The following is a 111,030-nucleotide window of genomic DNA, read 5'->3' on the forward strand; positions in this document are numbered from 1 at the left end:
GACCCCTGACTTGGCCGCGCGGGACCGTCTGAAGGCGCTGCTGATGGACAGGGCGGCGCGCGACTTTGCGGGCGTCGACATCTATGTGAAGAACCTGGAAATCGGCCCGCCGGTCGGCAAGCCGGTGCAATATCGCGTCAGCGCGCCCGATGCCGATGTCGCCCGCGACGCTGCGCGCAATCTGGCCGCCGTAGTGGCCCGGGAAGCACGGCTGCGCGATATCTCGATGGACTGGAACGAACCCGCGCGCGTGGTGCGGGTGGAAATCGACCAGGATCAGGCCCGCCGGTTGGGTGTCACCAGTCAAGAGGTATCGGACACGCTGTCGGCGCTGTTCTCCGGCAAGGTCGTGACGCAACTGCGCGACGACATCTTCCTGATCGATGTCGTCGGGCGGGGCGAGGCTGGCGACCGCAGTTCCATCGACTCGATCCGCAATCTGCAACTGGTGCTGGCCACGGGCCAGAGCGTGCCCTTGTCCTCTATCGTGTCGCTGGAATATGCGACCGAACAGCCGCTGATCGCGCAGCGCAACGGATTGCCGACCGTGACCGTCAAGGCTGCCGTTTCCACCAAGGACCAGCCCGCGACGCTGGTCAACGCCCTCGCCCCGTCGGTGGCCGAGTTTCAGGCCAGCCTGCCGCCGGATGTGACCATCACCGTGGGCGGCACGGTCGAAACCTCGGCCGACAGCCAGGAACCCCTCGCCGCCGGTGTGCCGGTCATGCTGCTGATCATGGCGCTGCTGGTCATGGCGCAGATGCAAAGCTTCCGCTTGTCGTTGATCGTCTTTGCCGCCGCGCCCTTGGGCCTGATCGGCGTGGTCGCGGTTCTGGTGCCCTTTGGCGTGCCGATGGGCTTTGTCGCGATCCTGGGGATCCTGGCGCTGATCGGCATCCTGATCCGCAACTCGGTCATCCTGGTGCATGAAATCCAGGAACTGCTGCACAAGGGCCGCAGCCCCTGGCAGGCCGTGTTCGAGGCATCCGACAGCCGTGCCCGCCCGATCCTGCTGACGGCGGCTGCGGCATCGCTGGCGCTGATCCCGATTTCGCGCCAGGTGTTCTGGGGACCGATGGCATTTTCAATGATGGGCGGCATTATCGCCGGCACGCTGATCACGCTGGTCTTCGTGCCTGCGCTGTATTGCGCGGTGATGCGGGTCAGGCCGGATCCGGCCTGATCAGTCCAGGCTGGGGAAGAATTTGTCCGACCCGGTGAAAATCTCGCAGCCGTGTGCTGTCACGCCGATGGCGTGTTCAAACTGCGCCGACAGCGATTTGTCACGGGTCACGGCGGTCCAGTCGTCGGCCAAGACCTTGGTTTCGGGGCGGCCCAGGTTGATCATCGGCTCGATGGTGAAGAACATCCCTTCTTCCAGCATCGGGCCTTTGCCCGACCGGCCGAAATGCAACACATTAGGCGGCGCATGGAACACCCGGCCCAGCCCGTGGCCGCAGAAATCGCGCACCACCGACATTCCGTGCCCTTCGGCATAGCTCTGGATCGCTGCGCCGATATCGCCAAAGGTGGCGCCGGGGCGCACCGCCTCGATCCCCTTCATCAGCGCGTCATGGGTGACCTGGATCAGCCGGCGCGCCTTGATCGGGGCGCGGCCCGCCACATACATTCGGCTTGTATCGCCATACCAGCCATCGACGATCACCGTCACGTCGATGTTCAGGATGTCGCCATTGGCCAGAACCTTGTCGCCCGGGATGCCGTGGCAGACCACATGGTTCACGCTGATGCAGCTTGCGTGTTCATAACCGCGATAGCCGATGGTGGCCGATGTCACGCCCAGTTCCTGCACCCGGCGGGTGATGAAATCGTCAAGCGCGCCGGTGGTGATGCCCGGCTGGACCAGCGGCCCGACCTCGTCCAGGATCTGCGACGCCACGGCCCCGGCCTTGTGCATGCCCGAAAAGTCCTCGCGCGCGTGGATGCGGATGCCTTCCTTGGTGATGTGGCTTTGATCCATGGGTGATCCTTTCGTCTGGCCGCATAGATAGACCCGGATGGTCCCTTGTTCCAGCCCCGCGCGTGCGCATAGATGCGGGACAGCACAGGTTTCAGGGGGCGGAAAGATGCAATCCGACAATCCGACGGCGGCGATCCTGGTGATCGGGGACGAGATCCTGTCAGGCCGCACGCGCGAAGGGAACGCGCATCACCTGGCGCAGGTGCTGTCCGCGACGGGCTTCGATCTGCGCGAAATCCGCGTGGTGGCCGACGATCACGACCGGATCGTGGCAGCCATCCGCGCCCTGGACGGCAGCCTGGGCGGCGATTACGACCTGCTGTTCACCAGCGGCGGCATCGGGCCGACCCATGACGACATCACCGCCGATGCCGTGGCCGACGCCCATGGCACCACGGTCGAGATCGATCCCCGGGCGCGCGCCTTGCTGCAGGCCCGCTGCGACCGGATGGGATACGAGTTGACGGAAAACCGCCTGCGCATGGCCCGGATCCCGGTGGGCGCGACGCTGATCGACAACGCCGTATCAGCCGCGCCGGGGTTTTCCATCGGCAACACCCATGTCATGGCCGGTGTCCCCGAGGTGTTCCGCGGCATGGTCGATTGGTTGATCCCCCGCCTGTCCGCGGGCCGTCCCGTCCAGTCGCAAAGCGTCGAGGTTCGGCGCGGCGAAAGCGAGGTGGCCGAGGGGCTGCGCGCGGTGGCGGGCGAATATCCCGACCTGTCGCTGGGATCCTATCCCTTCCAGAATGGAACCGGCTGGGGCACGAACCTGGTGGTGCGCGGCCTTGATGCCGGGCGCGTGGCCCAGGCGATGGCGGCGCTGAAAGAACGGCTGTCGCTGTGATGGATGCCCTTCTGGCCCAGGCGTTCGAGGAGACCTGGCCCGCCGCCGAATACGCGGATGCGGGCGGTTTCCGCGTCGGGCGCGGGTTCGGCGCAGGCGGGCGGGTCAGTTCGGCACGGGCGGCGGGGGCATGGGTGCCGGACGATATTCCGGCGGCCGAGGCGGTTCACCGCGCCTGGAGCCAGCAGCCGATGTTTCGCGTGCTGGACACGGATCGCGACCTGATCGACGCCCTGACTGCTGCCGGATACCGGGCGGAAACGCCCACGGCGATCATGCAGGCGCAGGTCACCGCACTGACCGACCAGGCGATCCCGTACCTGACGACCTTTGCGGTCTGGCCGCCCTTGGCGATTCAGCGCGACCTTTGGTCGGCGGGCAACATCGTTCCGTCGCGGCAGGCCGTCATGGACCGCGTGACCGGGCCAAAGACCGCCATCCTGGGCCGCATCGACGACCGTGCGGCGGGTGCCGCCTTTGCCGCGATCCATGCGGATGTGGCGATGGTTCACGCGGTCGAGGTGCTGCCCCCCTTCCGCCGCCGTGGCCTTGCAGGCTGGATGATGCGGCAGGCGGCATTCTGGGCCGGGGACGGGGGCGCCACGCGGATCGGGCTGGCCGTCAGCCGCGCCAATGCGGGTGCGCGGGCAACCTGGGACCGGCTGGGCTTTTCCGAGGTCGCGGGCTATGCCTATTACGCCAAGCCGTCATAGGGCGGCGCGGATGCTGGCGGCGATCAGCGCGGGCACCTCGGGCGCAAGGCCGATGGGATCCAGGCGCGGTCCGGCAAAGCCCGCCTGATCCAAGGCCGTTGGCAGGTCGTCCAGAACGTGTTCCGCCCGCAGCGCGAAAAAGGGCAGGCTGACCGCGCGGTCCAGCCCCCTTGCAGCATCGGCAAGGAAGGGTTCCTGTTCGACAAAGCCCGTGACCACGCGCGCGAAATGCGGGGCGATGCTTTCGGCCAGGGCGGTGGTGATGGCGAAGGACGCCTGCGACCGCTGGGAACCATGCGCGGCCAGCAGCAAGGTCGTATCCTGCGGCGTCCAGCCTTGCGCCGATGCGGCGGCACGGGCTTGGGCCACGATAAGGCCGGGCAGGGCGGGGTCGGTGCCGAAGGGGCGCAGCACCCGCGCCCCGTCTGCACCCGCCTGGACCAGCCGCCGGGGCAGTTCCGTCCGGGTGAACCAGCCTTCGGCCATGAACATCGGATAGATCAGGCTTTCACCCTGGGCCACCGCCGCAAGCGCGCCGGGCATGGCAAGCGTGGCCCCCGCGACGGGGCAGCCTGGGTCGCAGGCGGCGACGCGGGCCGCCAGATCCTCGATGGCCTGCTGCTGCGGGCCAGGGTCGCCGGGCTGGCCATGGGATACGATGACGGCGCGCATCATGGGCGGAAATGCCGGGCAAGGGCCTCGGGCATCGGAAACTCCTCCAAGGCCCGGGCCCGGTTTTCCGCAGACATCTTGGCGGCGGTCTTTTCGATGATGCGCGGCAGCTTTTCGTCGGACTGCTCGGCCATGAAATCGCCCAGGTACCAACGGATGAAGGTAAAGCAGATCACGTCCTCCAGGGCCTGAACCTCGGCGTCGCGCTTGAGGCCCTGCTTGGTCAGCATCTTGCGGGCCTGCTCGATGTCGTTTTCTTCGTAGCCCGCATCGGCCATGATGGCTGCGATGCGATCCGCATGGCGGCGGCCCTGTTCCTGGCGCCATTGCAGATAGCCCGCCCGGTCCATCGGATAGGCGCTGCGCGGCAAAAGCCAGCGTTCGATATGCTGGCCCCGGCAAGCGATGCGCAGCGCGTCCGATGCCTGGGGGAACAGGTGCTGCTGCTGTTCCGTCATCCGCTGGCCGTAAAGCAGGTTGGCGGGCTTGCCCTCGTCCAGGTTCGGATCCTGGGCATTGGCGGCATCGATGGCCTGGAAGGCATGGTCAAGGCGAGTGGTCATGGGGACGTCCCTTTTGGTCGCAGTTTCACCCGCTGGCGCTGCCCTCTGCAAGCGGCTAGATGGAGGCATGACCGGATGGATCGAATACGGGGCCGCCTGGGCCTGTTTCCTGGGCGCGCACATGATCCCGGCGCTGCCCGGGCCGCGCGGCCGGCTGATCGCGACACTGGGGCGGCGGGGATACCTGGCTGCCTTCAGCCTGCTGTCGATCGGATTGCTGTACTGGCTGATCGTGGCGGCGGGACGGGCGCCCTATGTCCATCTGTGGGACCAGCCGGGCTGGAGCCGCTGGCTGGTCAACATTGCCATGCCGGTGGCAATTCTGATCGGGACGCTGTCGGTCGGCATGTCGGGGCTGGTGGTGGCCTTTGCCCTGTGGGCGGGCGCGCATCTGGTCGCCAATGGCGATGTGGCCCATGCGATCTTCTTTGGCGGGATGGGCATCTTTGCGCTGTCCGGCATTGCGCGGTCGGGGCTGCCTGGTGCGTTCCGGGTGACATGGAGGCGGCTGGCGCTTGCGGTGCTGATCTGGGCCGCGCTGTTGCACCTGCATCCGCTGGTGATCGGGGTGTCGCCCTTGCCTGCCTGACGGCAGGCGAAGGCCGGGGCGCTGCCCCGGACCCCGGAATATTTGGACCAAGGCAAATCAGGTGAGGCGGAAGCCGTCGGGGATGGCGTCATGGCCTTCCAGGATCAGGTCTGCCATCACCTGCGCCACCTTGGGCGCCATGCCGAAGCCGATCTTGAAACCGCCATTGGCCACGAAATGGCCCGGGCGACCGGGCCATGGTCCCAGGATCGGCGCACGGGTCCGGGCGCGGGGGCGGGCACCGGCCCAGCGGTCGATCACCGGCGCTTCGTGCAATTGGGGACAGGTAGCCCGGGCCCTGGCGATCAAGGCGTCGATCTGATCGTCGGGGTCCAGGTGGCCGTAATCGGTTTCCGAGGTCGAGCCGACCGCAACCGTTCCGTCCGCATGGGGAACGATATGCAGACCGTCGGCAAAGACCTGCGGGGCGTCGGGGGCGGCATATCGCAGCAGCGCCGACTGACCCTTGACGCCCTTGCCGATGGGACGGCCCAGGTCGCGGGACAGGTCCGTCAGCCCCGCCGTGCCAGTCGCCCAGAGAACCGGGCCGGCCAAGGGGCCGGGCTGCTGGCCCTCGACGATTTCCCCGCCTCGGTTGCGGATCGCGGCGGCAAGCGCCAAGCCCGCCGCGCGGGGGGACAGGCGGGCGGTCAGGCTGTCGAACAGCCAGTGGCCGGACGGGCTGCGGGGCATCAGATCGCCCTGGGGCCGGTCGGTCAGGTGTATGGCGCAGCCTTCCGGCCAGCGGTTCTCCGCAGCAGCGATGCGGTCGCCGAGGCGTTCGGCGGCGGCTGTGTCGGCCAGGGGTTGAAGCCGTCCGGTGCGGGCATATCCGCTGGGCAGGCCCGACGCATCCTCGACCCCCGCCCAGAAGCCGGGGGCCATCAGCAGGCTGTCCAGTTGAAACGCTTTCTTGGGGTTCCAGTTGTCCGGCGCATGGGGGGCAAGCGCGCCGACATGGCCGCCGGACGATCCGGCACCGATCCGTTCGGCCTCGATCACGCGGACGCGGGCGCCGCGCTGGACCAATTCCCAAGCGCAGGCAAGCCCGAAGATTCCGCCGCCGATGATCGTCACGCTTGTCAAGACCTGGCTCTTTCCCCTAGCTGCCCCCATGGATGCGTTACCCGATGCCGATCCCGCCCGCCACCCGCAGCTTGACTGGCAGGAGGGCGGCGTGCCGGTGTCCACCCGCTTCGACGATCCCTATTTCAGCCTTGCGGGGGGGCTGGCGGAAACCCGGCACGTCTTTCTGGCGGGCAACGGCCTGCCCGCGCGGCTGCGGCGGGGGTTTCATGTGGCGGAACTGGGCTTTGGCACCGGCTTGAATTGCCTGGCCCTGGCGCAGGTTGCCACCGACCCGGTTGTGATGACCAGTTTCGAGGCCTGGCCGATGAGCCTGGCGCAGCTTGAACAGGCCCATGCCGCCTTCCCGGACCTGGCGGGGCTGGCGGCGCAGCTTCGGGCAGGCTGGGGGAACGACATGATCCGCCTGAGCCAGGTCACGTTGCATCTGGTGATCGGCGATGTGGCCCAGACGCTGCCTGTCTGGGACGGCCGGGCGGATGCCTGGTTCCTGGACGGCTTTTCCCCCGCCAAGAACCCGCAGATGTGGGGGGACGATATCATGGCCCATGTCGGGCGCTGCACGGCGCCGGGCGGAACCTTTGCCACCTATACCGCCGCGGGCGCGGTGCGGCGCGCGTTGGCGCAGGCGGGCTTTCACGTCGAACGCCGTCCCGGCTTTGGCCGCAAGCGGCACATGAGCGTCGGGGTCAGGCCCTAGCGACCGACGCGCGGGATGCGGGTCGCGGCATAGACCACCTCGGGATGCGGGGGATGGCCGTGGGTGCGCGCCCAAAAGGCCCGCCCGCCCAGCCGCAGGAACCGCGGCAAGGCCAGCACGACGCCCGCCAGGAACCCGCCCGCGTGCGCCCAGTATGCAACCCCGCCCCCGTCGCCGGGCGTGGTGTAGCCGCCGAAGATCTGGATCGCCAGCCAGACGCCCAGCACGATCCAGGCAGGCAGGGTGAATATCTTGAAGAAGATGATGAAGATTGCGACAACATCGACCCGCGCGCGCGGAAACAGCAGAAGATATCCGCCCATGACGCCCGCGATGGCGCCCGATGCGCCCACCATGGGAATGGGCGAAAGCGAATCCGCCGCAATCTGGGCCGCCGCCGCCGCCAGTCCGGCGGCCAGGTAAAAGGCCAGGAATCCCAGCCGGCCCATCTGTTCTTCCAGGTTATCGCCAAAAACATACAGGAACAGCAGGTTGCCCGCGATATGCAGGAGCCCGCCATGCAGGAACATATGGGTCAGCAGGCCCCACAGCAGTTCCCCCTGGATCACCGCCAGCGGATACAGCGCCAGCCGCACCCACAGCCATTCCCCGCCCTGCACCACAGGCAGGGTCAGCAGATACATCGCGATATTGGCGGCGATCAGGCCATAGGTGACCCAGGGACGCTGGTCGGACGGGTTATGGTCCCGGATCGGGAACACCGGCCTATTGCCCGGTTGCGGAAATCAGGCCGATGCGTTCGCGCCCCTCGGGGTCGATCAGGGCGATGCCCCCCGATGCCCGCCGCGCGGCGGTGACGGAACCCAAGGCCATTCCGAACCGCGTTTCGGCCATCATGCGATCAGGCTCGGCGCAGGCCATGCGGGTCATCACGGTCCCGCCGAGGGTCATGGCGCCGCCGCTTTCGGTCAACTGCGCACTGTAGCGGTTGCAGGGCGCCCGGCCCGTGACGCGCCCGCCCTCGCCCACATCCAGTGTGACGCCGGCCGGTGCGGGGGCGCCGTCGATGCGGGCCACGGTGAAGCTGTTGCCGGGCTTCAGCATGGCCACGGACCTTTCGCCGGTATCCTGGCAGGCCGCCAGGGCGGCAACGGTTGCAAGCGCGGCAAGGGTGCGGGTGATGGTCATGCGATCCTCGGGGCGTGTTCGCGGCCAAGCATCGCCCGGCAGGCCGGGCTGTGCAAGGGCGGGCCTGTTCGGCGGGGATGGGCTGCGCTAGCATCCGCCAAATCCGCAAGGGAGCGATTCCGATGACGACCATGACCGACCGCAAGAACGCCGCCATTTCCCGTGGCGTGGGCATGACCACGCAGATCTATGCCGAACGGGCCGAGAATGCCGAGATCTGGGACAAGGACGGCAACCGCTATATCGACTTTGCGGCGGGCATCGCGGTCGTGAACACCGGCCACCGCCATCCGAAGGTCGTCGAGGCCGTGAAGGCGCAACTGGACCGCTTCACCCATACCTGCCACCAGGTCGTGCCGTATGAAAACTACGTCTCGCTGGCCGAGCGTTTGAACGCTTTGGTTCCCGGCGATTTCGACAAGAAGACGATTTTCGCCACGACGGGGGCCGAGGCGGTGGAAAACGCCATCAAGATCGCCCGCCATTATACCGGCCGTCCCGGCATCGTCAGTTTCGCGGGCGGTTTTCACGGGCGGACCTTCATGGGCATGGCGCTGACCGGCAAGGTCCAGCCCTACAAGGCGGGCTTCGGGCCGATGATGCCCGATGTCTGGCACCTGCCGTTCCCCAATCCCCTGCACGGCGTCAGCAAGGAAGACGCGCTGAAATCCCTGCAGCAGCTGTTCAAGGCCGATCTGGAACCGGCCCGCGTGGCGGCCATCATCGTCGAGCCCGTGCAGGGCGAGGGCGGTTTCTACGAGGTGCCGCCCGGCTTCATGGCCGAACTGCGCGCGCTATGCGACCATCACGGGATGCTGCTGATCGCGGACGAGGTGCAGACCGGATTCGCACGCACCGGCAAGCTGTTCGCGATGGAACATCACGGGGTCGCGGCCGACCTGACCGCCATGGCCAAGGGGCTTGGCGGCGGCTTGCCGATCAGTGCCGTCACGGGCCGGGCCGAGGTGATGGACAGCCCCAATCCCGGTGGCCTGGGCGGCACCTATGCTGGCAATCCGCTGGGCGTGGCCGCAGCCCATGCCGTTCTGGACGTGATCGAGGAGGAAGGGCTTTGCGACCGCGCCACCCGCCTGGGCCAGCGGTTGAAGCAGCGGCTGGCTGCGGCGCGCGACCAGATCCCGCAGATCGCCGACATCCGCGGTCCCGGCTTCATGAACGCGGTCGAATTCAACCTGCCTGGCAGCGACAGCCCCAGCCCCGATTTCACCAACAAGGTCCGGGAAGAAGCGTTGAAGCGCGGCCTGATTCTGTTGACCTGCGGCGTATACGGCAACGTGGTCCGTTTCCTTGCGCCGCTGACGATCCCGGACGCGGTGTTCGAGGAGGCCTTGGATATCCTGGACGACAGCCTGCTGGCGGCAAGGAACGGATCCCATTCGGGATCGGGTGCATGACGGATGTCGCCCTGGGCCAGCTTGCGACGTCAGAGTTGATGTTCGTCGTTGTCCTGGGGCTGGGCCTGGCGATCTTCAATGGCGGTATGGCGGCGGTGCTGCCCGCCCGATCCCGGGGTGCCTGGCTGTTGATCATGGCCACCGTGCAACTGGCCTTTGGCGGGCTTTTGATCGTTCTGGCGCGATCGACCCTGTCACAGCAGGGCGGGGACATCCGCTATTCGATCGGTGTGCTGTTCGCCGCGCCCATCGTCATCGGCGGACTGATCGCCGTGGCCATGTGGGTCGTGGATCAAAGGTTCTCGCGCACCGCCCGTCGCCGGGAACCGTAGGCAGGGCTGCCACGGGACGGCATGGAGGCGGCTTTCCCGGATCGGGGGCAATGCGCACCGTCCTGCCCGGGCGCGGGGCAGGACGGTGGCGGGGCTTCGGAGGATCATTGGAACAGGGACCGGCACTTTCGCCTTGTCCTTGGCCGGGGACGATTGTCTTAAGACCCGAAGGCCCTGACACAGCGCGCAAGGAGCGGGAATGACGGAACGCAAATGCATCGGGGTGATCCTGGGGTCGATCCGCGAAGGCCGGATCAACGACCGCGTGGCATTCTGGGTGATCCGCCAGCTGGAAGGGCACGGCTTTGCCACGCGGACCATCGACCCGGCCGACCCCGACCTGCTGCCCGTGCAACTGGGCGACGAGGCCGCGATTCAGCGGCTGCGCAGCCAGATGGCGAACCTTGACGGCTTTGTCATCGTCACCCCCGAATACAACCATGCCGAACCGGGGCATCTGAAAACGCTGATCGACAGCGTCACCGCCGAATGGTGGGCGCGCCCCGTGGGGCTGATCGGCTATGGCGGTCTGTCGGGCGGATTGCGCGCCCTGGAGGCGCTGCGCATCATCCTGGCGGAACTGCATACGGTGACGCTGCGCGACACGGTCAGCTTTGCCTCGCCCTGGCGGCGGTTCGACGAACTGGGCCACATGACCGACCCCGATGCCGCGGCTGCGGCCGAGGCCGCGATGGCCGTCTTTGCCCATCGGCTGGATTGGTGGGTCGAGGCCCTGGCCCATGCGCGCCATGCCCGCCCCTATGACCCCCGGGATGACCGCTGATGGATCGACTGCTGGTCGATCCGCGAAGCTGGGGGGTGATGCTGGCTGCGACGCTGACGGTGATGTCGAACGCCACGATCACCCCCTCCCTGCCGGGGCTGGAAGCCGCCTTTGCCGACGATCCGCTGGCCCCCACCATCACCCGGCTGCTGATCACCGCGCCGTCGCTGCTGGTCGCGGTCGTGGCGCCCTTGGCGGGGGTGCTGACCGACCGGCTGGGACGCCGCCGCCCGCTGCTGTGGGGGCTGGTCATCTATGCCATTGCCGGGACCGCAGGGCTTTATCTGCCCACGCTGGAGACGATCCTGGCCAGCCGCCTGGCGCTTGGCCTGGGGGTCGCGCTGATCATGACGGCGCAGGCCGCGCTGATCGGCGATTACTTCGACGGCCCGGCGCGCGGGCGGCTGATGGGATACCAGATGGCCGCGACCAATCTGGGCGGCCTGGTCTTTGTCACGACCGCTGGCGCCCTGGCCGCCATCGACGCGCGGCTGCCCTTTGCGATCTATGGGCTGGCGGTGCCGCTGTTCCCGCTGTTGTGGCGGATTCTGCCCGAACCGCCCCGTGCGGCCGGAGGCCGCGGTCCCGTGGCCCGTCACGAATTGCCCGCCGATCCCGGCTGGCGGATGGTGGCCACCGTCATGTCGGGGGCGGCGGGGCTGACCTTTGTCATCTTCTATGCGGTCCCCACGCAACTGCCCTATCACCTGCAAGGGATCGGGCTGACGGATCCGCGCCATGCGGGCGTGGTGATGGGGGCGATGATGGCCTCGGCCGCCGTCATGTCGGTTGTCTCGGGCCTGGTCCGGCTGGGGCGGATCGCCACGCCTGTCGCAGGCTATCTGGGATTGGCCGGGGGCTTTGCGGCGATTGCCCTGGCGCAGGGACTGGGGATGGCGATGGCGGGGGCGGCGCTGATCGGGGCGGGACTGGGGTTCTGTATGCCGACATTTATTACAACGGCGTTGAACGCCGCACCCGCGCGGTATCGGGGGCTGGTGTCGGGGCTGATCACCTCGGCCATTTTCCTGGGGCAGTTCCTGTCGCCCCTGGCGTCGACGCCGCTGGTCGCCCATCTGGGTTATCCGGGGGCCTTCCTGACGGGTGCCACAGGTTTTGTCGTGCTGGCGGTGGCGCTGATCGCAATGCTGCGGCGCCAGGCTCCGGCGGTGCAGGTGAAAAGGATTTCCGAATGACCGCGATCATCCAGATCGACCATTTGTCCAAGCAATACGGCAGCGGCACCAAGGCGCTGAGCGATGTTACCCTGGACATCCACGAGGGCGAGATCATCGCCCTTCTGGGTCCGAACGGGGCGGGCAAGACCACGCTGATTTCCATCATCTGCGGGCTGGTGGTGCCCACGGGCGGCACGGTTCGCGTGGGCGGCCACGACATCCGCACGGACTGGCGCGGCGCACGCAAGCTGATCGGCCTTGTTCCCCAGGAAATCGCCCTTGAGCCCTTCGAGACGGTTTTGAACGCGGTCCGCTTCACGCGCGGCCTTTATGGCGAAGGCCCGGACGACGCCTATATCGAACAGGTGCTGCGCAGCCTGGCCCTGTGGGACAAGCGCGATGCCAAGACCCGCGAGTTGTCGGGCGGCATGAAGCGGCGGGTGCTGATCGCCAAGGCCTTGTCGCACCGGCCCAAGGTGCTGTTCCTGGACGAGCCCACGGCGGGCGTGGACGTGACCCTGCGCCGCGAGATGTGGGAGGTCGTGGACCAGTTGCGCCGCGACGGCGTGACCATCATCCTGACCACGCATTACCTGGAGGAAGCCGAGGAAATGGCCGACCGCATCGGCGTCATCAACCGCGGCCAGCTGCTGCTGGTCAAGCCTACGGCGGATCTGATGGGCGAGTTCGGCAAGAAGACCCTGACGGTCGAGTTGATAGAACCCCTGGTCGCCATCCCCGATACGCTGGCGGATCGGGGATTGCGCCTGTCTGCGGACGGGCGGTCGCTGGCCTATGAATACGACACCCGGGCCGAACGCACCGGCATCGCGCATCTGCTGGGCGATCTGGCGGGGCAGGGGATCATGGTGCGCGACGTATCGACCCGGCAATCCAGCCTTGAGGAAGTGTTCATGACGCTGGTCAGCGAACCGCGTCAGGAGGTAACGGCATGAGCGGCGTCAACTGGCCCGGCGTCTGGGCGATCTTCCATCACGAGATGACGCGCTTTTTCCGCACCGTCATGCAGTCGATGCTGTCGCCGGTCGTGTCCACGGTGCTGTATTTCGTGGTCTTCGGCGCGGCCATCGGCGGGCGCATCCAGTCGGTCGAGGGGGTGGAATACGGCGCCTTCATCGTGCCCGGCCTGATGATGCTGACGATCCTGCAGCAATCGGTCAGCAATGCCAGCTTCGGCATCTATTTCCCGAAGTTCAGCGGCACGATCTATGAATACCTGGTGTCCCCGGTGGGCTGGATCGAGGTGACGCTGGGCTTTGTGGGGGCGGCCGCCGCCAAGGCCGTGCTGATCGCCCTTGTGATCCTGGTGACCAGCTTCTTTTTCGTGGGCGTCCATATCCTGCACCCGTTCTGGATGCTGGCCTTCCTGATCCTGACCGCCACCGGATTCAGCCTGCTGGGCTTCATCATCGGCCTATGGGCGAAGAACTTCGAGCAGTTGCAGATCGTGCCGATGATGGTGATCACGCCCTTGGTTTTTCTGGGCGGCGCGTTCTATTCGTCGGATATGCTGCCGCCATTCTGGGAAGGCGTGGCCAAGCTGAACCCGGTCCTGTACCTTGTGTCGGGCTTTCGCTGGTCGTTTTTCGGCCTTGCCGACGTGCCGGTCGGCGTGTCTCTGGTCGCCGTCACCGTGATGATCGTGGCCTGCTGCGCGGCGATCCGCTGGATCTTCGCGACCGGCTGGCGGCTGCGCGAGTGAGTTGCGCTGCTCCATGTTGCAGATGCGGGACTGGGGATCGAGCCTGACATAGTCGCGCGCCGTGATGACCTGCATCTCCATCGTGCGGTTCCAGCCGCCGAACCAGCGGTCGCGGATGCCATTGCGATAAAAGTTGCCCATGATCTGGTCCACATAGGGCGGGATGATCTGGGTGTTCGGGATGCGCGGCGCGTGAAAGCCGATGCGCGACTTCGGCCCCAGGCAGGCATTGGGCAGCGTCGTCAGGATCGTGCAGGCCGACCGGCAGTATCCCCGGATCCGCACCGTCTTGCCCGACCGGGCCAGCCGTTCGCGCAACTGCACCATTTGCAGCACATTGCCGCCGCGATGGTTTTCCACGTCGATGAAGCGCCCCCGATCGACAATATCGGCGTTGGTTGCGGCGGGAACCACGCCCGTCAGGGCTGCGGCAAGGGTCAGGATCAGGCGAAATCGGGTCATGCGGTGTATCTTGCCGATTGGCGGAGTTTCGGGAAATCACGTTCCGGCGACGTGAAGGGTGCCGCATCCCCCTTTTCCGGCGCGCCCGAATCACCTATCTGCGGCGGATGCACATGAACCCGCCCGACCTGCGCCCCGACCTGGCCCGCGCCCGCATTCCCGATGACAGCCTTGGGGTGCGCCGCGAAGGCCAGCCGACCATCGGCATGGTCAGCCTTGGCTGTCCCAAGGCGCTTGTGGACAGCGAACGCATCCTGACCCGCCTGCGGGCCGAGGGCTATGCGATCAGCCCCGACTACAAGGGTGCGGATGCGGTGATCGTGAACACCTGCGGCTTCCTAGACAGCGCCAAGGCGGAATCGCTGGATGCGATTGGCGAGGCGCTGCGCGAGAACGGCAAGGTTCTGGTCACGGGCTGCCTGGGGGCGGAACCCGAATACATCACGGGCGCCCATCCCAAAGTTCTGGCCGTCACCGGCCCGCACCAGTACGAGGCCGTGCTGGACGCGGTCCACGCCGCCGTGCCGCCGCAGCCCGATCCCTTTATCGACCTGCTGCCTGCATCGGGCGTCAGCCTGACCCCGCGCCATTACAGCTATCTGAAGATTTCCGAGGGCTGCAATCACCGCTGCAAGTTCTGCATCATTCCCGATATGCGCGGACGCCTGGTCAGCCGCCCCGCCCATGCCATCGTCCGCGAGGCCGAGAAGCTGGTCGAGGCCGGGGTCAGGGAATTGCTGGTCATCAGCCAGGACACTTCGGCCTATGGCCTGGACCGCAAGTTTGAAACCGAACGCGGCCACCGCGCCCATATCACCGACCTGGCCCGCGACCTGGGCAGCCTGGGGCCTTGGCTGCGGCTGCATTACGTTTACCCCTATCCCCATGTGCGCGACCTGATCCCGCTGATGGCGGAAGGGCTGGTGCTGCCCTATCTGGACATCCCCTTCCAGCACGCCCATCCCGACGTGCTGCGCCGCATGGCCCGTCCCGCCGCTGCCGCGCGGACCCTTGACGAAATTGCCGCCTGGCGCGCGGTCTGCCCGGACATCACCCTGCGATCCACCTTCATCGTGGGCTATCCCGGCGAAACCGAGGCCGAGTTCCAGACCCTGCTGGACTGGCTGGACGAGGCGCAACTGGACCGGGTCGGCGCCTTCCAGTACGAGAACGTCAAGGGCGCGCGGGCCAATGATCTGCCCGATCATGTCGCGCCCGAGGTCAAGCAGGACCGCTTCGAGCGTTTCATGGAAAAGGCCCAGGCGATTTCCGAAGCCAAGCTGGCGGCCAAGGTCGGCAGCCGGATCGAGGTGATCGTGGACAGCGTGGACGATCAGGGGGCCACCTGCCGCACCAAGGCGGACGCCCCAGAAATCGACGGCAACCTGTTCATCGACGAAGGGTTCCAGGCCTTGGCCCCCGGCGATATCGTGACCGTGACCGTGGACGAGGCGGGCGAATACGACCTTTGGGGCCGTTTGTGACGCTGCGGAACCGGCTGCCTGCCTTTATCGCCGACCATTACGAGGTTCACGAATGGCGCCATGCAAGCGCCATCCTGGCCCATGACTTTCCCGATGAATGGCGCGACATCATCGACGTGCTGACATCCTTCCGCCTGAAACGCGAATGGATCGAGGTGGGGGGCGGCAACAAGTCGCGCGTGTCGGCCTTTATCGACGGGTTTCTGGCAACGCGGGGCTGGCGTGAACGGCAGTTCCGCACCGGCATCGTGGTCGATGACCTGCTGAAGGAAAGCCCCACCCACAAGGTCGATTGTTTCAAGCGCGGCATCGGGCTGGAGATCGAGTGGAACAACAAGGATCCGTTTTATGACCGCGATCTCAACAACTTCCGCCTGCTGTTCGACCTGCGCGCGTTGAGCGTGGGTGTGATCGTCACCCGGGCGGACGAACTCCAGCAGATCTTCCGCCAGCTTGGCCGCGGGTCGTCCTATGGCGAATCCACTACGCATATGTCGAAGCTGTTGCCCCGAATTGAAGGTGGCGGCGGGGCGGGCTGTCCGCTATTGGTGTTCGGTATCACCAAAGCCCTTTACCTGGACACCGGAGGCCACGTTGAGCAGCGCGTCTGACGATCTTCTGGCCACCGCAGGCGCCGTCAAGTTCGGCACCATCCTGGCCGATCCCCCCTGGCAGTTCCAGAACCGCACGGGCAAGATGGCCCCAGAACACAAGCGCCTGTCGCGTTACCCGACCATGACGCTGGACGCGATCTGCGACCTGCCCGTCGAGGCGGTGGCCGACGCCCGGGCGCATCTTTACCTGTGGGTGCCGAACGCCCTTTTGCCCGAGGGGCTGAAGGTGATGGAACACTGGGGCTTCAAGTACAAATCCAACCTGATCTGGTACAAGGTCCGCAAGGACGGCGGCCCCGACCGGCGCGGCGTGGGGTTTTATTTCCGCAACGTGACGGAAATCCTGCTGTTCGGCGTGCGCGGCAAGGATGTGCGCACGCTGGATGCGGGCCGCAGCCAGGAAAACATCATCGCCACCCAGAAACGCGAACACTCGCGCAAGCCAGACGAGCAGTACGACCTGATCGAGGCTTGCAGCTGGGGCCCTCGGCTGGAGATGTTCGCGCGGGGTCCGCGCAAGAACTGGACCGTCTGGGGCAACCAGGCCGATGATTACCAGCCGGACTGGCCCACCTATTCCAACCATTCCCAAAGCAATGTGGTCAAGCTGCGTTGAGCAGCCTTGGCACGGTACTGGATCCGGCGGGCCAGCCGCGAAAGCCCGGCGCGCTGTGCATCGGCGCGCAAAAGGCCGGGACAAGCTGGCTGGCGCAGATGCTGGGCCAGCATCCCCAGATCTGGATTCCTCCGTTCAAGGAGGTGCAGTATTTCAACCACCTGTTCCTGCCGGGCCACCGGAAATGGATCGGCTGGCATTATCGCCAGAAGCCCCAGGAAATCCGCGACCGCCATGCCAAGCGCGGCATACCCGTGCCCCCGGATCTGGACGCCTATCTGAACGGCGTCACGCGTGGCAAGATGTTCCACAACCAGTGGTACAAGCGCGTCTTCGCTCCCGCGCCGCCGGTCGCCATTCCGATGGACTTCACGCCGGAATATTCGACCTTGCCCGACGAAGGCGTGGATTACGTGGCAAGGTTCCTGCCCCGCGCCAAGGTCATCTACCTGATCCGCCACCCCGTTGACCGCGCCGTGTCGCAACTGCGCATGAACCTGCAACGCGAAGGGCGCCGTCCCCAGACGCTTGCCGAATGGATGGCGGAAATCGACAACCCGTGCTGCACGACCGGGGCGATTACGCCAGCTTTCTGCCTCGCTGGCAGGCGCGTTATCCTGAAATGCTGGTCCTGCCCTTCGGCCGCATCGCCCGCGATCCCCATGGCCTGATGGAGGCGGTCGAGGCGCATCTGGGCATCGGTCCCTGGCTTTATTCCAACATCGCGGAAAAGGTCTTTGCCAGTCGCACCCCCCTCCAGCCGCCGCCCGAGGCGATTGCCGCCCTTGAGAAGCGCATTGCCCCGCAACTGACCTTCCTGGCGGATCACCTGGGCGCGGATTTCGTCGCCCAGACGCGCTGACCTTTCGCTTGGCCCCGCTTTCGCCTAAATAGCACCCAAAGTTTGCAGGAGATTCCGATGGCGTCCTATCAGTTCGTCTACCACATGGACGGCGTGTCCAAGACCTATCCCGGCGGCAAGAAGGTGTTCGAGAACATCCACCTCAACTTCCTGCCGGGCGTCAAGATCGGCGTCGTGGGCGTGAACGGCGCGGGGAAATCGACCCTTCTCAAGGTCATGGCCGGCATCGACAAGGATTTCCAGGGCGAGGCCTGGGCCGCCAAGGGCGCCAAGGTCGGCTATCTGTCCCAAGAACCATGGCTGGATCCGCAACTGAACGTGCGCGGCAACGTCATGGAAGGCGTGAAGGCCAAGCAGGCCAAGCTGGACCGCTATAACGAACTGGCGATGAACTATTCCGACGAGACCGCCGACGAGATGGCGCGGTTGCAAGACGAGATCGACGCCGAGAACCTGTGGGATTTGGACAGCCAAGTGGACATCGCGATGGAGGCGCTGCGCTGCCCGCCCGACGACGCCGATGTGGAAACCCTGTCGGGGGGCGAACGCCGCCGCGTGGCGCTGTGCAAGCTGCTGCTGGAAGCACCCGATATGCTGCTGCTGGACGAACCGACCAACCACCTGGACGCGGAAACTATCGCCTGGCTGCAAAAGCACCTGATCGAATACAAGGGCACGATCCTGACCGTGACCCACGACCGCTACTTCCTGGACGACATCACAAGCTGGATCCTGGAACTGGAGCGCGGCCGCGGATTGCCGCACGAGGGCAACTATTCGTCGTGGCTGGAAGCCAAGGCCAAGCGCGTGGCGCAAGAAGCGCGCGAGGACAAGTCCAAGCAGAAGGCCATGGAAAAGGAACTGGAATGGATCCGGGCAGGCGCCAAGGCCCGCCAGGCGAAATCCAAGGCCCGGATCTCCGCCTATAACAAGATGGCCGACGAATCGGTCAAGGAACTGGTGGGCAAGGCCCAGATCGTCATCCCCCACGGCCCGCGCCTTGGCGGCAAGGTGATCGAGGTCGAGGGCCTGAAAAAGCACATGGGCGACAAGCTTTTGATCGAGGATCTGTCCTTCAGCCTGCCGCCCGGCGGCATCATCGGCGTGATCGGCCCGAACGGCGCCGGCAAATCCACCCTGTTCAAGATGATCACCGGCCAGGAACAGCCCGACGAGGGCACCATCACCCTCGGCGAGACGGTGAAGATGTCCTATGTCGATCAGTCCCGCGACAGCCTGGATCCCGACAAGACCGTGTGGGAGGAAATCTCGGGCGGGGCCGAGGTGATCGAACTGGGCGATGCGCAGGTCAACAGCCGCAACTATGTGGGTTCCTTCAACTTCAAGGGCGGCGACCAGCAGAAAAAGGTGGGCCTGCTGTCGGGCGGCGAACGCAACCGCGTCCACATGGCCAAGCTGCTGAAGTCGGGCGGCAACGTGCTGCTGCTGGACGAACCGACCAACGACCTGGACGTGGAAACCCTGCAAGCGCTGGAAGCCGCCATCGAGAATTTCGCGGGCTGCGCGATCATCATCTCGCACGACCGGTTCTTCCTGGACCGGCTTTGCACGCATATCCTGGCCTTTGAGGGCGATGCCCATGTGGAGTTCTTCGAGGGGAACTTCGAGGATTACGAGAAGGACAAGGTGCGGCGTCTGGGGCCGGACAGCATCGAGCCCAAGCGGGTGAAGTACAAGAAGTTCACGCGGTGAAAGCCAAAGGCGGGGCTAGGCCCCGCCGACACCGGCATGGTACGCAACGCCCGCAGGCGTTGCGCTTTCTCTAGGCATTGACCGGCGGCTTGCCGGGGCACTGCGCCACGATCAGCGTGGGCGTCGGGCCTGCTGCCTGATCGGTCGCAACCGGGCCTTGAGAGGCGAGGACCGGGGCGGCAAGCAGGCAGGCGGTCAGGGTAGCAAGGGAAAGTCGCGTCATGAAGGCTCCTGTCTCTTGTTGCAACGGTTCAGCCTGACCCGAATCGGGCCGGGGACAAACACACAGGCGCGTTACCGGACCTTGCCTGTCCAGCCGGGCGGACGTTTGCCCACCCAGTCGAAGAACCGCCGCAGGTCGGGATGACCGCGCAGCGCCTCGGTGGTGGCAAAGTTGCGGGACAGCTCCGTCTCGCCCAGCGTCTTGTGGATGGTCTTGTGGCAGACATGGTGCAGCAGCACCGTCTCGCCTCCCTTGCCGCCGCGCAGCTTCGGGATCAGGTGATGGCGGCTTTGGGGAACGCCCGGGAGGATCGGGCGCAGGCACAGGGGGCAGATGGGGTCGTCCACCACCGGGACCGTCAGGCGTCCGCCCGCATCCGGTCAAAGCTGCACATCGCCATCCCCGCATCCGTCAGGTAACCGAAATGGCGTTCCACGGCGCGTTCCACATCGGACCGGGTGGCCTTGGACATGCCGCGCTTGCGCAGGATCTCGGGTGCATGGCGGGGCGTGTCGTTGTCGCCCCGATGAGTGACGATGTTGGGGAAATGCGGATCGGTGACAGCGACCAGCCGGGTCGGGATCGCGTAATGGCCATAATCGAAGATCGTGCGCGAGGAATGGCGGATCGCGGCGCCCGCGCTGAAAAACGGGCTGTACCAGTTATAGATGCCTTCGGTCGGGCCATCGGTGATGCAATAGAAGATCGATGGAAAGCTGACCGCGAAATGGGCATTGCGCCACATGCTGGCGGCATGACGACGCAGGCGACGAATGTAGTCCTTGGAGACGCAATCATCGTCGTCCAACCTGAGCTGGACCGTGTCGGCTAGATCCAGCCCGATTTCCGCCGAAACTGTCCCGATTGCCTCCGAGATATGGGTCGGGGGAAGAAAACGCAGGATCACCTGGTCCACGTTCCGGCAGATATCCTCCAGCCGCGCGCGATACGGATCGGGCATTCGGTCCGAGGATACGACCAGGAACCGGAAATCAGCATCGCTTTGATGGGTCAGCGACCGTAGGGTCAGATGCTCGAACGTGGCCAGCCGGGACTCGAGGCGTTCCGGCATGAACAGTTCCCGCGACTGGGTCGCATAGATCGCCTCGAGGGCTTCGTCCGGCTGGTTGCGAAAGGCCTTCCAGTCCCCCCGGCCCAGCATCGAAAATCGGCAAACACCAAGGATTTTGACATCGCGGTCGTTCATTCGCTGTTTCCCTTTGGCTTGGCCGTCAACGTTCAAGCGGTATGCGGACAAGATCGTCCGCGTGTTTCGACCGGACCCATGTCAGGTTTTCGATCCTGTCGTGGTCGGATGGCGCCTTCCATCGATCCTTGTCGTCGATAAAGCCGTGATCCTGCAAATCCCGGGCTAGGCTTGCATGGTCAAGCTCTCCCCAACTGAGGTGGTTCGAGGAGGTTGCGCCCTTTTCCACCCAATTCGCCGCAAGCGCGTCGATGATGACCGGGTCGCGCCCGATCATGCCGCTGATCTGGGCAGCAATGGATTCATGGGCCTTGTTGTCGCGGCGCAGGATGAAGGCGATCTTCTTTGACGGTTCGGCCACCATGCCCGCAATGTGAAAGGCAGAACTGTCGACGCCCACGATATGGGTCGCCGATTTGTAGAAGCGCAACTGCTCCTGAAGGTCCATCTTTTCAGGATGCATGATCGTATAGCCCTGATCCATCATATTGCGTTCGATGGTCTTTTCATACAAGACGCCGCCGCGGCCGTTGAACCTCGTGCGTGAAACATAAATCTTGCGCGGCGGGTCCGAGGGCAGTGCCTGTGCCATGCGCGTCATGGTCGCGCGGAACTCTGGTGTTCCTTCGGCGATCCTGCCCAAGCCGAAGCCTTGGCCCGGGACCAGCAATTCCTCGACCATGATCGGCTTTTGAACGATCCTCTCCTTTGCCGTCAGGCCAAGAAGGCTCCAGAACTTTGCCTGATAGCTTTGGAAGGCCGACAGCTTGTCATGCTTCGGAACGAAAAGAACGCTGTCGATGCCCGCGTGATCGAAGGCCCAGCACCGCGCCATGGTTTCCGTCATGAAATGACCGAAATGCCCATAATAAAGCCCGCCCCACAGGTGTCGCCCCGGTAAAAAATCTGCAGGTTCCCTGGCTGCGTCCACGGGACGCGTCATGCGGATGCCGCCTCGCCAGGTCGAGGCGTGCAACACATCCTGGCCCGTGGCGGTCACAACCCCGCAGGGTGGGCGACCCGTGCTTTCTTGCGGAGGAAAAACCCAGGCATTTCTTACGGTGACGATTTCTCGTGACCAGCCAGAGCCGGGAAGGGGTTCGCTCATCGCTTGTCCTTGCTTGCAGGGCAGATGCCACCCTTCGCCTTAAAGGTGTATTAACCCCTTACCCTGGACGATTAAAGCAGGAACCTTGCAAGGACCGTCAGACCCACTCCCACGGGCGCGTAAATTCCCCCAGCCTTGCCTTGACCGCCCCTTCGTCCGTCCCGGCCTCGCGGGTCAGTCGTGCCACCAGCCCGCGCTTCTTGTCCTCGACCACCTCGGCCACATGGGCGCCGGTGCCGGACAAGGCCGCGTCATAGACGCGCTTGATGGCAAGGCGGCGCAGGTCGGGCTTGAAGATCTTGCCCACGGCCGTTTTCGGCAGTTCGGGCAGGATCTCGACGTGCTTGGGGATGGCGGCACGTTCGTGGATATGGGTCTTGGCGTGGTCCCGCAACTCGGCCTCGGTGACGGAAGCGCCTGCGACCAGTTCCACATAAACGCAGGGCAGTTCGCCCGCAAAGCTGTCGGGCTGGCCGATGGCGCCGGCGAATGCCACGGCGGGGTGGGAGAGCATCGCCTCCTCGATCTCGGCGGGGTCGATGTTGTGGCCGCCGCGGATGATGAGATCCTTGGCCCGCCCGGTGATCCACAGGTAGCCATCCGCGTCCAGCCGGCCCAGGTCGCCGGTGCGCAGATAGATGTCGTCGGCGAACAGGTCGTGGTTCTTGTCGGCCTCGGTATAGGTCGAACCGGGGAAGACGCCGGGACTGGCGACGCAGATTTCCCCCACCACGTCGGTCGGGCATTCATGGACGCGGCCCCCGTCGTCGTGGTTGAGGATGCGGACCTGGGTATAGGGCAGGGGGATGCCCACGGAACCCACCTTTTTCATGCCGTCCACCGGATTGCAGCTGACCAGGCAGGTGGCCTCGGTCAGGCCATAGCCTTCGGCGATCTCGACCCCGGTGGCGGACTTGAAGCGGTTGTAAAGCTCGATCGGAAGGGGGGCCGATCCCGAAATAGCGGTCTTCAGCGATGACACGTCGGCATTGACCGGGCGCTGCATCAGCGCGGAAATCGCGGTCGGCACGGTGATCAGGAAGGTCGCCTGCCAGCGTTCGATCAGTTTCCAGAAATTATCGAACACGCCCTCGCCCCGGTATCCGGCAGGGGTGGGCATCACCACATGGGCACCGGAGGCGATGCAGGACATCAGCACCGGATAGGCGGCAAAGACATGGAACATCGGCAGCGGGCACATCAGCACGTCGGTTTCGTCGAACAGCAGCGACCCGCCCAGCCAGCCGTTATAGATCATGCCGGAATACTTGTGCTGGGCCACCTTGGGCGTGCCGGTGGTGCCGCCGGTGTGGAAATAAGCCGCGACCCGGTCCCGCTGCACGTCGTCGAAGTCCAGGCGCGTGTGCCTTTCGGCGCTTGTCGCGGCCTCGAAGTTCAGAACCTTGGCCTTGTGGCGGCGCTTCACGCGCGGGCGGATAAACGGCACGATGTATCGCTTGATGCCGCGCAGATGGCGGTTCAGGTCCACCTCGATCACATGGGTGACGCCGGGGGCATTGGCCACGGCCTCGGCCGCCTTTTGCGCAACATCGGTTTTCGGGAACGCGCGCAGAGTCACCAGCACCTTGGCCCGGGTTTCGCGCAAGATGCCCGCGATCTGCTGGGCGTCCAGCAGGGGATTGATCGGGTTGACGATCCCCGCCGTGGCGCCCGCCAGCAGGACCACCGGGGTTTCGATGCTGTTGGGCAGCAGATAGGCGACCGTGTCGGACGGGCCGATGCCCAGCTTGCGCAGCAGGTTGGCGGTTTCCGTTACGCGTTCCAGAAGTTCCCGCCAGGTCAGGGTCGTCGCATGGTCCCCAGCCCCGGACAGAAGCTGAAAGCTGATCGCGGGCCGGTCGGGAAAGCGTTCGGCGGTGCGGGTCAGAAAGCCATGGATCGTGACCGGCAATCCCCGCGCCTGATACGGCATTTCCACCTGCAAGGCGTTGCGGTCGTCATAGTTGCGAAAACGCGTCATCCGTCCCTCTCCCCTTCGGGATCACCCTCCTGATCCCGCCTTTTGTCCTAGAATGGGCCATCGGCGGGAAAAGGGGCAAGGGTCTTGACGGCCATGCGGCGCGGGACGCGGCGTCAGACGTATCCGACACCGCGTCAGGGGACTCAGCCCTGCGGGATGCGCAGGGTCTGGCCAGGATAAATCTTGTCGGGATCGGAAAGCATCGGGCGGTTCGCCTCGAAGATGGTGTTGTATTTGCCGGCACTGCCCAGATAGGCCTTGGCGATGGCCGACAGGGTTTCGCCCTTCTTGACGGTATGAAAGACCGGGGCTTGCCCGGCTTCCGGCCCCGCCTCGGGCAGGTCCGCCTCGACCTTGGCGATGCCCTCAATGTTGCCGACGGCAAGCACCAGCTTTTCCAGGGTTTCGCGGTCAGCGCCCTTGCTGTCGATCTTGACGGTGTCGCCGCGCAGCGTCAGATGCACGTCGTCCTTGTCCAGGTTCAACGCCTTCAACTCTGCCTTGAGCGCGGCGACCTTGCGGGCCGTGTCGGGATCAGGGGCAGGCTTTGCGGCGGTGGCGCCAGGCTGCGGGGTCGATTTGGGTTCGGCCGCTTCAGCCTTGCCGAAGACGGATTTTCCAGCATCCTTGACGAAATCCCAGATGGCCATGCAAGCGTCCTTTCATTGGGTCCAAGCGCGATCTGGTGGAAAACGTCCGTTTGCCGGAACCGTTCCCTCTGGTCATTTTCCGCTGTCCGCCCATATTTCAACCGTGCATTGTTAAATTATTAATTTTTTCACCCTCAGGATGCTATTGCCTCAAAAGGTGAGAACGATGACTCATTCCCTTCGACTTGCAGCCGCGATGCTGTCTTGCGTGATCGTGGCGGGCTGCGCCCAGCCGGTGCGCGATGTCAGCAACGGCGGCGACGATCCCCATGCCATGCAACTGATGCCCGCGGGCAAGGCGACCTGCCTGGCCACCAGTTCGGGCCAGAACAGCCATGGCGCGGCAGTCACCAGTGCGGTGCGGCGCAATGCGGGCCTGCCGCCCGTGCAGCCCAGTTCGGTGCTGGCGCAAGTCGCCGCCCGGCACGCCTGCGACATGGCGCAGCGCGGCCGCATGACCCATATCGGCAGCAAGACCAGCGGTCCCGGTCCGCGCGTCAAGGCCGCAGGCTATGCGCCGATGGTCACGGCCGAAAACATCGCCGCCGGTCCCTTTTCGCAGGTACGTGTGCTGGCAGAGTGGAACGCCTCGGGGGGGCACATGGCGAACATGCTGATCCCGCAGGTGCGCGATTACGGCATCGGCCAGGCCATAGGGCCGGATGGAAAGACCCGGTTCTGGGCGGCGGTCTATGCCGCGCCCCGGTGATCCTGTCGGCTGATCAGGCGGGTTCCGGCAGGACGGCCATGTCGGTGAACTGCATCCGCGCCAGCCGGGCGTAAAGCCCGCCTTCGGCCACCAGGGCATCATGCGTGCCCTGGGCGACGATGCGGCCACCGTCAAAGACGACAATGCGGTCGGCCTTCTTCACCGTCGCAAGGCGGTGCGCCACTACGACCGTGGTGCGGCCCTGGGACAGTCGGTGGACGGCAGCCTGGACCAGGGATTCGGATTCCGCATCCAGCGCGCTTGTGGCTTCGTCCAGCAGCAGCAATGGCGCGTCGCGCAGGATGGCGCGGGCAAGGGCGATTCGCTGGCGCTGACCGCCCGACAGCATCACGCCGCGCTCGCCCAAGGGGGTGTCGTAGCCCTGGGGCAGGGTACTGATGAAGTCGTGGGCATGGGCCGCGCGGGCGGCATCCTCGACTTCGGCGGGCGAGGCGCCGGGGCGGCCCAGGCGGATGTTTTCCAGGGCGCTCGTCGCAAAGATCACCGGATCCTGCGGGACCAGGGCCATGGCCTGCCGGAAATCCCCCCGGGCCATGTCGCGCAAGTCGATGCCGTCCAGCGTGACGCGCCCCCCCGCCGGATCCCAGAACCGCTGGATCAACTGGATCACCGTGGTCTTGCCTGCGCCCGACGGCCCGACAAGGGCCACGGTTTCGCCCGGGCGGATGGTCAGGCTGACCCCTTCCAGGGCCGAGACATCGGGCCGAGTGGGATAATGGAAGCTGACATCCTCCAGCACGATATGGCCGCGCACCGGGCGGGGCAGGGGCACGGGGTGGGCGGGATCGGTCAGCGCATCCTCGGCGGCCAGCAATTCGCCCAGGCGTTCGGTGGCGCCCGCCGCCCGTTGCAGTTCGCCCCAGATTTCCGACAAGGCGCCCGTCGATCCCGCGACCAGGATCGCATAGATCACGAACTGCACCAGTTGGCCCGCTGTCATCACGCCCGTCTGCACGTCGCGCGCGCCGACCCACAGCACGCCGATCACACCCGCGAAGATCAGGAAGATCACGATGGCCGTCATCACCGCCCGCGTGCGGATCCGCGTCAGCGCCACGTCGAAGGACCGTTCGGTCACATCGTCAAAGCGCGCGATGCTGCGGCCCTCATGCGTATAGGCCTGCACCGTTTGCGCGGCCAGCAGCGTTTCGGACGCCGCCCCCGAGGATGCGGCGATCCAGTCCTGGCCCACGCGCGACAATCCACGCAGGCGGCGGCCCAGCACGATGATCGGCACCAGGATCACCGGAATGATCAGCAGCACCAGCCCCATCAGCTTCAACGAGGTGAAGGCCAGCATCGCCAGCCCCCCCGCCAGGATGATCATGTTGCGCAGCGCGATGGACAGGGACGACCCGATCACCGACTGGATCAGCGTTGTGTCGGTGGTGATGCGCGACAGGATCTCGCCCGTCATCACGCGTTCAAAGAATGCCGGCGACAGGGTGATCACGCGCGCAAAGACCGCCTTGCGGATATCGGCCACCACACGTTCGCCCAGGCGTGTCACGAAGTAATAGCGGGTCGCCGTGCCAAGGGCGAGCGCCGCCACGATCAGCAGCGCCGCGCCGAAATATTCGTCCAGCAGCCCCGCGCCGTCGTCGAAATTGTCCACCACCCGGCGCGCGGCCAGGGGCAGGATCAGGCTGATGGCCGATGTCGCGGCAAGCGCGATCAACGCCAGCACCACCTGCACGCGGTAAGGGCGCAGGAACGGACCCAGTGCGCGCAGGGCGCCCACGCGCTTGCTGGTGGGCCGGTCGGAAGTGATCGTCGTGCGGCGTGCCATGTCTGCCTTGTCCGGTCGATGTGCGCCCCAGGGGTTTAGGGGTTGGCAGCCCTCAGGACAAGCGCGGGGCGCCGGGGATAAGACTTCCGTCCCCAAGCTGGTCGGCGATCCGGTCCACGGCATGGGCCAGTTTTTCGTCGATGATGTGCAGGTATTGCGTCCAGTCCGACAGATGCTGCAATTCGGCCACGCCGTCCGAAATGCCCCGCAATCCGATCAGCGGAACCCCGAAATGCTGGGCTGCGCGCAGATGTGCAAAGGTTTCCATGTCCACCATGTCCTCGGCGATATCGTCATAGGCCGGGCCGCTGACGACATTGGCGCCGGTGGACAGGGTGGCGCGCGCGATCCCCTGGACCCGGTGGGGCAAATCGACGCGGATCGGCAGATCCAGCAGCGGCGTGCGCCCCTTTTCGAAACCCAGGGCCGATGCGTCCATGTCGCGATAGGCGACGGCGGTGACCTGGTACACCTCGGCCTGTTCCAGCCGCGCCGAACCCGCCGACCCCAGCGAGACGATCAGCCGGGGCAGGGGCGTCATCCCCGCCAGGGCGGCGGTCAACTGCACCGCGCCCTCGACCGGGCCGATGCCGGTGATCAGCGGGTCGATCCGGGTGCGCAGGGCGGGACCGTATTCGGCCTCGGCCGCCATGACGAACAGGACGGGGATGCCCGCGATGGGGGTGGGGGTGTTTGGCATGGAACCTCTCGTGCAGTCATGGCAGGGGTGGCACGCGGGGCGCTGGATGGTCAAGCATTGGGCCTTGCGGGGCGGCAGGCAACCATGGCAAGGGCGCGCCATGGGCAAGGTCAGCGATCTTTATCACCGGCGCGTTGCGGAGGGGCGGATTACGCCCGATGCCGCGCAGCAATCGGTGTTGCCGCATCTGGACCGGGTTCTGGACGACATCGCGGCCCTGCCCGCGCCGGAAAAGCGGTCGGCTTGGCGTGCCTTTCTGGGCGTGGGCAGCCCGCCACCGACCCCTGCGCCCCGGGGCCTTTACCTGTGGGGCGGGGTCGGGCGCGGCAAGTCGATGCTGATGGACCTGATGGCCGAGGCGGCGACCGTCCCGGTGCGGCGGGTGCATTTCCACCAATTCATGCAGGAAATCCAGGCCGGGCTGAACCGTGCCCGTCAGAGGGGCGACCAGGACACCGTGCGTCCTGTGGCCCTGGACGTTGCGGCCACCGTCCGCCTTTTGTGCTTTGACGAAATGCAGATCACCGACATCGCGGATGCGATGATCGTGGGGCGGCTGTTCCAGGTCTTGCTGGAACAGGGGGTGGTGATCGTCACCACATCGAACCGGGTGCCCGAGGATCTGTACAAGCACGGGCTGAACCGGCAGCTTTTCCTGCCTTTCATCGACCTGATCCGCCAGCGGATGGAGGTCGTGTGCCTGGACAGCGCCGTAGACCACCGGCAGGGGCGGGTGGCGGGCAGCCCCGTGTGGTTCTGTCCGGCGGATGCGGCGGCAAAGGCCGCGATGGACGCGATCTGGGACGATCTGACCGGGGGTGTTGCGGGCCAGCCGCTTCGGATCGAGGTCGGCGGACGCAGCTTTGTCCTGCCCTTGTTTGCAGATGGTGCTGGCCGGTCGGGCTTCTGGGATCTGTGCGGCAAGCCGCTGGGTCCGGCGGACTATCTGGCCCTGTCGCGCAAGGTGTCCGTGCTGATGATCGACGGCATTCCCCGCCTGTCGGCCTCCAACTACAACGAGGCCAAGCGGTTCGTGACACTGATCGACGCATTGTACGAGGCCAAGGTGCGGCTGATGGCCAGCGGCGCCGACCAGCCCGAGCAATTGTACAACGAAGGCGAGGGCAGCTTCGAATTCGAGCGCACCGCCAGCCGGTTGCGGGAAATGCAGGATGCGGGCTGGGGACGGGACGCAGGCTGATCAGCCGTTTTCGCGAAGAACCCGCCCTGCCAGATACAGCGACCCGCAGATCAGGATCCGCGCCTTGGGATCGCGGCTGACAACGCGCGCGATGGCGTCGGCAGCATCCGCAGCGGTTGCTGCGATTATGCCGACATCTTGCGCCACCCCGGCGGTCGTGGCGGCGGGCAGGGTGTTCGGTTCGCCGGGAATGTCGATGGCGACCAAGGAACGGGCATGGGCGGCCAGAGGCCGAAGATAGCCCGCGATGTCCTTGGTGTTCAGCATCCCGCAGACCAGATGGGTCGGGCGGGGCGGCATGGCGGCCAGGGTCGCGGCCACGGCCTCGCCCCCCGCCGGGTTGTGGCCACCGTCCAGCCACAGTTCGGCCTGCAGGCCTGCCAGGTCGACCAGCGGGCCATGGCGAAGGCGCTGCATCCGGGCGGGCCATTCGGCCTGCGTGACCGCCGCGCGGGCCTGGGCCTCGGTCGCGCCCAGGTGGCGCAAGGCGGCAAGGGCGGTCCCGGCGTTCTGGATCTGGTGCGGGCCGATCAGGTTCGGCAGAGGCAGATCCCACAGCCCGTGATCGTCCTGGTAGACCATGCCGTCGCGGTCGCGCGCGATCATCCAGTGCTGGCCATGGGCAAAGACCGGTGCGGTCAGGCCCGAGGCCTTGGCCTCGATCACGCGCAGGGCATCCTCATCCTGGGGGCCGACGATCACGGGGACGCCGCGCTTGATGATCCCCGCCTTTTCGCCTGCGATCAACGGCAGCGTGTCGCCCAGGTATTGCGTGTGGTCGATGCTGACGGGGGTAATGACGCTCAGGCGGGGACTGTCGATCACGTTGGTCGCGTCCAGCCTGCCGCCAAGGCCGACCTCCAGCAAGGTATAGTCGGCGGGCGTGCGGGAGAAGGCGAGGAAAGCGGCGGCCGTGGTGATCTCGAAGAAGGTGATCGGCTGGCCGTCGTTCGCGGCCTCGCATTCTTCCAGCGTGGCCGCAAGGTCGGATTCAGCAATCAGATCGCCCGCCAGCCGAATGCGTTCATGGAAGCGCGCCAGATGCGGCGAGGTATAGGCATGGACCCGCGCGCCCCCTGCCTGAAGCCCGGCACGGATCATGGCCTGGGTGCTGCCCTTGCCATTGGTGCCCGCGATGTGGATCACCGGCGGGATGCGGCGTTCGGGGTTGCCCAGGGCCCCCAGCAGCCGGTGCATCCGGTCCAGCGACAGGTCGATGACCTTGGGGTGGAGCGACATCAGGCGGTCAAGGATGGCATCGGAATGGTTCATGGCGGCACAAGCCGGGGGCCAGCCCCCGGACCCCCGGGATATTTGGGTGAAGAAGAAGCCTATTCGGCAGGCGCGGGTTCGGGCTGGGCCGGCTCGACGGCAGGCGAAGGCAGGTCGGCGCGGGTCGGTGCGGACAGCCCGCCCACCATGCGCAGGATCGAGACCAGTTCGTCGCGCAACTGCTTGCGATGCGTCACCCGGTCCAGCATCCCGTGTTCCAGCAGGTATTCGGCACGCTGGAAACCTTCGGGCAGTTTCTCGCGGATGGTTTGTTCAATGACGCGAGGACCGGCGAAGCAGATCAGGGCGTTCGGTTCGGCGATCTGGATGTCGCCCAGCATCGCATAGCTGGCGGTGACGCCGCCCGTGGTCGGGTGGGTCAGCACGACGATATAGGGCAAGCCCGCTTCGCGCAGCATTTCAACGGCGACGGTGGTGCGGGGCATCTGCATCAGGGACAGGATGCCTTCCTGCATCCGCGCGCCGCCTGCGGCGGAAAACAGCACCAGCGGGCGCTTTGTCTTTACCGCGCGTTCGGCGGCGGCGATGATGGCGTTGCCCACATACATTCCCATCGACCCGCCCATGAAGCTGAAGTCCTGGGCAGCGGCGATGATGGGGGTGCGGCCGATTTCCCCTTCGGCGACCAGCATGGCTTCCTTTTCGCCGGTGGCCTTCTGCGCCGCCTTCATGCGGTCGGGGTATTTCTTTTGGTCGCGGAACTGCAGCGGGTCGGCGATGGGTTCGGGCACCTTTACTTCCAGGAAGGCGCCGCCGTCGAACAGCGCGGTGAAACGGTCGCGCGGGCTGATCGCCAGGTGGTGGTCGCAGTTCGTGCAGACGTTCAGGTTGTCCGACAATTCGCGGTGGAACAGCATCGTTCCGCATTCGGGGCATTTCGTCCACAGGTTCTCGGGCACCTCGCGGCGCGAGAACAGCGAATTGATACGCGGACGGACATAGTTGGTGATCCAGTTCATTCGCGGGCGGCCCCTGCTGTTTTCAAGCCCCCGAGATAGGCCGCGACGGGGGGAATTGCAATTGCCGTGGCGGGCGGGAATGATGCGCCCTATGTGGGCCTCGTTCCTTGTCATGCTGCATACGACGGTCACGCTGGCCCTGATCGCGCGCGTCCTGATCCGCCCGCGGCTGGATCCGTCGGTGCGGCTGGCCTGGATCATGGTGATCGAGGCGCTGCCGGTGGTCGGCATCCTGTCCTATATCCTGTTCGGCGAGGTTCGCATGAACCAGGCCGAGGTCCAGCGCATGGCCGATGTGCGCGACCGGCTGACGAACCTGCGCATCCCGAACCCCGCCGTGATCGCGGAACCCCCCCATTTTGCCCAGCCCGTGGTCGCGGCCAATGCCGCGGTGGGGGGTATGTCGGCCTTGAACGGCAACCGCATCCACCTGCTGGAAGAAAGCGACGATGCCATCGACCGGTTGGTCGACGCGATCGAGCGGGCCACCGATCATGTCCATATCCTGTTCTATATCTGGCTGCCCGACCATTCGGGGCAAAAGATGGCCCATGCCGTGGCCCGTGCCGCGCAACGCGGCGTCGAATGCCGGGTGATCGTCGATGCCCTGGGGTCGCGGCTGCTGGTCCGGTCCGCGCTGTGGACCCAGATGCAGGAGGCGGGCGCCGAATGCGTCACCGCCTTTCCCTGGGGGCTGCCCTTCATCAGCGTGCTGTTTCGCAGGCTGGATCTGCGCAACCACCGCAAGATCCTGGTGGTGGACAACCGCATGGCCTTTTCGGGCAGCCGCAACTGTGCGGACATGGCATTCGCCATCAAGCCGCGCTTCGCTCCTTGGGTCGATATCGTGATGTCGGTCGAAGGACCCGTGGTGCGGCAGTTCCAGTCGGTCTTTCTGGGCGACTGGATGAGCTATACCGGCAAGGATCTGGGCGATATGCTGCAGCCTGTGGAACCCGTCGCCGATCCGGGCGAGATCGCGCAGGTCATTCCCACCGGGCCAGACCGGCGGCAGGGGTCGATTTCCGATTGCCTGACGGGGATGCTGCACACTGCGCGCGACCGGGTGACGATCACCACACCCTATTACGTGCCCGACGTGGCCCTGGATGCCGCGATCCGCGCTGCCGCCCGGCGCGGGGTCGAGGTCACGATGATCCTGCCCGCTCGCAACGATTCCATTGTCGTCGGCGCGACCAGCCAGGGGTTCTATTATGGCCTATTGTCGGCAGGGGCGCGGATCCTGCTGTTCCAGGACGGGTTGCTGCATTCCAAGATCTTGACCGTGGACGGCCGCATGGGCATGGTCGGCAGCGCCAACCTGGACCGCCGCAGCTTCGAGCTGAACTACGAGGTGAACATGGCCGTCTTTGACCATGAATTCGTCGAGGAACTGGATGCGCGGCAAGGCAGCTATGCCGAACGGTCGCGCGAGATCACGCTGGACGAGGTGCGCAACTGGTCCGTCTTCCGCCGTTTGCGCAACAACCTGCTGGCCTTGGCATCGCCGTTATTGTGAGGATGGGATGGAGAAAGACGACATAAAGGCGCGACTGGAATCCCTGAAAGGCTGGTCCTTGTCAGACGACGGTCGCGCGATCACCCGTCGGTTCGATTTCAAGGGCTTCGCCAAGGCGGTGGAGATGGCGAACCTGGCGGCCTGGATGGGCAACAGGCACAACCATCACCCCGACGTGGCCTTTGGCTGGGGCTATTGCCAGGTGTCCTTCACCACCCATGACGCGGGCGGACTGACGGATGCCGATTTCGCCTGCGCCGCCCATCTGGACGCGCTGTTGTCCTGAGGGTTGTTCGCGTCAAGGTTGCAGTTTATCCATGCGGGGCAAGGATAAGGTGCCCTTATGGTCATGCGTCTGCTGGATATCTTTGGCCTGGACCGGCGGCGCCCCGACTGGGCGCGGCTGGCCGACCGCCTGGATCGCAGGCCGCGCCCTGTTGATCCCGAACTGCGCGAAGAAGCGCAGCTTCTGCATCGGCGGCTGTCGCGGTTCTTGCAAGCCTCCGATCCCTGGATGCTGCGCAAGACCGGGTTGGGGGACGAGGATCTGCCCCCCGGCACGGACTGGCATTGGCGGCCCCGGCTGCTGTGCGGGCAGATCAGTCCGCAGGCCGTGGTGTCCCCCGACAACGGCCACCGCCTGGGAGAGGATGCGGCCTTGTGGCACGATTGCCCGAACCGCGCCCTGATCCTGCGGCAATCGCCACGCCCGCGTCCGGGCCAGGCCGCCTGCTATGCCATGGGGATCGAGATGATGGGAAATTCCTGCGGTTTCCTGTCGCTGGCGCTGGATCTGCCCGATGACGCCCTGCCCGGCCTGGGGGCGGACCGGGTGCTGCAACTGGACACGGTCATGGACGCCGAACGTCCCATCACCATCTATGCCCGCATCAACCTGGTCCAGGGACCGAATACCGAAACGATGCTGCGCCAGCTTGGCCACCCGGCCGAGGGGGTGGGCGCGCGGCGGCGCGCCGAATTCGACTTGGCCTATGCCGACCTGGCCAACCGCCCCATCGAACGCGCCTGGCTGGATCTGATCTTCGAGCAGCCGCATCTGAACGCGGTCGGCATCAATGACGTGCTGGTGTCGCATCACCCGCGCGCGCAGGCCTGAGAGGGGATGGGATGAGGTTCGAGGACCATGGTGTTTCGGGCGGCTGCTGGACCGGGGCCTTGCAGGCGGACAGCCAGCCTGCCGGGCTGTGCGTTGTCCAGCGCGGCAAGGTGGTGGCCCAGGCCCGGCTGCGCGATGCAGGCCCGGGCCTGTGGTCGGTCACGGCCGATCTGCCGGGCGCGGTGATCGACCGGGGGGCGCATGGCCTGCTGCTGGTGGCGGGCGATCCCGATCAGCCCGGATCGGTGGTGCTGGCCCGCCTGACCCTGGTCGCCGGAGCCGTCGCGGGCGACGAGCTGCTGGCCGAGGTGGCGCAACTGCGCGCCGAACTGGATCTGCTGAAACGCGAATTCAGGCGGCTTGCAGCAGGGGGCTAGGCCTTTGTCACAAGCCTGTCGCGCTTTCTTGCGAAACCCGGGGGGGGTGGCTATATCGGCCCTTTCGCCCTGAACCCAAAGGTTTCGCATGGCCGGGATGCAGACGCCCTTCTATCTGATCGACAAATCCGCGTTGCGCCGCAACATGGAACAGGTCGCACGCCTGCGCGAGGCGTCGGGGGCCAAGGCGCTTTTGGCGCTGAAATGCTTTGCCACCTGGTCGGTCTTCGATTTCATGCGCGACTACATGGACGGGACCACCTCGTCGTCGCTGTTCGAACTGCGCTTGGGGCATGAGGAATTCGGCAAGGAAACCCATGCCTATTCCGTCGCCTGGGCCGATCACGAGATCGACGAGGCGGTGTCATATTCCGACAAGATCATCTTCAACAGCCTGTCGCAGCTTGACCGCTTTGCCGACCGCGCGAAGGGCGTGACCACCGGCTTGCGCCTGAACCCACGCTTTTCGACCAGCGGCTTCGACCTGGCCGACCCGGCGCGGCCCTTCAGCCGCCTGGGGGAATGGGACATGGCGCGCCTTGAATCCGCCCTGGACCGGATCAGCGGCGTGATGATCCACTATAACTGCGAAAACCGCGACTTCGACCTGTTCGATGGGCAGTTGACCCGGATCGAGACCGAGTTCGGCGAGATCCTGAAGCGCTTGGACTGGGTCAGCCTCGGCGGCGGCATCCATTTCACCGGCGAAGGCTATCCGCTGGACCGTCTGGCCGACCGGCTGAAGGCGTTCCAGGACCGCTTCGGCGTCCAGGCCTATCTCGAACCGGGCGAGGCCAGCATCACCGGTACTACCACGCTGGAGGTCAGCGTCCTGGACATCATCGACAACGGCAAAAAGGTCGCCATCGTGGACAGCAGCATCGAGGCGCATATGCTGGATCTGCTGATCTATCGCGAAACCGCCAAGCTGCCGCAGTCGGGCGGCTACGAATACCAGGTCGCGGGCAAGACCTGCCTTGCGGGCGACATTTTCGGCGACGCGCGCTTCGACCGGCCCCTGGCCGTGGGCGACCGCATCAGCATCGCGGATGCGGCGGGCTATACGATGGTCAAGAAGAACTGGTTCAACGGCGTCGCCATGCCCGCCATAGCCATCCGCGAGGATGACAGCAGCGTCCGCACCGTGCGCAGCTTTCCTTACGAAGAATACAAATCCAGCCTGTCTTAAGGCACCTCTCTGCAACCCCGGAAAGGATCCGTAATTGCCCAAGAAGAACGTCCTCATCATCGGCGCGGGTGGCGTCGCGCAAGTCGTGGCGCACAAGGTGGCGCAACAGGCTGCGGAATTCGGCGATTTGCACATCGCCAACCGCACGCAATCCAAGGCTGACGCGATCATCGGCAGCTTGCGCGACAAGGGCCACCAGATGCCCTTTGCCAGCCACGCGCTGGACGCGATGGATGCAGGCGCGGTCGAGGCGCTGATCCGCCGGATCGACGCGGGGATCGTCATCAACGTGGGCACGGCCTTTATCAACATGACCGTTCTGGAAGGCTGCATCCGCGCGGGCGCCGCCTATATCGACACGGCCATTCACGAGGATCCGGCGAAGATCTGTGAAACGCCGCCCTGGTACGGCAATTACGAATGGAAGCGGCGCGAGGACGTGGCGCAGGCTGGCATCACCGCGATCCTGGGCGCGGGCTTCGATCCGGGTGTCGTGAACGCCTATGCCCGCCTGGCCGAGGACGAGTATTTCGACAAGATCGACAGCATCGACATCGTGGACATCAATGCAGGCTCGCATGGCCGCTGGTTCGCCACGAATTTCGACCCCGAGATCAACTTCCGCGAATTCACCGGCACCGTCTATTCCTGGCAGGGCGGCGAATGGCGTTCGAACAAGATGTTCGAGGTGGGCCGCGAATGGGATCTGCCCGTCGTGGGCAAGCAGAAGGCCTATCTGTCCGGCCACGACGAGGTTCACAGCCTGTCCGCCCGCTACAAACACGCCGACGTGCGCTTCTGGATGGGCTTTGGCGACCACTATATCAACGTCTTCACGGTGCTGAAGAACCTGGGCCTGTTGTCCGAGCAACCGGTGAAAACCGCCGAGGGGCTGGATGTCGTGCCGCTGAAGGTGGTCAAGGCCGTGCTGCCCGATCCCGCCAGCCTTGCCCCCGATTACCAGGGCAAGACCTGCATCGGCGATCTGGTCAAGGGCAGCCTGAACGGCAAGCCGGGCGAGGTCTTCATCTACAACGTGGCTGATCACAAGGACGCCTTCAACGAGGTCGGCAGCCAGGGCATCAGCTATACCGCGGGCGTGCCGCCGGTCGCTGCCGCCATCCTGGTCGCTCGCGGTATCTGGGACGTGAAAGCCATGGTCAACGTCGAGGATCTGCCCGCACGCCCCTTCCTGGAACTGCTGGGGGAGATGGGCTTGCCGACCCGAGTGATCGACGCGACGGGCGACCACCCGATCTGACCGCCGGGCATCGCCTTGGCGGGCGGCCCGGAACGACCGGGTTGCCCGTCGCGTTTGGCCCTGCCGGCAATGCAGGGGGAGGCCTTGGCCCAGAAGTTCAGCTTTCCGCGGTTCCGCCCGGACGGCACCGGCGCCAGCGGGCGCGCGGCCAACTGGGCCGTCATCGGCATCTTCATGATCATGGCATTCGCGGCCATTGCCGCCGGGCGCGATTTCCTGATGCCGGTGACGCTGGCGGTGCTGCTGTTCTTTGTGTTCACCCCCCTGCGCCGCCTGGCCCGCCGACGCGGGGTGCCCGATGCGCTGACCGCCACGATCGTGACCCTGGGCCTGGTCATTGCCGTGGCCCTGATCGGCCTGGGCGCAAGCGGCCCGGTCAGTCAGGCGGCCCAGAACCTGCCCACGATCAAGACCCGCCTGGAACAGAAATTCAGCGAACTGCGCGAATCCTTCGAGGAAATTCAGCAGGCCGCCCAGGAAATCGAACAGGTCCAAGCCCCCGACGACGAGGGCCAGCCAGCCCCCATCAAGGTCGAGGAGGTCAGCGACAGCACCCTGACCTCGCTGATGAAGTTCACCCCCGCCATTGCCGGGCAGGTGGTCTTCACGCTGTTCCTGTTGTTCTTCATGCTGGCATCGGGCGATCTGCTGTATCTCAAGATCGTGCAAAGCTTCGATTCCATGGCCGAAAAGCGAGGCGCCTATCTGGCCCTGCGCCAGATCGAGGATTCGCTGGGCAATTACCTGGGCGCCATCACCATCATCAATGCAGGACTGGGAGTGGCGGTGGGTCTTGCCATGTTCGCCTGGGGAATGCCCGGCGCGATCCTGTTCGGCATCAGCGCCTTTATCCTCAACTTCATCCCCTATCTGGGGGCGATCGTCGGCGTCATTACCTCGGGCCTAGTGGCCCTGGTGGTCATGCCGGGGCTTTTCTGGCCGATGATGGTCGCGGGAACCTATATGTTCCTGACCTCGCTCGAGGGCCAGGTGATCACCCCCTACTTCGTGTCGCGCCGGTTGCAGATGAACACCGTTGTCGTGTTCCTGGCTGTTGCGCTGTGGGCCTGGCTGTGGTCGGTGATCGGCATGATCATCGCCGTGCCGGTGCTGGTCGTGCTGCGCGTGCTGGCGGACTATGTTCCCGGCTGGGAGAAGTTCGGCAACTTCCTGGCAGGCGAGGAACCTCCCGCCATCGAGGACGAGGACGAGGAAGAAGCCCGCGACATCGTCGAGGCCGGTGCCGGGGCCGAGGATGAAAGCGCCGCCCGCCAGGTCACGGCCGAGGTGGTCGAGGATGCCGGTAAGCCCTGACAGGCGCGCTTTTTCCAGACAACAGAAAAACTTTTCAGGCTGCTTGGAAAAAATGCTGCGGTGTCGTATGGGATGCTGAATGTGTGCGACGGCATACCGGCGCAGACCTCGCGATAAGGAAAACCAGATGAGCATGACGCGTTACACCCAAAGGCATGGCCTGGACGTGGCCGACATCCTGGCGGATTTTGTGGAAAGCAGCGTTCTTCCCGGCACGGGCGTTGACCCGGATCGCTTCTGGTCGGGATATGCGGAACTGCTGGCCGATCTTGCACCGGAAAACCGCACGCTGCTGGATCGCCGCGCCGAATTGCAGGGCCGGATCGACGCCTGGCACAAGGCGCGCGGCAACCAGCCCTGGGATACCGCCGCCTATCGCGCCTTTCTGACGGAAATCGGCTATCTGGTCCCCGAACCCGCGCCCTTTGCCATCGACAATGGCCGGATCGACCCCGAGATCGCCCTTGTCGCAGGCCCGCAACTGGTGGTGCCGGTCAGCAATGCCCGCTTCGCGCTGAACGCTGCCAATGCCCGCTGGGGATCGCTGTATGACGCGCTTTACGGATCCGACGTGCTGGGTCCGCCCCCTGCAGCCGGCGATATCGACCCCGCGCGCCGCGATGCGGTCGTGGCCCGCGCCGCACGGTTTCTGGACGACACCTTCCCCCTGACCAGCGGCAGCCATGCCGAGGTCTCGGGCTATCTGGCCGATGCAGATGGTCTGAAAGCCACGATCGAATGGTCCGAGGTCGCCTTGCGCGACCCCTCGGCATTCGTGGGCCGCCGCGTCGAAGGCCCGGATACCGGGCTGGTGTTGCGCCACAATGGGCTGCACGTCGAACTGGTCATCAACCCCGGCCACCCGATCGGCGCGGCATCCCCGTCGGGCCTGCGCGACGTGATCGTGGAAGCCGCGCTGACCGCCATCCAGGATTGCGAGGACAGCGTGGCGGCGGTGGATGCCGCCGACAAGGTGGGCGTTTACGCCAACTGGCTGGGGCTGATGAAGGGCGACCTGACTGACACCTTCGACAAAGGCGGCAAGCCGATGACCCGCCGCCTGGCAGGCGACCGCACCGTCACGCGCCCGGACGGCACCACCGTTGCCCTGCCGGGCCGCGCGCTTTTGCTGGTGCGCAACGTGGGCCATCTGATGACCACCGATGCCGTGCGCATGAACGGCCAGGACACGCCCGAAGGGCTGCTGGACGCGATGGTGACGACGGCCTGTGCGATCCACGACCTGAACAAGACCGATGGTCCCCGCAACAGCCGCGTTGGTTCGATCTATGTGGTGAAGCCCAAGATGCACGGCCCGGACGAGGCCGCCTTTGCCGACCACATCTTTACCCGGGTCGAACGGATCCTGGGCCTGCCCGCCGACACCGTCAAGCTGGGCCTGATGGACGAGGAACGCCGCACAAGCGCGAACCTTGCCGCCACCATTCATGCGATCCGCAACCGGGTGTTCTTTATCAACACCGGTTTCTTGGACCGCACGGGGGACGAGATCCACACCTCCATGCAGGCGGGCGCATTCGCCGGGCGCGAGGCGACGCGCCGGTCGGGCTGGCTGAAGGCATACGAGGACCGCAACGTGCTGATCGGCCTTGCCTGCGGATTGCGCGGCCGGGCGCAGATCGGCAAGGGCATGTGGGCGAAACCCGACGCCCTGGCCGAAATGCTGCAAGCCAAGATCGCCCATCCGCAATCGGGGGCCAATACCGCCTGGGTGCCCAGCCCCACGGCCGCGACCCTGCACGCGCTGCATTACCACATGGTCGATGTGGCCGCGCGGCAAGATCAGCTGGAAGGCCAGCCGGTCCCCGGCCTGGACGACCTGCTGACCCCGGCCCTGGTGGGCGACACACCCTTGCCGCAAGATCAGATCCTGCGGGAGCTGGACAACAGCGCGCAGGGGATCCTGGGCTATGTCGTCCGCTGGGTGGACCAGGGGGTTGGCTGTTCCAAGGTGCCCGATATCGACGACGTGCCGATGATGGAGGACCGCGCCACCTGCCGCATCAGCGCGCAACTGTTGTCGAACTGGCTGGAACAAGGGCTGGTCAGCCGCGAGCAGGTCGAGGATGCGCTGCGCCGCATGGCGCTGAAGGTGGATGCCCAGAACGCGGGCGATCCGAACTATATCCCCATGGCCCCCGGCTTTGACGGCCCCGCCTTCGAGGCCGCGCGCGATCTGGTGCTGACCGGCACGTCGCAGCCCTCGGGCTATACCGAACCCGCGCTGCACGCGCGGCGCAGGCAGGCCAAGGCTTTGCGGGGGTAGGGGCGGCGATCAGCCCCCGTCCAGGTGCCGTGCCGCGGCAGCCAGAACCTCGGCCGGGCGTTCCTCGGCCAGGAAATGGCCTGCGTCGATGGCATGGCCCCGTGCCTCGGGAAACCATGCCCGCCAGGCGGCCAGCGGGTCGATATGATGGGCCACGACGCCCCTGCTGCCCCACAGCACAAGGCAGGGAATGTCGCTGATCCGCCCCAGATCGGCGCGGTCGTGGTCCAGGTCCGTCGTGGCGGCGGCCCGGTAATCGCCGCACCATGCCGCAATGACATCGGGATTCCGGGCGGCGCGTTCGTATTCCGCCATTGCTGCGGGATCGAAGATATCCGACCCCGCCAGCCCGATCAGGGCGGAATGCAGGAAGAACACCGGATCGGAACTGATCAGCCGGCGCGGCATATCGCCCGGCTGGGCCAGGAACATCCAATGGTAATACCGCTGCGCCAGCCAGCCATCCATGGTGCCCCACACGTCCAGCGTCGGCAGGATGTCCAGCAAGGCGACGGACCGCACCGCGGCGGGGTGATCCAGAACCATCCGGTGGGCCGTCCGCGCCCCGCGATCATGGGCAAGGACATGGAATCGGGAATGGCCCAGGTGGTTCATCAGCGCGACTTGATCCCGCGCCATCGCGCGAAAGGTGAAGTCGCCGTCATGGGCAACCGAGTCGCCATAACCGCGCAGGTCCGCCAGGACCACGCGATGGGTGCGGGCCAGTTCGCCTGCGATCCCGTGCCACATCGCATGGGTCTGCGGATAGCCGTGCAGCAGCAGGACCGGATCGCCTTGCCCGCCGATCCGGGCATGAATTGTCGCGCCGCCAACGGGAACGTCCACAGTGTCAAAGCCGGGAAACAACGCATTCTCCGATCGGGGCCAAGTCCGGCCATCCTGCAGGATTGTTGCCCCCGGTCAAGGAATCGCGCTTGGCCTAGCCCTGCTTCTGGAACTCGAACTGCCGCACGAACCACAGCGCGGCCATTGTCGCCACGGCCCCCGACAGCAGATACAGCCCCGCCGCGAACAGCCCCAGCGTGGTGGACAGGAACAGCGCGGTCAGCGGCGCAAGCCCCGCGCCGAACAGCCAGGCCAGGGCCGAGGCAAAGGCGGAATCGGTATAGCGGTTGCGGCTGTTGAACATGGAGGCCACCGCGCCGGACGACTGGCCGAAGCTGATGCCCAGGATCAGGAAACCCGCGATCATATAGGTGGACACGCCGGTCTTGCCGCCTTGCAGCAGCAAGGGGGCCAGCAGGCTGAAGGCGCCGATGGCAAGCGACCCCCACAGCAGCACGCGCCGCCGCCCGAACCAGTCCGACAGCCAGCCCGACAGCAGCACCGATCCCAGGCCCGCCGCCGCGCTGACCGCCGTCAAGTTCAGAAAGAAGGTCAGCGTCTCGTCGGTGTAAAGATACACCCAGGACAACGGAAAGACCGTGACCATGTGGAACATCGCGAAACTGGCCAGCGGCACGAAAGAAGACAGCCAGATCGCGCGCCAGTCGCTGCGGAACGCCTGGCGGATGCGGGTGGGCTGCAGTTCGCGGGTCTCGAACGCTTCCTGGAACTCGGGCGAGGCGATGATGCGCAGGCGCGCGAACAAGGCCACCACGTTGATGGAAAAGGCCACAAAGAATGGATAGCGCCAGCCCCAGTCCAAAAAGTCCTGTTCCGACAGGTTCGTCACCAGATAGGAAAACAGCAGCGCCGCGACGATCAGCCCGATGGGGGCGCCAAGCTGCGGGATCATCGCGTAAAAGCCGCGCTTGCGCCTTGGCGCGCTGAGCGCCAGCAGGGATGCAAGACCGTCCCAACTGCCGCCGATGGCAAGGCCCTGGCCGATGCGCAGGATCGCCATGACCACGATCGCCCATTCGCCCATCACCGCATAGGACGGCACAAGGCCCATGGCCACGGTCGAGGTGCCCAGCAGAAGCAAGGCCAGCGTCAGCTTGGCCACGCGCCCCTGCTTGCGGTCGATATACATGAAGATCGCGGTGCCGACGGGCCGCGCCACAAAGGCCAGCAACACCAGCACAAAGGACAGCAGCGTGCCGGTCAGCGGATCGGCAAAGGGAAACAGCCGCGCCGGGAACACGATCACGGCGGCGATGGCGAAGACGAAGAAATCAAAGAACTCGGACGCGCGCCCGATCACCACGCCCACCGCGATGTCGGACGGCGACACGTGGATGTCGTCGGCATCCTTGCCGGGGCTTTGGCGGTCAGGGGTTTCGGCAGATGTTACCATTGCGTGAACCAATCCGGATTAGGCCAGAAGGCATGAAGGGCAAGACAGGCGACATCCCTGGGGATTCGCGCGGTTCCGGCAGCAATGCTACAGAATGGCGGCAATGAATACGCGACAAATTGTCTTATGTTTGACTTTGGTCAAGGCAACTATCTGAACTGCAATCTCAGGGCGTCGTCGTCTGAACAGCCGCGCGATTCGCGCGGTCAGCGGGGTCATTATCGACATGACACATCTTTTCAAACGTGTTTTCTGGCTGGCGCCGCTTTTGCTGCTTGCGGGCTGCGAGGCTGTCGTGCTGCGCCCCTCGGGCGACATCGCGGCGCGCCAGGCGGAATTGCTGGTGCAATCCACGGCCTTGATGCTGGTCATCATCATCCCCGTGATGGCGCTGACCGTGTGGTTCGCCTGGCGTTACCGGGCATCGAACCGGCAGGCGACCTACAACCCCGACTGGGACCATTCGACCAAGCTGGAACTGGTGATCTGGGCCATTCCGCTGCTGATCATCGTCTGCCTGGGCGCGCTGACCTGGGTGGGCACGCATCTGCTGGACCCGTACCGGCCGCTGGACCGCATCGACGCCGAAACCCCGGTCAGCAACCAGCAGCCCTTGCAGGTGCAGGTCGTGGCGATGGACTGGAAATGGCTGTTCATCTATCCCGAACAGGGGGTCGCGTCCGTCAACGAACTGGCCGTGCCGGTGGACCGCCCGGTCCAGTTCACGCTGACCTCGACCTCGGTGATGAACGCCTTCTATATCCCGGCCATGGCGGGGATGATCTATGCCATGCCGGGAATGCAGACCACTCTGCATGGGGTCTTCAACGAGGCGGGGGAATACCAGGGCCTGGCCTCGCATTATTCGGGCCATGGCTTTTCCGGGATGCGGTTCAAGGCCCAGGCGCTGGACGATGCCGGTTTTGACACTTGGGTCGCCCAAGCCGCCGACAGCGCCGAGGCGCTGGACCGCGCGCGCTATCTTGAACTGGAAAAGCCCAGCGAGAACGTGCCCCCCATGGCATTTGCCCCGGTGGACCCGCAACTGTTCAGCCGCGTCGTGAACTTGTGCGTCGAGGAAGGCCGGATGTGCATGGCCGAGATGATGGCCCTGGACGCCCAGGGCGGGCTGGGCCTGCCGGGCATCGCCAATGTCGCGCTGACCGATCCCGGCCTCGGCACCCCCCGGCCCGTGCTGGGCCTGCCGCCCTTTCAGGTGACGGGCATCTGCACGGTCGATGAACTGGACCGGATGCTGGCAAGCGCCCCATCCGTGGACAGCGCGCCACGCGACCTGACGCCCCTGCGCGGGCGGGGGCTGGATGCGCCCCGGGGCATCCTGGGCTGGAACCTGATCCCGAACAAGCTGACCCAATCCGTGCCGCCGGACGGCGCCGACCAGAACCTGTAGAGGCCGAAGATGGCGATACCATCGGACATCGAAACCACCTTCCTGCTGGGACGGCTGGACTGGAACGCGATCCCCCAGGATCCGATCGTCTGGGCCACCGGCGCGGTCGTCGCCATCGGCGGCGCCGGACTGCTGTGGATGCTGCACAAGCATCGCCTGTGGTCATACCTGTGGCATGAGTGGTTCACGACGGTCGATCACAAGAAGATCGGCATCATGTATATCGTGCTGGCCCTGGTCATGTTCGTGCGCGGTTTCGCCGATGCGATCATGATGCGCCTGCAACAGGCCATCGCCTTTGGCGGATCCGAGGGCTATCTGAACGCCCACCACTATGACCAGGTGTTTTCGGCCCACGGCGTCATCATGATCTTCTTCGTGGCGATGCCCTTCGTCACGGGCTTGATGAACTTCGTCGTGCCCCTGCAGATCGGCGCGCGGGACGTGTCGTTCCCGTTCCTCAACAATTTCAGCTTCTGGATGACGGTCGGCGGCGCGGTTCTGACCATGATGTCGCTGTTCGTGGGCGAATTTGCACAGACCGGCTGGCTGGCCTTCCCGCCGCTGTCGGGCCTGGGGTCCAGCCCCTATGTCGGCGTGGACTATTACATCTGGGGCCTTCAGGTCGCGGGGGTGGGGACCACGCTGTCGGGTATCAACCTGCTGGTGACGATCATCAAGATGCGCGCGCCTGGCATGACCATGATGCGGATGCCGATCTTCACCTGGACGGCGCTTTGCACGAACATCCTGATCGTGGCGTCCTTCCCGGTGCTGACGGCCACGCTGGTCCTGCTGACGCTGGACCGTTACGTGGGCACGAACTTCTTCACCAACGACCTTGGCGGCAACGCCATGATGTATGTGAACCTGATCTGGATCTGGGGCCACCCCGAGGTCTATATCCTGATCCTGCCCTTGTTCGGCGTCTATTCCGAGGTCGTGGCGACCTTCACCGGCAAGCGGCTGTTCGGATATACCTCGATGGTCTATGCGACCGTCTGCATCACCATCCTGTCCTATCTGGTCTGGCTGCACCACTTCTTCACGATGGGGTCGGGTGCCTCCGTCAACTCGTTCTTCGGGATCACCACCATGATCATCTCGGTTCCCACGGGGGCCAAGATCTTCAACTGGCTGTTCACCATGTACCGCAGCCGCATCCGGTTCGAACTGCCGATGATGTGGACCATCGCCTTCATGCTGACCTTCGTGATCGGCGGCATGACGGGCGTGCTGCTGGCCGTGCCGCCCGCCGACTTCGTGCTGCACAACTCGCTGTTCCTGGTGGCGCATTTCCACAACGTGATCATCGGCGGGGTGCTGTTCGGCCTGTTCGCGGCGGTCTATTACTGGTGGCCCAAGGCCTTTGGCTTCCGGCTGGAGCCGTTCTGGGGCAAGGTCAGCTTCTGGTTCTGGGTCGTAGGCTTTTGGACCGCCTTTGCGCCGCTGTATATCCTGGGGCTGATGGGCGTGACGCGGCGGGTGCGGGTCTTCGACGATCCCAGCCTGCAGATCTGGTTCGTCATCGCGGCTTTCGGCGCCGTCCTGATCGCCATCGGCATCGCGACGATGTTCGTCCAGTTCGGCGTGTCCATCGCGCGCCGCGACCAGTTGCGCGACGAGACGGGCGATCCCTGGGACGGGCGCACCCTGGAATGGGCGACATCCTCTCCGCCCCCGGCCTATAACTTTGCCTTCACGCCGGTCAGCCACGGGCTGGACACCTGGTGGGACATGAAGCGTTACGGCCAGACGCGGCCTCGCGCGACCTATGTGCCCATTCATATGCCCCGGAACACCGGGGCAGGGGTCATCATCGCGGGCTTTGCGACGGTTTGCGGCTTTGCCCTGGTCTGGTACATCTGGTGGCTGGCCGCCCTGTCCTTTGCGGGCATCGTGGCGGCGTCGGTTCTCCATACCTTCAACTATGCCCGCGACTACCACATCCCGGCCGAGGAGGTCCGCGCGACGGAAGCCGCGCGCGACCGCCAGCTGGCAAGCGCAGGGGTCTGATCCATGAGCACCGTCACCCAAGCAGCCCCCGGCGACTTCTGGGAAGTCGAGCCGCACCACCACCACGAGGGCGCGTCCACAAGCATCGGGTTCTGGGTCTATCTGATGAGCGACTGCCTGATGTTCGCGGTCCTGTTTGCGGTCTTCGGCGTCCTGGGTGGCAGCTATGCGGCCGGTCCGGGGCCAAAGGATCTGTTCGACCTGGAACTGGTGGCGCTGAACACGGCCTTCCTGCTGCTGTCCTCGATCACCTATGGCTTTGCCATGCTGGCGATGGTCAGGGAAAACACGCGCGGCACGCTGATCTGGCTGGGGATCACGCTGGTTTTCGGCCTGCTGTTCCTGGCCGTCGAGATCTACGAATTTCAGCACCTGATCCACCTGGGCGCGGGGCCGCAGCGTTCGGCATTCCTGTCGGCCTTCTTCGCGCTTGTGGGCACCCACGGGCTGCATGTGGCCTTTGGCTGCTTGTGGCTGGTCACGCTGATGATCCAGGTCCGCCAGCGCGGGCTGATCCCCGCCAATCGCCGCCGCCTGTCCTGCCTGTCGATGTTCTGGCACTTTTTGGATGTGATCTGGATCGGCGTCTTTACCTTTGTCTATCTGCTGGGGATGATCTGATGACCTCGATTGAAGCCCAGGGCGACAAGCACCGCACGGAACGCCATGCCGAGGCGCATGGCGACCACCATGACGACGGCCATGACCACGGCAGCGTCCGGTCCTATCTGACAGGCTTCATCCTGTCGGTGATCCTGACCGCGATCCCCTTCGCCATCGTCATGGCCGGGGGCTTCGAAAGCCGGTTCCTGACCGCCGCCGTGGTGGTGGGCATGGCTATCGTGCAGATCCTGGTCCACATGGTCTATTTCCTGCACATGAACACGCGCAGCGACGAAGGCTGGACCATGATGGCGCTGATCTTCACCGTCGTGATCCTGGTCATCGTGCTGGCCGGGTCACTGTGGGTCATGTTCAACATGAACACGAACATGATGCCCCAGATGAACCACGAGGCCCTGGGCCTGTGATCGTGACCGCCACCCGCCGCCCGGTCGCCTTGCTGGTCGCGGCAGGGATCGTCTTTCTGGTGCTGATGGGCCTGGGCGTCTGGCAGGTGCAGCGACTGGGCTGGAAAACCGACCTGATCGCCCGCGTGGACGCGCGGGTGGCGGCGGACCCGGTTCCAACGCCGCCGCCCGCCGAATGGGCGGGGCTGACGGCCGAGGATGCCGAATACCGCCGCGTCAGCGTGCAGGGCGAGTACCGGCCCGACAGCGACGTGCTGGTCCAGGCGGTGACGGAGCTTGGGGCAGGCTTCTGGGTGATCACCCCGCTTGTCACCGATGACGGCTGGACGGTGCTGGTCAACTGCGGCTTTGTCGCCGCCGACCGGCGCGACGACCGGCCCCTGCCACAGGGTCCGCAAGGTGTAACAGGGCTGTTGCGCCTGTCGCAGCCCGACGGCGCCTTTCTGCGCGCCAACGATCCGCAGGCGGGCCGCTGGTATTCGCGCGACACCCAGGCCATCGCCGCCAGCCTTGGCCTGTCCGATGTCGCGCCCTATTTCATCGACGCTGACCGCGCGGGCGATGCCCAACCCATCGGCGGGCTGACCGTGATCGCCTTTCGCAATCCCCACCTGACCTATGCGCTGACCTGGTTCGCCATGGCGGGCGGGCTGCTGGTTCTGGTGATCTACGCCCTGCGGCGCTAGGCGTTTTCCGACCAAAGTGGCAGGGGAAATTCCGCATTAGCACTGGATCGCGATCCCACGCAGTTGCACAGTGAGCAAGTTCAACGCGAGGGGGAGAAAGCGATGAACGACCTGACCGAACAGGCTCATGCCGTCCGCAAATTGGGGTCCGAGATCGGCGCCACGCTGATCGGCCATGCCGTTCTGGTGGAACGCCTGCTGATCGCGCTGCTGGCCGGGGGCCATGTACTGATCGAAGGCCCGCCGGGCATTGCCAAGACCCGCGCCGTCAAGGCGCTTGCAGCCCATCTGCCGGGCAGCCATGCCCGCATCCAGTGCACGCCCGACCTGCTGCCGTCCGATCTGACCGGCACGCAGGTCTTCCGCCCCGAAACCGGCGGCTTCGACTTCATCCCCGGCCCGATCTTCCACAGCCTTGTGCTGGTGGATGAAATCAACCGCGCGCCGCCCAAGGTGCAGTCGGCCCTGCTGGAGGCCATGGCCGAGGGGCAGGTGACCTCGGGCGGGGTGACGCGGCCCTTGCCCGATCCGTTCATGGTGGTGGCAACCCAGAACCCAATCGAACACGAAGGCACCTTCCCTTTGCCCGAAGCGCAGTTGGACCGCTTCCTCCTGCATCTGCGGCTGGACCTGCCCGGCGCCGAGGCCGAGCGCGCCATCCTTGACCTGGTCGAGGCCGAGGCGGTCGCCCCGCGCATACAGGCAGGCACGATGATCCGCGCCGCCGACCTGGCCCAAGCGCGGGCTGAGGTCGCGCGGATCCACCTTGCGCCCGCGCTCAAGGATTTCATCGTCCGGCTGGTCATGGCGACGCGGCCCGGTGGGGCGGTGGCGGAATGGGTGGAACATCCCGTATCCCCGCGCGGCACGCTGGCGCTTGCCGCAGGGGTGCGGGCGCGTGCCTGGTTGCACGGCCGCGACCACGGCCTGCCCGAGGATGCCGAGGCGCTGGCCGCCGATGCCCTGTCCCACCGCATGATCCCTGCCTGGTCGGCCAGCGGCGAAGGCCGCACCAGCCGCAGCCTGGTTGCCGACATCCTGCGCCAGGTGCGCCCGTGGTAGCCTTGCCTGCCGGCTTGCCTGACGCGCCGGGGATCCGCCTGACCGTGGCCGAACTGCTGGCCCTGTGCGACCAGGCCCCCGGCCGGGGAAAGCACCGACCCCTGACCCGCCGGGCAGGCGCCGTTCCCGCGCGGATGCCGGGCGCGGGCATGGATCTGCGCGAAATCCGCGCCTATGTCCCGGGCGACGACCCCCGGCGGCTAGACCCGGCGGCGACGGCACGCACCGGCCATCCCCATATCCGCAGCCTGCACGAGGATCGCGACGACACGATCCTGCTGCTGGCCGATTTCCGCGCGCCGATGCTATGGGGCACGGGCGCGGCCCTGCGGTCTGTGCGTGCGGCCCGGCATCTGGCGCAGGCCGGCTGGACGGTCGCCGGGCGCGGCGGATCGGTGGCGGCGCTGATGGCGGGCGGGCGGCTGGCCGAACTGCGCGGATCGGGCGGCGACGGGCATATGGCGGCTGTCTGCCATGCCCTTGCGCGCCAGCACGACCAGGCCCTGTCGGCCCCAGGCCACGCGCCTTTGTCCGAAGCCCTGGCCCGCGCCATGCGCTTGTCGCCTTCCGGCGGGCGGGTGCTGGTCGCCACCTGTCTGGACGGCTTGGCGGGCGCGGAACCTGCCCTGGCGGAACTGGCCCGGCGCCGGTCGGTCACCCTGGCCCTGATGCTGGACGATGCCGAGACGCAGCCCCCCCAGGGGCCGCTGGCGGTCAGCGACGGTCGGCACAGCCGCATCGTCCGATTGGCGGTCCCCGACATGACAGCGGACCTGGCACGCCTGCGCGCCCTTGGCCTTGCTGTGGCCGAGGTTGCGCCATGACGCACGAGGATCTTCTGGCCCAACTGTCTCCGCCGCGCCTGCCCCTGGAGATGGCGGCGCTTGGCTGGCCGGAAATGCTGGCCTTGGCCGGGTTGGGCCTGCTGGCCGGGCTGATCGCGGCCCTGCTGTTGCGCCCGGTCCTGGGCCGCAAGCCGTCGCGGCGCGGCCTGATCCAGGCCACGCGCGGATTGCCGCCGCAGGATCGCATCCTGGCCATCGCCCGCATCCTTGGCCGTCTGCCCGACCCCCTGCGCGCCGCTGCCTATGGCGCCGCGCCTGCCCCGGACGATGCCGCCATCGAACGGGCGGCCCTGCGCCGGACCCGCCGGGGATGAGCCTCGCCTGGCCTTGGCTGCTTTTGCTGTTACCCATGCCGCTGCTGGTCCGGCGCCTGATGCCGCCCCTGGCCGTGCCCCGGCCTGCGCTGACCTTGCCCGCGCATCTTCTGCACGGCGCCCGCCCGGCAGGGGCTGCGCGACTGCGGGGACCGTGGCTGGGCGGGCTGGCCTGGGTTGCCCTGGTCTTCGCCCTGGCGGGTCCGCGCATCGAGGTTGCCAGCGACGTAATCCCCGCATCGGGACGCGATATCGTGCTGGTCATGGATTTGTCGGGCAGCATGCTGAAAGAGGATTTCTTCCTAGACGACCAGCCCGTCACCCGGCTGGAGGCGGTCAAGCGCACCGCATCGGCCTTTGTCGCCGCGCGGCGGGGCGACCGGGTCGGGCTGGTGATCTTTGGCGAACGCGCCTATTTCGCCGCCCCCCTGACCTTTGACGTAGAGGCCGTCGCCCGCGCGATAGACGAGGCGCAGATCGGCATATCGGGTCGGGGCACCGCCATTTCCGACGGGCTGGGCCTTGCCGCCAAGCGCCTGTCGCGCAGCGATGCGCCCACGCGGGTGATCGTGCTGATGTCGGACGGGGTGGACACCTCGGGCACGGTTCCTGCGGTCGAGGCCGCGCGCCTTGCCCACGGCCATGGCATCCGCGTGCATTCTATCGCCCTCGGCCCCGAGGATCTGGAAAACCAGCCGGACTCGCGCGACGCGGTGGATGTCGCGACCCTGCGGGCCGTGGCCCAGGTCGCCCAGGGCGAAAGCTTTCGCGTCCGCGATACCGCGGACTTGCAGGCGGTGGCGCAAAGCCTGGACCGGTTGGAGCCGAACCCTTCGGCCCGCCCGCCGATGCGGTTGTGGCAGCCCTTGTGGATCTGGCCCGCCAGCATCGCCGCGCTGTGCCTGGCCCTGATTGCAGGGGGGCGGCGCGGATGGACGGGCTGATCCTGCTGCGCCCCTTGTGGCTGCTGGCGTTGTTGCCGCTGGCGGGGCTTGTCCTGCTGCGGGTGGCGCGCAGCCCCGATGCGGGGGGGTGGGAACGGGTCATGGGCCGCGACATGCTGCGGGCGATGCAGGTTCTGGGGGCCTTGGGCGGACGGCAGCCGATGTGGATGCGGCTGCTGGCGCCACTGGCCCTGGCGGCCCTGATCCTGGGCCTGGCGGGACCGGCCGTGCCGCGCACCGACGCGCCGGTGCTGGCGCAGGCCGATGCGGTGGTGCTGGCAATGGACTTGTCGCCTTCTGTCGCGCAGGGGCCGGGGCTGGATCAGGCCAAGCTGGCGGCGGCGGGCCTGGCCCAAGGCCTGTCGGGCCGCCCCGTGGGCCTTGTGCTGTTTTCGGGCGAGGCGTTCACGGCCACCGCGCCCACGCTGGACGTGGGCAGCCTGCAAACCCAGATCGGCGTTCTGGACGGGGACACCATGCCTGCGGCAGGCAGCCGCCCGGCGGCGGCGATGGGGATGGCAGGCCAGATGCTGGCCGGTCTGCCCCGTGCCGATCTGGTGCTGATTTCCGACGGTGGCGGCGTCGATGCCCAGGCCGTGGCCGAGGCAGACCGGCTGGCGGGGCAAGGCGTGCGCCTGTGGGCGCTGCGCCTGACGGATCTGGCCCCGGAGGCGCCCGCGCCGCCTGCCGATGCCCTGGGCCGGCTTGTGCGGGGCGGCGAAGTCATGGACTGGGACCGGATGGACCGCCTGGCCGGACAACTGGTGCGCAGCGGCAGATCGGTCCGCGATCCCGCCCTGCAGGCCCTGCAATACCGCGATCTTGGGCCATGGCTGGCGCTGCTGGTCCTGCCCTCCCTGCTGGTCATGCTGAGGAGGCTGGAATGAGGCCCCTGCTGATCGCCCTGGCCGGACTTGCCGCCCTGGCCGTCGCCGGGCCGGGGGCGCTTGGGCGGCTGGCGCTGCACGCAGGACTGGACCGCCCGGCGGCGTGGCTGTTGCCGGACCCGGCGGCGCGGGGCGTGGCGTTGTATCGGCTGGGCGAATTTCCCGCGGCGGATGCGGCCTTTGCCAAGGCGGGCCGGTCGCAGACCTATAACCGGGGGCTGTCTCTGGCGGCGGTGGGGGATTATGCGCTGTCGGTCGCCTATTTCGACGCGATGCTGTTTGCCAATCCCGCCGACGAACAGGCGCGGCAGAACCGCGATCTGGTGGCCGCGATGTATCCGCCGCACCAGGGCGATTCCGTCGTGCCGGGCCGGATCAAGGGGGCAGGGGGGCTGCCTCCCGGCGAGGTGCCGATCTCGGAACTGCTGGCCAATGGATCGGGGCCCGAATGGGAAAAGCGTCTGGACGCCAAGGGCCTTGCCGCGACCGATCAATGGCTGGACGCGATCACCGACGATCCGGGCGAATTCCTCAAGCTGCGCATCCGCGCCGAATTCGACCGCCGCGCGCAACTGGGCTTGATCCGCCCGAAAGAAGGCGACCCATGGTGATCCGCATTCTCCTGGCCTGGGCGATGCTGGCGGGCGCGGCCCTCGCGCAGGGCGACACCCGCCTGATGATCCTGCACGACCACGGCGCCCCGGTCGTGTCGGAAATGGTCGAACTGACCATTCGCGGCGAATACGACCTGACCGTATCCCTGGAGGACATGGAATTCCCGAACTCGCCCGACTACGACTGGATCCAGGTCGCGCGGGACGATTGGCACAAGGAACGGGTGAACGGGCGGCTGCTGCAAATCTTTGAACGCAAGGTGGCGCTGTTTCCCCGCCGAGACGGCCCCCTGACGGTGGGTCCGGTCAGCCACAAGCTGACCTATGTCCTGGACAACGGCCAACGGGCGGAAACCACCGTCACGGCGCCGCCGATCAGCCTTGCGGTCAGGCCATTTCCGGCGGATGCCCCGCCCCTGTCCGCGCGGCAACTGACCCTGACGGACGAATTGTCCGCCGAACCCGGGCGGTTGAAAAAGGACGAAATCCTGACCCGCCGCGTCACGGTCGAGGCTTTGGGCACCTTGTCCCATCACCTGCCTGCGCGGCCCGACCTGTCGGAACCCTGGCTGATCCTGTTCAGCCAGCCGGAAATCCGCGAAACCATCCTGACCGAGGCCGGTCCGGTCGCGCGCGTCGTCTGGGAATGGCAGTTGCGCCCCCGGACCGGCGAACCCGCCATCCTTCATGCCGAGGCGATTTCCTGGTTCGACACCGACAGCCGCCAGGTCGAGGTCGCGCCGCTGAAGCCCATCCCCTTCGGCTTCGTCGGCTTCGGATCGAATTTCGGCGCGTCCGACCAGGTGGCCTGGCGCAACTGGCCCCTTGCCGCCGCGGCCCTGGGCGGGGGCATGGCCGCATCCCTTGCCCTGATGCTGCAAGGCCGGGGCCTGATGCCCCTTGCGGGGATCCGCAGGCGCATCCGCCGCCGGCTGCCCGGTCCCCATGCGCGGGCCATGCACCGCGCGGCGGTCGCGGGGGATCTGCCCGCCCTGCGCGCTGCGGCGGACCGGCACCTGCGCTGGCGGGGCCAGCCCGCGCCCCCGATCATGGCCGATCTGGACCGACAGCTTTTCGCAAGCGCGCCCCCGCCGGGCTTTGACGCCCGCCGCTGGCTGGCCGGGTTCCGCCGGATGTTGCGGCAGGCCTGATCATCAAAGGCTTGCCAGCCGCCCGGGCTTGGGCCACCTTTCACGTCATGCAACCCGCACCCAAGGCGGGGCCGACAAGAACAGGGAACCACCATGAAACACCTTCTGACCCCGCGCGCCATCCTGCTGGCCTCGGCCCTGGCGATCGCGCCCGCGGCCTGGGCGGAAACCCCCGCCGACACGCTGGTCGTGGCCGCCGCCATCGACGACATCATCAGCCTGGATCCGGCCCAGAGCTTTGAATTTTCCGGCAACGACGTGAACCAGAACACCTATGACCGGCTTGTCGATTTCGACCCGCTGGACATGGAGGCGGGCTTCAAGCCGTCGCTTGCCGCAAGCTGGGAAGTCAGCGAGGACGGCCTGTCCATCACCTTCAAGATGCGCGAAGGCGTCACCTTCCATTCCGGCAACCCGGTGCGCGCCGAGGATGCCGCTTGGTCGCTGCACCGCGCGGTTAAGCTGGACAAGACCCCGGCCTTCATCTTGACCCAGTTCGGCTTCACGGCCGACAATGTGGAAGAAAAGATCACCTTCGACGACACGACCCTGACGCTGCACATGGACAAGCCCTATGCGCCGACCTTCGTGCTGAACTGCCTGACTGCCAACATCGCCAGCGTGGTGGACAAGGAAACCGTCATGGCCAATGCCGAGGGCGAGGATCTGGGCAACACCTGGCTGAACACCAACGAGGCGGGTTCCGGCCCCTTCGTCCTGGCCGGCTGGCGCCCGAACGAGGCCGTGCAGTTCACCGCCTATGAAGAATACTATCAGGGCGCGCCGGCGATGAAGCGCGTGGTGGTCCGCAACGTCGCCGAATCCAGCGCGCAGCGCCTGCTGCTGGAACAGGGCGACATCGACGCCGCCCGCAACCTGTCGCCGACCGACGTGGAATCCATCGGCGCGGTCGAGGGCGTGAAGATCCAGGACGAGCCGCGCGGCCGGATCCTCTACATGGGCCTGAACCAGAAGGATCCGGTCCTGTCGAACCCCCAGGTCATCGAAGCGATGAAGTACCTGGTCGATTACGACGGCATCGCCAACAGCTTCCTGAAAGGCACCTTCGTGCCGCACCAGTCGATCCTGCCCAAGGGATATCTGGGCGCCCTGGAGGATCTGCCCTGGACCTATGACGTCGCCAAGGCCAAGGCCCTGATCGACGAGGCGGGGATGTCCGGCAAGACCATCACCACCAAGGTCCGCGACCTGCGCGAATATGTGGACGTGGCCCAGGCCTTGCAGGCATCCATGGCCGAGGCCGGGCTGACCCTGGAAATCCAGCAGATGACCGGCGCGCAGGTCCTGGACGCCTATCGCGCCCGCGACGTGCCGATCTTCCTGGGCGAATGGGGACCGGACTATTCCGACCCCAACACCAATGCCGCGACCTTCGCCTATAACCCCGACAACAGCGACGAGGCGCAGGCGACCGGCCTTCTGGCCTGGCGTAACGCCTATGCCGTGCCCGAGGCGATGAACGAGGCCACGGTGGCCGCGACCCTGGAACAAGACGGCGACAAGCGCGCCCAGATGTATATCGACATCCAGAAGCAGTACCAGGCCGAGGCACCAATCGTGCCCTTGTTCCAGCGGGTCGAGAATACCGGCCTGCGCGAGAATGTGCAGAACTGGAACTCGGGCGGGTCCGTGACTTCGGTCATGTATCGGCAGGTGACGAAGGGCGAATAAGCCTTGGCCCTGACCGATACCGTTGGCCGGGGGGCGGGCTTGCCCCCCGCGCCCAACCACCGCGCCGCCGCACGCCGCCGCCGCGCGCGCAGCATCGGCGGCACGCTGCTGTCCCTGGTCCTGACCATGCTCGGCCTGTTGCTGATCACCTTCATCATCGGGCGGGTCATGCCAATCGACCCTGTCCTGAAGGTCGTGGGCGACCGCGCATCCCAGGCGCAATACGACGCGGCCTATCAGGCGATGGGGCTGGACCGTCCGCTGTATGTGCAGTTCGCGCGCTATCTGGGCGATGTGCTGACGGGGGATTTCGGGCGCTCCATCTCCACTGGGCAACTGGTGGTGGACGACATCAAGCGCGTCTTCCCCGCCACGTTCGAGCTGGCAACCCTGGGCACCCTGATCGGCGTGCTGATCGGCGTGCCGCTGGGTGTGATCGCCGCCGCGCGCCGGGGCGGGATCATCGACCAGGTGGCGCGGGTGGTGGCGCTTGTCGGGTACTCCATGCCGATCTTCTGGCTGGGCCTGATGGGGCTGCTGGTCTTCTATGGCATCCTGGGCTGGGTCGGGGGGCCGGGGCGGCAGGGGATCATCTATGACGGGATGGTGCCCACCGTGACGGGGCTGATCCTGGTCGATTCGCTGATCGCGGGCGATTGGGGCGCGTTCCAGGACGCGTTTTCGCACATTATCCTGCCCGCCAGCCTGCTGGGCTATTTCAGCCTGGCCTATATCAGCCGCATGACCCGCAGCTTCATGCTGGAACAGCTGTCCGCCGAATACATCACCACCGCCCGCGTCAAGGGCCTGTCCGAACGCGCGGTGATCTGGCGACACGCCTTCCGCAACATCCGCATCCCCCTGATCACGGTGATTGCGCTGTCCTTCGGGTCGCTGCTGGAAGGATCCGTCCTGACCGAGATCATCTTTTCCTGGCCGGGCCTTGGCCAATACATCACCAAGGCCCTGCTGTCCGGGGACATGAACGCCGTCCTTGGCGGCACTGTGGTGGTGGGCACCTGCTTCGTGGCCTTGAACCTGTTCAGCGACATCCTGTATCGCGTCCTGGACCCGAGGTCGAAATGAACCAGTCCAGACGCGAATGGCTTTTGTCCGACGCCCCCCAGACCCGACGCCAGGCGCGGATGGGCGCCTTCTATCAAGGCTGGCTGACTTTCCGGGGTAACAAGCTGGCGATGCTGGGGCTGATCGTGCTGGTGCTTCTGATCGGCATGGCCGTGTTCGCCCCGTGGCTGGCCCCGCAAAGCCCCTTCGCCCAAGATCTGGCCGGGCGGCTGCAACCCCCGTCCGCGGAACACTGGCTGGGCACCGATGCGCTTGGCCGGGACATCTTGTCGCGGCTGATCCATGGGTCGCGGATTACGCTGTTCATCGTCGGCACCGTGGCATTGATCGCGCCGATCATCGGGCTGTTCATCGGCACGGTGGCAGGCTTCGCGGGCGGCTGGGTGGATCAGGTGCTGATGCGGATCACCGACATCTTCCTGGCCTTCCCCAAGCTGATCCTGGCCCTCGCCTTTGTCGCGGCCCTGGGCGCCAGCATCACCAATGCGGTGCTGGCCTTGGCCCTGACCGCATGGCCCCCCTATGCCCGCCTTGCGCGGGCGGAAACGCTAACCATCCGCCATGCCGATTTCATCGCGGCCGCGCGCCTGCAAGGGGCGGGTCCGCTGAGGCTGCTCATCAAGCATATCTGGCCGCTTTGCGTGTCGTCGCTGATCGTGCGCGTGGCGCTGGACATGGCGGGGATCATCCTGTCAGCGGCGGGGCTTGGCTTCCTGGGCCTTGGCGCGCAGCCGCCGATGCCGGAATGGGGGGCGATGATTTCCGACGGCCGGACCTATATCCTGGATTTCTGGTGGGTGGCCGCCATGCCGGGGATCGCGATCTTCATCGTCTCGATGGCCTTCAACCTGCTGGGCGACGGGTTACGCGACGTGCTGGACCCAAAAGGGGCCAAGGAATGACGCTTTTGTCCGTCCGGAACCTGCGCGTGACCTTCCCCACCCGCCAGGGCAGCTTCGAGGCCGTGCGCGGCGTCAGCTTCGACCTGGGCCGCGAACGGCTGGGGGTCGTCGGCGAATCCGGGTCGGGAAAGTCCATGACCGGCCGCGCGATCCTGGGCTTGGTCCGCCCGCCCGGCCGTGTCACAGCCGACCGGATGGAGCTTGAGGGCCAGTCGATCCTGAACTTGGCCGAACGCCGGATGCGCAAGATCCGGGGCAGGCGGATCAGCATGGTCATGCAGGATCCCAAGTTCAGCCTGAACCCGGTGATGACCATCGGCGACCAGATCGTCGAGGCTTACCGCCTGCACGCGGGCGGCAACCGCGCCGCAGCCCGACAAAAGGCGCTGGATATGCTGGCCGCCGTCCAGATCCGCGATCCCGAACGGGTCATGGGTGCCTATCCGCACGAGGTGTCGGGCGGCATGGGCCAGCGGATCATGATCGCGATGATGCTGGCCCCCGACCCCGAGATCCTGATTGCGGACGAACCGACCAGCGCCTTGGACGTATCCGTCCGCACCGAGGTTCTGAACATCATGGACATGCTGGTCCGCGACCGGGGCATGGGCCTGATCTTCATCAGCCACGACCTGAATCTTGTGGCGCAGTTCTGCGACCGGGTGCTGATCATGTATGCGGGCCGGATCGTGGAAACCTTGGCCGCTCGCGACCTGCACCAGGCCCGCCACCCCTATACCCGGGGCCTGCTGAACAGCCTCCCGCGCCTGGACGCCCCCCAGGACCGCCTGCCGGTGCTGCAACGCCAGGACAGCTGGCGCGACGGCGACATGATAACCGAAAGCCTGGAAACCGAATTTCCGGGGGGTCTGTGATGCTTCTTCTTCACGCAAATATCCCACGGGGGCGCGGGGGGGTGTAACCCCCGCTGCAACGGTGCCGCCCATGCTGAGGGTCGAAAACCTGAACGTCTGGTTCGGCTTCGAACCCGACCGCGTCGATGCGGTCCGGGACGTCGGCTTCACTGTCGCGCAGGGCGAAAGCTTCGGGCTTGTCGGCGAATCCGGCAGCGGCAAATCCACCATCCTGCGCGCCATTGCCGGGCTGATCGATACCTGGTCGGGAACCATCGCGGTCGCAGGCCAGCCGCTGGCCGCGCGCAAGCGCGACCGGGCTTTCTACAAGACCGTGCAGATGGTCTTCCAGGATCCCTATGCCAGCCTGCATCCGCGTCATTCGGTCGATGCGGTGCTGTCGGAAACCCTGCGCCTGCAAGGCATGGACGATATCGACCGCCGTATCGCCCGCCTTCTGGACGACGTGGGCCTGGGGCGCGGCTTCCGCTTTCGCTATCCGCACCAGCTTTCGGGCGGGCAGCGCCAGCGGGTGGCCATCGCCCGCGCCCTGGCCGCCGAACCGCGCCTGCTGCTGCTGGACGAACCGACCAGTGCGCTGGATGTCAGCGTCCAGGCGGAAATCCTGAACCTGCTGTCCGACCTGCGCGCCGAACACGGTCTGACCTATGTCATGGTCAGCCACGACCTGGCCGTGGTGGGCCATATGTGCGACCGGCTGGCCGTCATGCAGGGCGGCCGCATTGTCGAGGTGATGGGCGTCGATGCCCTGCGCCAAGGCACCGCGCAGCAGGATTATACCCGCCAGTTGATCGCCGCGTCCCAGGGCTATGCCCGCGCCTGAACCGGCTTGCGCCCGGAAACGCCATCGCTAACGTGCGCGCGAACGGACGAAAGGAACCACCATGAAGCGCGTGACACTGGGCGGCAGCGATGTCGAGGTCAGCGGGATCTGCCTCGGCACCATGACCTTTGGCAACCAGACCCCCGAGGCCGGGGGCCATGCCCAGATGGACCGCGCCCTGGACACGGGCATCACCTTTTTCGACACGGCGGAAATGTATCCCGTCAATCCCGTGCGGCGCGAAACCATCGGCTTGACCGAAACCATTGTCGGCAACTGGCTGGCGCGGACCGGCAATCGCGACCGCGTGGAACTTGCCACCAAGATCACCGGACCCAGCCAGATGGTCCGCGACGGCGCCCCTTATGACGGGGCCATCGTGGCCGCGGCCATCGACGGATCCCTGAGGCGGCTGCAAACGGACCGCATCGACCTGTATCAACTGCACTGGCCGGTCCGGGGCAGCTATGCCTTTCGCCAGAACTGGACCTACGATCCCTCGAAACAGTCGAAACAGCGGACGCTGGACCACATGGCCAGTGTTCTGGGCGCATTGTCCGATGCGCAAGGGGCAGGCAAGATCCGCGCCGTGGGCCTGTCCAACGAATCCGCCTGGGGCCTGACCCGCTGGTGCGACGTGGCAGACCGCCTGGACGCCCCGCGCATGGCCGCGATCCAGAACGAATATTCGCTGCTGTATCGCCTTTTCGACACCGACGGGGCCGAGGTTGCGGTGAACGAGGATGTGACGCTGCTGTCCTATTCCCCGCTGGCTGCGGGCCTGCTGTCGGGCAAGTATTCGAACGGCGCGGTGCCGGAGAACAGCCGGGCGGCGGCGGACAAGGCCAGCGGCGGCCTGGGAAACCTGGGCGGGCGCAAGACGCCGCAGGGGATTGCCGCGACCGAGGCGTATCACAAGCTGGCTGCCGATCATGGGTGGGACGCCATCCACATGGCGATCGCCTGGCAACTGACGCGGCCCTTCAGGGTGATCCCCATCATCGGGGCCACGCGGATGGACCAGCTGGACCATCTGGTCGCGGGCTTGGGCAAACCCTTGCCCGACGATCTGAAAAAAGCCATCGACCGGCTGCACAAGCAGCATCCGCTGCCCTATTGATGAAACGTGCAGGGCACCTATCTTGTTGATCGCAGGCGATGAAATGGGGGACAGGACATGGCGGGCGATCCGTACGAGGCCTTGGGACTGACAAAATCGGCGACGGATGCCGAGATCAAGAAGGCTTATCGCAGGATCGCCAAGTCGGACCATCCCGACCTGAACCCTGATCCCGCCGCCATGGCCCGGTTCAAGGCCGCGTCCGCCGCCTATGACCTGCTGAAGGATCCCGAACAGCGCCGCCAGTTCGACGCGGGCAAGATCGACGCCCAAGGCCAGGAACGCGCGCAGCGCCGCCCCTGGCGCGACCATGCCGAGGCTGCGGGCAACCCTTATGCCCGCAGCTATGGCTTCGAATCCGATCCCGACCTGTCGGATGTGTTTGCGGACCTGTTCGGGCGGCGCGGCCGTCAGCGCGGCCCCGAGGATCCGCGCGATTTCCATGTCAGGGGGCAGGATTACCGCTTTTCGCTTTCCGTCGATTTCCTGACAGCCGCCAAGGGCGGCAAGACCCGCATCACCTTGCCAGAAGGCGGCGATCTTGAGGTGACGATCCCCAAGGGCACCCGCGACGGCCAGACCATCCGGTTGAAGGGCAAGGGGGGCCGTGGGCTGGGCCAGGGCGGGCCGGGGGACGCTTACCTGACGATCAGCGTGGCCCCGCATCCCGATTTCCGGCGCGAAGGCGACGACATCCTGCTGACCCTGCCCATCAGCCTGGACGAGGCGGTCCTGGGCGGCAAGGTCGCGGTTCCCACCATCGACGGGCCGGTCAACCTGACGATCCCCCGGGGCGCCACCACAGGGCAAAAGCTGCGGCTGCGTGGACGCGGCATCAACGGTGGCGATCAGCAGGTGGAACTCAAGATCGTCATGCCGCCCCGGGTGGACGACGACCTGGCCCGGTTTTTCGAAGGCTGGCGCAGGGACCATGCCTATGACCCGCGCGCCGGGATGAAGGCGGGGGAAAGATGACATGACCCGCCATTTTACCGAAACCGAAGCGATTGCGATCCTGGACGGCCTCGATCCCCGGCGCCTGCAAGGCTTTGTCGCGGCCCATGTCGTAAACCCGGTCGTCACCCCCCAAGGCGCCGCCTTCACCGAGGCCGATCTAGCGCGTCTGCAACTGCTTTGCGACCTGAGCGATGTTTATGACCTGCCCGACGACGTGCTGGGCATGGTGATGTCGCTGATCGACCAGTTGAACACGGCGCGCGGCGATATGCGCGCCCTGATCCAGGCGGTCGCGACCGAGCCCGACGAGGTGCGCGGCCGCATCATGGCCCATGTCCGCAGCGTCAGGGTCATCGGCAAGGGCTGACGGCAGTTTCAACAAGGCCAGGGAACTGCCTGCAGGACTTGCAGATTGTGCAGCGGTGCCTGTCGCGCTATGGCGAAATGATGTCCCGCTTCGTTCCCCATATCGCCGCGACCCTGTCGCTGGGCCTGCCGCTGATCGGCAGCCATCTGGCACGCATGGGCATCCATGTCAGCGATACGGTGATGCTGGGCTGGTACGGGGTCGATGCGCTGGCGGCCCTGGTGATCGCGACCTCGATGATCCATATCCTGTTCTTTCTGGGCATGGGCTATGGCACCGGCGTGATGGGCCTGATCGCCACCGCCATCGCGCGCGGCGATGAAACCGAGGTTCGCCGCGCTGCCCGCATGGCGCTGTGGCTGTCGGCCATCCATGCGGTCCTGTGCCTGCCCTTGTTCTGGTTTTCCGGGCCGATCCTTCTGGCGCTTGGCCAGACGGAAACGGTTGCCGCCTTGGCGCAGGATTTCCTGCGCATCGCGGGCTGGGGCCTGCTGCCGATGCTGGGGGGCCTGGCGCTCAATTCCTATCTGGCGGCGCTTGAACGGGCGCAGGTGGTGATGTGGGTGACGCTGGCCGGGCTGCCGGTAAATATCGCGCTGATCTGGCTGCTGACCTTCGGCAACGCGGGCTTTCCCGAACTGGGCGTGCGCGGCGCGGCCATCGCCAGCGTGACCGTCCAAACCCTGCAACTTGTCGTGCTGGTGATCTATGCCCGCTGGCTGCCCGCCACGCGCAAATACCATCTGTTCCAGCGGTTCTGGAAAGCGGACGGCCAGGCCATGCGCCAGGTGTTCCGCCTGGGCTGGCCCATCGGCCTGACCATGGTGGCCGAGGGCGGGCTGTTTGTCGGATCGAACCTGATGATGGGCTGGATCGGCACGCAGGAACTGGCGGCCCACGGGATCGCGCTGCAAATCTGCTCGATCACCTTCATGGTGCATCTGGGCCTGTCGAATGCCGCCACGGTGCGCGTGGGCCAGGCCAAGGGCCGCGGCGATGCCGCCTGGATGCGGGACGCCGCGCTGACCGTCACGGCCCTGTCGCTGGTCTTTGCCGCGCTTGCGATCACCATCTACCTGCTGTTTGGCGAAGGATTGGTGCGGCTTTACCTTGACCCCGCCGATCCGCGCGGGCCTGCCATCGTGGCGCTTGGCGCGGCGCTGCTGGTCTATGCGGCGCTGTTCCAGCTGACCGATGCCTTCCAGGTCATCGCGCTTGGATTCCTGCGCGGGGTGCATGACACGCGCGTGCCGATGTGGATCGCGGGCTTCAGCTATTGGGTGATAGGGATGCCGGTCGCCTGGGGCCTGGCCTTTCCCCTGGGCTTCGGCCCTGCCGGGCTGTGGCTGGGTCTGTGCATCGGGCTGACAGTGGCCGCCGTGCTGCTGATGGCGCGCTTTTGGCGGGGACACGCGCGCGGGGTCTGGACCGGTCCGGCACTCGCGGTCTAATCTGCGCCCGATTGTAGAGGAGAGCCCATGCGACCCGTCTTTGTTCAGTTCCGCTGCGAGCCTGGCAAGACCTATCAGGTCGCCGAGGCCATCTATGACCGCGAGGTTGTGTCCGAGCTTTATTCCACCTCGGGCGATTACGACCTGATCGCCAAGGTCTATATCCCGGAAGACGAGGATGTCGGCCGCTTCCTGTCGGACAAGCTGTTCGACATTCCCCATATCAGCCGCACCCTGACCACCATGACCTTTCGCGCCTTCTGATGGTTCGCCTTGCCCCGATCGCCGCAAACCTGCCCGCGACCGTGCCCTTTGTCGGCCCCGAAACGCTGGAACGGCAGGCCGGCCGCCCCTTTGCCGCGCGACTGGGGGCCAACGAGAACGGCTTCGGTCCCAGCCCGCGCGCCGTGGCGGCAATGCAGGCGGCGGCGGGTGAGGTCTGGAAATACGCTGACCCGACCAGCCATGACCTGACCCACGCCCTTGCCGCGCATCATGGCGTCAGGGCCGACAATATCATCGTGGGAGAGGGGATCGATGCGCTGCTGGGCCTGCTGGTGCGGCTGACCGTCGAGCCAGGTGATGTCGTGGTCACGTCGGACGGGGCTTATCCCACGTTCAATTTCCACGTCGCGGGTTTTGGCGGCGTCCTGGACAAGGTGCCTTATCGCAACGACGCCGAGGATCCCCAGGCCCTGCTGGACCGCGCCCGGCAGACCGGGGCCAGGCTGGTCTATCTGGCCAATCCCGACAACCCGATGGGAAGCTGGCATGACGGCACGGCGATAACCGCGATGCTGGACGGGCTTGCACCCGATACGCTGCTGGTGCTGGACGAGGCCTATGCCGAATTCGCCCCCGCCTCCGCCATTCCGAAGATCGCGGCCGACGATCCCCGCGTGATCCGGATGCGCACGTTTTCCAAGGCCTATGGCATGGCGGGCGCCCGAGTGGGCTGCGCCATCGGCCACCCGGATCTGATCGCCGCCTTTGACCGGGTGCGCAACCATTTCGGGATGAACCGCACCAGCCAGATCGGCGCGCTTGCCGCCCTGGCGGATCAGGACTGGCTGGCGCAGGCGGTCGCAGAAGTGGACCGGGCGCGCGGCCGGATCGCAGCCATTGCCGCCGGCAATGGCATGACCGCCCTGCCATCCGCGACCAATTTCGTCGCCGTGGATACCGGCCGCGACGGCGCCTTTGCCCGCCGCCTGGTCGATGCGCTTGCAACGGAAGGGGTCTTCATCCGAATGCCCGGCACGGCGCCCCTGAACCGCTGCATCCGCATCAGCTGTGCGCCAGATCCCGAATTGGATATCCTGGCCGGGGCGCTGCCCCAGGCGATCCAGTCGATCACTCGCGCATAAAGCGGCGGCGGTCTTCCTCGGCGATGGCTTGGCGCATCTGAAGCCGCGCGATCTCGGCCAGCAGGGCCGCGCGTTCCGGGCCTTCGCGCAGGGTGGCCAGCCGCTGCTGCGCGGCGATGACCTGCTTTTTCAGAACGATCTCCTCGGGCAGGACGCCCGCCTGTGCCATGATGCGAAAGCCTACTGCCGTGCCGTCCTCGCCCGCCGGGCGATAGGGCAAAGGCTTGCCTTCGCCTTCAAGGCCCGAGAGTTTTCCCTCGGCCCTGGCCTTCAGCATCATCCTCTCGGCGATCCGTTCAAGCCAGCCCATCGCCCCACCCCCGGCCTCCGGTCGAAAATCCCGCCGATCCCCAAGGGCCACCGGCAGGGGCGTGTTCACATTGCGGCAAGCTGCGCAAGCGCCGCCCTCAGCCGCGAGAGGTCGTCGTCCAGGGCGGCCAGCTTGTCGCGGGTTTCCTCGATCACCTCGGCTTCGGCATTCTCAACGAATTTCGGATTGCCCAACCGCTTGCGCAACCCGTCCGCATCCTTTTCGGATTTCGCCAGCGACTTTTGCAGCCGCGCGGTTTCCGCAGACACGTCGATCACCTCGCCGATTGGCAGCGCAAAGCTGGCCCCCGGGGCCGCGACCGCGATCATGCCGCGTCCCGCCGCGCCATCAGCCGGCGCATTCACGCGGGCCAGGCGTTCTATCAAGGGCGCATTGGCGGCAAGCGCCGCACGGGCCGGGGCATCGGCCTCGGTCACGATCAAGTCCAGCTTGGCGCCCGCCGGAACGCCCATCTGGGCACGGGCCGACCGGACCGCTTCGATCAGGGCGATGATCCAGTTCATCTGGCGGTCGGCATCGGCGTCGATCAATTCGGCGCCATAGGCGGGCCATTCGCCATGGACCAGCATCTTCGACCGGTCCCCGGTCAGTGCCCACAGCTCCTCGGTCACGAAGGGCATGATCGGATGCAGCAGCAGATAGCACTGGTCCAGAACCCAGCCCATCGTGGCGCGGGTCTCGTCCGCATGGTCGCCGTCGAACAGGGGCTTGGCGAATTCTACATACCAGTCGCAGACCTTGCCCCAGACAAAGGCATAAAGCCCGTTTGCCGCATCGTTGAAGCGATAGGTCGCAAGCGCGTCATCGGTGGCGATGCGGATCCGCGCCACCTCGCCGATGATCCAGCGGTTCACGGTGTGCCGGGGCTGCGGCAGCCCGCCGCCGCCGCGCACGCCGTTCATTTCGGCAAAGCGGGTGGCGTTCCAGATCTTGGTGACGAAGTTGCGCGCACCTTCGACGTGCTTCGGTCCCAGCTTGGGGTCGCGGCCCATCGCGGCCATGCCGGTCAGCGTCATGCGCAAGGCGTCGGCGCCATATTCGTCGATCAGCGACAGCGGGTCGATGACGTTGCCTTTCGACTTCGACATCTTGGCGCCCTTTTCGTCGCGCACAAGGCCGTGGACATAGACCGTGCGGAAGGGCACGTCGCCCGCCACCTCAAGCTGCATCATCATCATCCGAGCGACCCAGAAGAAGATGATGTCAAAGCCCGTCACCAGCACGTCTGTCGGGAAATACCGGCGCAGTTCCGGCGTGTCCTCGGGCCAGCCCAGCGTGCCCAAAGGCCACAGGCCCGAGGAAAACCAGGTGTCCAGCACGTCCGGGTCGCGCCAGACGGGATAGACCAGCCGGGTCGGATCCTGGGTCAGGTTGTAATCGGCCAACCCCTTGGTGAAGGCGTCGACGGCGGCCTCGCGGTCGGTGCATTCGACGATGCGGGCGATTTCCAGGGGCTGGGGCAGTCCTGCGATGGCGTCGCGGAACTGTTCGGCCACATCGGGGAAACTGGCGGCGGCATGGTGGATTTCGCCGCGATGAACCAGGCCTTCCTCTAGCAGAGCGAAGATTTCCACGTTGTCCAATGCGCCGTCGCGGTCGTCATCCACCTGGCCTTCGGGCGACAGATCCAGGCCATACCAGACCGGGATCTGATGCCCCCACCAAAGCTGGCGGGAAATCGTCCAGGGCTCGATATTCTCAAGCCAGTTGAAATACACCTTCTTGTGCTGTTCCGGCAGGATCTCGGTCCGGCCCGTGCGCACGGCATCAAGCGCCGGACCCACGATGCGGGCGGTGTCCACGAACCATTGGTCCGTCAGCATCGGCTCGATCACCACGCCGGACCGGTCGCCAAAGGGCTGCATGATCGGCTTGGCATCGACCAGGGGACGGCGTTCCAGATGTTCGGCGCCCGTATCCTTGTCGATTTCCTTGTGCAGCCAGGTGACGGACAGCCGGTCCGCATTGATCTGGTCAACCACCCGCCGCCGCGCCTCGAGCCGGTCAAGGCCGCGCAGATCCTCGGGCACCAGGTTCACGTCGGACACGTCCCCCACATCCTCGCCGCGCGCGGCGCGGGTCGCGATGGCGGCGCTGTCGGCATAAGGCAACCCGTCCGCGCGCATCGCGCCCTTGCTGTCCATCAGCGCGTAAAGCGGGATGTTGTTGCGCATCGCCACGCCATAGTCGTTGAAGTCATGCGCGCCGGTGATCTTGACCGCGCCCGACCCGAAATTCGGATCGGGATATTCGTCCGTGATGATCGGGATCAGGCGGCGGTGTTCCTTTGGCCCCACCGGAATCTCGCACAGCTTGCCGACGATGGGGGCATAGCGGGCATCGTCGGGATGGATCGCCACCGCGCCGTCGCCCAGCATCGTCTCGGGCCGGGTTGTCGCAATGGAGATATAGTCGCGCACCTCGCGCAGCGTGACATTCCCGTCGGCGTCTCGTTCGACATATTCATAGGTTTCGCCGCCCGCCAGCGGATACTTGAAATGCCACATATGGCCGGGAACCTCGCGGTTCTCGACTTCCAGGTCGCTGATCGCGGTTTCGAAATGGGGATCCCAGTTCACCAGTCGCTTGCCGCGATAAATGATGCCCTTGTTGTAAAGATCCACAAAGACCCGGATCACCGCGTCGTGGAAATTGCCTTCCTCACCCGCAGGCGCGCCGGGGGCGCCCGACATGGTGAAGGCATTGCGCGACCAGTCGCACGATGCGCCAAGCCGCTTCAACTGGTTGATGATCGTGTCGCCGGATTCCCCCTTCCACCGCCAGATCTCGTCGGTGAAGTCCTTACGGTCCCAGTCGCGGCGGGGCGGCTTGCCCTCGGATGCCAGCTTGCGTTCCACGACCATTTGGGTCGCGATGCCCGCATGGTCCTGGCCCGGCTGCCACAGCGTGTCAAAGCCGCGCATCCGGTGCCAGCGGACCAGGATGTCCTGCAGCGTGTTGTTGAAGGCATGGCCGATATGCAGGCTGCCGGTGACGTTCGGGGGCGGGATCATCACGGTGAATGTTTCCGCGCGCCGGGCATTGGCACCCGCCGCAAATGCGTTCCGACGTTCCCATTCCGCGCCGATCCGCGCCTCGGCAGCGGTGGCGTCAAAGCTTTTGTCCATGCTCATCTTGGCAGATCCCCTTCGCTTGGAAACGGGATTAGCGAAAGCAGGGGCAAAGGCCAAGGGTTACGGCATGGACCTATGCCGGGGATCGTTTCTCGTCCGCGGCGCGCCAATGGGCCAGATGGTCGGCAAGAGCCTTGCGAAAGGCCGGGCGGTCGGTGGCACGTTCCGCATAGGCCGCAAGGCCGTGCAGGTCGTCCAGCATCCCGTTCTGCGCCGGGATGCGCAGGATGTCGGCCATCAGCAGGTCGGCCACGGTAAAGCCGTCCCCCATCAACCAGTCCTTCCCGCCCAGTGCCGACTGCAACTGGCCCAGCCGCTGGCGCAGCAAGGGTTCGCGCCGGGCGGCGCCAGCCTCGTCCTTTTCAAAGAACTTGGGAATGATCCAGGCCATGGCAAAGGGTTCGACGCTGTTCAGCGCGGCGATCAGCCATTGCTGCACCTGCGGGCGCTGCGCATCCGGCACCAGCGCCGTGCCTTCGGACAGATGCAGCAGGATCGCGCCCGATTCGAACAAGGTCAGGTCGCCTTCCCGGATGAACGGCACCTGCGCAAAGGGCTGCCGTGCGATGTGATCGGGCGATTTTTCCCGCAGCGGCACGGTTTCGACCTGATAGGGCCGCCCCAGTTCCTCGAGCAGCCAGCGGACGCGGATGTCGCGCACAAAACCGCGCGGGAAATCCGGCACCCAGTCATAGGTGGTCAGGACCAGGGTCATTCCGTTGTCTCCAACGGGCCAACCACGGCGAACCAGGCGCCCTGCGGATCCGTGGCCACCGCAATATGGGCGCCGCCCGGAACCGGGGTCGGCCCGTTCTGGACGGTGCCCCCTGCGTCGCGAATGCGCCCCACCGCATCGTTGACGCCGTTGACCCCGAAATAGGCCAGCCAGCAAGGCCGGGGCGCATTGCCCAGGCCCATCATGCCGCCGATGTCCCCGCCGTCATGGCGGAACAGCTGGTATGTCCCCATCGCGCCCATGTCCATGGCCTCGCCCGCCGTCCAGCCGAAAATCCCGGCATAAAAGGCAAGGCCCGCCGCCGGGTCGCTGGACATCAACTCGGTCCAGTTGGCGTGCCCGGCCTTTTGCTGGTCGAAGGCTTGGGTTGCGCGGCCATCGTCCATCGGCAGGGGCGCAAGGATGCCGAAAGCCGCGCCCTGGGGGTCTGCGGCCACGGCAAAGCGCCCGGTGCCGGGGATGTCGGCGGGTTCGCGGAATATCCGCCCGCCCGCCGCGCGGATATCGGCGGCCGCCCGGTCCGCGTCACCGACCCCGAAATACAGCGTCCATGCCGGCGGCATTCCGGAAACATCGTCCGGCATCTCCATCAGCCCCGCCACCATGCCGCCATCCGTGCGGGCGAGGTGATAGGTGAACCCCGCCATCCCGCTGTCGACGATCCGCCAGCCCAAAACCGAGGCATAGAACTCGCCCGCCGCCGACAGTTGCCCCTGCGCGGTCGCAAGTTCGAACCACACGGGATGGCCATGTATCCTTGCCATGGTCCTTACCCCCTGCTGTCGAAGACCGGCGTGAAGCCGCCCCAGAACATCCGCATCCCGTCAAAGGGCATATCCGGCATATCCTGGCCCTCCATCTCGGATTCCATCTTGCGGGCCGCCTCGTCGCAGGTCGCGCGGTCGGGCCATTCGATCCAGGCAAAAACGGGCACCTCGCCCTCTCTTGCATCGGCGGCACGATAAAAGTCGGTCTGCTTGCCACGGGGCACATCGGCGCCCCAGCATTCGGCCTGATAAAGGGCGCCCATCCGCTGGAACATGGCGCTCGCGCTGTTGGCCATGTCGATATAGGCCTGCTTGCTGCTCTCGGGCGCGGCGAGGACAAAGCCCTGGACATAGCTGCCGGGCCTGCTTTCGCCCACCTGAACGACCGGATCGAAGCCGCCCCAGAACATGCGCTTTCCGTCGAACGGCATTTCTGGCATCTCGGGCAGGTCGCTGCCGTCCTCCATGCTGGCCCAGGCTGCGTCGCAGGTTTCCCGGTCAGGCCATTCGACCCAGGAAAACAGCGGCACCTCGTCCTCCTGGGCCTGGGTCGCGCGATAGAAATCGGTCTGCTTGCCGTGCCGCACATCCGTGCCCCAGCATTCCACCATGCGCAGCGCGCCGCGTTCTTGAAACCAGGGCCAGCCCGCCTTGGCATGGGCGATGAAGGCGTCCTTGTTGGCGGCAGGGACGGCTGCAACGAAACCGGAAACATAGGTCATGGGAACTCCTCCGCTCTGGGCATCGCGGCCCCGAATGCGACTCAGCGTCGCAGTTGCAGTATTAAAAAGCAACTGATAGTCTCGGGCATGACCAAAGACCGCAAAAAACCGCGCATCCGCTATGACGAGGGATGCCTTGCCGCCCACGCGCTGAACATTATGGGCGACCGCTGGGCGCTGCTGGTCGTGCGCGAACTGATGCTGGCGCCCAAGCGGTTCCAGGTGATTCGCCACGGGCTGCCCGGCGTTACCGCGGCGGTCCTGACGCAGCGGCTGGGGCAGTTGGCAGAGGCGGGCGTCATCACGCATGGCGACGGGCTGTATGCGCTGACCGATTCGGGGCGCGGGCTGATGCCGGTCTTGCAGACCATGTGCCGCTGGGGTGCCGCGCATCCGGGACATGATCCGGGCCGTTTCATCAGCCCGACGGCCTTGGTGATTTCCATGACGGCGATGATCCGTCCGACGGACAGGCAGGTGACGGCGGCCCTGACGATGGGGTCCGAGGCGTTCACGCTGTGTCTGACGGGCGGCAGCCTGCACCCCAGGGCAGGGGCGGATGCGTCGGATTTCACGCTGTCGGGAACGGGCAACGCCCTCGCGCGGGCGGTCTATGGCCCGGTGCCGCTGGCCGATCTGGCGCGGGACGGATCCATCGGGCTGGCGGGCGATGCGGGGGCGGCCCAGGGTTTCGTGGACCTGTTCCGGTTGCGTTAAACCGCCCGGTCAAGTTTCGTGGTCAGATGGATCAGGCTTTCCTGAGACCGGATGCCATCGATGGCGCCGATGCGGTCCAAGGCCTCGTCCAGTTCGGCGGTCGAACTGCTGACGATCTGCACCAGCAGGTCGATCCGCCCGCTCGTCGTGTGGATGCGTTCGACCTGTGGCATCGCCTTCAGCCGCGCCAGGATGGCGGGCTGGCTGCGCGGCTCGATCGCCAGCATGACGGTGGCGCGGATGCGGCCCCCCTTCGCGGCCTCGCCCAGGCGCAGGGTGTATCCGGCGATGGCGCCCGATGTTTCCAGCCGTTCCAGCCGCGCCTGCAGGGTGGACCGCGCCACCTTCAGCCGCCGCGCCAGCACGGCGATGGAGGTGCGGGCATCCTGCGACAGCAGCGCCACGATGTTGCGATCCAGATCATCCACCGGCTTGGTCCATGCTTTCGTCAAAACGTCACAAGTTTCGTCATAGTAACTGGCAGAAGATGCAGTTCTAGGCTTTTCATCGGTGAAACTGGAACCCAAAAGCGCCATTCTGGGATTCGGACCTTCCATCTGTCGCCCGACCATCTTGCTGCCACATCGAACGCGCGAAAGGATCCCACAGAATGGGAACTCAGAAGACCGTCTGGGACAATCCGGCCGAGATCATCCGCCATCTTCAGCCGGACCATCCGGTGATGGCTTTCGCGCCCACCGTGTTGCAGGACCGGGCGCGGCAGTTCCTGAAGGGCTTTCCGGGCCTGGTGACCTATGCCGTGAAATCCAACCCGGACGAGGCGGTGATCCACAACTTGGTGACCGCCGGTATCCAGGGCTTTGATGTGGCCTCGCCGTTCGAGATCGACCTGATCGGCCGCTTGGCCCCCCGCGCCGCGCGCCATTACCACAACCCCGTCCGTTCGCAGCGAGAGATCGCCCATGCCGTGCGCGAAGGCGTCCTTGCCTGGTCGGTGGACAGCCGCAGCGAACTGGACAAGCTGTTCGAACAGGTCCCGACCCATGTGGACGGGCAGGGGGTCGAGATCTCGCCCCGCTTCAAGCTGCCTGTGCTGGGCGCGGCCTATGACTTCGGGTCGAAGTTCGGCGCGACGCCGGACCTGGTGGTCGAGTTGCTGCGGCTGGTGGCGGAACGGGGCTATGTCGCCTCGCTGACCTTTCATCCGGGCACGCAATGCACCGACCCGATTGCCTGGGAAAGCTATATCCGCGTCGCACGCGAGATTTGCGATGCGGCGGGCGTCCAGGCACAGCGGCTGAACGTGGGGGGCGGCTTTCCGTCGCACCGGGTGGTGGGGGTGGAACCCGACCTGGAATCGATCTTCACGGAAATCGGCGACACGGTGACGGAATGCTTCGGCGACAACGCCCCCGCACTTGTCTGCGAGCCGGGCCGGGGGCTTTGCGCCGACGCCTATGCGCTGATCACCCGCGTCAAGGGCGTGCGCGACGGCACCAACGTGTTCCTGAACGACGGCGTTTATGGCGGCTTGGCGGAGTTGCCGATCATCGGCAATATCGACCGGATCGAGGTGCTGACCCCCCAAGGCAAGCCCCGCACAGGCGAGCGCAACGGCCGCGTCATCTTTGGCCCGACCTGCGATTCGGTGGACCGCCTGCCGGGCGAATTGACCCTGCCCGACGACATCGCCGAGGATGAGTACGTCATCTTCCACGGCGCGGGCGCCTATTCGGTGGTGACCAATACCCGCTTCAACGGCTTTGGCGCCATGACCCGCGCAACCGTGATGGGCTTCGAATAAAGACTTTTACCTTGGCCTGAATATCCCACAGGGGCTCGGGGGACGTGAAGTCCCCCGGCCTCAGGCAACCGCACCCAGATCCAGCGGTTCCACATCAAGCGCCGAACACACCGCCAGGGTCAGGTCGGGCCGGTTCAGCGTATAGAAATGCAGCCGGTCCACGCCGCCGTCCAGCAGCGCGCGGCACAGATCGACGCAGACCCGTTCCGACACCACCCGTTCGGCCGCCGGTCCTGCGGCTGCGGCTTTCGAAAACGCTTCCTCTGCCCAGCCCGGCACGCTGGTTCCGCAAGTCGCGGCGAACCGCTTGGCGCCCGCCCATCCCTGGATCGGCAGGATGCCGGGAATGACCGGCGCCTCGATCCCCGCTGCCGCGCATCGGTCGCGGAACCGGAAGAACGTGTCTGCGTCAAAGAAGAACTGCGTGATCGCACTGGTGGCGCCCGCGTCGATCTTGCGCTTCAGCCAGAACACATCGGCGTCCCCGCCGCTGCTGTCGGGATGGGGTTCGGGATATGCCCCCACCCGGATCGTCATGTCGCCCCGCGCGGCGATCGCGCCGATCAGTTCGACGGAATCGGCAAAGCCGTCGGGATGCGGGGTAAAGCGGTCCTGTCCCTTCGGCGCATCGCCGCGCAGGGCCACGATTTCCCGGATCCCGGCGTCGGCATAGGCCTGCACGATCTCCATCGTCTCGGCCCGGGTGGCCTCTACGCAGGTCAGGTGGGCGGCGACCGGGATGCCGTAATGGCGGTGAATGGTCGTGACCGCCTCATGCGTCAGCTTGCGGGTGGTGCCGCCCGCGCCATAGGTGACGGACACGAAATCCGGGGCCAGCGGCGCCAGGGCCCGCGCGGTTTCCCACAGCCGGAAGGACGCATCCAGCGTCTTCGGCGGAAAGAACTCGAAACTGATCTTGGGGCGGGACATGGCGATTCCTCTGGCTTTCGCCGCTTGTGCCACGCGTGCCTCCGTGAGACAAATTCATAATCCTCAAGATCAACATGAGCCTGTCTCACCATGCATCTGGAACTGCGCCACCTCCGCACCGTTCGCGCAATCCACGAACAAGGCGGCCTTGCCCGCGCGGCCGAGGTTCTGAACATCACGCAATCCGCCCTGTCCCATCAGGTCAAGGCACTGGAGGAACAGGCGGGCGTCGATCTGTTCGTCCGCCGCGCCAAGCCCATGCGCTTGTCGCCTGCAGGGATGCGCCTGCTGCGTCTGGCCGAACAGGTGCTGCCGATGGTCCAGGCCACCGAGGCCGAATTCAAGGGCGTCGAGGCCGGCCGCATCGGGCGGCTGCATATCGCCATGGAATGCCACGCCTGCTTCGACTGGCTTTTGCCGGTCCTGGACATCTTCCGCCGCGCCTGGCCCGAGGTTGACCTGGACATCCGCCAGCGGCTGGCCTTTGGCGCGCTGCCCGCTCTGGCCCGGCAAGAGGTCGACTTGGTGATCTCGTCCGACCCCGAGGAGATGGCGGGGGTAACCTATCAGCCGTTGTTCGATTATTCGCCGACGCTGGTGGTGCCCGCCGATCACCCGCTGGTCGAAAAGGGTTTTGCCGACCCGCCCGACCTGGCCGGGGAAACGCTGATCGCCTATCCCATGGACCGCGCGCGGCTGGATGTCTTCAGCCAGTTCCTGACGCCTGCCGGGGTGGAGCCTGCGCGGCAACGGACCGTGGAACTGACCGCTGTGTCGCTGATGCTGGTGGCATCCGGGCGGGGCGTGGCGGTGATGCCCGACTGGGTTCTGCGCCGCGAATCCGCCAATGCGGAAATCGCCATGCTGCCCCTGACCCGCGGCGGGATAATCCGGCGGCTTTACGCGGCAGTGCGATCCGAGGATCTGGCACAGCCCTATATGGCCCATGTCCTGCGCCTGTCGCGCACCGAACCGCTGCGAATGCTGCGCGGCGCCGCCGCCTGAAGCCCTTGCGCTTCACATTCCCCCCGCTTGCCCCTATGACGCGCCCCAACCCCTTTCCGGAGCATCCCATGGCAAGCGCCAATCTGAACGTCATGATCAAGGCCGCCCGCAAGGCCGGGCGCAGCCTGGTCAAGGATTTCCGCGAGGTCGAGAACCTTCAGGTCAGCGTCAAGGGCGCGGGCGATTTCGTCAGCAAGGCCGACCAGGAAGCCGAGCGGATCATCAAGGAGGAACTGCGCGGCGCGCGTCCGAACTATGGCTGGCTGGGCGAGGAAACCGGCGAGGATGCGGGCGAGGATCCGACGCGCCGCTGGATCGTCGATCCGCTGGACGGGACCACCAATTTCCTGCACGGGCTGCCGCATTGGGCGATCAGCATTGCCCTGGAACACAAAAAGGAAATCGTCGCCTCCGTGATCTTCGACGCGGCCAAGGATGAACTGTTCGTGGCCGAAAAGGGGGGCGGAGCCTTCATGAACGACCAGCGGCTGCGCGTGTCGGGGCGCAGGCGCCTGGACGAATCGCTGTTCGCCACGGGCATTCCCTTTGCCGGGCGCGGCCCGCTGCCCGCCGCCTTGCAGGATCTGGCGCGGCTGATGCCGTTGACGGCAGGGGTGCGGCGGATGGGGTCTGCGGCCCTCGACCTGGCCTATGTCGCGGCCGGGCGTTACGACGGATACTGGGAACGCGGCAACAAGCCCTGGGACGTTGCGGCGGGGATCCTGCTGGTGCGCGAGGCGGGCGGCTTTGTCGAAGGCATCCGCGACGGCGATGACCCGCTGGAATCGGGCCGCCTGATCGCCGCGAATACGCAGGTCTTCGAACCCTTGGCCAAGATCATCCGCGCGCGCGACTGATTTGCAGGCTGTGCAAGGCCGGCTTGCCTTGACCTTGTGACACCGGGGGCGCATGGCGGGGATCGACCCCGGGAATGCGCCATGCCAAACGACCACGATAACCTGCCCTATGTCGCCTCGGCGGTTGTCGCCAAGACGCCGCCGCCGATACCGGCGGGCCTTGGCGGCAGGCAGGACCGGACAGGGCTGGCGATCATCCTGATGTGCGCGACCAGCCTGATCTTTGCGGGCCAGGACGCGTTTTCCCGCATCCTCGGGTCCGAATATCCGCCCCTGTTGATCGTGATGATCCGCTATTGGGTCTTTGCGGTCTTTGTGATCGCAATGGTCGCGCGCCAGCCGGGCGGGCTGCGCCGGGCGATCCGCACCCGGCGGCCCAGGACGCAAATCCTGCGCGGCGCGATCCTGGTGATCGAGACCACCATCATGATCGAGGCCTTTGTTCGCCTTGACCTGGTCGGCACCCATGCGATCTTCACTGTCTATCCGCTGCTGGTCGCGGCGCTGTCAGGGCCGATCTTGGGGGAAAGGGTCGGCTGGCAGCGCTGGACGGCCATTGGCGTGGGCTTCGTGGGCATCCTGATCATCCTGCAGCCGGGCAGCACGGCCCTTGATCCGGGCGCGCTGCTGGCCTTCGCATCGGCGCTGATGTTCGCGGTCTATGGGCTGCTGACGCGGCACGTGTCGCGCGACGATCCCGCGCAGGTCAGCTTTTTCTGGACGGGCATTGCCGGGGCTGTCACGGCCACGATCCTGGGGATTTGGCATTGGGAATGGCTGGCGCCGACCGACTGGATCTGGCTGGGACTTCTTTGCGTGCTTGGCACCCTGTCGCATTACCTGCTGATCCGCGCCTATGAACTGGCCGAGGCTTCGGCCCTGCAACCCTTCGCCTATACGCAACTGGTCTGGGTCAGCGTCATCGGCGTGCTGGTCTTTGGCGAGGTGCTGCACATGAACGTGGTGGTCGGCGCGGTCATCGTGGTCGCGGCCGGGTTGTTCACCTTGTGGCGGACAAGGATCAGGGCAGCGTAGGATGCGTGCTTGCACGAACCATGGGCCCTGCGGATCGGTGCGTGACATCACGCACACTACCGGGCCGAGGCTTCCACCGCGACCGGTTGCCATCCCTCGGGCAGCCTTGGGCCGATGAAGGGCTTTTCCACGGGGCGCGCGGACAGTGCCAGGGTCAGCCGGGCCACAGGGGGCGGCATCAGTCCGCCGCCCGTCAGATCCCAGGTGGGGACAATGGGGGCGGGACGGCCCAGGATGCGCGCGCGATAAACGGGCATCGCCTCGGTCACGCGCATGACATAGTTGCGGGTTTCGTCAAAGGGGATCAACTCTACCCATTCGACCGGATCGGCGTCGCGGCGCAGGTCGCCGAAGTCGCGCAGCCAGCGGGCCGGACGCCCCGGCCCGGCGTTATAGCCCGATGCCGTCAGCGCCGTCGATGCCCCGAAGCGGTTGCGCAGCCCCGCCAGATAGGCCGCGCCCAGACGCGCGTTATAAGCCCCGTCGGTGGTCAGGCGCGCTGCGGAATAGGGTTCGCGGATCCGGCGGGCCATCTGTTCGGCGGTGGCGGGCATCACCTGCATCAGCCCGCGCGCGCCCACCGGGCTGCGGGCTGCGGGATTGAACTCGGATTCTTGGCGCGCGATCGACAGCACCAGTTCCGGCGGCACCTCAAGGTCGGCATCCTGCAAGCCGGTCAGCGGGAAATGCGCGGCAGGGTGGATCAGCCCCTTGTCGGCGGCGCGTTTTGACAGGCGCAGCCCGTGCCAGGGCATTCCGGCCTCATACATCAGCCGGGCCATGCGCAGCGTGTCCTGCGGATCGGCGGTTTCCGACAGGTGCAGGAAGAACCGCTGCGCCTCGTCCGCCCGACCTGTCGCCAGCAGCCACAGCCCCGCCTGGAAGACGCTGTTGCCACTCAAGGAACTGGCGCGCCAGTCGGGCAGGGGACCGGGCGTGGCATAGTCGGCGGGCATGGTCGCGCCGATCCGCTCGGCGGCAAGCTGGCCGTAATAGGTGCCGGGCAGTTCCGCCGCCTTGGCAAAGGCCTTGTCCGCCGCCCCATCGCCCAGGGCTTCATGCGCGCGGCCCTGCCAATAGAAGGCGCGCGACCGGCTGATCTGGCTGCCGACCACGGTTTCCAGATGAAGGAAATTCGCAAGCGCGCGGTCCGCAGCCCCCGTCTTCAGCGCGGCAAAGCCCGCCAGCCATTCCAGATCCGCGTAATGGCGGTTGTCGGGCGGCAGGAAATGCGGGCGGGCCAGGGCCTCGGCCCGCGACCAGTCGCCGTTGCGCATGGCTAGGCGTGCATAATCCACCCGCATCGGCGCCCACACGGCCGGATCGCGCAAAGCCTGGGCGCTGGTGGATGCCTCCAGCATCAGCGCCTGCGCGCCTTCGTGCTGCTTGGCGCCGACCCGCCACAAGTAACGGTCCATGGTCAGGCCGGGATCGGTGCGCGCATCGGCGGGCAGGGCCAGGATCAGGTCGTCCACGCCCGCGCGGCCTGCCTGCAAGGCGATGCGCGCCGCCAGCAGGGGCCGGTCGGGTTCGGGCAGGCGCGGCAGCAGGCGTTCGGCCTGAGCCCATTCCCGCCGGTCCAGCATCGCCACGGCCCGCGCGGTCATCAGGGGGGTCAGTTCAGGGCCATGGGCGGCCAGGAACGCCGCCTCCTCGGGCGCGGTCAGGGGGACGGCGGTCCAGAAGCGGGCGCGTTCGGTCTTGGCGGCCTGCGGGTCCAATGTGGCGAGATAGGCGTTTTCCGCCGCCAGCGTTTCGGGCAGGCGGTCCCTGAACCAGTCGCGGATGTCCTGCGGCGGCAGATCGGGACGCAACCTAGCATCGCCTTGTTCCCGCAGCAGGGCAAGACCCGGCCAGTCGCCATTGGCCCGCACGAAGTCGATGTAATCGCCCGGCGTCCCATAGCCCGCGCGCAGGGCTTGCCAGCCGACCAGGGCTTCGGCTATCAGCCCGGACCTGCGGGCGGCATCGCGGCCCGTCACCCAGTCACGCGCATCCGCGGCAGACAGGGCAAGCGCCATCGCGCCCGCATCCTCGGCCCGCGCAGGAGCAAGGGTTGCAAGCATCAACAGCCCGGCGGCCACCATGTCGCGCAGAAGTCGCATCACTGCCCTGTGTCGCCGTCCCATGCGTCCGACGCAATTCACAACCTTGGCAAGTTCCGATTGCCCCGTTAATCAGGCGCGCAATCCATACCCATCTGCCCATACCCACCTGCAAGGAAGCGTGTCATGTTCAAGGGATCCCTGCCCGCACTGGTCACGCCGTTCACCCCGGACGGCGAGCTGGACCTGGACACGCTGAAAAAGCTGGTCGAATGGCATATCGAACAGGGCAGCCATGGCCTTGTCCCGGTGGGCACCACCGGCGAAAGCCCCACCCTGACCCATGACGAACACCGTCTGGTGATCGAGGAGGTCGTGCGCGCCGTGGATGGCCGCATCCCCGTCATCGCCGGTGCCGGTTCCAACAGCACCCGCGAAGGCATCGGCCTGGTGCGCCACGCGGCCGAGGTGGGCGCGGACGCCGCCCTGGTCGTCACGCCTTATTACAACAAGCCCACGCAGGCGGGCCTGATCGCGCATTACACCGCCCTGGCCGAAGCATCCGACCTGCCCATCATCATCTATAACATTCCTGGCCGGTCCGTCGTGGACATGACGCCCGAAACCATGGGCGAGTTGGCCAAGCTGCCCACGATCATCGGCGTCAAGGACGCCACCGGCAAGCTGGAGCGGGTCAGCCAGCAGCGCATGACCTGCGGGACAGGTTTCGTGCAACTGTCGGGCGAGGACGGCACGGCCCTGGGCTTCAACGCCCATGGCGGCGTAGGCTGCATCAGCGTCACGGCCAATGTCGCGCCCAGGCTTTGCGCGGAATTCCAGGAAGCCACGCTGGCAGGCGATTACGCCAAGGCGCTGGAGTATCAGGACCGGCTGATGCCCCTGCACGTCGCGATCTTTGTCGAACCGGGGCTGGTCGGCGCGAAATACGCGATGTCGCGGCTGGGGCTGTGCGACGAACGGGTGCGCCTGCCGCTGGTGGCGCTGACCGATCCGACGCGCCGCCTGATCGACGCGGCCTTGGAACACGCGGGCCTGATCTGAAGGCAGGCGGGCCTGGGCGGAAAACTGCGACAGATTTTCACGGTCGTCTTTTCAAGTAACTCTTTGCGCCCCATATTGGGGGCAAGGAGACAAACGCCATGCCCTTGCCGCATTTCCTGTTCCTGATCGCCGCAGTCATCCTTGTGGCCGCCCTGACGCTGTGGGCGTCCTTCGCGGCGGGTGTTCCGGTGGTGGCGCTGGCGCTGATCGCCCTCTCGGCTGCGGCGCTGCTGCACCTGGCCCAGGGCAACCGGCACGATCACGACGCCTGACCGGTCAGCTTTCTAGTTCGGCGTCCCAATACAGGAAATCCATCCAGCTGTCATGCAGGTGATTCGGCGGAAAACGCCTGCCCGCCGCGTGCATTTCCTCGGGTGAGGGCTGGTGGGGCTTGCGGCGCAGGCTCATCCCCGAATGGCGCAGGCTGCGGTTGGCCTTGCGCAGGTTGCAGGGGGAACAGGCCGCAACCACGTTGTCCCAGCTTGTGACGCCGCCGCGCGACCGGGGCACGACATGGTCGAATGTCAGGTCGCCCTTGTGCCCGCAATATTGGCAGCAGAATTCGTCGCGCAGGAAAAGATTGAAGCGCGTAAATGCTACGCGCTTCTGGGGTTTGACGTAATCTTTCAAGACCACCACCGAGGGCAGGCGGAATGCCTGGCGCTGACTTCGCACCACCTCCTCGTATTCGGCGATGATGTCCACGCGGTCCAGGAAAGCGGCCTTGATCGCCTCTTGCCAGGGCCACAAGGACAGCGGGTAATAGGATAGGGGCCGGTAATCCGCGTTCAGCACCAATGCGGGATAGTGGCGCAGGCTTGCAGGCTCGCGCACGAAATGGGTTCGGAAATCCGTCTGATGTCGCTGATCCAGCATATTGCCTTCCCGCCTGCCCCCATGGGTGGCCGGGGGCGCCCCGTCAGATCCTTCAGCCCGACTATATATCGCGTCAGGCATCTGGCAAGCCCCCGGATCTATTCTGCCTGATGGGTAGTCCGCATGGGTGACAGGTCCGTGACAGTTGCCGCCCGCCTTTGTCCTTGGCAGGCTGCAGGCATGACCAAAATGACGCCGCCGGTGCTGGGCACGCTTGAATCCGCGCTTTATGCGGGCGACCTGGATGCGGCCATGGTCTTCTGGCGCGACGTGATGGGGTTGCAGCCGTTCCAGGCCGTGCCGGGACGCCATGTGTTTTTCCGCGTCGGGCAGTCGCAGGTGTTGCTGGTGTTCGATCCCGCCGCCACCGAACAGCCGCCAAGGCCGGAGGCAAGGCTGCCCGTCCCCCCGCACGGCGCGCGGGGGCCGGGCCATTTCTGTCTGGCTGTCGCGCCCGACCGACTGGACGCCTGGCGCGACCACCTGACCGCGCAAGGCATCGCCATCGAGGCTGATTTCCATTGGCCGAACGGCGCCCGGTCGATCTATGTCCGCGATCCGGCGGGCAATTCCATCGAACTGGCCGATCCGGCCATCTGGGCCTGACTACTTGCCCAGCCGGTCCCTGAGGAAACTCAGCGCCACCGACAGCCCGTCGGGCGAAATCCCGTGCCCGGTGCCCTTCATCACATGGCCATAAACGGCAAAGCCCGCCTGTTCCAGCGCCTCCCCGGCAAGCGTCATGTCCTGGAACGGCACCATCGGATCCTGGTCGCCATGCAGCAGCAGGACCGGCGGCTTGACCGTCGCCTCGGCCGCCAGCAACTCGGGGACCAGCAGCCGGCCCGAAAATCCGATGATCCCGGCAACCGCTTCATCCCGGCGCGGCAGAACGTGCAGCGCCATCATTGTGCCCTGGGAAAAGCCCACCACGACCATCCGGTCCGCCGTCAGCCCCTCGTCCGCCAGAACCTTGTCCAGCCAGGCGTTCAGCAGGGCGATGGACCGGCCCATCGCCTCCTTGGCCTGGGCTTCGGTTGATCCGTCCAGCCAGGGGATGGGAAACCACTGGAAACCGAAAGGGTTGTTGATGCTGCGTTCGGGGGCGTCGGGCGCATGAAAGGCCACGCCCGGCAGATGCGGCGACAGGGGATCGGCCAGGCCCAGCAGGTCGGCCCCGTCGGCGCCATAGCCATGCAGGAAGACCACGACCGCATCGGCCTTGGACGGACCCTTGCGGGCGGATTTCAGAACGGTCATCGGATTCCCTCGCGGCCTTTGGCACGCAGGTAATAGGCCCAGAGGCCACGGGCCGCAACCGCGCGCCAGGGCCGCCAAGGTTCCGCCATGCGCCGAAGGCCGGCCGCCGTGGGGCGGGCATCCAGGCCATACATCATCCGCGCGGCCTCTTGCAGGGCAAGATCGCCCGCCGCAAAGACATCGGCCCGGCCAAGCGCCATCTTCAGATAGATCTCGGCCGTCCATGCCCCGATGCCGGGCAGCGCGGTCAGGGTGGCGATGGCCTGATCGTCAGACATCGCGCGCAAGGCGTCCCAGTCCAGCCCGGCACCGGCGATCCCCTTCAGATAGCGGACCTTGGGGCGCGACAGGCCCGCCGCACGCAAGGCTTCCTCGGGCGCGGCAAGGATCGCCTCGGGCGTCATCAGCCCCGCCGCCGTCAACCGCGCCGAGATCGCGGCAGCGGCCGAGGTCGAGATCAGTTGCCCCACCACGGCATCGGCCAAGGCTTCGAAACCATCCGCGCGCCGCAGCAGCGGCAGCCGGCCCAGATCTGGCGCGACCCGCGCCCAGACGGGGCAGACCGCGACCAGATGGGCCATGCCCTGGGCCAGGTCGTCATCGGACTGGATCAGGCGCGGCCCGCAACGGGGGGCGTCAGTCACGATCCGCCGCGGCCTCCAGCTTCAGCCGCGTTTCCCATGCCATCGAGATATGTTGGCGCAGCGCCTTGTCCGCCGCCGCCCCGTCGCCTGCCGCGATGGCATCGACGATGCGCTTGTGTTCGGCAAGGGCGGTTTCGCTGCGCCCTTCGGCGGCCAGCGAGGTGCGCGCCATGAGCGCCATGGACCGATGCACCAGGTCAAGCTGCTGGACCAGATAGCGGTTGTGGGACGCCAGGTGGATCTGGTGGTGGAACCGCTTGTTGGCGCGGGCCAGGGCCTCGGGATTGCCGACGGCCTTCTGGTCGTCGGTGACCATCTGGGCCAGGACGCGCACCTCCTCGGGGGTGGCGTGGCGGGCGGCCAGGCGGGCGGCCAGGGCCTCGAGTTCGGCACGGACGGTATAAAGTTCGGCCAACTGGTTGTGATCCAGGGATGCGACGATCAGGCTGCGACCGTCGCGGACCAGCATTTGTTGCGTTTCCAGCCGCTGCAAGGCCTCTCGGACAGGGGTGCGGCTGACGCCGAAGCGTTCGGCCAGTTCCGATTCCACCAGCCGGTCGCCGGGGCGATAGGTGCCGGATTCGATTGCCGTCAGGATCAGGGAATATGCGTCTTTCATGGCCGCACGATTGGCCGCGAGCGGGCCGATTGCAAGCGCGCCGTTGCCGGGCTAGGCAGCAGGCATGGATTTCACCCTTGTCGATACCTGGATCTTCGATCTGGACAACACGCTTTATCCGCCGGACATGGCGCTGTTCCCGCAGATCGAACAGCGGATGACGGATTACGTCATGCGCACCCTGGCGGTCGAACGCGACGCCGCCGACCAGATGCGGCGCGACTGGTGGATGCGGCACGGGACGACGCTGGCCGGGCTGATGGCGGAACACGCCATCGACCCCATCGCCTATCTGGACGATGTCCACGACATCGACTTCGCGCCCCTGCTGCCCGCGCCCGATCTGGCCGCCGCCATTGCCGCGCTGCCGGGGCGCAAGCTGATCCATACCAATGCCGACGCTGCCTATGCGGTAAAGGTGCTGCGGGCGCGGGGCCTGGGACTGGTGGACGACCCCGTGCCCGCGCCCCTGTTCGAGGCGATCTATGGAATCGCGGAAACGCATTTCCATCCAAAGCCCATGCGCGACGCCTTCGAGGCCGTCATCGGCTATGCCGGGATCGACCCCACCCGCGCGGCCTTCTTCGAGGATGACCCCCGCAACCTGGCCGTCCCGCATGAACTGGGGATGCGCACGATCCTGGTCGGGCCGGGGCGTCACGGGCCGGATCCGATGGCGGGCGAGGTTCCCGCCCATGTGGATCATCACATCCACGACCTGACGGCCTTCCTGCGCCAGATTGCCCTTGGCCGCTGATTGGGCCACAATGGGAACCGGACGCGCAATCCGATAGGCTTCCCATGACCCATACTGCCGACAAAAGCGGAAATCGCCTGACTTTCCGCATCCTTGCCCTTCTTCTGGTCGTTGTCGCGATTGCCGTTCTGGCCGTCGTCCTGTTCGGCCTGCCGGTCCTCGGACTGCTGGGACTGGTCCTGACCGTGGTCGTTTTCACCGTCATGCTGATGTTCACGGCCGGAAACTAGGCGCGGCATATGATCGCAGGCGACCTTGAACGGATCGACATCCTTGTGTCGGGCGGCGGCATCGCCGGATTGATCACGGCTGCCGCATTCGGCGCGCAGGGGTTTTCGACGCTTTGCGTCGATCCCGCCCCGCCTGTCACGGAGGAAGGATCCGAGGGGGCCGACCTGCGCACCACGGCATTCCTGGCCCCGTCGGTCGCCCTGCTGCGCCGGATCGGCCTGTGGGACCGCCTGCTGCCCCATGCCACGCCCTTGCAGGTCATGCGCATCGTCGATGCGGGCGGGGCACTGCCTGTCGCCCGGTTGACCCGCGATTTCAACGCGTCCGAGATCGGCGACCAGCCCTTTGGCTGGAACCTGCCCAACTGGCTTTTGCGGCGGGAAATCTCCGCCCGGCTGGCCGAGATGGCGAATGTCCGCTTTCAGTCCGGCACCGGCACGGCGGGTGTTCTGGCCCGCGACGAAGGCGCGATCGTCACCCTGACCGACGGGCGCCGCGTCCGGTCACGGCTGCTGGTGGGCGCCGACGGGCGCGATTCCCCGGTCCGCCAGGCGCTTGGCATCGGGGTGCGGACCTTTCGATATGGCCAGAAGGCCCTGGCCTTTGCCGTCACGCATGAACAGCCGCACAAGAATATCTCGACCGAGGTTCACCGATCCGGGGGGCCGTTCACGCTGGTCCCGCTGCCCGATCGCGACGGCAAGCCCTGTTCGGCCATCGTCTGGATGGAAAACGGCCGAGAGGTGGCGCGCCTTGCCGCCCTGCCGCCCGACGCCTTCGAGGTGGAACTGAACGCCCGGTCCGCAGGCGTATTGGGGCACCTGACGCTGGCCACCCGCCTGACGCAATGGCCGATTATCAGCCAGATCGCCGACCGTTTCACCGGCCCCCGCACGGCCCTGATCGCCGAGGCTGCCCACGTCGTCCCCCCCATCGGCGCGCAAGGGCTGAACATGAGCCTGGCCGACCTGTCCGCCCTGCTGGACCTGTCAGGCGACGAACCCGGCGATCCCGCCGGCCTGGCTGCCTATGACCGCGCCCGCCGCCCCGAGGCCTATGCCCGCCTGCTGGGCATCGACGCGCTGAACCGCGCCAGCCAAGCCAGCATCCGTCCCTTGCGCGACCTGCGCGCGGCGGCGCTTGGCGGGCTGTATGGCATCGCGCCGGTGCGCCGGCTGATGATGCGCGCGGGCTTGGGGATGCGCTGAGCGGCGGAACAACGCAGCCCTCCTGGCGTTTGCCGTCTTTGCAGATCCCGGAGGAAACCATGACCGATCCCGACGTGACCGATCGCATCTGGACCATGGCCGACAAGCTGGACCCGTGCATGTTCGTGACCCGCGACGGCGACGGCCAGCGGGTCCGCCCGGTCTATGCCCGCGTGCGCCGGGACGAGGGCGCGATCTATATCCTGTCCGACATCCAGGGCTGCAAGCTGGACCAGATTCAGGCGAACCCCAATGTCTCGCTGGCCTTTTCGGACGAACGGGCCAACGATTACGTTGTGATCAACGGCACGGCCGAGGTGCGCCACGATCCCGAAAAGGCGCGCGATGTCTGGCGTTTCAGTGACGAGACCTTTTTCAAATCGCCTGATAACCCCGACCTGCGCGTCATCGCCGTCACGCCTGTCGCGGCGGAATTGTGGGACGGCAGCAACCTGCTGATCACCGGGGCGAAGATGCTGGCCGACCGGCTGGTCGGGACCAAGTCGGAACTGGTCGAGAACGCCAAGGTGGACCGGCTGGACTGACGGGCCTTGACCCCAGGGCCGGCGGTCCTATCTTTCCGGGCAGAGGACGACCTCCCCGCGATGGGCCGGAACGCCGGGACGACCCGGCCAGCATGAGGTTCGTCATGGCTTGGGTCTATCTTGTTCTTGCCGGTTTTCTGGAAATCGTCTGGGCAACGGCGATGAAGCAATCGGCCGGTTTTACCCGCATCTTTCCCACCGCTGTCATGCTGGTCAGCATGATCGCGTCTTTCTGGCTGCTGGCGGTCGCGATGCGGACGCTGCCGCTGGGCACGTCCTATACCGTCTGGGTCGGGATCGGGGCCGTGGGCGCCTTTCTTTTCGGGATCGTGCTGTTCGGAGAGCCGGTGACCACAGCGCGCCTGATTGCCGCAGGATTGATCGTTGCGGGCATCGTCACGATGAAACTGGCATCCTGACATACGGAAACGAACCGAAAACGCAGGCATTCGGCAATTTCCTTCCGTCCTCAACGGTGCTAGAACGCCTGCCAGCCAAAGGAGACTCAAGCCATGCCCGCCTATCGTTCCCGCACCACCACCCACGGCCGCAACATGGCGGGCGCGCGCGGCCTGTGGCGGGCGACCGGGGTAAAGGACAGCGACTTCGGCAAGCCGATCATCGCCATCGTCAACAGCTTCACCCAGTTCGTGCCGGGCCATGTCCACCTGAAGGATCTGGGCCAACTTGTCGCCCGAGAGGTCGAGGCCGCGGGCGGCATCGCCAAGGAATTCAACACCATCGCGGTCGATGACGGCATTGCCATGGGCCATGACGGGATGCTGTATTCGCTGCCTTCGCGCGAAATCATTGCGGATTCCGTCGAATACATGGTCAACGCCCATTGCGCCGACGCGATGGTCTGCATCAGCAATTGCGACAAGATCACGCCGGGGATGCTGATGGCCGCGCTGCGCCTGAACATCCCCGTGGTTTTCGTTTCGGGCGGCCCGATGGAGGCTGGCAAGGTCGTTCTGGAAGACGGCCGCGTCAAGGCGCTTGATCTGGTTGATGCCATGGTGGCCGCCGCCGACGACACGGTGTCGGACGCCGATGTGGAAACCATCGAACGGTCTGCCTGCCCGACCTGCGGATCCTGTTCCGGCATGTTCACCGCCAATTCGATGAACTGCCTGACCGAGGCGCTTGGCCTCGCGCTGCCCGGCAACGGATCTACGCTGGCGACCCATGCCGAGCGCAAGCGCCTGTTCGTCGAGGCCGGGCACCTGATCGTCGATCTGGCCCGGCGTTACTACGAAGGGGACGATGCCAGCGTGCTGCCGCGCGCCATTGCCTCGTTCGAGGCGTTCGAGAATGCGATGACGCTGGACATCGCGATGGGCGGGTCCACCAATACGGTGCTGCACCTGCTGGCCGCGGCACACGAAGGCGGCATCGACTTCACCATGTCCGACATCGACCGCCTGTCGCGCCGCGTGCCGGTCCTGTGCAAGGTCGCCCCCGCCAAGGACGACGTGCATATGGAGGATGTCCACCGCGCGGGCGGCATCATGGGCATCCTGGGCGAACTGGACCGCGCCGGCCTGCTGCACAGGCAGGCGGGCAGCGTCCATGCAGGTTCTCTGGCCGAGGCATTGGACCGCTGGGACGTGATGCGCACCGATGCGGCATCCGTCCACGACTTCTACCGCGCCGCGCCGGGCGGGGTGCCCACGCAGGTCGCGTTTTCGCAGGACCGCCGTTACGATTCCGTCGATACCGACCGCAAGGGGGGCGTGATCCGCACGGCGGACCATGCGTTCAGTCAGGATGGCGGGCTGGCCGTGCTGTATGGCAACCTGGCCGAGGATGGCTGCATCGTGAAAACGGCGGGCGTGGACGAATCCATCCTGAAGTTCGAGGGGCCGGCCCATATCTTTGAAAGCCAGGACGACAGCGTCAGCGCCATCCTGACCGGCAAGGTGAAGCCGGGCGAGGTCGTGCTGATCCGCTATGAAGGTCCGCGCGGCGGGCCGGGGATGCAGGAAATGCTGTATCCGACCAGCTATTTGAAGTCCAAGGGCCTGGGCAAGGCCTGCGCGCTTGTCACCGACGGGCGCTTTTCGGGCGGATCGTCCGGCTTGTCGATCGGCCATGTCTCGCCCGAGGCGGCCGAGGGCGGCACCATCGGCCTGGTCGAACAGGGCGACATGATCCGCATCGACATTCCGAACCGGGTAATCCATCTGGATGTGGACGATGCGACCCTGGCCGCACGCCGGGCCAAGCGTGATGCGGAAGGCTGGAAGCCCGCCAAGCCGCGCCAGCGCCAGGTTTCCACCGCGTTGCGCGCCTATGCTGCCTTGACCACCAGCGCGTCGCGCGGCGCGGTGCGCGTCATCCCCGAATAAGCCGCTGGCCCTGCGATCAGACAGACCGCAGGGCCGGATCCTCACGTCCGCCTGCCTGTAACCACGTGGCCGGTCAGAAGCCGTCCATTGCGGTCGGGGCAGGACCAGTCATGCCGCCCCGGCCATCTGCCGCGCCATCAGCAGCGCGCCATCGACGCCCGACCCAAGCGCGGGCCGTTGCGGCCAGTCCGGCAACCGCGCCGCATAAGCCGGGCCAAGCCCGCCGACGAACACCACCGGAAGCGGAGCATCCCCTTGAAGCACGCTCAGGATGTGGCGCACATCCCCCAGGGCGGCGTCGAAGACCTGCCGCGCCGCCGGATCGTCCGACCCGACGATGCGCGGGGCCAGTTCGGCAAAGTCCACAGGGCGGGCGCCATTGCCGAAGCGGATGATCCCCTCGATCCCGCCGAACTCCTCGAGGATTTCTTGCAGCAGGGGGGTCATGTCGGCGAACCCGTCCTCGGCCCGCATCGCCATGGACAAAAGCGCCCGGCCCAGCACGGCCCCGGACCCTTCGTCCCCCATCACGAAGCCACGTCCGCCGACCTGACGCAGATCGCCGCCGCGCTGCGCGGCAAAGACCGATCCGGTGCCCATCGCAGCCAGGATGCCGTCCTGCGCCCCCAGGGCGCCGCGCGCGGCAGTCACTGCGTCGTTGACGATCTGTATCCGGGCAAAGGGCAACAACAGCACCAGCCGGTCGATGGCGGCGGTTATTGTTCCCCCGGCGAGGCCCAGCGTGGCAATCAGGTCGCGGGGATCAGCGCCGGTGCCCTCCAGGGCCTGGGCCGTGGCGGCCAGGATATTGACCGCGGCACCTTCGACATCGGTGTTGATATTGGCAGGCCCGCCCTGACCCTGACCAATGATCAGGCCGTCCGCATCCGCCAAGGCCGCGCGGCATCCCGTGCCGCCGCCGTCGATTCCCAGAAAGAACGTCATCCGCTTGCCCCCCTTGCCCTGGGGATGTTCTAGCCCCGTTCGTCCGACCCGAACAAGCCGCGCAAGCCGCGCGTGACCAGGTTTCCGACCTTGGGTCGGGGCTGGGCGATAAAGGGCAGGGGGCGGCAAACCTCCATCGCGGCGATGCCCACGCGGGCGGTCAGCGCGCCGTTCACCACGCCTTCGCCAAAGCGGCGCGACACCTTGGAGAGGATCCCGCCCCCGGCCACCGTCTCGATCAGGTCGTCGCCTGCGGCGACGGCGCCGGTCGCGACCAGATGCGTGATGACCGTGCGCGCCAGACGCCAGCCGCCCACGGCGCCCGCGCGGCCGCCATAGATCTCGGCCATGCGCCGGATCATCCGCAGGTTCGCGGCCAGGGCTGCGGCCACATCGGCCAGGGCCAGCGGGATCAGCGCGGTGGCGGTGGCCACGGTGCGGGCAGCAGCCTCGATTTCCCGGCGGGCGTCCTGGTCCAGCCCGGCCAGCAATTCGGTTTCAGCCATCGTCAGCAGGGTGCGCGCGTCAAAGGCGTCGCCCCGGTTGTCCCCCAGCCGCTTGCGGTTCCATTCCAGTTCCGGGCGGTCGCGATACAGCGCCAGCAGGCCATCCGCGACCGCGCGGGCCTTGTCCATGCTGTCATCGGCCAGGGCCGCGCCCGCCTGACGCTGGATCGCGTCGATGCGCGCGAACCGCGCCCAGGCCCGGTATTCGCGCCAAGCCATGCCAAGGGCTGCCAGCGTGAACAGCGCAAACAACACCACCCCGATCCAGCCCAACACCGGATAGCGGGTCAGCAGGTTGTTGATGAAATTCAACGCAGCAATGGACAGAAGAAAGGTGAACAGGGCCACGCCCGAATTGATGAAGAACCGCGTAAGGCGCGAGGGGGGACGGCCCACCAGCCGAGTCACCATCTCCATCGTGCGGGGCCGGGGCAACAGGGGATCTGCCGCATCAATGGGCGGTGCGTCGGCGGGGTTCTGCGTGTCGTCCCGCGCCTCGGACGCGGGGGCGGTGCGGGCTTCGGGGACGGGCGCGTCCAGTTCGATCAGCACGGGGCCACGGCGGGGGGTATCGCTCACAACCTGTCTCCGATCAGGAAGTCCGCGGCGCGATCCAGCCGGATATGCGGCGGGCCGTCGCCGGGACGCGCGGTCATGGGGGCGGGGGCAAAGTTCATGATGGCGTAATCGCCGTCCAGCCAGCGGTCCGCCCCGTCGCGGGCAGGATGCAGCAGCGCCGCCGGATCGGCGGGCAACTCGCCCGGATAGAACGCCGCCTGCCGCCCATCCATCAGTCGGCCCCGAACGGCGGGCAGTTCCTGTCCGTCCTGGCGGATCACATCCTCGGTCGTGGCGCGCAGGGCAGCGATGGACATGGCTTCCGTCCTTGCGCCGGAAAAATCGGCGCGGTCGCGGGCTTCGCGCAGCATGGCCGACAGGATCGCGGTCAGGCGGTTGTGCTGGACATGGTGCAGGTGGTCGGCCTTGGTGGCGGCGAACAGGATGCGTTCGACGCGCCGGGTGCCCAGAAGCTGCGCCAGCCAGCCCGCGCGCCCTGGCCGGAAGGCCGTCAGGATGTCGGCCATGGCGCGGCGCATATCCTCGACGGCCCTTGGCCCCTGGTGGATGGCGCCCAGCACGTCCACCAGCACCACCTGCCGGTCGATGCGGGCGAAATGTTCGCGGAAAAAGGGTTTCACGACCCGCGACTTGTAGGCATCGAAGCGGCGGCGGAATTCCTTGTGCAAGCGCCCCTCGGCAAAGGACGCGGGCAGGGGGGCAAAGGTCAAGGCGGGCGACCCCTCCATTTCCCCGGGGATCAGGAAGCGGCCGGGCGTGCAGTCGGACCAGCCCGCCTCGCGCGCGGCGTGCAGATGGGCGGTATAGGCCTGGGCCAAAGACTGCGCCGTCGGTTCATCGAAGCGGTCGGTATCGATGCCAGCCAGGGCAGCGTGGTAATCGGCGGCACCGGGGCGCCCGGTCATGCGGTCCAGGACCTCGGCCGACCATTCGGAGAAATCCCGTTCCATCAGGCGCAGGTCCAGCAGCCACTCGCCCGGATAATCCACGATATCCAGGTGCAGGGTGCGCGGGCCGGTCAGCCCGCCTAGAAGGCCCCTGGCGTCCAGGCGCAGCGACAAGCGCAACTGGCTGACATGGCGCGTCCCCTCGGGCCAGTGCGGAGCGGGGCCGGTGAGGGCGGCCAGGTGGCGTTCCACGTCGAACCGGGGAATGGTGTCGTCAGGCTGGGGCTGCAGCCAGGCCGCCTTGAGGCTGCCATCGGCCGCGGCCCGCAGGGCGTGCATCCGCCCCCGGTCCATCAGGTTCGCGACAAGGGATGTGATGAAAACCGTCTTGCCCGCCCGCGACAGGCCTGTCACGCCCAGCCGGATCACCGGATCGCCCAGGCCGATGCCCGCCATCACTGTGCTGCCGATACCCATGCCGCCTGCCTGTTTCTTGTCGTCTTTGCGGGAAGATAGGCCCCGGCGGCGGGTTTGCCTAGGGCGGCGGGCCGGGGTTCCGCTTGGCCCGCCGTTGCGACATAACGCGGGGATGCTGGATCGGTTGCCTATCGACGATGTTTTGCCCGCGCTGTGCCAGGCGCTGCGTGCGCATGGCCGCGCCGTTCTGGTCGCCCCGCCGGGCGCGGGCAAGACGACGCGCGTGCCCTTGGCGTTGCTGGACCAGGTTGCGGGACGGATCGTCATGCTGGAGCCAAGGCGGCTGGCGGCGCGGGCCGCGGCGGAACGGCTGGCCGAGCAACTGGGCGAGTCCGTGGGCGGGCGCGTCGGATACCGGATGCGCGGAGAAAGCGTCGCGGGCAGCCGGATCGAGGTCGTGACCGAAGGCATTCTGACGCGGATGATCCAGTCCGATCCCGGCCTGGGCGGCATCGGCTGCGTGATCTTCGACGAATTCCACGAACGCAGCCTGAACGCCGACCTGGGCCTGGCCCTTGTCTGGGAGGCCAAGGGCGCGCTGCGCGAGGATCTGGCGGTGCTGGTGATGTCGGCCACGCTGGACGCGGAACCCGTGGCGGCGCTTTTGGACAATGCGCCGGTGATCCGGTCCGAAGGCCGCGCGTTTCCGGTCGAAACCCGCTGGCTGGCCCGCCCCTTACCCGCAGGCGCGCGGCTGGTCGATGAGGCCGCGCGGCTGATCGCGGGGGCAGAGGCCGAGACGCGCGGCACCGGCGGCACGATCCTGGCCTTTCTGCCGGGCGAGGGCGAGATCCGGCGCGTGATGGCGCGGCTTGGCGACGGGTGCGAGGTCTTGCCGCTTTATGGTGCGCTGAAGCCTGCCGAACAGCGGGCAGCCTTGGCACAACCGGGATCGCGGCGGCGGATCGTGCTGGCGACGGCGATTGCCGAAACCTCGCTGACCATTCCGGCGGTTCGCGTGGTCGTCGATACGGGGCGCGCGCGGCGGGCGCGGTTCGATCCAGGTTCGGGCATGTCGCGGCTGGTTACCGAACGCGTCAGCCGGGCCGAGGCCGATCAGCGCCGGGGCCGCGCTGGCCGCGTGGCCCCGGGCATCTGCTATCGGATGTGGGCGCAGGCCGAGGAAGGCGCGCTGCCCGCATTCGCCCCGCCCGAAATCGCCGTGGCCGATCTGGCGGGCCTTGCCCTGGAACTGGCCGCCTGGGGGGCCGCGCCGGGGGATCTTGCCTTTCTGACACCCCCGCCCGAGGGCGCCCTGGCCGAGGCGCGGGCCTTGTTGCAGGGGCTCGAGGCCTTGGATGAGGCGGGCCGCATCACCGATCACGGTCGCGCCGTGGCTCGGCTGCCGCTGCATCCGCGGCTGGGGCATATGCTGCTGCGGGCGGGGGAGGATGCGGCGGAGATCGCCGCGTTGCTGTCGAACCGCGATCCCCTGCGCGGCGCGCCCGCCGATCTGGCGCTGCGGTTGGCGGCGGTGCGCGATCCCAAGGGCTTTGCGGCGCGCCATCCTTACGAGGCGAACCGGGCGGTGATCCAGCAGATCCGCGACGAGGCTGCCCGGCTGCGGCGGGTTATTGCGTCCCGCGATGGTGGGGGGCTGTCTGCCCCCCACACCCCCCGAGGATATTTTCGTGAAGAAGAACCGGGAGGCGCCGTCTCGTTGGCCTATCCCGACCGGATCGGGCTGCGGCGCAAGGGCGACGAGCCGCGCTTTGTCCTTTCGGGCGGCAAGGGGGCGGTGCTGGACGCGGGTGATCCGATCGCCGGGCAACGGCTGATCGTGGCCGTCGATCTGGATGGAGACCAGCGAGAGGCGCGGATCCGCATGGCTGCCCGCCTGGACGAGGGCACGATGCGCGCCCTGCATGGCGACAGGGCCGAGGCCGTGGAACTTTGCGAATGGTCGCGGCGCGACGGCCGGGTTCTGGCGCGGGTCCAGGAGCGGCTTGGGGCATTGGTCCTGTCCAATCGGCCTTGGCCGGATGCGCCGGACGATGCCGTCGCCCGGGCCGCGCTTGAAGGCCTGCGGCTGAACGGGCTGCCCTGGACGCCTGCCGCCGCCCGGTTCCGCGCGCGGATTGCGCTGCTGCCGGACCTGGGGCCGATAGATGATGCCACCCTGCTGGCCGATGGCGGCTGGCTGCTGCCCTGGCTGGGCCGCGCCCGCTCGCTGGCCGACCTGCGCGGGCTGGATCTGGTCGAGCCGTTGAAGGCCCGGATCGGCTGGGACGGCCAGCAACGGCTGGACCAAGAGGTTCCGGCGCATTTCACGACCCCTCTGGGCCGCCGGGTGCCCATCGACTATGACCATGAACAGCCCTCCATCGAGGTCAGGTTGCAGGAACTGTTCGGCCTGACGCGCCATCCGGTCGTGGGCAACCGTCCCCTGCGGATCAGCCTGCTGTCGCCGGGCGGCAAGCCCGTGCAGGTCACCACCGACCTGCCGGGCTTCTGGGCCGCGTCCTATGCCGATGTCCGAAAGGACATGCGCGGCCGCTATCCCCGCCACCCCTGGCCCGAGGATCCGCGCGAGGCCGATCCCACCACGCGGGCCAAGCCGCGCGGCACCTAATCGACGGCGCGGATCAGGGCCTTGTCCAGCACCCGCAAAACCTGGGCCAGGTCATGGCCGCGTTTCAGGATGCGCCCGTCCATGCCGATCACGGCATAGGCACCCTGGGCCGTGCGCAGCCGGGGGCGTTTCTCGATGCGGTACAGGGGATGTTCGGCGGCGCGGCGGAAGACGCTGAAGACCGCCGCGTCGCGCAGGAAGGACATGGCATAGTCGCGCCATTCGCCCGCTGCGACAAAGCGGCCATAGACCGACAGGATCAGCGACAGTTCCGCCCGGTCAAAGACGACGCGGTCAGGATCGGCGGGAAACGGCGGGCCGGCATTCATCATGACAGGATGGTGACACCGGGCAAATGGCATGGCAATGCGGAAAAGGGGCGGCTGGCCTGCCGCCCCCCTGCGGGGTCAATAACAGCTGACCCTCTCGATCCGGTTCGCGCGGCCGTATTCGATGTTCAGCCGGTCGGGGCGGAAGTCGGATGTCACCGCATCGTCGGGTCCGATCTGGCGCGTGCCGATGGGAAAGGTCATGGCGGCAAGCACCGTGACCGGCTGGCCCACCAGCCCCTGATAGGCCGAGGCGCGGCAATCGTCCGGCGCCTCGACCGGCGGCAGGGGTTCGGCGGGCATCGGCTCGCAAGCGGCCAGCAGGGTGGCTGCCGTCAGTCCAAGGGCAAGGATTCTGGCGTTCATGATGTTCATCCGCAATCGACATTGGTGATGATGCCCGCGGCATCCAGGCGGAAGACGATCCGGTTGGGATCGTATTCCTGCGGCTCGATCCCGCGATATTCGACCACGCGGTAATCCTTGGTGATGCCCAGGGTCGGGATCACGCTGCCCGGCTGGCCCACGGCCGAGGCGTGGTTCTTGTTCGCGCCGCACAGGTCAGGCTTGCGTTCGGTCAGGCCTGCAACGCCAAGCACGGGCTGGGGCGCAGGCGGGACATAGGCCACGGGCGCGGGTTCCGGGATGGGCATCGGCGCGGGGGCCGGGGCCATGCATCCTGAAACCAGGGCGGCGGCAATCAGCGGCAGCAGGGTGGTCGTCGTCTTCATGATAAAACTGTTTTCCCTCGGGGTGCCCGTCTGTCGCGGGGTTCATGGGGCCGATGATACAATGCCCGCCCTGGCTTGAGAAGGCGCAGCGCCCCTCACGATTGCATCATCGGCCGGCGGTGCCGGGGCGCGGGCCGCGCCGTTGGGGGGGGCAGGGCGGCGCGCAGGAACAGGTCGGCGGCTGCCTGGATGCCGGCATCCGCGGGAATGTTTCCCCGGCCCAGCAGCAGGCGATCCATCAGGCCCGAGCCGGACAGGGCGATCACCTGCCGGGCCGCGATGCCGGTGTCATCCAGGCACAACTGTCCAGCGGCGACCCAGCGGTCCAGATGCGGCCTGACGGCGTCTTGCAGGATCCGGGCCACCTTGGCGTGAAAGCGGGCGGACAGGCCGGCAAAGCGCGGCGCCTCGGCCAGATGGACCCGGCACAGGCTGGCATGGGCCGGATCGGCCAGCCATTCGGCGATCCGGGCCATGATCATCGGGATGGCTTGCCCGGGATCCAGATCGGCAGGGATGTCCAGCGCGAAGCTGCCGTCCAGGCGCATCGTTTCCGTCCGCATCGCTTCCTGGAACATACGGGACTTGTCGGGGAAATAACTGTAGAGCGTCGCCTTGGACACCCGGGCGGCACGGGCGATGTCATCGACGCTGGCCCCGGCAAAACCGTCGCGCAGGAAAATCGCGGCCGCCCCGCGAACCACCTGGTCGAATTTGCGACCCGGACTAACCGATTGGGACTTGGCCATCTTTTAATTCCCATATGGGGATTTTCTATCACCAGCCGCGGCAGATTCAACTCCTGAATGTCTGTCAGACCTGAGGACGGGCGCTGCGGTTGTGCGTCCGGCCCTGCGGCATCGGGGCCGGTTGGGGAGAGATGCCTTGTTTTTGTTCAGTTTGCGCTTGGCACCCCTTGGCGCGCTGGCATAGCCTTTGGTCTGTCAGCGCAAGAAACCGCCGCCGATATTCAGGAGCTGTTGATGACGATCCCCCACACATCCTTCCGCGCATCGGTCGAGCGGATGTTCACCCATGCCGCCGGCCTGATGGACTTGCAGCCGGGCCTGGAAGAAAAGATCCGCGTCTGCAATTCGACCTATACCGTTCGATTCGGCGTCCGGCTGCGCGGGCAGATCCATACCTTCACCGGCTATCGCTCGGTCCATTCCGAACATATGGAACCCGTGAAGGGCGGCATCCGCTATTCGCTGGACGTGAACCAGGACGAGGTCGAGGCGCTGGCCGCGCTGATGACCTATAAATGCGCCCTGGTCGAGGTGCCGTTCGGCGGATCGAAGGGCGGATTGTGCATCGACCCGCGCGCCTGGAACGAGGATGAGCTGGAACGCATCACCCGCCGCTTCACCTATGAACTGTCGCGCAGGAACCTGATCTCCCCATCCCAGAACGTGCCCGCGCCCGACATGGGCACCGGTGAACGCGAGATGGCCTGGATGGCCGATGCCTATAAAAGGCTGCATCCCGACGACATCAACGCCAAGGCCTGCGTCACCGGCAAGCCGCGCCATGCGGGCGGCATCGACGGCCGGGTCGAGGCCACGGGCCGCGGCGTGCAATACGCGCTGCGCGAGTTCTTCCGCCATGACGACGTGATGAAAAGGGCCGGCCTGGAAGGCGGGCTTGCGGGCAAGCGGGTGATCGTGCAGGGCCTGGGCAACGTGGGCTATCACGCGGCGCAGTTCCTGTCGGCCGAGGACAAGGCCCTGATCACCTGCGTGATCGAACGCGACGGCGCGATCCGCAACCCCCAGGGCATCAACATCGACGCGCTGCGCGGCCATATCCGCGCAACCGGGGGCATCAAGGGCTTTGTCGGCGGCGATTATCGGGAAAACGGCCTGGGCGCGCTGGAGGATGAGTGCGACATCCTGATCCCGGCGGCTGTGGAAAGCGTGATCCATGCCGGGAACGCCGAAAGGATCAATTGCAAGCTGATCATCGAGGCCGCGAACGGCCCCGTCACCGCCGACGCCGACGAGATCCTGAAGCGCAAGGGCATCGTGATTATTCCCGATATGTATGCCAATGCGGGCGGCGTCACGGTCAGCTATTTTGAATGGGTCAAGAACCTGTCGCAGATCAGCCTGGGCCGCCTGGAACGCAGGCACGAGGAAGCCCGGTCCCGGATGCTGGTCGAGGAACTGGAACGGATCTCGGCGGACACGGGCACGAACTTCAAGCTGGCGGCGGGGTTCAAGGATTCGTTCCTGCACGGCGCGGACGAACTGGATCTGGTGCGGTCGGGGCTGGACGACACGATGCGCGAGGCCTTCAAGAAGATGAAGGAGGTGTGGATGTCGAACCCCAAGGTCGATGACATGCGCACTGCGGGCTATGTCGTGGCGATCCGGCGGATCTCGAACGTCTACGGATCGCTGGGGTTGTGACCGGGCAGGGGGGCGCTGCCCCCCGCCGCCGTTACGGCGGCTCCCCCCGGGATATTTCTTGAAGAAGAAAGAGGCTTAACCGCGGGGCGCGGCGGCGCGGCGCAAGCGGTCGTTGATCGCGACGCCAAGGCCGTGGTCCGGGATCGGGGCGACGGCGATGGGACGGCCTGCGCGGTCGGCGCGGCGCAGGGTGTCGAACAGGCGGGCGGCGGCCTGGGCCAGGTCGCCGGTTTCCGACAATGTGAAAGGGCCAGGGGCGCCAAAGGCGACATGGGTTTCGCCGGATGCGGGACGGGTCACGTTCAGGCGCAGCGCGGCCTGCGGGGCATAGTGGCTGGTCAGTTGCCCTGGCGCATTCGGGGCGGCTGGGTTGGCGTGGTGGTTGTCCAGATGGCCCATCACGTCGGCTATCGCCTCGGACGGGATGCCGCCGGGGCGCAGCAGGGTGACGCGGTCGCCGGACCAGCCGACGATGGTGGATTCAAGGCCCACCGGGCAGGGACCGGCATCAAGGACGGCGGCGATCCGTCCATCAAGGCCGCCGTCGGGATCCAGCACATGGGCGGCGCTGGTCGGGCTGATCCGGCCCGAGGCATTGGCCGAGGGCGCGGCCAGCGGGCCTGTCAGGCGCAACAGGGCCTGGGCGACCGGATGGGCGGGCACGCGCAATGCGACTGTTGACAGCCCTGCCGTGACCAGGGACGCGATGCCGGACCCTTCGCGCAGCGGCAGAACCAGCGTCAGCGCCCCCGGCCAGAAGGCTTGGGCCAGCCGCTCGGCGTGGGGCGTCATGTGGGCGATGGTCCGCGCCGTTTCCATATCCGGGACATGGACGATCAGCGGGTTGAAGCTGGGCCGCCCCTTGGCCTGGTAGATCCGCGCGACCGCCTCGCCATTGCGTGCATCGCCTGCCAGGCCATAAACCGTCTCGGTCGGGATCGCCACGACCTCGCCCCCTGCCAGCAGGATCGCCGCTCGGGCCATGCCCATCTGGTCTGGCAACAATCTTTCGGTCTGCATCCGTGACGCCGGGTTTTGGTTGAGCCTTGCCCCAAGCCCCCTAAGATGCCCGCGACGCCAATCTGAATAATCGCGCCGGGGCCGATTGCCAAGGCGCCCATGGGAGGGGGACCAGATGAGCTACAAGGCGCCGGTCGCGCAGATCGACTTTATCCTGAACCATGTTGTGCCGTTTTCCGACCTGTCCCGGACCGACCGCTTTGCCGAAGCCACGGCTGAAACCGCATCCGCCATCCTGGCCGAGGCGGGCAAGCTGGCGACCAACGTGCTGGCGCCCCTGAACCGCGCGGGCGACGAACACCCGGCGGTGCTGGAAAACGGGCGGGTCCGATCCTCGCCCGGCTATGCCGAAGGGTTCCGCGCCATTGCCGAGGGCGGCTGGATCGGGCTTGCGGCGAACCCCGAACACGGCGGCATGGGCCTGCCGCAGGCGCTGAACATGGCGGTGGCCGAGATGATGTCGGGCGCCTGCCTGGCCTTGCAACTGAACCCGCTGCTGACCCAGGGCCAGATCGAGGCGCTGGAACATCACGCCAGCGACGATCTGAAGGCGCTTTATCTGCCCAAGCTGATTTCCGGCGAATGGTCGGGGACGATGAACCTGACCGAACCGGGCGCGGGCAGCGACGTGGGCGCGCTTGTGACCAAGGCGGAACCGCAAGGCGATGGCACCTATCGCGTGACGGGCCAGAAGATCTATATCACCTGGGGCGACAGCGACGTGACCGAAAACGTCTGTCACCTGGTGCTGGCCCGCCTGCCCGATGCGCCCAAGGGAACCCGGGGCATCAGCCTGTTCATGGTGCCGAAGCTGATCCCCGATGCCGACGGTCGGCCGGGGGTCGCCAACAGCCTCAAGGTCGTGAGCCTCGAGGAAAAGCTGGGCATCCACGGCAGCCCCACCTGCGTGATGAGCTTCGAGGGTGCGACCGGCTGGATGGTGGGCGGCGACCACAAGGGTATGGCCGCGATGTTCACGATGATGAACGTGGCCCGCCTTGGCGTGGGAATGCAGGGCGTGGGCGTGGCCGAGGCTGCGTTGCAGCAGGCGGTGGCCTATGCGGTGGACCGCAACCAGATGGGACCGATCATCGCGCATCCCGACGTGCGCCGGATGCTGGCGACCGCCCGGGCCGAGGTCTTTGCCGCCCGCGCCATCGGGCTGGCCTGCGCCACCGTGATCGACCTTGAACGCGCCACAGGTGACGCCGTCCACGCCGCCCGCGCGGCCTTTCTGACGCCGATTGCCAAGGCCTATGGCACGGATGTCGGCTGCCGCGTCGCCGATATCGGCGTGCAGGTCCATGGCGGCATGGGCTATGTCGAGGAAACCGGCGCGGCCCAGTACCTGCGCGACGTGCGGATCACGCCGATCTATGAAGGCACGAACGGCATCCAGGCGATGGATCTGGTGGGGCGCAAGCTGTCGGACGGAGGCGACGCCGCCCTGCGCCTGCTGGACGAGATCGCGGACGGCGCCAAGGCGGCCCAAGCCGATCACCCGCAGATGGCAAACCAGGTGTGGCAGGCATCCGAAACCCTGCGCGAGGCGACCCATGCGCTGCTGGACCGCGGCCTTCCCGAACGCTTTGCAGGCGCCGTGCCCTATCTGACGGCCTTTGCGCGGGTTCTGGGCGGGCTTTACCACCTGCGCGCGGCCCAGGCGGGGAGCGAATCGCACAAGGCCCTGGCTTGCGTCTTCATGGCCCGCGTTCTTCCGCGCCATGCCGCCGATCTGGCCGAGGCGGTGGCGGGCCTGGACGACTTGGCCGGCATCAGCGACGCCGCCCTTGCCGGCGATTTTGCGGCGTGATCGCCTATCCGTTCGACACGCCGCCCGCGCCCGGAAAGGCGGTAACGGTCGCGCCCGGCGTGTTGTGGATGCGCCTGCCGCTGCCGATGGCGCTGGATCACGTCAATGTCTATGCGCTGGAGGACGGCGACGGCTGGACGCTGGTGGATACCGGCTTTGACACGCCCGCCTGCCGCGACCTTTGGGACACGCTGCTGGTCGGACCGCTGGCCGGGCGCCCTGTCCGGCGCGTGATCGGCACCCATCACCACCCCGACCATATCGGGATGGCGGGCTGGTTCATGGCCCGCGACGGCGCGGACCTGATGATGAGCCGCACCGCCTGGCTGACCGCGCGGATGCTGGTCCTGGATCGGCAGGACCGCGCATCCCCCGAATCGCTGTCTTTCTGGCGCCGTGCGGGAATGCCCGCCGACCTGCTGGAGCGGCGCGCGGCAGAGCGGCCGTTCAGCTTTGCCGATGTGGTTCATCCGCTGCCGCTGGGATTCGTGCGGCTGACGGACGGCCAGCCCGTCAGCTTTGGGGGCCGCCGCTGGTCCGTTGCCATGGGGCACGGACACGCGCCCTGCCACGCGACCTTCTGGTCGCTCGATGACGACCTGGTGATCGGGGGCGACCAGTTGCTGCCCTCGATCTCTCCGAACCTGGGGGTCTATGCCACGGAGCCGGAGGCCGATCCGGTGGGCGAATGGCTGGAAAGCTGTCAGCGGATGCTGGGTCTGGCGGAAACCCGGCATCTGGTTCTGCCGGGCCACAAGCTGCCCTTCACCGGCCTGCCCACGCGGCTGCGGCAGTTGATCGACAACCACCACGGCGCGCTTGACCGCATGACCGCCGCCCTGCGAGACGAACCGCGGACGGCGGTCGGCTGCTTCGACATCCTGTTCAAGCGGCGCATCGGCGCGGGCGAATTCGGCCTGGCCCTGGTCGAGGCCGTGGCCCATGTGAATCACCTGCGCAGGCAAGGCATCGTGACACAGGCGGGCGAGAGTGACGGCGCCCTGCTGTGGGGGGCGTGACAGGGCGGGCGGGATCCGTTATCGCCTTGGCAACGGGAACAGAAGGAACGGCGCATGGCCCAGCATCACCACCACGAAGTCACCGAACACAAGGTCGGCACCATGGACATCACCGAACAGCAGCGCACCTTTGCAGGCTTCATCAAGTTCGCCACCTGGACCGCGATCCTGTCGATCCTGGTGCTGATCTTCATGGCCCTAGTCAACGCCTGATCGCCGGATCGGATTTCCCATGAAAAGACGCGTTTTCCTGGCTGCGGCCTTGCCCGTCGCCCTTGCCGCCTGCGGTGCCCAGAACATCTGGGCCACGGACGAGGAGCTGCGGGCCGCGCGCTTCGTCTCCGACGAGCCGCCGTCGATCACGCTGCTGACGGTCATCGGCATCCCGAGGGGCGAAGGCGGGCATTCGGGGCTGATGATCAACGGCAGCCAGCGGGTGATCTATGACCCGGCGGGAAGCTGGGAACATCCCCGCATCCCGGAACGCAACGACGTGCTTTACGGGATCACCGACAACTTCAAGAACTTCTACATCGACTATCACGCCCGCAGCACATATTGGGTGGCCGAGGACACGGTCTTTGTCAGCCGCGAGGTGGCGGACGCCGCCATCCGCGCAGTTGAAATGCAGGGCGCATCGCCCAAAAGCTATTGCGCGGTGAACACGGGCCAAGCACTGCGCGGCGTGCCGGGGTTCGAGGGGGCGCCGACCGGCTTCAGCCCGCTCAAGCTGCGCAACTGGTTCCTGACCCTGCCGAACGTCCAGTCCAAGCGCCACATGGACGGCGATCCGGCCAACAACCACGACGTGCTGCTGCGCCAGAAGGACGGCCAGATCGTCGGCTATAACATGTAAAGCACGCCGAACAGCGTGAGGGCGCCCGCAAGGATCGCGCCGATCATGTTCTTGGTCCACAGGCCGACCGCCACCGTCACCATGGCGGCGGCCAGCCGCGCAGGGTCGGGCTGGCCCCCTGTCGCGGCGGGCCAGACGACCAACGGCGCCACAAGGGCGGGCAGCACCGCCACGGGGGTATAGCGCAGCATCCGCAGCACCCAGGGGTGCAGGTCGCGGCCGCCAAGCGCCCCCAGGAAGGACCAGCGGATCAGAAAGGTGCCGATGCCCAGCACCACGATGACCAGCCAGATCGTCAGGTCCGATGCGCCGTTCGTCATGCGTGTGCCCTCCGTTCCGACCATGCCTCGACAACGGCGCCCGTTGCCATGCCCAGGGGCGATGCGATCAGCAGCCCCAGCCCCGACGGCAGGCCCGCGAAGACCAGCGATCCCAGGATGGCGACGAAACAGGCAGCCAGATGCGCGGGCGTGCGCAGCATCGGCGCGATCATCGCCAGAAAGGTGATCGGCATGGCGAAATCAAGCGCGATGCCTTCGGGAATTGCCTGGCCCACCGTTGCGCCCAGCCAGGAAAAGATCATCCAGGGCAGGCAGACCACCATCACCACGCCCGCAAAGAACGCCAGGCGGTGTCGCAGGCTCATTTGGGGGTTCGCCTCGTATTCCTGGATCGACAGCGCATAGCTTTGATCGACCAGGGCATAGGCAACCCAAGCCTTTTGTGCGCCCGTCGCATTGCGCAGCCACGGCACCAGCGACGCCGAATACATCGCCATGCGCAGGTTCACCGCCAGACAGGACAGGATCACGATGATGACGGATGCGTTGTCCGACAACAACTGGACCGCCGTGAATTGCGACGCCCCCGCCAGCACCAGCACCGAGAACCCTATGACCTGCGCCACGTCCATGCCCGCCTCGGTTGCGACGACGCCGAACAGCATCGCAAAGGGGATCATCACGATCAGGAAGGGCAGCGACTTGATGGCGCCGCGCCGGAACATCTCGCGCGCGGTATGCATCGCAGCGTCATCGGCAAGAGGCTGCCGGCTGTCTGGGCGGGAATCAAAGGAGGGGGACATGGGGGCTTTCGCATCAGGCCGGATCGCGGCACCTTCGTTGCACGACGCGCAAACAGAAGGCAAGGCCGGGTGCAGATCACGACCCCCATTCCCGACCGGCACCTGACAGATGCCGCGCGCCTGTGGTGGGGGGCCTTTGCCCCGCCGGTCGGCGCGGGAATTCCCCGGATGCGCGCCTGCCACGGCATCGCGGCCATCGGCGCGGACGGCCGGTTGATCGGGATTGCCGGGTTTCGCGACAGGCAAGGGGGCTTTCTGGCCAACACTCCCTGGCTGGCGCGGCTTTTGTATCGCGCGGCCCCCGCGACCGCGGATCTGGTGATCGACGGGATCGTGGTCGATGGCCCGCGCCGGGGCGTTGGACGCGCGCTGCTGGAGGGGGCTGTGCAGGCCGCGCGCCGCGCAGACCATCCCGGCCTGCGCGCCGAGGTCGAACTGCGCAATGCCGCCGCCATGGCCTTTTACACGGCGACGGGCTTTACCGAGATCGGGCGCGGTGCCTTTGGCTGGCCTTGGTCGGGCCCGGTGGCGGTGCTGCACAGGCCGGTATGATCAGCCGAACGTCCCCGCGATGCGGCCCAGCAGCATAAAGGCGCGGGCGGACCGCGTTTCCGCCAGAACCGCGATCTGCGCATCGTCCATCTGCGGCAGGTGGCGTGTCAGCATCGCATCGAAATGGCGCAGGAAATGATGAGCGGTGTCGCGGAAGATCTCGTCCTGCTGCAACAGGTTGGCCGCGATATCCAGGGCGACCGGATCCTGGATGCCGCCCAGGGATGCGATCGCGCTGCCCCGTTCGCCCTGCGCAAATCGCCGCCAGGCAGCCGGCGGGGCAGGATCGGGCGGCAGGTCGTCCATATACAGATCCTGCCCGGCCAGAAGCGTCACCACATCCTGCGCCGCGCGCAGGACGCGGGCGTGATCCGGATCCTGCAAGGCCGTCCGAAGGGCGGCGATGGCGGGCGCATCGTCGGCGCCATCGGGAAAGTTCAGCGCGCGGATCAATGTCGGGACATCGACCGAGGCGGGGGGATCGACGCGCGGAGCCTGCTGGCGTTGATCGGGGACGGCAGGCCGGGGCACCGGGCGGGGGGCTGCGGTCGGGCGGGGCTGGGGGCCTGTTTCCTCGGTCTCGGGCTGCGGACGAGGGGGGGTGCCCCGGGTGGCGGCCATGTCGCGCATCTGGGATAGGCGCTGGCGCAGATCCGCGGCCTCGGCACGCAATACCGCCAGGGCGCGGGCCATGCCCACCGCTAGCCAGATCAGCGCCAGGGGCAGGATCGTGCCCATGATGGTGGACAGGCGGGCAATGCCGCCCTCGGTTCCCTCGCCCCCTGGCACCAGCAGCCAGAACAGCGCGACAAGAAACAGCCATGCCGCGCTCAGCGCGAGGCCGGTGGTGGTCAGCGCGTCGCGCTGTGCCAGGCTAGTGATGCGGGCAATCAGGGACATGGCTTATTCGAACCGGATCGCCAGGACTTCATAGCTGCGCTGCCCGCCGGGGGTGGCAACTTCGACACTGTCGCCCACGTCCTTGCCGATCAGCGCGCGGGCCAGGGGGGACCGGACGTTCAAGAGCCCGCTTTCGATATTCGCCTCGGCCTCGCCCACGATCTGATAGGTGCGTTCCTCGTCCGTATCCTCATCGACCAGATGAACGATGGCGCCGAACTTGACCGATCCGGTCAGCTTGGACGTGTCGATCACCTCGGCCCGGGACAGGATGGATTCCAGTTCCTTGATGCGGCCCTCGATAAAGCCCTGCTTTTCGCGGGCGGCGTGGTATTCGGCGTTTTCCGATAGGTCGCCATGTTCGCGCGCTTCGGCGATCTGGCGGATGATCGCGGGGCGCTCCTTTGATTTCAGTTCGCCCAGTTCCCGTTCCAATGCGGCACAGCCGCTGCGGGTCATCGGAATCTTGTCCATCGCTGCCCTGTCCTTATGCGGGATGCGTTACCGTCCAAATGCTAAGGCAACGCCCCTGCCATTCGGAATGGCAGGGGCGCGGCCTTGTTGTCGGCACCGTGACCTGAAACGCCGCGTCTTTGCAAGCCCGCACGCGCAAGGGCTGGCATATTTCGGCCGTCGCGTCAGCATTGCCGCGATGCGGCAAAAACGCTACATCCAGGCAACAGCCAGCCACGGGGAGGATCCCAGCCATGACCGACACCCTTCATCCTGAGCGCGAGTCGATGGAATACGACGTTGTGATCGTTGGGGCGGGGCCGTCGGGTTTGTCGGCGGCGATCCGGCTCAAGCAGATCGATCCGGACCTGTCGGTGGTGGTCCTGGAGAAGGGGTCCGAGGTCGGCGCGCATATCCTGTCGGGGGCGGTGCTGGACCCGGTGGGGCTGGACCGGCTGATCCCCGACTGGCGCGAGAAGGGCGCCCCGGTCAGGACCGCCGTCACCGACGACAACTTCTATGTGCTGGGCGAGGGGGGCCAGGTGCGGGTGCCCAACTGGCCGATGCCGCGGCTGATGAACAACCACGGCAATTACATCGTCTCGATGGGCAGCGTGTGCCGCTGGCTGGCCGAACAGGCCGAGGCCCTGGGCGTCGAGATCTTCCCCGGCATGGCGGCAAGCCAGGTCGTTACATCGTCTCGATGGGCAGCGTGTGCCGCTGGCTGGCCGAACAGGCCGAGGCCCTGGGCGTCGAGATCTTCCCCGGCATGGCGGCAAGCCAGGTCGTCTGGGCCAGGAACGAAGATGGCACCGACCGCGTGCGTGGCGTGGTCGCGGGCGAGATGGGGCTGCAATCCGACGGCACCCCCGGCCCGCATTACGAGCCCGGCATGGAACTGCACGGCAAGTATGTCTTCATCGGCGAGGGCGTGCGCGGGTCGCTGGCGAAAGAGATCATCAACCGCCTGAACCTGTCGGACGGCCACGAGCCGCAGAAATACGGCCTGGGCATGAAGGAGATCTGGGAGGTCAGCCCCGAGAAGTTCCACCAAGGCCGGGTGGTCCACACGATGGGCTGGCCCCTGGGCAAGAACGCCGGGGGCGGCTCGTTCATCTATCACTACGAGGACAACCTGGTGATGGTGGGCTTCGTGGTCCACCTGAACTACGAGAACCCGTATCTCTATCCCTACATGGAGTTCCAGCGCTTCAAGCACCACCCGATGGTGGCCGAGCTGCTGGAGGGCGGCAAGCGCATCTCCTATGGCGCGCGCGCCATCAGCGAGGGCGGCTACCAGTCGCTGCCGGAACTGAGCTTCGCGGGCGGCGTGCTGCTGGGCTGTTCAGCGGGCATGGTCAACGTGCCGCGCATCAAGGGCAACCACAACGCGATGATCTCGGGGATCGAGGCGGCCGAGGCCGCGGCGGCGGCGATTGCCGCGGGCCGCGAGGGCGACCGGCTGAGCGACTATGACACTGCCGTGCGCACCGGCGCCATCGGCCAGGACCTGAAGAAGGTCCGCAACGTCAAGCCGGCCTGGTCACGCTATGGGCTGTGGCCCAGCCTTGTCCTTGGCGGCATGGACATGTGGGGGGCCGGGCTGACGGGCCGCAACATCCTGCGGACCTGGAAGCACGGCAAGACGGATGCCGAGGCCACCGGCAAGGCCGCGAAGTTCACGCCCATCGACTATCCCAAGCCCGACGGCAAGCTCAGCTTCGACCGGCTGACCAACGTGGCCTTCTCCTTCACCAACCACGAAGAAAGCCAGCCCTGCCACCTGAAGCTGAAGGATCCCACGATCCCGATCCGCGTCAACCTGCCCGAATACGCCGAACCCGCGCAGCGCTACTGCCCCGCCGGCGTCTACGAGGTGGTCGAGGACGCATCGGGCCCGCGCTTCGTGATCAACTTCCAGAACTGCGTCCACTGCAAGACCTGCGACATCAAGGACCCCTCGCAGAACATCGTCTGGACCACCCCGCAAGGCGGCGATGGACCGAACTACCCGAATATGTGATGAAAGGGACGGGGGCGGGCGTTGCCCCGGCCCTGGCGCCGCGCTAGGGTCGGCAAAACATTTTTGTGACCTTCCGGGATGGATGCCGTGACCCTGACCCGCCCGAATCTGGCCCTGATCGCCGCCTTTCTGGCAGCCCTGTCGCTGCCTGCCGATGCACAGGATCGTCCCGAACCGCGTCCCGAGGCCGAGACACCTGTGGATGCCGCGCCCGTGGCAGACCCCGCGCCGCTGACCTTTGGTCTGGCCGGGCCGTTCCTGGCGGCGCGCATGGCTACGGTCGAAAACGACTTCCAGGCCGCTGCACGGTTCTTCGTGCAGGCCGTCGCCCATGATCCCGACGACCGCTTCTTGCAGGACAGCGCCTTGGTGGCCCTGGTATCTGCCGGGGAAATCGACCGCGCCGTGGCCCTCGCCACCCGCATCGGGTCCGAAGGGGAACCGACCGAGCTGTCTCGCCTGATCCATCGTGCCGATCTTGTCCATTCCGGGGATTGGGCGCGGCTGCTGGCCGATGTCGCCACGCCTGCCGACGCGGAGTCCGAAGCGGACCTGTTGGCCGGGATGCTGCGCGGATGGGGCCTTTTGGGCGCGGGCAAGGCGTCCGAGGCCTTGGCGGAGTTCGAGCGCTTGGCCCGGCTGGATGGCGTGGCGCCCATGGTGAATTATCACCTGGCCCTTGCCCGTGCCCTGGTCGGCGATTACGAAGGGGCCGAGGCGCTGCTGGCAGACGACATGACCGGCGCGCATATCCTGGGCTTTGCCGCCCGGGCGCAGATCCTGGCCCAACTGGAACGCCGCGACGACGCCGTCGCCATGATCGAGGCAATACCCGGGGTCGAGGCCGAACCCCAGTTGCTGGCCCTGCGCGACAGGCTGCAATCGGGCCAGCCGGTCACGTTCGATGTGGTGAAAACCCCGGCGGACGGCATTGCGCAGGTGTTCCTGACCTTTGCATCCGCCCTGATGTCCAGCCCCGATCCCGAACCCTTGTCGCTGATCCATGCCCGCCTGGCATCCTGGCTGTCCCCCGACACGCCCGAAGCGCGGCTGATGGTGGCGCAGATTCTGCAGGAACGCCAGCAGTTCGACCTGGCTGAACCCGAATTCGACACGCTGCGCCGGATGGGCCAGATGCGTCCTGTCGCCGAACTGGCGCGCATCGACGCCCTGTCGCGCGCGGGCCGGACGGACGAGGCGGGCAAGGCCGCGCTGTCGCTGACCGCCGCCTATCCCGACCTGCCGCAGGCCTGGATCGCGCTTGGCGACCTGCTGCGCCAGCAGGAGAAATTCGCCCAGGCCGTGCCTGCCTATGACAAGGCAATGGCCCTGCTGGAAGGCGCCCCCGCCGAGGCCCGGTGGTTTCCCCTTTATGCGCGTGGCATCGCCCTGGAACGGTCCCGGCAGTTCGACCGGGCCGAGGCCGATTTCCTGGCCGCCATCGAAATCAGGCCGAACCAGGCCAGCCTTTTGAATTATCTGGGTTACAGCTGGATCGACCGGAACGAGAACCTGGACCACGCGCTTGACCTGATCGAAAAGGCGGTGCAGCTGTCGCCGGACGACGGCTATATCCTCGATTCGCTTGCCTGGGCTTATTACCGCCTTGGCCGTTACCAGGAAGCCGTGGCGCCGATGGAAGCCGCGATCCTGACCATGTCGCAGGATCCGCTGGTGAACGATCATTTGGGCGACATCTACTGGAAGGTCGGCCGCCACCGAGAGGCTGAGATCCAGTGGCAGCGCGCCTTGTCGCTGGACCCGACCGACACGGACGACGTGGACCCGGACCGCATCCGCGCCAAGCTGGACCGTGGCCTGGATGCGGTGCTGGCCGAGGAAGCGGCCGGTCCCGTGGAAACCCCGGCGCCCGCCTCGCAGGCCGCGAACGACTAAGGCAATGCCCGTTACCGAGACCGCGCCAGCCAAGCTGAACCTTGCGCTGCACGTCACGGGCCGACGTGTCGATGGCTATCACCTGCTGGATTCGCTGGTGGCTTTCGCGGGGGTGGGGGATGTGGTGATGCTGGAACCCGGCCCCCTGTCCTTGCAAATCGAGGGGCCTTTCGCGGACGGCCTGTCGGGTCAGGACAACCTCTGCCTGCGGGCCGCACGGCTTGTGGGTGCAAAGGCCGCGATTCGGCTTGCAAAGAACCTGCCGGTCGCGTCGGGCATCGGCGGCGGATCGGCGGATGCGGCCGCAGTTCTGCGCGGTCTGGCACGGATGGGCCACCCGCTGCCCGCGAATGCGGAACGGCTGGGCGCGGATGTGCCGGTTTGCCTGCTGTCCACCCCTGCCCGGATGCAGGGAGTGGGCGAGGTCGTGACTGCTCTGCCAGCACTGCCCGCAATCCCGCTGGTCCTGGTCAACCCGGGGGTTGCGGTTTCAACCCCGCAGGTCTTTGCGGGAATGACACGGCGCGACAATCCGCCCCTGCCGGATATTCCCCGCTTTGCCGGCCTGACCGATCTGGCAGGCTGGCTGGGCCTGACGCGCAACGATCTGGAACCCGCCGCCTTGTCCATCGCCCCGGTGATCGGGCAGGTGCTGGACGGCCTGCGGGCGACAGGCGCCGCCTTTGCGCGCATGTCGGGATCGGGGGCGACCTGCTTCGGGCTTTACGACAGTTCTGACCGCGCCCGGATTGCCGCCAATGTTTTGAAACAGCATGGCTGGTGGGCCGTCGCGACGGAACTGGCACCCCCGCCTGCGCCCCGCTAGACTGGCGCAAAGCCTTTCGGAGGGACCATGCTGCGTCTTGGCGTCAACATCGATCACGTCGCAACCATTCGCAACGCGCGCGGCACGCCCTGGCCCGACCCCCTGCGCGCCGCACGCCTGGCCGAAGCCGCGGGCGCCGACGGCATCACCGCCCATCTGCGCGAAGACCGCCGCCATATCAGCGACGCCGACATCGACGCGCTGATGGCGAACCTGCGGCTGCCGCTGAACCTGGAAATGGCTGCCACCGCGGAAATGCAGGCCATCGCCCTGCGCCACCGCCCCCATGCCGTCTGCATCGTTCCCGAAAAGCGCGAGGAACGCACCACCGAAGGGGGGCTGGACGTGGCCGGAAACCAGGCGATGCTGGCGGATTACATCGCCCCCCTGCGCGAGGCGGGCTGCCGTGTGTCGCTGTTCATCGGCCATGACGCCGCGCAGATCGAGGCCGCTGCCCGCATCGGCGCGGCGGTCGTGGAACTGCATACCGGCGCCTATTGCGACCTGGACACCGAGGGCCGCCACGCCGACCGCGACAGGGAACTGGCCGGGCTGGTCGAAGGCGCGCGCCTTGCCGACAGCCTGGGGCTGGAGGTCCATGCAGGCCACGGCCTGACCTTTGACACCGTAGGCCCCATCGCCGCCATCCCGCAGGTCAAGGAACTGAACATAGGCCATTTCCTGATCGCGGAATCGGTCTTCATCGGCCTTGACGGCGCAATCCGGGAAATGCGGCGCTGCATGGAAGGGGCGCGGGCATGATCCGGCTGGCGGCTGCCTTTTTGCTGCTGGCGGGGCCGCTTCAGGCCCAGCAGGTCGAGGTGAGGCCCTGCGGCGATGGCGACCGTGTCGATGCCATCGCCGAGCCGTGGGAAAGCAACACCGCCACCTATGCCGGCGGCGATATCCGCGTGGCCCTGCTGGACATGGTCGAACCCGCGGGCGGGGCTTGGAAGCTGGCCATCATCAGCCCGCCGCGCGACGAGTTGGGGCTGCGGCAATGCCGCGTGATCGGCGCGGAGGGGATCGGCTTCTATGGCCTGGATTTCGCCTTACGCCAGGCGGACTATGATCCCCAGAGGGGATTGGTGCTGACATTGCCCGCAACCCGCTATGCCGACGCTGCCCCCGAAGGCGAGCCCTATAGGCTGGTGGTCACGATCAACCAGCAGACCGGCGAGATCGCGACAGAGGTGCGGGAATGACGGTCCCTTCCAGCTTCGGATGGTCGCCATGATCCTGGGCATCGGCACCGACCTTGCCAATATCGACCGCATCGCAGGCACGCTGGATCGTTTCGGCGAC

General features: G+C 66.5%; 118 protein-coding genes and 2 pseudogenes (1 of these 120 only partly in view). 78 read left to right on the top strand and 42 right to left on the bottom strand.

Features of this window, described 5'->3' with window-relative positions; genetic code table 11:
* The first annotated feature begins 10 nt into the window (after positions 1-10).
* Positions 11-1,183: an efflux RND transporter permease subunit gene (locus tag Q5701_RS00005; protein WP_306753152.1), complete on the top strand. Its 1,173-nt coding sequence runs from the start codon at positions 11-13 to the stop codon at positions 1,181-1,183.
* On the opposite strand, the gene map is transcribed toward Q5701_RS00005, so the two are convergent.
* Entirely contained in the window at positions 1,184-1,981 is a 798-nt protein-coding gene (map, locus tag Q5701_RS00010; protein WP_306753153.1) for a type I methionyl aminopeptidase, read from the bottom strand. It abuts the gene before it with no gap.
* A gap of 106 nt (positions 1,982-2,087) precedes the next feature.
* Between map and Q5701_RS00015 the strand changes: the two genes are divergently transcribed.
* Positions 2,088-2,828 carry a competence/damage-inducible protein A gene (locus Q5701_RS00015; protein ID WP_306753154.1) on the top strand — a complete coding sequence of 247 codons (741 nt, stop codon included), beginning with the start codon at positions 2,088-2,090 and terminating at the stop codon, positions 2,826-2,828.
* On the top strand, positions 2,828-3,541 hold the full coding sequence (locus Q5701_RS00020; protein ID WP_306753155.1) for a GNAT family N-acetyltransferase: 714 nt from the start codon (positions 2,828-2,830) through the stop codon (positions 3,539-3,541). The genes Q5701_RS00015 and Q5701_RS00020 overlap by 1 nt, the downstream gene beginning before the upstream one ends.
* On the opposite strand, the gene Q5701_RS00025 is transcribed toward Q5701_RS00020, so the two are convergent.
* Both Q5701_RS00025 and Q5701_RS00030 read right to left on the bottom strand, forming a co-directional pair.
* Positions 3,536-4,216 carry a sirohydrochlorin chelatase gene (locus Q5701_RS00025; protein WP_306753156.1) on the bottom strand — a complete coding sequence of 227 codons (681 nt, stop codon included), beginning with the start codon at positions 4,214-4,216 and terminating at the stop codon, positions 3,536-3,538. The two genes, Q5701_RS00020 and Q5701_RS00025, sit on opposite strands and share 6 nt — an antisense overlap.
* Entirely contained in the window at positions 4,213-4,776 is a 564-nt protein-coding gene (locus tag Q5701_RS00030; protein ID WP_306753157.1) for a DUF4202 domain-containing protein, read from the bottom strand. Before Q5701_RS00030 ends, Q5701_RS00025 begins: the two co-directional genes overlap by 4 nt.
* Positions 4,777-4,843: 67 nt before the next feature.
* Between Q5701_RS00030 and Q5701_RS00035 the strand changes: the two genes are divergently transcribed.
* The gene (locus Q5701_RS00035) at positions 4,844-5,365 is read left to right on the top strand and encodes an NnrU family protein (protein WP_306753158.1); all 522 of its coding nucleotides are present in this window, start codon (positions 4,844-4,846) and stop codon (positions 5,363-5,365) included.
* A gap of 57 nt (positions 5,366-5,422) precedes the next feature.
* On the opposite strand, the gene Q5701_RS00040 is transcribed toward Q5701_RS00035, so the two are convergent.
* The gene (locus tag Q5701_RS00040) at positions 5,423-6,481 is read right to left on the bottom strand and encodes an NAD(P)/FAD-dependent oxidoreductase (protein ID WP_306753159.1); all 1,059 of its coding nucleotides are present in this window, start codon (positions 6,479-6,481) and stop codon (positions 5,423-5,425) included.
* Here Q5701_RS00040 and mnmC2 point away from each other — a divergent pair.
* Entirely contained in the window at positions 6,480-7,151 is a 672-nt protein-coding gene (gene mnmC2, locus Q5701_RS00045) for a tRNA (5-methylaminomethyl-2-thiouridine)(34)-methyltransferase MnmC2 (protein ID WP_306753160.1), read from the top strand. The two genes, Q5701_RS00040 and mnmC2, sit on opposite strands and share 2 nt — an antisense overlap.
* Here mnmC2 and Q5701_RS00050 read toward each other — a convergent pair.
* A complete protein-coding gene (locus Q5701_RS00050) occupies positions 7,148-7,873 on the bottom strand; it encodes a rhomboid family intramembrane serine protease (RefSeq protein ID WP_306753161.1) in 726 nt (241 codons plus the stop codon). The two genes, mnmC2 and Q5701_RS00050, sit on opposite strands and share 4 nt — an antisense overlap.
* A 4-nt stretch (positions 7,874-7,877) precedes the next feature.
* A complete protein-coding gene (locus Q5701_RS00055) occupies positions 7,878-8,300 on the bottom strand; it encodes an META domain-containing protein (protein WP_306753162.1) in 423 nt (140 codons plus the stop codon).
* Positions 8,301-8,422: 122 nt separating this feature from the next.
* Between Q5701_RS00055 and Q5701_RS00060 the strand changes: the two genes are divergently transcribed.
* The 12 genes from Q5701_RS00060 to ettA all read left to right on the top strand — a co-directional run bounded on the left by Q5701_RS00060 (position 8,423) and on the right by ettA (position 19,483).
* The gene (locus Q5701_RS00060) at positions 8,423-9,715 is read left to right on the top strand and encodes a 4-aminobutyrate--2-oxoglutarate transaminase (RefSeq protein WP_306753163.1); all 1,293 of its coding nucleotides are present in this window, start codon (positions 8,423-8,425) and stop codon (positions 9,713-9,715) included.
* The gene (locus Q5701_RS00065) at positions 9,712-10,047 is read left to right on the top strand and encodes a hypothetical protein (protein ID WP_306753164.1); all 336 of its coding nucleotides are present in this window, start codon (positions 9,712-9,714) and stop codon (positions 10,045-10,047) included. Before Q5701_RS00060 ends, Q5701_RS00065 begins: the two co-directional genes overlap by 4 nt.
* Positions 10,048-10,246: 199 nt before the next feature.
* Entirely contained in the window at positions 10,247-10,831 is a 585-nt protein-coding gene (locus Q5701_RS00070) for an NADPH-dependent FMN reductase (RefSeq protein WP_306753165.1), read from the top strand.
* Positions 10,831-12,027 (top strand): MFS transporter, encoded by a 1,197-nt coding sequence (locus tag Q5701_RS00075; protein ID WP_306753166.1) that lies wholly within the window; start codon positions 10,831-10,833, stop codon positions 12,025-12,027. The genes Q5701_RS00070 and Q5701_RS00075 overlap by 1 nt, the downstream gene beginning before the upstream one ends.
* On the top strand, positions 12,024-12,965 hold the full coding sequence (locus Q5701_RS00080; protein ID WP_306753167.1) for an ABC transporter ATP-binding protein: 942 nt from the start codon (positions 12,024-12,026) through the stop codon (positions 12,963-12,965). Before Q5701_RS00075 ends, Q5701_RS00080 begins: the two co-directional genes overlap by 4 nt.
* Complete coding sequence (locus Q5701_RS00085) at positions 12,962-13,732, top strand: ABC transporter permease (protein WP_306753168.1); 771 nt, start codon at positions 12,962-12,964, stop codon at positions 13,730-13,732. Before Q5701_RS00080 ends, Q5701_RS00085 begins: the two co-directional genes overlap by 4 nt.
* A gap of 569 nt (positions 13,733-14,301) precedes the next feature.
* Positions 14,302-15,678: a 30S ribosomal protein S12 methylthiotransferase RimO gene (rimO, locus tag Q5701_RS00090; RefSeq protein ID WP_306755478.1), complete on the top strand. Its 1,377-nt coding sequence runs from the start codon at positions 14,302-14,304 to the stop codon at positions 15,676-15,678.
* The gene (locus Q5701_RS00095) at positions 15,675-16,289 is read left to right on the top strand and encodes a BglII/BstYI family type II restriction endonuclease (RefSeq protein WP_306753169.1); all 615 of its coding nucleotides are present in this window, start codon (positions 15,675-15,677) and stop codon (positions 16,287-16,289) included. The genes rimO and Q5701_RS00095 overlap by 4 nt, the downstream gene beginning before the upstream one ends.
* Positions 16,273-16,908 (top strand): MT-A70 family methyltransferase, encoded by a 636-nt coding sequence (locus Q5701_RS00100; protein ID WP_234854877.1) that lies wholly within the window; start codon positions 16,273-16,275, stop codon positions 16,906-16,908. The genes Q5701_RS00095 and Q5701_RS00100 overlap by 17 nt, the downstream gene beginning before the upstream one ends.
* Entirely contained in the window at positions 16,905-17,579 is a 675-nt protein-coding gene (locus Q5701_RS00105; protein WP_306753170.1) for a sulfotransferase family protein, read from the top strand. The genes Q5701_RS00100 and Q5701_RS00105 overlap by 4 nt, the downstream gene beginning before the upstream one ends.
* Positions 17,531-17,770 carry a hypothetical protein gene (locus Q5701_RS00110; RefSeq protein WP_306753171.1) on the top strand — a complete coding sequence of 80 codons (240 nt, stop codon included), beginning with the start codon at positions 17,531-17,533 and terminating at the stop codon, positions 17,768-17,770. The genes Q5701_RS00105 and Q5701_RS00110 overlap by 49 nt, the downstream gene beginning before the upstream one ends.
* Before the next feature lie 57 nt (positions 17,771-17,827).
* Positions 17,828-19,483, top strand: coding sequence for an energy-dependent translational throttle protein EttA (ettA, locus tag Q5701_RS00115; protein WP_306753172.1), 1,656 nt, complete (start codon positions 17,828-17,830; stop codon positions 19,481-19,483).
* A gap of 70 nt (positions 19,484-19,553) precedes the next feature.
* On the opposite strand, the gene Q5701_RS00120 is transcribed toward ettA, so the two are convergent.
* The 6 genes from Q5701_RS00120 to lysM all read right to left on the bottom strand — a co-directional run bounded on the left by Q5701_RS00120 (position 19,554) and on the right by lysM (position 24,652).
* Positions 19,554-19,706 (bottom strand): hypothetical protein, encoded by a 153-nt coding sequence (locus Q5701_RS00120; RefSeq protein WP_234854880.1) that lies wholly within the window; start codon positions 19,704-19,706, stop codon positions 19,554-19,556.
* A 71-nt stretch (positions 19,707-19,777) separates the two neighbouring features.
* The gene (locus Q5701_RS00125; protein WP_306753173.1) at positions 19,778-20,053 is read right to left on the bottom strand and encodes an HNH endonuclease family protein; all 276 of its coding nucleotides are present in this window, start codon (positions 20,051-20,053) and stop codon (positions 19,778-19,780) included.
* An 11-nt stretch (positions 20,054-20,064) separates the two neighbouring features.
* Positions 20,065-20,913 (bottom strand): glycosyltransferase, encoded by an 849-nt coding sequence (locus tag Q5701_RS00130; protein WP_306753174.1) that lies wholly within the window; start codon positions 20,911-20,913, stop codon positions 20,065-20,067.
* Between the two features lie 25 nt (positions 20,914-20,938).
* Positions 20,939-22,021 carry a glycosyltransferase family 61 protein gene (locus Q5701_RS00135; RefSeq protein ID WP_306753175.1) on the bottom strand — a complete coding sequence of 361 codons (1,083 nt, stop codon included), beginning with the start codon at positions 22,019-22,021 and terminating at the stop codon, positions 20,939-20,941.
* 97 nt (positions 22,022-22,118) lie between these two features.
* Complete coding sequence (locus tag Q5701_RS00140; protein WP_306753176.1) at positions 22,119-24,002, bottom strand: acyl-CoA synthetase; 1,884 nt, start codon at positions 24,000-24,002, stop codon at positions 22,119-22,121.
* A 143-nt stretch (positions 24,003-24,145) separates the two neighbouring features.
* Complete coding sequence (lysM, locus tag Q5701_RS00145; RefSeq protein ID WP_306753177.1) at positions 24,146-24,652, bottom strand: peptidoglycan-binding protein LysM; 507 nt, start codon at positions 24,650-24,652, stop codon at positions 24,146-24,148.
* Positions 24,653-24,818: 166 nt separating this feature from the next.
* Between lysM and Q5701_RS00150 the strand changes: the two genes are divergently transcribed.
* Positions 24,819-25,361, top strand: coding sequence for a CAP domain-containing protein (locus Q5701_RS00150; RefSeq protein ID WP_306753178.1), 543 nt, complete (start codon positions 24,819-24,821; stop codon positions 25,359-25,361).
* A gap of 13 nt (positions 25,362-25,374) precedes the next feature.
* Here the strand turns inward: Q5701_RS00150 and Q5701_RS00155 are convergent, their stop codons facing one another.
* Positions 25,375-27,171: an ABC transporter transmembrane domain-containing protein gene (locus Q5701_RS00155; protein ID WP_306753179.1), complete on the bottom strand. Its 1,797-nt coding sequence runs from the start codon at positions 27,169-27,171 to the stop codon at positions 25,375-25,377.
* 52 nt (positions 27,172-27,223) lie between these two features.
* Positions 27,224-27,871: a 5'-methylthioadenosine/S-adenosylhomocysteine nucleosidase gene (locus Q5701_RS00160; RefSeq protein WP_306753180.1), complete on the bottom strand. Its 648-nt coding sequence runs from the start codon at positions 27,869-27,871 to the stop codon at positions 27,224-27,226.
* Positions 27,872-27,971: 100 nt separating this feature from the next.
* Between Q5701_RS00160 and zapE the strand changes: the two genes are divergently transcribed.
* The gene (zapE, locus tag Q5701_RS00165; protein WP_306753181.1) at positions 27,972-29,072 is read left to right on the top strand and encodes a cell division protein ZapE; all 1,101 of its coding nucleotides are present in this window, start codon (positions 27,972-27,974) and stop codon (positions 29,070-29,072) included.
* On the opposite strand, the gene Q5701_RS00170 is transcribed toward zapE, so the two are convergent.
* Entirely contained in the window at positions 29,073-30,344 is a 1,272-nt protein-coding gene (locus Q5701_RS00170) for a bifunctional folylpolyglutamate synthase/dihydrofolate synthase (RefSeq protein WP_306753182.1), read from the bottom strand.
* Positions 30,345-30,403: 59 nt separating this feature from the next.
* Entirely contained in the window at positions 30,404-31,324 is a 921-nt protein-coding gene (gene accD, locus Q5701_RS00175) for an acetyl-CoA carboxylase, carboxyltransferase subunit beta (protein WP_306753183.1), read from the bottom strand.
* Between the two features lie 112 nt (positions 31,325-31,436).
* On the opposite strand from accD, the gene cls reads away from it, so the two are divergent.
* The 8 genes from cls to Q5701_RS00215 all read left to right on the top strand — a co-directional run bounded on the left by cls (position 31,437) and on the right by Q5701_RS00215 (position 40,388).
* Positions 31,437-32,843, top strand: coding sequence for a cardiolipin synthase (gene cls, locus Q5701_RS00180; RefSeq protein ID WP_306753184.1), 1,407 nt, complete (start codon positions 31,437-31,439; stop codon positions 32,841-32,843).
* Positions 32,844-32,850: 7 nt separating this feature from the next.
* Positions 32,851-33,129, top strand: coding sequence for a 4a-hydroxytetrahydrobiopterin dehydratase (locus Q5701_RS00185; protein WP_306753185.1), 279 nt, complete (start codon positions 32,851-32,853; stop codon positions 33,127-33,129).
* A gap of 57 nt (positions 33,130-33,186) precedes the next feature.
* The gene (locus Q5701_RS00190) at positions 33,187-33,960 is read left to right on the top strand and encodes a DUF6478 family protein (protein ID WP_306753186.1); all 774 of its coding nucleotides are present in this window, start codon (positions 33,187-33,189) and stop codon (positions 33,958-33,960) included.
* An 11-nt stretch (positions 33,961-33,971) separates the two neighbouring features.
* A complete protein-coding gene (locus Q5701_RS00195; RefSeq protein WP_306753187.1) occupies positions 33,972-34,337 on the top strand; it encodes a hypothetical protein in 366 nt (121 codons plus the stop codon).
* Positions 34,338-34,425: 88 nt separating this feature from the next.
* The gene (gene nspC / locus Q5701_RS00200) at positions 34,426-35,526 is read left to right on the top strand and encodes a carboxynorspermidine decarboxylase (RefSeq protein WP_306753188.1); all 1,101 of its coding nucleotides are present in this window, start codon (positions 34,426-34,428) and stop codon (positions 35,524-35,526) included.
* A gap of 34 nt (positions 35,527-35,560) precedes the next feature.
* Complete coding sequence (locus Q5701_RS00205) at positions 35,561-36,787, top strand: saccharopine dehydrogenase family protein (RefSeq protein WP_306753189.1); 1,227 nt, start codon at positions 35,561-35,563, stop codon at positions 36,785-36,787.
* Between the two features lie 84 nt (positions 36,788-36,871).
* Positions 36,872-38,101, top strand: coding sequence for an AI-2E family transporter (locus Q5701_RS00210; protein WP_306753190.1), 1,230 nt, complete (start codon positions 36,872-36,874; stop codon positions 38,099-38,101).
* 133 nt (positions 38,102-38,234) lie between these two features.
* Complete coding sequence (locus tag Q5701_RS00215; protein ID WP_306755479.1) at positions 38,235-40,388, top strand: malate synthase G; 2,154 nt, start codon at positions 38,235-38,237, stop codon at positions 40,386-40,388.
* A 9-nt stretch (positions 40,389-40,397) separates the two neighbouring features.
* On the opposite strand, the gene Q5701_RS00220 is transcribed toward Q5701_RS00215, so the two are convergent.
* On the bottom strand, positions 40,398-41,255 hold the full coding sequence (locus Q5701_RS00220) for an alpha/beta fold hydrolase (RefSeq protein ID WP_306753191.1): 858 nt from the start codon (positions 41,253-41,255) through the stop codon (positions 40,398-40,400).
* 73 nt (positions 41,256-41,328) lie between these two features.
* Positions 41,329-42,648, bottom strand: coding sequence for an MFS transporter (locus Q5701_RS00225; RefSeq protein ID WP_306753192.1), 1,320 nt, complete (start codon positions 42,646-42,648; stop codon positions 41,329-41,331).
* Between the two features lie 226 nt (positions 42,649-42,874).
* Between Q5701_RS00225 and cyoA the strand changes: the two genes are divergently transcribed.
* The 23 genes from cyoA (at position 42,875) to Q5701_RS00340 (ending at position 64,249) form a co-directional block, all read left to right on the top strand.
* Positions 42,875-44,059, top strand: a complete 1,185-nt coding sequence (gene cyoA, locus Q5701_RS00230) for a ubiquinol oxidase subunit II (protein WP_306753193.1) — start codon at positions 42,875-42,877, stop codon at positions 44,057-44,059.
* A 9-nt stretch (positions 44,060-44,068) separates the two neighbouring features.
* Positions 44,069-46,075, top strand: coding sequence for a cytochrome o ubiquinol oxidase subunit I (gene cyoB / locus Q5701_RS00235; RefSeq protein WP_306753194.1), 2,007 nt, complete (start codon positions 44,069-44,071; stop codon positions 46,073-46,075).
* 3 nt (positions 46,076-46,078) lie between these two features.
* Positions 46,079-46,696 carry a cytochrome o ubiquinol oxidase subunit III gene (gene cyoC, locus Q5701_RS00240; RefSeq protein WP_306753195.1) on the top strand — a complete coding sequence of 206 codons (618 nt, stop codon included), beginning with the start codon at positions 46,079-46,081 and terminating at the stop codon, positions 46,694-46,696.
* Entirely contained in the window at positions 46,696-47,106 is a 411-nt protein-coding gene (locus Q5701_RS00245) for a cytochrome o ubiquinol oxidase subunit IV (RefSeq protein ID WP_306753196.1), read from the top strand. Before cyoC ends, Q5701_RS00245 begins: the two co-directional genes overlap by 1 nt.
* Positions 47,107-47,108: 2 nt before the next feature.
* Positions 47,109-47,792 carry an SURF1 family protein gene (locus Q5701_RS00250; protein ID WP_306753197.1) on the top strand — a complete coding sequence of 228 codons (684 nt, stop codon included), beginning with the start codon at positions 47,109-47,111 and terminating at the stop codon, positions 47,790-47,792.
* 102 nt (positions 47,793-47,894) lie between these two features.
* Positions 47,895-48,854 carry an AAA family ATPase gene (locus Q5701_RS00255; protein WP_306753198.1) on the top strand — a complete coding sequence of 320 codons (960 nt, stop codon included), beginning with the start codon at positions 47,895-47,897 and terminating at the stop codon, positions 48,852-48,854.
* A complete protein-coding gene (locus Q5701_RS00260; protein WP_306753199.1) occupies positions 48,848-49,678 on the top strand; it encodes a DUF58 domain-containing protein in 831 nt (276 codons plus the stop codon). Before Q5701_RS00255 ends, Q5701_RS00260 begins: the two co-directional genes overlap by 7 nt.
* Positions 49,675-50,013, top strand: coding sequence for a hypothetical protein (locus Q5701_RS00265; RefSeq protein WP_306753200.1), 339 nt, complete (start codon positions 49,675-49,677; stop codon positions 50,011-50,013). Before Q5701_RS00260 ends, Q5701_RS00265 begins: the two co-directional genes overlap by 4 nt.
* Positions 50,010-50,957 (top strand): VWA domain-containing protein, encoded by a 948-nt coding sequence (locus Q5701_RS00270; protein WP_306753201.1) that lies wholly within the window; start codon positions 50,010-50,012, stop codon positions 50,955-50,957. Before Q5701_RS00265 ends, Q5701_RS00270 begins: the two co-directional genes overlap by 4 nt.
* Complete coding sequence (locus Q5701_RS00275; protein ID WP_306753202.1) at positions 50,945-51,844, top strand: VWA domain-containing protein; 900 nt, start codon at positions 50,945-50,947, stop codon at positions 51,842-51,844. The genes Q5701_RS00270 and Q5701_RS00275 overlap by 13 nt, the downstream gene beginning before the upstream one ends.
* Positions 51,841-52,455: a hypothetical protein gene (locus tag Q5701_RS00280; protein WP_306753203.1), complete on the top strand. Its 615-nt coding sequence runs from the start codon at positions 51,841-51,843 to the stop codon at positions 52,453-52,455. Before Q5701_RS00275 ends, Q5701_RS00280 begins: the two co-directional genes overlap by 4 nt.
* Positions 52,449-53,609: a hypothetical protein gene (locus tag Q5701_RS00285; protein WP_306753204.1), complete on the top strand. Its 1,161-nt coding sequence runs from the start codon at positions 52,449-52,451 to the stop codon at positions 53,607-53,609. The genes Q5701_RS00280 and Q5701_RS00285 overlap by 7 nt, the downstream gene beginning before the upstream one ends.
* A 93-nt stretch (positions 53,610-53,702) precedes the next feature.
* Positions 53,703-55,301, top strand: coding sequence for an ABC transporter substrate-binding protein (locus tag Q5701_RS00290; RefSeq protein WP_306753205.1), 1,599 nt, complete (start codon positions 53,703-53,705; stop codon positions 55,299-55,301).
* A gap of 93 nt (positions 55,302-55,394) precedes the next feature.
* Positions 55,395-56,387 (top strand): ABC transporter permease, encoded by a 993-nt coding sequence (locus tag Q5701_RS00295; RefSeq protein WP_256445660.1) that lies wholly within the window; start codon positions 55,395-55,397, stop codon positions 56,385-56,387.
* Positions 56,384-57,289 carry a nickel transporter permease gene (nikC, locus tag Q5701_RS00300; RefSeq protein ID WP_306753206.1) on the top strand — a complete coding sequence of 302 codons (906 nt, stop codon included), beginning with the start codon at positions 56,384-56,386 and terminating at the stop codon, positions 57,287-57,289. The genes Q5701_RS00295 and nikC overlap by 4 nt, the downstream gene beginning before the upstream one ends.
* A complete protein-coding gene (locus tag Q5701_RS00305; protein WP_306753207.1) occupies positions 57,286-58,164 on the top strand; it encodes an ABC transporter ATP-binding protein in 879 nt (292 codons plus the stop codon). The genes nikC and Q5701_RS00305 overlap by 4 nt, the downstream gene beginning before the upstream one ends.
* Positions 58,165-58,234: 70 nt before the next feature.
* A complete protein-coding gene (locus Q5701_RS00310; RefSeq protein WP_234854915.1) occupies positions 58,235-58,987 on the top strand; it encodes an ABC transporter ATP-binding protein in 753 nt (250 codons plus the stop codon).
* Between the two features lie 61 nt (positions 58,988-59,048).
* Positions 59,049-60,107: an aldo/keto reductase gene (locus Q5701_RS00315; protein ID WP_306753208.1), complete on the top strand. Its 1,059-nt coding sequence runs from the start codon at positions 59,049-59,051 to the stop codon at positions 60,105-60,107.
* A 57-nt stretch (positions 60,108-60,164) separates the two neighbouring features.
* Positions 60,165-61,082, top strand: a complete 918-nt coding sequence (locus Q5701_RS00320) for a DnaJ C-terminal domain-containing protein (RefSeq protein ID WP_306753209.1) — start codon at positions 60,165-60,167, stop codon at positions 61,080-61,082.
* A 1-nt stretch (position 61,083) separates the two neighbouring features.
* On the top strand, positions 61,084-61,431 hold the full coding sequence (locus Q5701_RS00325) for a hypothetical protein (protein ID WP_306753210.1): 348 nt from the start codon (positions 61,084-61,086) through the stop codon (positions 61,429-61,431).
* Positions 61,432-61,508: 77 nt separating this feature from the next.
* Positions 61,509-62,882, top strand: a complete 1,374-nt coding sequence (locus Q5701_RS00330; protein ID WP_306755480.1) for an MATE family efflux transporter — start codon at positions 61,509-61,511, stop codon at positions 62,880-62,882.
* Between the two features lie 27 nt (positions 62,883-62,909).
* Positions 62,910-63,146: an Lrp/AsnC ligand binding domain-containing protein gene (locus Q5701_RS00335; RefSeq protein WP_234854919.1), complete on the top strand. Its 237-nt coding sequence runs from the start codon at positions 62,910-62,912 to the stop codon at positions 63,144-63,146.
* A complete protein-coding gene (locus Q5701_RS00340; RefSeq protein ID WP_306753211.1) occupies positions 63,146-64,249 on the top strand; it encodes a pyridoxal phosphate-dependent aminotransferase in 1,104 nt (367 codons plus the stop codon). The genes Q5701_RS00335 and Q5701_RS00340 overlap by 1 nt, the downstream gene beginning before the upstream one ends.
* Here Q5701_RS00340 and Q5701_RS00345 read toward each other — a convergent pair.
* From Q5701_RS00345 to Q5701_RS00365, 5 genes are all read right to left on the bottom strand, one after another.
* Entirely contained in the window at positions 64,236-64,559 is a 324-nt protein-coding gene (locus tag Q5701_RS00345; protein ID WP_306753212.1) for a DnaJ family domain-containing protein, read from the bottom strand. The genes Q5701_RS00340 and Q5701_RS00345 overlap by 14 nt on opposite strands.
* A 65-nt stretch (positions 64,560-64,624) precedes the next feature.
* On the bottom strand, positions 64,625-67,714 hold the full coding sequence (locus Q5701_RS00350) for a valine--tRNA ligase (RefSeq protein ID WP_306753213.1): 3,090 nt from the start codon (positions 67,712-67,714) through the stop codon (positions 64,625-64,627).
* A gap of 73 nt (positions 67,715-67,787) precedes the next feature.
* Positions 67,788-68,429 carry a glutathione S-transferase family protein gene (locus tag Q5701_RS00355; RefSeq protein WP_306753214.1) on the bottom strand — a complete coding sequence of 214 codons (642 nt, stop codon included), beginning with the start codon at positions 68,427-68,429 and terminating at the stop codon, positions 67,788-67,790.
* The gene (locus Q5701_RS00360) at positions 68,426-69,214 is read right to left on the bottom strand and encodes a VOC family protein (protein ID WP_306753215.1); all 789 of its coding nucleotides are present in this window, start codon (positions 69,212-69,214) and stop codon (positions 68,426-68,428) included. The genes Q5701_RS00355 and Q5701_RS00360 overlap by 4 nt, the downstream gene beginning before the upstream one ends.
* A gap of 5 nt (positions 69,215-69,219) precedes the next feature.
* The gene (locus tag Q5701_RS00365) at positions 69,220-69,939 is read right to left on the bottom strand and encodes a DUF1428 domain-containing protein (protein WP_306753216.1); all 720 of its coding nucleotides are present in this window, start codon (positions 69,937-69,939) and stop codon (positions 69,220-69,222) included.
* Between the two features lie 87 nt (positions 69,940-70,026).
* On the opposite strand from Q5701_RS00365, the gene Q5701_RS00370 reads away from it, so the two are divergent.
* Positions 70,027-70,656 carry a winged helix-turn-helix transcriptional regulator gene (locus Q5701_RS00370; protein ID WP_306753217.1) on the top strand — a complete coding sequence of 210 codons (630 nt, stop codon included), beginning with the start codon at positions 70,027-70,029 and terminating at the stop codon, positions 70,654-70,656.
* Here Q5701_RS00370 and Q5701_RS00375 read toward each other — a convergent pair.
* Positions 70,653-71,084: an Lrp/AsnC family transcriptional regulator gene (locus tag Q5701_RS00375; RefSeq protein WP_306753218.1), complete on the bottom strand. Its 432-nt coding sequence runs from the start codon at positions 71,082-71,084 to the stop codon at positions 70,653-70,655. The genes Q5701_RS00370 and Q5701_RS00375 overlap by 4 nt on opposite strands.
* A gap of 182 nt (positions 71,085-71,266) precedes the next feature.
* On the opposite strand from Q5701_RS00375, the gene Q5701_RS00380 reads away from it, so the two are divergent.
* Positions 71,267-72,421, top strand: a complete 1,155-nt coding sequence (locus Q5701_RS00380) for a type III PLP-dependent enzyme (protein WP_306753219.1) — start codon at positions 71,267-71,269, stop codon at positions 72,419-72,421.
* 60 nt (positions 72,422-72,481) lie between these two features.
* Here Q5701_RS00380 and metF read toward each other — a convergent pair whose 3' ends face one another.
* Positions 72,482-73,351: a methylenetetrahydrofolate reductase [NAD(P)H] gene (gene metF, locus Q5701_RS00385; protein WP_306753220.1), complete on the bottom strand. Its 870-nt coding sequence runs from the start codon at positions 73,349-73,351 to the stop codon at positions 72,482-72,484.
* A gap of 90 nt (positions 73,352-73,441) precedes the next feature.
* On the opposite strand from metF, the gene Q5701_RS00390 reads away from it, so the two are divergent.
* From Q5701_RS00390 to Q5701_RS00400, 3 genes are all read left to right on the top strand, one after another.
* Positions 73,442-74,356 (top strand): LysR family transcriptional regulator, encoded by a 915-nt coding sequence (locus tag Q5701_RS00390; RefSeq protein WP_306753221.1) that lies wholly within the window; start codon positions 73,442-73,444, stop codon positions 74,354-74,356.
* A 68-nt stretch (positions 74,357-74,424) separates the two neighbouring features.
* Positions 74,425-75,213, top strand: coding sequence for an inositol monophosphatase family protein (locus Q5701_RS00395; protein WP_234854930.1), 789 nt, complete (start codon positions 74,425-74,427; stop codon positions 75,211-75,213).
* An 81-nt stretch (positions 75,214-75,294) separates the two neighbouring features.
* Positions 75,295-76,248, top strand: a complete 954-nt coding sequence (locus tag Q5701_RS00400) for a DMT family transporter (RefSeq protein WP_306753222.1) — start codon at positions 75,295-75,297, stop codon at positions 76,246-76,248.
* 56 nt (positions 76,249-76,304) lie between these two features.
* Here Q5701_RS00400 and Q5701_RS00405 read toward each other — a convergent pair whose 3' ends face one another.
* Positions 76,305-78,353, bottom strand: a complete 2,049-nt coding sequence (locus Q5701_RS00405) for a lytic transglycosylase domain-containing protein (protein ID WP_306753223.1) — start codon at positions 78,351-78,353, stop codon at positions 76,305-76,307.
* A 126-nt stretch (positions 78,354-78,479) separates the two neighbouring features.
* On the opposite strand from Q5701_RS00405, the gene dapA reads away from it, so the two are divergent.
* Positions 78,480-79,355 (top strand): 4-hydroxy-tetrahydrodipicolinate synthase, encoded by an 876-nt coding sequence (gene dapA / locus Q5701_RS00410; protein ID WP_234854932.1) that lies wholly within the window; start codon positions 78,480-78,482, stop codon positions 79,353-79,355.
* A 98-nt stretch (positions 79,356-79,453) separates the two neighbouring features.
* A complete protein-coding gene (locus tag Q5701_RS00415) occupies positions 79,454-79,627 on the top strand; it encodes a hypothetical protein (RefSeq protein WP_306753224.1) in 174 nt (57 codons plus the stop codon).
* Between the two features lie 4 nt (positions 79,628-79,631).
* On the opposite strand, the gene Q5701_RS00420 is transcribed toward Q5701_RS00415, so the two are convergent.
* Entirely contained in the window at positions 79,632-80,231 is a 600-nt protein-coding gene (locus Q5701_RS00420; protein WP_306753225.1) for an HNH endonuclease, read from the bottom strand.
* 180 nt (positions 80,232-80,411) lie between these two features.
* Between Q5701_RS00420 and Q5701_RS00425 the strand changes: the two genes are divergently transcribed.
* Positions 80,412-80,837 (top strand): VOC family protein, encoded by a 426-nt coding sequence (locus Q5701_RS00425; RefSeq protein ID WP_373568595.1) that lies wholly within the window; start codon positions 80,412-80,414, stop codon positions 80,835-80,837.
* Here the strand turns inward: Q5701_RS00425 and Q5701_RS00430 are convergent, their stop codons facing one another.
* From Q5701_RS00430 to Q5701_RS00440, 3 genes are read right to left on the bottom strand one after another with little or no spacing between them, the layout of a single operon-like run.
* Positions 80,838-81,491, bottom strand: coding sequence for an alpha/beta hydrolase (locus tag Q5701_RS00430; RefSeq protein WP_306753226.1), 654 nt, complete (start codon positions 81,489-81,491; stop codon positions 80,838-80,840).
* Complete coding sequence (locus tag Q5701_RS00435; protein WP_306755482.1) at positions 81,488-82,072, bottom strand: DNA-3-methyladenine glycosylase family protein; 585 nt, start codon at positions 82,070-82,072, stop codon at positions 81,488-81,490. Before Q5701_RS00435 ends, Q5701_RS00430 begins: the two co-directional genes overlap by 4 nt.
* Before the next feature lie 55 nt (positions 82,073-82,127).
* A complete protein-coding gene (locus Q5701_RS00440) occupies positions 82,128-82,754 on the bottom strand; it encodes a GntR family transcriptional regulator (RefSeq protein ID WP_306753227.1) in 627 nt (208 codons plus the stop codon).
* A 64-nt stretch (positions 82,755-82,818) separates the two neighbouring features.
* Between Q5701_RS00440 and Q5701_RS00445 the strand changes: the two genes are divergently transcribed.
* The 6 genes from Q5701_RS00445 (at position 82,819) to ilvD (ending at position 87,846) form a co-directional block, all read left to right on the top strand.
* Positions 82,819-83,511, top strand: a complete 693-nt coding sequence (locus Q5701_RS00445) for a pyrimidine 5'-nucleotidase (RefSeq protein WP_306753228.1) — start codon at positions 82,819-82,821, stop codon at positions 83,509-83,511.
* Between the two features lie 44 nt (positions 83,512-83,555).
* On the top strand, positions 83,556-83,741 hold the full coding sequence (locus tag Q5701_RS00450; protein WP_234854938.1) for a hypothetical protein: 186 nt from the start codon (positions 83,556-83,558) through the stop codon (positions 83,739-83,741).
* 9 nt (positions 83,742-83,750) lie between these two features.
* Positions 83,751-84,950, top strand: a complete 1,200-nt coding sequence (locus tag Q5701_RS00455) for a UbiH/UbiF family hydroxylase (protein WP_306753229.1) — start codon at positions 83,751-83,753, stop codon at positions 84,948-84,950.
* Between the two features lie 59 nt (positions 84,951-85,009).
* On the top strand, positions 85,010-85,495 hold the full coding sequence (locus tag Q5701_RS00460) for a pyridoxamine 5'-phosphate oxidase family protein (RefSeq protein ID WP_306753230.1): 486 nt from the start codon (positions 85,010-85,012) through the stop codon (positions 85,493-85,495).
* 104 nt (positions 85,496-85,599) lie between these two features.
* Positions 85,600-85,914, top strand: a complete 315-nt coding sequence (locus Q5701_RS00465; RefSeq protein WP_234855732.1) for a DMT family transporter — start codon at positions 85,600-85,602, stop codon at positions 85,912-85,914.
* Between the two features lie 93 nt (positions 85,915-86,007).
* A complete protein-coding gene (gene ilvD / locus Q5701_RS00470) occupies positions 86,008-87,846 on the top strand; it encodes a dihydroxy-acid dehydratase (RefSeq protein WP_234854941.1) in 1,839 nt (612 codons plus the stop codon).
* Positions 87,847-87,954: 108 nt separating this feature from the next.
* Here the strand turns inward: ilvD and Q5701_RS00475 are convergent, their stop codons facing one another.
* Genes Q5701_RS00475 through Q5701_RS00485 form a run of 3 tightly spaced genes read right to left on the bottom strand, consistent with a single transcriptional unit; the run spans position 87,955 to position 91,240 of the window.
* Positions 87,955-88,791 (bottom strand): glucosamine kinase nucleotide-binding domain-containing protein, encoded by an 837-nt coding sequence (locus Q5701_RS00475; protein ID WP_306753231.1) that lies wholly within the window; start codon positions 88,789-88,791, stop codon positions 87,955-87,957.
* Between the two features lie 29 nt (positions 88,792-88,820).
* On the bottom strand, positions 88,821-89,876 hold the full coding sequence (locus Q5701_RS00480; protein ID WP_306753232.1) for a YcjF family protein: 1,056 nt from the start codon (positions 89,874-89,876) through the stop codon (positions 88,821-88,823).
* The gene (locus Q5701_RS00485) at positions 89,873-91,240 is read right to left on the bottom strand and encodes a YcjX family GTP-binding protein (RefSeq protein ID WP_306753233.1); all 1,368 of its coding nucleotides are present in this window, start codon (positions 91,238-91,240) and stop codon (positions 89,873-89,875) included. The genes Q5701_RS00480 and Q5701_RS00485 overlap by 4 nt, the downstream gene beginning before the upstream one ends.
* 112 nt (positions 91,241-91,352) lie before the next feature.
* Between Q5701_RS00485 and hrpB the strand changes: the two genes are divergently transcribed.
* On the top strand, positions 91,353-93,812 hold the full coding sequence (hrpB, locus tag Q5701_RS00490; protein WP_306753234.1) for an ATP-dependent helicase HrpB: 2,460 nt from the start codon (positions 91,353-91,355) through the stop codon (positions 93,810-93,812).
* Here hrpB and Q5701_RS00495 read toward each other — a convergent pair.
* The 4 genes from Q5701_RS00495 to Q5701_RS00510 all read right to left on the bottom strand — a co-directional run bounded on the left by Q5701_RS00495 (position 93,809) and on the right by Q5701_RS00510 (position 95,621).
* Positions 93,809-94,141: a DUF2794 domain-containing protein gene (locus Q5701_RS00495; protein WP_234855733.1), complete on the bottom strand. Its 333-nt coding sequence runs from the start codon at positions 94,139-94,141 to the stop codon at positions 93,809-93,811. The genes hrpB and Q5701_RS00495 overlap by 4 nt on opposite strands.
* A gap of 78 nt (positions 94,142-94,219) precedes the next feature.
* Complete coding sequence (locus Q5701_RS00500) at positions 94,220-94,507, bottom strand: I78 family peptidase inhibitor (protein ID WP_306753235.1); 288 nt, start codon at positions 94,505-94,507, stop codon at positions 94,220-94,222.
* A gap of 5 nt (positions 94,508-94,512) precedes the next feature.
* Positions 94,513-94,872 carry a hypothetical protein gene (locus Q5701_RS00505; protein ID WP_234854947.1) on the bottom strand — a complete coding sequence of 120 codons (360 nt, stop codon included), beginning with the start codon at positions 94,870-94,872 and terminating at the stop codon, positions 94,513-94,515.
* 95 nt (positions 94,873-94,967) lie between these two features.
* Entirely contained in the window at positions 94,968-95,621 is a 654-nt protein-coding gene (locus tag Q5701_RS00510) for a TetR/AcrR family transcriptional regulator (RefSeq protein ID WP_306753236.1), read from the bottom strand.
* 234 nt (positions 95,622-95,855) lie between these two features.
* Between Q5701_RS00510 and Q5701_RS00515 the strand changes: the two genes are divergently transcribed.
* Positions 95,856-97,283 (top strand): Glu/Leu/Phe/Val family dehydrogenase, encoded by a 1,428-nt coding sequence (locus tag Q5701_RS00515; RefSeq protein WP_306753237.1) that lies wholly within the window; start codon positions 95,856-95,858, stop codon positions 97,281-97,283.
* Positions 97,284-97,358: 75 nt separating this feature from the next.
* On the opposite strand, the gene Q5701_RS00520 is transcribed toward Q5701_RS00515, so the two are convergent.
* Positions 97,359-98,303 carry an L-threonylcarbamoyladenylate synthase gene (locus Q5701_RS00520; protein ID WP_373568596.1) on the bottom strand — a complete coding sequence of 315 codons (945 nt, stop codon included), beginning with the start codon at positions 98,301-98,303 and terminating at the stop codon, positions 97,359-97,361.
* Between the two features lie 115 nt (positions 98,304-98,418).
* On the opposite strand from Q5701_RS00520, the gene Q5701_RS00525 reads away from it, so the two are divergent.
* Genes Q5701_RS00525 through Q5701_RS00540 form a run of 4 tightly spaced genes read left to right on the top strand, consistent with a single transcriptional unit; the run spans position 98,419 to position 101,991 of the window.
* Positions 98,419-100,116 carry an acyl-CoA dehydrogenase family protein gene (locus Q5701_RS00525; RefSeq protein ID WP_306753239.1) on the top strand — a complete coding sequence of 566 codons (1,698 nt, stop codon included), beginning with the start codon at positions 98,419-98,421 and terminating at the stop codon, positions 100,114-100,116.
* Positions 100,116-101,135, top strand: a complete 1,020-nt coding sequence (locus Q5701_RS00530; protein WP_306755483.1) for an MBL fold metallo-hydrolase — start codon at positions 100,116-100,118, stop codon at positions 101,133-101,135. The genes Q5701_RS00525 and Q5701_RS00530 overlap by 1 nt, the downstream gene beginning before the upstream one ends.
* Positions 101,136-101,189: 54 nt before the next feature.
* Positions 101,190-101,348, top strand: coding sequence for an aa3-type cytochrome c oxidase subunit IV (locus Q5701_RS00535; RefSeq protein ID WP_234854952.1), 159 nt, complete (start codon positions 101,190-101,192; stop codon positions 101,346-101,348).
* Between the two features lie 19 nt (positions 101,349-101,367).
* Positions 101,368-101,991 (top strand): hypothetical protein, encoded by a 624-nt coding sequence (locus Q5701_RS00540; RefSeq protein ID WP_234854953.1) that lies wholly within the window; start codon positions 101,368-101,370, stop codon positions 101,989-101,991.
* Here Q5701_RS00540 and Q5701_RS00545 read toward each other — a convergent pair.
* Entirely contained in the window at positions 101,979-102,311 is a 333-nt protein-coding gene (locus tag Q5701_RS00545; RefSeq protein WP_306753240.1) for an AzlD domain-containing protein, read from the bottom strand. The genes Q5701_RS00540 and Q5701_RS00545 overlap by 13 nt on opposite strands.
* Positions 102,308-103,015 (bottom strand): AzlC family ABC transporter permease, encoded by a 708-nt coding sequence (locus tag Q5701_RS00550; protein ID WP_306753241.1) that lies wholly within the window; start codon positions 103,013-103,015, stop codon positions 102,308-102,310. The genes Q5701_RS00545 and Q5701_RS00550 overlap by 4 nt, the downstream gene beginning before the upstream one ends.
* A 129-nt stretch (positions 103,016-103,144) precedes the next feature.
* Between Q5701_RS00550 and Q5701_RS00555 the strand changes: the two genes are divergently transcribed.
* On the top strand, positions 103,145-103,627 hold the full coding sequence (locus Q5701_RS00555) for a GNAT family N-acetyltransferase (RefSeq protein WP_306753242.1): 483 nt from the start codon (positions 103,145-103,147) through the stop codon (positions 103,625-103,627).
* Here Q5701_RS00555 and Q5701_RS00560 read toward each other — a convergent pair whose 3' ends face one another.
* Complete coding sequence (locus Q5701_RS00560; RefSeq protein ID WP_306753243.1) at positions 103,628-104,527, bottom strand: hypothetical protein; 900 nt, start codon at positions 104,525-104,527, stop codon at positions 103,628-103,630.
* 3 nt (positions 104,528-104,530) lie between these two features.
* Entirely contained in the window at positions 104,531-105,001 is a 471-nt protein-coding gene (gene greA, locus Q5701_RS00565) for a transcription elongation factor GreA (protein ID WP_234854958.1), read from the bottom strand.
* A gap of 266 nt (positions 105,002-105,267) precedes the next feature.
* Between greA and Q5701_RS23075 the strand changes: the two are divergent.
* The 7 genes and pseudogenes from Q5701_RS23075 to acpS all read left to right on the top strand — a co-directional run.
* Positions 105,268-105,354: pseudogene (locus Q5701_RS23075) on the top strand (FAD-binding protein); the annotation flags it as partial.
* A 311-nt stretch (positions 105,355-105,665) separates the two neighbouring features.
* Positions 105,666-107,003: pseudogene (locus tag Q5701_RS00570) on the top strand (electron transfer flavoprotein-ubiquinone oxidoreductase); the annotation flags it as partial.
* An 87-nt stretch (positions 107,004-107,090) separates the two neighbouring features.
* Entirely contained in the window at positions 107,091-108,899 is a 1,809-nt protein-coding gene (locus tag Q5701_RS00575) for a tetratricopeptide repeat protein (protein ID WP_306753244.1), read from the top strand.
* A 4-nt stretch (positions 108,900-108,903) separates the two neighbouring features.
* Positions 108,904-109,725 carry a 4-(cytidine 5'-diphospho)-2-C-methyl-D-erythritol kinase gene (locus Q5701_RS00580; protein WP_306753245.1) on the top strand — a complete coding sequence of 274 codons (822 nt, stop codon included), beginning with the start codon at positions 108,904-108,906 and terminating at the stop codon, positions 109,723-109,725.
* Positions 109,726-109,752: 27 nt separating this feature from the next.
* Positions 109,753-110,487: a pyridoxine 5'-phosphate synthase gene (locus Q5701_RS00585; protein ID WP_306753246.1), complete on the top strand. Its 735-nt coding sequence runs from the start codon at positions 109,753-109,755 to the stop codon at positions 110,485-110,487.
* The gene (locus Q5701_RS00590; protein ID WP_306753247.1) at positions 110,484-110,930 is read left to right on the top strand and encodes a hypothetical protein; all 447 of its coding nucleotides are present in this window, start codon (positions 110,484-110,486) and stop codon (positions 110,928-110,930) included. Before Q5701_RS00585 ends, Q5701_RS00590 begins: the two co-directional genes overlap by 4 nt.
* A gap of 28 nt (positions 110,931-110,958) precedes the next feature.
* On the top strand, positions 110,959-111,030 hold the beginning of the coding sequence (gene acpS, locus Q5701_RS00595; RefSeq protein ID WP_306755484.1) for a holo-ACP synthase. 339 nt of this gene lie beyond the right edge of the window; 72 of the gene's 411 nt are visible here — the first part of the coding sequence; its start codon is at positions 110,959-110,961; its stop codon lies off the right edge, out of view.

Origin of the sequence: Paracoccus actinidiae, from assembly GCF_030863885.1 — a bacterium.
Taxonomy (GTDB): domain Bacteria; phylum Pseudomonadota; class Alphaproteobacteria; order Rhodobacterales; family Rhodobacteraceae; genus Paracoccus; species Paracoccus everestensis.

Coding starts and splice junctions, on each gene's coding strand:
- metF (WP_306753220.1), bottom strand. CDS start 73,351: ATGTCCCGCCCCAAGATCAGTTTCGAGTTCTTTCCGCCGAAGACGCTG.
- Q5701_RS00445 (WP_306753228.1), top strand. CDS start 82,819: ATGGATTTCACCCTTGTCGATACCTGGATCTTCGATCTGGACAACACG.
- rimO (WP_306755478.1), top strand. CDS start 14,302: ATGCACATGAACCCGCCCGACCTGCGCCCCGACCTGGCCCGCGCCCGC.
- Q5701_RS00225 (WP_306753192.1), bottom strand. CDS start 42,648: ATGGTAACATCTGCCGAAACCCCTGACCGCCAAAGCCCCGGCAAGGAT.
- Q5701_RS00430 (WP_306753226.1), bottom strand. CDS start 81,491: ATGACCGTTCTGAAATCCGCCCGCAAGGGTCCGTCCAAGGCCGATGCG.
- nspC (WP_306753188.1), top strand. CDS start 34,426: ATGGCCGGGATGCAGACGCCCTTCTATCTGATCGACAAATCCGCGTTG.
- Q5701_RS00400 (WP_306753222.1), top strand. CDS start 75,295: ATGCCAAACGACCACGATAACCTGCCCTATGTCGCCTCGGCGGTTGTC.
- zapE (WP_306753181.1), top strand. CDS start 27,972: ATGGGCAAGGTCAGCGATCTTTATCACCGGCGCGTTGCGGAGGGGCGG.
- Q5701_RS00405 (WP_306753223.1), bottom strand. CDS start 78,353: ATGCGACTTCTGCGCGACATGGTGGCCGCCGGGCTGTTGATGCTTGCA.
- Q5701_RS00585 (WP_306753246.1), top strand. CDS start 109,753: ATGCTGCGTCTTGGCGTCAACATCGATCACGTCGCAACCATTCGCAAC.
- Q5701_RS00150 (WP_306753178.1), top strand. CDS start 24,819: ATGACTCATTCCCTTCGACTTGCAGCCGCGATGCTGTCTTGCGTGATC.
- mnmC2 (WP_306753160.1), top strand. CDS start 6,480: ATGGATGCGTTACCCGATGCCGATCCCGCCCGCCACCCGCAGCTTGAC.
- Q5701_RS00525 (WP_306753239.1), top strand. CDS start 98,419: ATGAGCTACAAGGCGCCGGTCGCGCAGATCGACTTTATCCTGAACCAT.
- Q5701_RS00510 (WP_306753236.1), bottom strand. CDS start 95,621: ATGGCCAAGTCCCAATCGGTTAGTCCGGGTCGCAAATTCGACCAGGTG.
- Q5701_RS00365 (WP_306753216.1), bottom strand. CDS start 69,939: ATGACCTATGTTTCCGGTTTCGTTGCAGCCGTCCCTGCCGCCAACAAG.
- Q5701_RS00135 (WP_306753175.1), bottom strand. CDS start 22,021: ATGAGCGAACCCCTTCCCGGCTCTGGCTGGTCACGAGAAATCGTCACC.
- hrpB (WP_306753234.1), top strand. CDS start 91,353: ATGCTGGATCGGTTGCCTATCGACGATGTTTTGCCCGCGCTGTGCCAG.
- map (WP_306753153.1), bottom strand. CDS start 1,981: ATGGATCAAAGCCACATCACCAAGGAAGGCATCCGCATCCACGCGCGC.
- lysM (WP_306753177.1), bottom strand. CDS start 24,652: ATGGCCATCTGGGATTTCGTCAAGGATGCTGGAAAATCCGTCTTCGGC.
- cyoA (WP_306753193.1), top strand. CDS start 42,875: ATGACACATCTTTTCAAACGTGTTTTCTGGCTGGCGCCGCTTTTGCTG.
- ilvD (WP_234854941.1), top strand. CDS start 86,008: ATGCCCGCCTATCGTTCCCGCACCACCACCCACGGCCGCAACATGGCG.
- cyoB (WP_306753194.1), top strand. CDS start 44,069: ATGGCGATACCATCGGACATCGAAACCACCTTCCTGCTGGGACGGCTG.
- Q5701_RS00370 (WP_306753217.1), top strand. CDS start 70,027: ATGACCAAAGACCGCAAAAAACCGCGCATCCGCTATGACGAGGGATGC.
- Q5701_RS00310 (WP_234854915.1), top strand. CDS start 58,235: ATGCTGAGGGTCGAAAACCTGAACGTCTGGTTCGGCTTCGAACCCGAC.
- Q5701_RS00425 (WP_373568595.1), top strand. CDS start 80,412: ATGACCAAAATGACGCCGCCGGTGCTGGGCACGCTTGAATCCGCGCTT.
- Q5701_RS00265 (WP_306753200.1), top strand. CDS start 49,675: ATGACGCACGAGGATCTTCTGGCCCAACTGTCTCCGCCGCGCCTGCCC.
- Q5701_RS00335 (WP_234854919.1), top strand. CDS start 62,910: ATGCGACCCGTCTTTGTTCAGTTCCGCTGCGAGCCTGGCAAGACCTAT.
- Q5701_RS00015 (WP_306753154.1), top strand. CDS start 2,088: ATGCAATCCGACAATCCGACGGCGGCGATCCTGGTGATCGGGGACGAG.
- Q5701_RS00495 (WP_234855733.1), bottom strand. CDS start 94,141: ATGAATGCCGGCCCGCCGTTTCCCGCCGATCCTGACCGCGTCGTCTTT.
- Q5701_RS00160 (WP_306753180.1), bottom strand. CDS start 27,871: ATGCCAAACACCCCCACCCCCATCGCGGGCATCCCCGTCCTGTTCGTC.
- Q5701_RS00140 (WP_306753176.1), bottom strand. CDS start 24,002: ATGACGCGTTTTCGCAACTATGACGACCGCAACGCCTTGCAGGTGGAA.
- Q5701_RS00305 (WP_306753207.1), top strand. CDS start 57,286: ATGACGCTTTTGTCCGTCCGGAACCTGCGCGTGACCTTCCCCACCCGC.
- Q5701_RS00075 (WP_306753166.1), top strand. CDS start 10,831: ATGGATCGACTGCTGGTCGATCCGCGAAGCTGGGGGGTGATGCTGGCT.
- greA (WP_234854958.1), bottom strand. CDS start 105,001: ATGGACAAGATTCCGATGACCCGCAGCGGCTGTGCCGCATTGGAACGG.
- Q5701_RS00435 (WP_306755482.1), bottom strand. CDS start 82,072: ATGGCCCATCTGGTCGCGGTCTGCCCCGTCTGGGCGCGGGTCGCGCCA.
- Q5701_RS00065 (WP_306753164.1), top strand. CDS start 9,712: ATGACGGATGTCGCCCTGGGCCAGCTTGCGACGTCAGAGTTGATGTTC.
- Q5701_RS00485 (WP_306753233.1), bottom strand. CDS start 91,240: ATGGGTATCGGCAGCACAGTGATGGCGGGCATCGGCCTGGGCGATCCG.
- Q5701_RS00540 (WP_234854953.1), top strand. CDS start 101,368: ATGAAAAGACGCGTTTTCCTGGCTGCGGCCTTGCCCGTCGCCCTTGCC.
- Q5701_RS00195 (WP_306753187.1), top strand. CDS start 33,972: ATGAGGTTCGAGGACCATGGTGTTTCGGGCGGCTGCTGGACCGGGGCC.
- Q5701_RS00440 (WP_306753227.1), bottom strand. CDS start 82,754: ATGAAAGACGCATATTCCCTGATCCTGACGGCAATCGAATCCGGCACC.
- Q5701_RS00060 (WP_306753163.1), top strand. CDS start 8,423: ATGACGACCATGACCGACCGCAAGAACGCCGCCATTTCCCGTGGCGTG.
- Q5701_RS00535 (WP_234854952.1), top strand. CDS start 101,190: ATGGCCCAGCATCACCACCACGAAGTCACCGAACACAAGGTCGGCACC.
- Q5701_RS00280 (WP_306753203.1), top strand. CDS start 51,841: ATGAGGCCCCTGCTGATCGCCCTGGCCGGACTTGCCGCCCTGGCCGTC.
- Q5701_RS00520 (WP_373568596.1), bottom strand. CDS start 98,303: ATGCAGACCGAAAGATTGTTGCCAGACCAGATGGGCATGGCCCGAGCG.
- Q5701_RS00215 (WP_306755479.1), top strand. CDS start 38,235: ATGACGCGTTACACCCAAAGGCATGGCCTGGACGTGGCCGACATCCTG.
- Q5701_RS00560 (WP_306753243.1), bottom strand. CDS start 104,527: ATGTCCCTGATTGCCCGCATCACTAGCCTGGCACAGCGCGACGCGCTG.
- Q5701_RS00025 (WP_306753156.1), bottom strand. CDS start 4,216: ATGATGCGCGCCGTCATCGTATCCCATGGCCAGCCCGGCGACCCTGGC.
- Q5701_RS00500 (WP_306753235.1), bottom strand. CDS start 94,507: ATGAACGCCAGAATCCTTGCCCTTGGACTGACGGCAGCCACCCTGCTG.
- Q5701_RS00340 (WP_306753211.1), top strand. CDS start 63,146: ATGGTTCGCCTTGCCCCGATCGCCGCAAACCTGCCCGCGACCGTGCCC.
- accD (WP_306753183.1), bottom strand. CDS start 31,324: ATGAACTGGATCACCAACTATGTCCGTCCGCGTATCAATTCGCTGTTC.
- Q5701_RS00550 (WP_306753241.1), bottom strand. CDS start 103,015: ATGCATACCGCGCGCGAGATGTTCCGGCGCGGCGCCATCAAGTCGCTG.
- Q5701_RS00245 (WP_306753196.1), top strand. CDS start 46,696: ATGACCTCGATTGAAGCCCAGGGCGACAAGCACCGCACGGAACGCCAT.
- Q5701_RS00275 (WP_306753202.1), top strand. CDS start 50,945: ATGGACGGGCTGATCCTGCTGCGCCCCTTGTGGCTGCTGGCGTTGTTG.
- Q5701_RS00085 (WP_306753168.1), top strand. CDS start 12,962: ATGAGCGGCGTCAACTGGCCCGGCGTCTGGGCGATCTTCCATCACGAG.
- cls (WP_306753184.1), top strand. CDS start 31,437: ATGCTGCATACGACGGTCACGCTGGCCCTGATCGCGCGCGTCCTGATC.
- Q5701_RS00355 (WP_306753214.1), bottom strand. CDS start 68,429: ATGACCCTGGTCCTGACCACCTATGACTGGGTGCCGGATTTCCCGCGC.
- Q5701_RS00030 (WP_306753157.1), bottom strand. CDS start 4,776: ATGACCACTCGCCTTGACCATGCCTTCCAGGCCATCGATGCCGCCAAT.
- Q5701_RS00055 (WP_306753162.1), bottom strand. CDS start 8,300: ATGACCATCACCCGCACCCTTGCCGCGCTTGCAACCGTTGCCGCCCTG.
- Q5701_RS00255 (WP_306753198.1), top strand. CDS start 47,895: ATGAACGACCTGACCGAACAGGCTCATGCCGTCCGCAAATTGGGGTCC.
- Q5701_RS00360 (WP_306753215.1), bottom strand. CDS start 69,214: ATGGCAAGGATACATGGCCATCCCGTGTGGTTCGAACTTGCGACCGCG.
- Q5701_RS00110 (WP_306753171.1), top strand. CDS start 17,531: ATGCTGGTCCTGCCCTTCGGCCGCATCGCCCGCGATCCCCATGGCCTG.
- Q5701_RS00545 (WP_306753240.1), bottom strand. CDS start 102,311: ATGACGAACGGCGCATCGGACCTGACGATCTGGCTGGTCATCGTGGTG.
- Q5701_RS00270 (WP_306753201.1), top strand. CDS start 50,010: ATGAGCCTCGCCTGGCCTTGGCTGCTTTTGCTGTTACCCATGCCGCTG.
- Q5701_RS00020 (WP_306753155.1), top strand. CDS start 2,828: ATGGATGCCCTTCTGGCCCAGGCGTTCGAGGAGACCTGGCCCGCCGCC.
- Q5701_RS00455 (WP_306753229.1), top strand. CDS start 83,751: ATGATCGCAGGCGACCTTGAACGGATCGACATCCTTGTGTCGGGCGGC.
- Q5701_RS00420 (WP_306753225.1), bottom strand. CDS start 80,231: ATGCTGGATCAGCGACATCAGACGGATTTCCGAACCCATTTCGTGCGC.
- Q5701_RS00450 (WP_234854938.1), top strand. CDS start 83,556: ATGACCCATACTGCCGACAAAAGCGGAAATCGCCTGACTTTCCGCATC.
- Q5701_RS00475 (WP_306753231.1), bottom strand. CDS start 88,791: ATGACGTTCTTTCTGGGAATCGACGGCGGCGGCACGGGATGCCGCGCG.
- cyoC (WP_306753195.1), top strand. CDS start 46,079: ATGAGCACCGTCACCCAAGCAGCCCCCGGCGACTTCTGGGAAGTCGAG.
- Q5701_RS00380 (WP_306753219.1), top strand. CDS start 71,267: ATGGGAACTCAGAAGACCGTCTGGGACAATCCGGCCGAGATCATCCGC.
- Q5701_RS00345 (WP_306753212.1), bottom strand. CDS start 64,559: ATGGGCTGGCTTGAACGGATCGCCGAGAGGATGATGCTGAAGGCCAGG.
- Q5701_RS00285 (WP_306753204.1), top strand. CDS start 52,449: ATGGTGATCCGCATTCTCCTGGCCTGGGCGATGCTGGCGGGCGCGGCC.
- Q5701_RS00070 (WP_306753165.1), top strand. CDS start 10,247: ATGACGGAACGCAAATGCATCGGGGTGATCCTGGGGTCGATCCGCGAA.
- Q5701_RS00330 (WP_306755480.1), top strand. CDS start 61,509: ATGATGTCCCGCTTCGTTCCCCATATCGCCGCGACCCTGTCGCTGGGC.
- Q5701_RS00035 (WP_306753158.1), top strand. CDS start 4,844: ATGACCGGATGGATCGAATACGGGGCCGCCTGGGCCTGTTTCCTGGGC.
- Q5701_RS00315 (WP_306753208.1), top strand. CDS start 59,049: ATGAAGCGCGTGACACTGGGCGGCAGCGATGTCGAGGTCAGCGGGATC.
- Q5701_RS00190 (WP_306753186.1), top strand. CDS start 33,187: ATGGTCATGCGTCTGCTGGATATCTTTGGCCTGGACCGGCGGCGCCCC.
- Q5701_RS00580 (WP_306753245.1), top strand. CDS start 108,904: ATGCCCGTTACCGAGACCGCGCCAGCCAAGCTGAACCTTGCGCTGCAC.
- Q5701_RS00505 (WP_234854947.1), bottom strand. CDS start 94,872: ATGAAGACGACGACCACCCTGCTGCCGCTGATTGCCGCCGCCCTGGTT.
- Q5701_RS00185 (WP_306753185.1), top strand. CDS start 32,851: ATGGAGAAAGACGACATAAAGGCGCGACTGGAATCCCTGAAAGGCTGG.
- Q5701_RS00040 (WP_306753159.1), bottom strand. CDS start 6,481: ATGGGGGCAGCTAGGGGAAAGAGCCAGGTCTTGACAAGCGTGACGATC.
- Q5701_RS00155 (WP_306753179.1), bottom strand. CDS start 27,171: ATGGCACGCCGCACGACGATCACTTCCGACCGGCCCACCAGCAAGCGC.
- dapA (WP_234854932.1), top strand. CDS start 78,480: ATGTTCAAGGGATCCCTGCCCGCACTGGTCACGCCGTTCACCCCGGAC.
- Q5701_RS00415 (WP_306753224.1), top strand. CDS start 79,454: ATGCCCTTGCCGCATTTCCTGTTCCTGATCGCCGCAGTCATCCTTGTG.
- Q5701_RS00460 (WP_306753230.1), top strand. CDS start 85,010: ATGACCGATCCCGACGTGACCGATCGCATCTGGACCATGGCCGACAAG.
- Q5701_RS00170 (WP_306753182.1), bottom strand. CDS start 30,344: ATGAACCATTCCGATGCCATCCTTGACCGCCTGATGTCGCTCCACCCC.
- Q5701_RS00290 (WP_306753205.1), top strand. CDS start 53,703: ATGAAACACCTTCTGACCCCGCGCGCCATCCTGCTGGCCTCGGCCCTG.
- Q5701_RS00465 (WP_234855732.1), top strand. CDS start 85,600: ATGGCTTGGGTCTATCTTGTTCTTGCCGGTTTTCTGGAAATCGTCTGG.
- Q5701_RS00325 (WP_306753210.1), top strand. CDS start 61,084: ATGACCCGCCATTTTACCGAAACCGAAGCGATTGCGATCCTGGACGGC.
- Q5701_RS00590 (WP_306753247.1), top strand. CDS start 110,484: ATGATCCGGCTGGCGGCTGCCTTTTTGCTGCTGGCGGGGCCGCTTCAG.
- nikC (WP_306753206.1), top strand. CDS start 56,384: ATGAACCAGTCCAGACGCGAATGGCTTTTGTCCGACGCCCCCCAGACC.
- Q5701_RS00515 (WP_306753237.1), top strand. CDS start 95,856: ATGACGATCCCCCACACATCCTTCCGCGCATCGGTCGAGCGGATGTTC.
- Q5701_RS00120 (WP_234854880.1), bottom strand. CDS start 19,706: ATGACGCGACTTTCCCTTGCTACCCTGACCGCCTGCCTGCTTGCCGCC.
- Q5701_RS00080 (WP_306753167.1), top strand. CDS start 12,024: ATGACCGCGATCATCCAGATCGACCATTTGTCCAAGCAATACGGCAGC.
- Q5701_RS00320 (WP_306753209.1), top strand. CDS start 60,165: ATGGCGGGCGATCCGTACGAGGCCTTGGGACTGACAAAATCGGCGACG.
- ettA (WP_306753172.1), top strand. CDS start 17,828: ATGGCGTCCTATCAGTTCGTCTACCACATGGACGGCGTGTCCAAGACC.
- Q5701_RS00130 (WP_306753174.1), bottom strand. CDS start 20,913: ATGAACGACCGCGATGTCAAAATCCTTGGTGTTTGCCGATTTTCGATG.
- Q5701_RS00395 (WP_234854930.1), top strand. CDS start 74,425: ATGGCAAGCGCCAATCTGAACGTCATGATCAAGGCCGCCCGCAAGGCC.
- Q5701_RS00350 (WP_306753213.1), bottom strand. CDS start 67,714: ATGAGCATGGACAAAAGCTTTGACGCCACCGCTGCCGAGGCGCGGATC.
- Q5701_RS00390 (WP_306753221.1), top strand. CDS start 73,442: ATGCATCTGGAACTGCGCCACCTCCGCACCGTTCGCGCAATCCACGAA.